This window comes from Melghirimyces thermohalophilus (genome assembly GCF_900102685.1).
In the GTDB taxonomy this organism is placed as follows: domain Bacteria; phylum Bacillota; class Bacilli; order Thermoactinomycetales; family DSM-45169; genus Melghirimyces; species Melghirimyces thermohalophilus.
Map to the genome: position 1 here is coordinate 114,306 of NZ_FMZA01000002.1, position 115,343 is coordinate 229,648.

Annotated in this window: 108 protein-coding genes and 1 pseudogene (1 of these 109 only partly in view); 76 read left to right on the forward strand and 33 right to left on the reverse strand. The window is 51.2% G+C overall.

What is annotated here, in order from left to right; translation table 11 throughout:
- The first annotated feature begins 182 nt into the window (after positions 1 to 182).
- Complete coding sequence (locus BLP91_RS01875) at positions 183 to 2,345, forward strand: hypothetical protein (RefSeq protein WP_091566070.1); 2,163 nt, start codon at positions 183 to 185, stop codon at positions 2,343 to 2,345.
- A gap of 115 nt (positions 2,346 to 2,460) precedes the next feature.
- On the opposite strand, the gene BLP91_RS01880 is transcribed toward BLP91_RS01875, so the two are convergent.
- The 3 genes from BLP91_RS01880 to BLP91_RS01890 form a co-directional block, all read right to left on the reverse strand.
- On the reverse strand, positions 2,461 to 3,435 hold the full coding sequence (locus BLP91_RS01880) for a glycerophosphodiester phosphodiesterase family protein (protein WP_091566346.1): 975 nt from the start codon (positions 3,433 to 3,435) through the stop codon (positions 2,461 to 2,463).
- A 121-nt stretch (positions 3,436 to 3,556) separates the two neighbouring features.
- Complete coding sequence (locus BLP91_RS01885; RefSeq protein ID WP_143003430.1) at positions 3,557 to 4,900, reverse strand: DCC1-like thiol-disulfide oxidoreductase family protein; 1,344 nt, start codon at positions 4,898 to 4,900, stop codon at positions 3,557 to 3,559.
- Positions 4,888 to 5,505, reverse strand: a complete 618-nt coding sequence (locus BLP91_RS01890) for a DUF5819 family protein (RefSeq protein WP_091566075.1) — start codon at positions 5,503 to 5,505, stop codon at positions 4,888 to 4,890. The genes BLP91_RS01885 and BLP91_RS01890 overlap by 13 nt, the downstream gene beginning before the upstream one ends.
- A gap of 403 nt (positions 5,506 to 5,908) precedes the next feature.
- Between BLP91_RS01890 and BLP91_RS01895 the strand changes: the two genes are divergently transcribed.
- The 6 genes from BLP91_RS01895 (at position 5,909) to BLP91_RS01920 (ending at position 11,351) form a co-directional block, all read left to right on the forward strand.
- A complete protein-coding gene (locus BLP91_RS01895; protein ID WP_091566078.1) occupies positions 5,909 to 7,141 on the forward strand; it encodes an SGNH/GDSL hydrolase family protein in 1,233 nt (410 codons plus the stop codon).
- A gap of 197 nt (positions 7,142 to 7,338) precedes the next feature.
- Positions 7,339 to 7,629, forward strand: coding sequence for an Asp-tRNA(Asn)/Glu-tRNA(Gln) amidotransferase subunit GatC (gene gatC, locus BLP91_RS01900; protein ID WP_091566081.1), 291 nt, complete (start codon positions 7,339 to 7,341; stop codon positions 7,627 to 7,629).
- 12 nt (positions 7,630 to 7,641) lie between these two features.
- Entirely contained in the window at positions 7,642 to 9,096 is a 1,455-nt protein-coding gene (gene gatA, locus BLP91_RS01905; RefSeq protein WP_091566084.1) for an Asp-tRNA(Asn)/Glu-tRNA(Gln) amidotransferase subunit GatA, read from the forward strand.
- Positions 9,093 to 10,529, forward strand: a complete 1,437-nt coding sequence (gatB, locus tag BLP91_RS01910; RefSeq protein WP_091566086.1) for an Asp-tRNA(Asn)/Glu-tRNA(Gln) amidotransferase subunit GatB — start codon at positions 9,093 to 9,095, stop codon at positions 10,527 to 10,529. The genes gatA and gatB overlap by 4 nt, the downstream gene beginning before the upstream one ends.
- Before the next feature lie 47 nt (positions 10,530 to 10,576).
- On the forward strand, positions 10,577 to 10,873 hold the full coding sequence (locus BLP91_RS01915) for a hypothetical protein (RefSeq protein WP_091566089.1): 297 nt from the start codon (positions 10,577 to 10,579) through the stop codon (positions 10,871 to 10,873).
- 139 nt (positions 10,874 to 11,012) lie between these two features.
- Positions 11,013 to 11,351: a hypothetical protein gene (locus BLP91_RS01920; RefSeq protein WP_091566092.1), complete on the forward strand. Its 339-nt coding sequence runs from the start codon at positions 11,013 to 11,015 to the stop codon at positions 11,349 to 11,351.
- A 44-nt stretch (positions 11,352 to 11,395) separates the two neighbouring features.
- Here the strand turns inward: BLP91_RS01920 and BLP91_RS01925 are convergent, their stop codons facing one another.
- Positions 11,396 to 11,926, reverse strand: coding sequence for a hypothetical protein (locus BLP91_RS01925; RefSeq protein WP_091566095.1), 531 nt, complete (start codon positions 11,924 to 11,926; stop codon positions 11,396 to 11,398).
- Between the two features lie 156 nt (positions 11,927 to 12,082).
- Here BLP91_RS01925 and BLP91_RS01930 point away from each other — a divergent pair, with 156 nt between their 5' ends.
- Positions 12,083 to 12,922, forward strand: coding sequence for a DUF6612 family protein (locus BLP91_RS01930; RefSeq protein WP_091566097.1), 840 nt, complete (start codon positions 12,083 to 12,085; stop codon positions 12,920 to 12,922).
- A 28-nt stretch (positions 12,923 to 12,950) separates the two neighbouring features.
- On the opposite strand, the pseudogene BLP91_RS01940 reads toward BLP91_RS01930, so the two are convergent.
- Both BLP91_RS01940 and BLP91_RS01945 read right to left on the reverse strand, forming a co-directional pair.
- A pseudogene (locus BLP91_RS01940) lies at positions 12,951 to 14,836 on the reverse strand (fructose-specific PTS transporter subunit EIIC).
- A gap of 31 nt (positions 14,837 to 14,867) precedes the next feature.
- Complete coding sequence (locus BLP91_RS01945; RefSeq protein ID WP_176757766.1) at positions 14,868 to 16,817, reverse strand: BglG family transcription antiterminator; 1,950 nt, start codon at positions 16,815 to 16,817, stop codon at positions 14,868 to 14,870.
- A 363-nt stretch (positions 16,818 to 17,180) separates the two neighbouring features.
- On the opposite strand from BLP91_RS01945, the gene BLP91_RS01950 reads away from it, so the two are divergent.
- The 14 genes from BLP91_RS01950 (at position 17,181) to BLP91_RS02015 (ending at position 35,160) form a co-directional block, all read left to right on the forward strand.
- Positions 17,181 to 18,050, forward strand: coding sequence for an ROK family protein (locus tag BLP91_RS01950; protein ID WP_091566109.1), 870 nt, complete (start codon positions 17,181 to 17,183; stop codon positions 18,048 to 18,050).
- A gap of 38 nt (positions 18,051 to 18,088) precedes the next feature.
- Positions 18,089 to 19,039, forward strand: a complete 951-nt coding sequence (gene manA / locus BLP91_RS01955; RefSeq protein ID WP_091566112.1) for a mannose-6-phosphate isomerase, class I — start codon at positions 18,089 to 18,091, stop codon at positions 19,037 to 19,039.
- An 85-nt stretch (positions 19,040 to 19,124) separates the two neighbouring features.
- Entirely contained in the window at positions 19,125 to 20,501 is a 1,377-nt protein-coding gene (gene rlmD / locus BLP91_RS01960; protein WP_091566114.1) for a 23S rRNA (uracil(1939)-C(5))-methyltransferase RlmD, read from the forward strand.
- 305 nt (positions 20,502 to 20,806) lie between these two features.
- Positions 20,807 to 21,052: a hypothetical protein gene (locus BLP91_RS16285; RefSeq protein ID WP_143003431.1), complete on the forward strand. Its 246-nt coding sequence runs from the start codon at positions 20,807 to 20,809 to the stop codon at positions 21,050 to 21,052.
- A gap of 177 nt (positions 21,053 to 21,229) precedes the next feature.
- Positions 21,230 to 22,276 (forward strand): hypothetical protein, encoded by a 1,047-nt coding sequence (locus BLP91_RS01970; RefSeq protein ID WP_091566120.1) that lies wholly within the window; start codon positions 21,230 to 21,232, stop codon positions 22,274 to 22,276.
- A 241-nt stretch (positions 22,277 to 22,517) separates the two neighbouring features.
- A complete protein-coding gene (locus tag BLP91_RS01975; protein ID WP_143003432.1) occupies positions 22,518 to 23,045 on the forward strand; it encodes a hypothetical protein in 528 nt (175 codons plus the stop codon).
- Between the two features lie 325 nt (positions 23,046 to 23,370).
- Entirely contained in the window at positions 23,371 to 24,009 is a 639-nt protein-coding gene (locus BLP91_RS01980; RefSeq protein WP_091566125.1) for a GNAT family N-acetyltransferase, read from the forward strand.
- 255 nt (positions 24,010 to 24,264) lie between these two features.
- Entirely contained in the window at positions 24,265 to 25,527 is a 1,263-nt protein-coding gene (locus tag BLP91_RS01985; protein ID WP_091566128.1) for an alkaline phosphatase, read from the forward strand.
- 274 nt (positions 25,528 to 25,801) lie between these two features.
- Positions 25,802 to 29,041: a DEAD/DEAH box helicase gene (locus BLP91_RS01990; RefSeq protein ID WP_091566130.1), complete on the forward strand. Its 3,240-nt coding sequence runs from the start codon at positions 25,802 to 25,804 to the stop codon at positions 29,039 to 29,041.
- Between the two features lie 413 nt (positions 29,042 to 29,454).
- A complete protein-coding gene (locus tag BLP91_RS01995) occupies positions 29,455 to 30,408 on the forward strand; it encodes an ABC transporter ATP-binding protein (RefSeq protein WP_091566133.1) in 954 nt (317 codons plus the stop codon).
- Positions 30,401 to 31,111 (forward strand): ABC-2 transporter permease, encoded by a 711-nt coding sequence (locus BLP91_RS02000; protein ID WP_245661987.1) that lies wholly within the window; start codon positions 30,401 to 30,403, stop codon positions 31,109 to 31,111. Before BLP91_RS01995 ends, BLP91_RS02000 begins: the two co-directional genes overlap by 8 nt.
- Positions 31,112 to 31,128: 17 nt before the next feature.
- A complete protein-coding gene (locus BLP91_RS02005) occupies positions 31,129 to 32,490 on the forward strand; it encodes a GldG family protein (RefSeq protein ID WP_091566136.1) in 1,362 nt (453 codons plus the stop codon).
- A complete protein-coding gene (locus BLP91_RS02010) occupies positions 32,487 to 33,407 on the forward strand; it encodes a DUF4340 domain-containing protein (RefSeq protein WP_091566139.1) in 921 nt (306 codons plus the stop codon). The genes BLP91_RS02005 and BLP91_RS02010 overlap by 4 nt, the downstream gene beginning before the upstream one ends.
- 136 nt (positions 33,408 to 33,543) lie before the next feature.
- Positions 33,544 to 35,160 carry an ABC-F family ATP-binding cassette domain-containing protein gene (locus BLP91_RS02015; protein WP_091566141.1) on the forward strand — a complete coding sequence of 539 codons (1,617 nt, stop codon included), beginning with the start codon at positions 33,544 to 33,546 and terminating at the stop codon, positions 35,158 to 35,160.
- A 109-nt stretch (positions 35,161 to 35,269) separates the two neighbouring features.
- Here BLP91_RS02015 and BLP91_RS02020 read toward each other — a convergent pair whose 3' ends face one another.
- On the reverse strand, positions 35,270 to 35,611 hold the full coding sequence (locus BLP91_RS02020; RefSeq protein WP_091566144.1) for a hypothetical protein: 342 nt from the start codon (positions 35,609 to 35,611) through the stop codon (positions 35,270 to 35,272).
- Positions 35,612 to 35,837: 226 nt separating this feature from the next.
- Positions 35,838 to 37,034, reverse strand: a complete 1,197-nt coding sequence (locus BLP91_RS02025) for a LuxR C-terminal-related transcriptional regulator (protein ID WP_176757767.1) — start codon at positions 37,032 to 37,034, stop codon at positions 35,838 to 35,840.
- Between the two features lie 290 nt (positions 37,035 to 37,324).
- On the opposite strand from BLP91_RS02025, the gene BLP91_RS02030 reads away from it, so the two are divergent.
- The 3 genes from BLP91_RS02030 (at position 37,325) to BLP91_RS02040 (ending at position 39,372) form a co-directional block, all read left to right on the forward strand.
- Positions 37,325 to 37,867: a DUF6230 family protein gene (locus tag BLP91_RS02030; protein WP_091566149.1), complete on the forward strand. Its 543-nt coding sequence runs from the start codon at positions 37,325 to 37,327 to the stop codon at positions 37,865 to 37,867.
- A 21-nt stretch (positions 37,868 to 37,888) separates the two neighbouring features.
- On the forward strand, positions 37,889 to 38,311 hold the full coding sequence (locus tag BLP91_RS02035; RefSeq protein WP_091566152.1) for a DUF6114 domain-containing protein: 423 nt from the start codon (positions 37,889 to 37,891) through the stop codon (positions 38,309 to 38,311).
- Between the two features lie 83 nt (positions 38,312 to 38,394).
- Positions 38,395 to 39,372 (forward strand): HPr family phosphocarrier protein, encoded by a 978-nt coding sequence (locus BLP91_RS02040; protein WP_143003433.1) that lies wholly within the window; start codon positions 38,395 to 38,397, stop codon positions 39,370 to 39,372.
- Between the two features lie 114 nt (positions 39,373 to 39,486).
- Here BLP91_RS02040 and BLP91_RS02045 read toward each other — a convergent pair whose 3' ends face one another.
- The 4 genes from BLP91_RS02045 to BLP91_RS02060 are packed head-to-tail and all read right to left on the reverse strand — an operon-like array spanning position 39,487 to position 43,188.
- On the reverse strand, positions 39,487 to 40,227 hold the full coding sequence (locus BLP91_RS02045; RefSeq protein ID WP_091566157.1) for a (2Fe-2S)-binding protein: 741 nt from the start codon (positions 40,225 to 40,227) through the stop codon (positions 39,487 to 39,489).
- 2 nt (positions 40,228 to 40,229) lie between these two features.
- Positions 40,230 to 41,054, reverse strand: coding sequence for an ABC transporter ATP-binding protein (locus tag BLP91_RS02050; protein WP_091566160.1), 825 nt, complete (start codon positions 41,052 to 41,054; stop codon positions 40,230 to 40,232).
- A gap of 35 nt (positions 41,055 to 41,089) precedes the next feature.
- Entirely contained in the window at positions 41,090 to 42,130 is a 1,041-nt protein-coding gene (locus BLP91_RS02055; RefSeq protein WP_245661988.1) for a FecCD family ABC transporter permease, read from the reverse strand.
- A complete protein-coding gene (locus BLP91_RS02060; protein WP_091566163.1) occupies positions 42,127 to 43,188 on the reverse strand; it encodes a FecCD family ABC transporter permease in 1,062 nt (353 codons plus the stop codon). Before BLP91_RS02060 ends, BLP91_RS02055 begins: the two co-directional genes overlap by 4 nt.
- Positions 43,189 to 43,400: 212 nt before the next feature.
- Here BLP91_RS02060 and BLP91_RS02065 point away from each other — a divergent pair, with 212 nt between their 5' ends.
- From BLP91_RS02065 to BLP91_RS02090, 6 genes are all read left to right on the forward strand, one after another.
- Positions 43,401 to 44,327, forward strand: coding sequence for an ABC transporter substrate-binding protein (locus BLP91_RS02065; protein WP_425412160.1), 927 nt, complete (start codon positions 43,401 to 43,403; stop codon positions 44,325 to 44,327).
- Between the two features lie 217 nt (positions 44,328 to 44,544).
- Positions 44,545 to 45,726 carry an MGDG synthase family glycosyltransferase gene (locus tag BLP91_RS02070; RefSeq protein WP_091566168.1) on the forward strand — a complete coding sequence of 394 codons (1,182 nt, stop codon included), beginning with the start codon at positions 44,545 to 44,547 and terminating at the stop codon, positions 45,724 to 45,726.
- Between the two features lie 260 nt (positions 45,727 to 45,986).
- The gene (locus tag BLP91_RS02075) at positions 45,987 to 47,087 is read left to right on the forward strand and encodes an O-antigen ligase family protein (protein ID WP_176757768.1); all 1,101 of its coding nucleotides are present in this window, start codon (positions 45,987 to 45,989) and stop codon (positions 47,085 to 47,087) included.
- 54 nt (positions 47,088 to 47,141) lie between these two features.
- Complete coding sequence (yfbR, locus tag BLP91_RS02080) at positions 47,142 to 47,726, forward strand: 5'-deoxynucleotidase (RefSeq protein ID WP_091566173.1); 585 nt, start codon at positions 47,142 to 47,144, stop codon at positions 47,724 to 47,726.
- 114 nt (positions 47,727 to 47,840) lie between these two features.
- Positions 47,841 to 48,464 (forward strand): 3D domain-containing protein, encoded by a 624-nt coding sequence (locus BLP91_RS02085; protein WP_091566176.1) that lies wholly within the window; start codon positions 47,841 to 47,843, stop codon positions 48,462 to 48,464.
- 254 nt (positions 48,465 to 48,718) lie between these two features.
- On the forward strand, positions 48,719 to 49,603 hold the full coding sequence (locus BLP91_RS02090; RefSeq protein WP_091566179.1) for a DNA-3-methyladenine glycosylase family protein: 885 nt from the start codon (positions 48,719 to 48,721) through the stop codon (positions 49,601 to 49,603).
- Positions 49,604 to 49,614: 11 nt separating this feature from the next.
- Here the strand turns inward: BLP91_RS02090 and BLP91_RS02095 are convergent, their stop codons facing one another.
- A complete protein-coding gene (locus BLP91_RS02095; protein ID WP_091566182.1) occupies positions 49,615 to 49,836 on the reverse strand; it encodes a hypothetical protein in 222 nt (73 codons plus the stop codon).
- 189 nt (positions 49,837 to 50,025) lie between these two features.
- Between BLP91_RS02095 and BLP91_RS16555 the strand changes: the two genes are divergently transcribed.
- Complete coding sequence (locus tag BLP91_RS16555; RefSeq protein WP_176757769.1) at positions 50,026 to 50,175, forward strand: hypothetical protein; 150 nt, start codon at positions 50,026 to 50,028, stop codon at positions 50,173 to 50,175.
- 20 nt (positions 50,176 to 50,195) lie between these two features.
- Here the strand turns inward: BLP91_RS16555 and BLP91_RS02100 are convergent, their stop codons facing one another.
- The gene (locus BLP91_RS02100) at positions 50,196 to 51,206 is read right to left on the reverse strand and encodes a mechanosensitive ion channel family protein (RefSeq protein WP_091566184.1); all 1,011 of its coding nucleotides are present in this window, start codon (positions 51,204 to 51,206) and stop codon (positions 50,196 to 50,198) included.
- A 649-nt stretch (positions 51,207 to 51,855) separates the two neighbouring features.
- Between BLP91_RS02100 and mutY the strand changes: the two genes are divergently transcribed.
- The 4 genes from mutY to arsC all read left to right on the forward strand — a co-directional run bounded on the left by mutY (position 51,856) and on the right by arsC (position 56,681).
- Entirely contained in the window at positions 51,856 to 52,986 is a 1,131-nt protein-coding gene (gene mutY, locus BLP91_RS02110) for an A/G-specific adenine glycosylase (protein WP_091566189.1), read from the forward strand.
- A gap of 1,595 nt (positions 52,987 to 54,581) precedes the next feature.
- Positions 54,582 to 54,905, forward strand: coding sequence for an ArsR/SmtB family transcription factor (locus tag BLP91_RS02120; protein ID WP_425412161.1), 324 nt, complete (start codon positions 54,582 to 54,584; stop codon positions 54,903 to 54,905).
- 26 nt (positions 54,906 to 54,931) lie between these two features.
- Positions 54,932 to 56,227, forward strand: a complete 1,296-nt coding sequence (locus BLP91_RS02125; RefSeq protein ID WP_091566197.1) for an arsenic transporter — start codon at positions 54,932 to 54,934, stop codon at positions 56,225 to 56,227.
- Between the two features lie 22 nt (positions 56,228 to 56,249).
- Positions 56,250 to 56,681, forward strand: coding sequence for an arsenate reductase (thioredoxin) (gene arsC, locus BLP91_RS02130; RefSeq protein WP_091566200.1), 432 nt, complete (start codon positions 56,250 to 56,252; stop codon positions 56,679 to 56,681).
- A 46-nt stretch (positions 56,682 to 56,727) separates the two neighbouring features.
- On the opposite strand, the gene BLP91_RS02135 is transcribed toward arsC, so the two are convergent.
- The 5 genes from BLP91_RS02135 to BLP91_RS02155 form a co-directional block, all read right to left on the reverse strand.
- Positions 56,728 to 57,072 (reverse strand): ArsR/SmtB family transcription factor, encoded by a 345-nt coding sequence (locus tag BLP91_RS02135; RefSeq protein WP_091566203.1) that lies wholly within the window; start codon positions 57,070 to 57,072, stop codon positions 56,728 to 56,730.
- An 80-nt stretch (positions 57,073 to 57,152) separates the two neighbouring features.
- On the reverse strand, positions 57,153 to 57,443 hold the full coding sequence (locus BLP91_RS02140; protein WP_022738242.1) for a hypothetical protein: 291 nt from the start codon (positions 57,441 to 57,443) through the stop codon (positions 57,153 to 57,155).
- Positions 57,434 to 57,889: a hypothetical protein gene (locus tag BLP91_RS02145; RefSeq protein ID WP_022738244.1), complete on the reverse strand. Its 456-nt coding sequence runs from the start codon at positions 57,887 to 57,889 to the stop codon at positions 57,434 to 57,436. Before BLP91_RS02145 ends, BLP91_RS02140 begins: the two co-directional genes overlap by 10 nt.
- 107 nt (positions 57,890 to 57,996) lie before the next feature.
- The gene (locus BLP91_RS02150) at positions 57,997 to 60,126 is read right to left on the reverse strand and encodes a heavy metal translocating P-type ATPase (protein ID WP_077719565.1); all 2,130 of its coding nucleotides are present in this window, start codon (positions 60,124 to 60,126) and stop codon (positions 57,997 to 57,999) included.
- Entirely contained in the window at positions 60,107 to 60,484 is a 378-nt protein-coding gene (locus BLP91_RS02155; protein ID WP_022738247.1) for an ArsR/SmtB family transcription factor, read from the reverse strand. The genes BLP91_RS02150 and BLP91_RS02155 overlap by 20 nt, the downstream gene beginning before the upstream one ends.
- Positions 60,485 to 60,760: 276 nt before the next feature.
- Here BLP91_RS02155 and BLP91_RS02160 point away from each other — a divergent pair, with 276 nt between their 5' ends.
- Entirely contained in the window at positions 60,761 to 61,702 is a 942-nt protein-coding gene (locus tag BLP91_RS02160) for a tyrosine-type recombinase/integrase (RefSeq protein WP_169835476.1), read from the forward strand.
- 27 nt (positions 61,703 to 61,729) lie between these two features.
- Positions 61,730 to 64,681 (forward strand): Tn3 family transposase, encoded by a 2,952-nt coding sequence (locus BLP91_RS02165; RefSeq protein ID WP_022738250.1) that lies wholly within the window; start codon positions 61,730 to 61,732, stop codon positions 64,679 to 64,681.
- Between the two features lie 155 nt (positions 64,682 to 64,836).
- On the opposite strand, the gene BLP91_RS02170 is transcribed toward BLP91_RS02165, so the two are convergent.
- Positions 64,837 to 65,271: an ArsI/CadI family heavy metal resistance metalloenzyme gene (locus tag BLP91_RS02170; RefSeq protein WP_091566205.1), complete on the reverse strand. Its 435-nt coding sequence runs from the start codon at positions 65,269 to 65,271 to the stop codon at positions 64,837 to 64,839.
- 689 nt (positions 65,272 to 65,960) lie between these two features.
- On the opposite strand from BLP91_RS02170, the gene BLP91_RS02180 reads away from it, so the two are divergent.
- The 4 genes from BLP91_RS02180 (at position 65,961) to BLP91_RS02195 (ending at position 67,755) form a co-directional block, all read left to right on the forward strand.
- The gene (locus BLP91_RS02180) at positions 65,961 to 66,230 is read left to right on the forward strand and encodes an AbrB/MazE/SpoVT family DNA-binding domain-containing protein (RefSeq protein WP_143003434.1); all 270 of its coding nucleotides are present in this window, start codon (positions 65,961 to 65,963) and stop codon (positions 66,228 to 66,230) included.
- 4 nt (positions 66,231 to 66,234) lie between these two features.
- Positions 66,235 to 66,666, forward strand: a complete 432-nt coding sequence (locus tag BLP91_RS02185) for a type II toxin-antitoxin system death-on-curing family toxin (protein WP_091566214.1) — start codon at positions 66,235 to 66,237, stop codon at positions 66,664 to 66,666.
- A 208-nt stretch (positions 66,667 to 66,874) separates the two neighbouring features.
- The gene (locus BLP91_RS02190) at positions 66,875 to 67,273 is read left to right on the forward strand and encodes a hypothetical protein (protein WP_091566216.1); all 399 of its coding nucleotides are present in this window, start codon (positions 66,875 to 66,877) and stop codon (positions 67,271 to 67,273) included.
- Positions 67,274 to 67,485: 212 nt separating this feature from the next.
- Positions 67,486 to 67,755: a hypothetical protein gene (locus tag BLP91_RS02195; RefSeq protein WP_091566219.1), complete on the forward strand. Its 270-nt coding sequence runs from the start codon at positions 67,486 to 67,488 to the stop codon at positions 67,753 to 67,755.
- Here BLP91_RS02195 and BLP91_RS02200 read toward each other — a convergent pair whose 3' ends face one another.
- Positions 67,756 to 68,175 carry a CHRD domain-containing protein gene (locus BLP91_RS02200; protein WP_091566222.1) on the reverse strand — a complete coding sequence of 140 codons (420 nt, stop codon included), beginning with the start codon at positions 68,173 to 68,175 and terminating at the stop codon, positions 67,756 to 67,758. It abuts the gene before it with no gap.
- A gap of 440 nt (positions 68,176 to 68,615) precedes the next feature.
- Between BLP91_RS02200 and BLP91_RS02205 the strand changes: the two genes are divergently transcribed.
- From BLP91_RS02205 to BLP91_RS02220, 4 genes are all read left to right on the forward strand, one after another.
- Positions 68,616 to 69,506 (forward strand): tyrosine-type recombinase/integrase, encoded by an 891-nt coding sequence (locus tag BLP91_RS02205; RefSeq protein WP_091566225.1) that lies wholly within the window; start codon positions 68,616 to 68,618, stop codon positions 69,504 to 69,506.
- A 99-nt stretch (positions 69,507 to 69,605) separates the two neighbouring features.
- On the forward strand, positions 69,606 to 70,295 hold the full coding sequence (locus tag BLP91_RS02210) for a response regulator transcription factor (protein ID WP_091566228.1): 690 nt from the start codon (positions 69,606 to 69,608) through the stop codon (positions 70,293 to 70,295).
- A complete protein-coding gene (locus BLP91_RS02215; protein ID WP_091566230.1) occupies positions 70,292 to 71,413 on the forward strand; it encodes a sensor histidine kinase in 1,122 nt (373 codons plus the stop codon). The genes BLP91_RS02210 and BLP91_RS02215 overlap by 4 nt, the downstream gene beginning before the upstream one ends.
- A 43-nt stretch (positions 71,414 to 71,456) precedes the next feature.
- Positions 71,457 to 72,719: a cell wall-binding repeat-containing protein gene (locus BLP91_RS02220; protein WP_176757773.1), complete on the forward strand. Its 1,263-nt coding sequence runs from the start codon at positions 71,457 to 71,459 to the stop codon at positions 72,717 to 72,719.
- Positions 72,720 to 72,810: 91 nt separating this feature from the next.
- Here the strand turns inward: BLP91_RS02220 and BLP91_RS02225 are convergent, their stop codons facing one another.
- Entirely contained in the window at positions 72,811 to 73,164 is a 354-nt protein-coding gene (locus BLP91_RS02225; protein WP_342670260.1) for a four-helix bundle copper-binding protein, read from the reverse strand.
- 499 nt (positions 73,165 to 73,663) lie between these two features.
- Here BLP91_RS02225 and BLP91_RS02230 point away from each other — a divergent pair, with 499 nt between their 5' ends.
- Positions 73,664 to 73,978, forward strand: a complete 315-nt coding sequence (locus BLP91_RS02230; RefSeq protein ID WP_091566236.1) for a hypothetical protein — start codon at positions 73,664 to 73,666, stop codon at positions 73,976 to 73,978.
- A gap of 383 nt (positions 73,979 to 74,361) precedes the next feature.
- Here BLP91_RS02230 and BLP91_RS02235 read toward each other — a convergent pair whose 3' ends face one another.
- On the reverse strand, positions 74,362 to 74,691 hold the full coding sequence (locus BLP91_RS02235) for a hypothetical protein (protein WP_091566238.1): 330 nt from the start codon (positions 74,689 to 74,691) through the stop codon (positions 74,362 to 74,364).
- A gap of 309 nt (positions 74,692 to 75,000) precedes the next feature.
- Positions 75,001 to 75,600 (reverse strand): hypothetical protein, encoded by a 600-nt coding sequence (locus tag BLP91_RS02240; protein WP_091566240.1) that lies wholly within the window; start codon positions 75,598 to 75,600, stop codon positions 75,001 to 75,003.
- A gap of 503 nt (positions 75,601 to 76,103) precedes the next feature.
- On the opposite strand from BLP91_RS02240, the gene BLP91_RS02245 reads away from it, so the two are divergent.
- Together BLP91_RS02245 and BLP91_RS02250 are read left to right on the forward strand one after the other, a co-directional pair.
- Positions 76,104 to 76,823: a YqcI/YcgG family protein gene (locus BLP91_RS02245; RefSeq protein WP_342670262.1), complete on the forward strand. Its 720-nt coding sequence runs from the start codon at positions 76,104 to 76,106 to the stop codon at positions 76,821 to 76,823.
- Complete coding sequence (locus BLP91_RS02250) at positions 76,823 to 77,305, forward strand: LysE family transporter (RefSeq protein WP_091566245.1); 483 nt, start codon at positions 76,823 to 76,825, stop codon at positions 77,303 to 77,305. The genes BLP91_RS02245 and BLP91_RS02250 overlap by 1 nt, the downstream gene beginning before the upstream one ends.
- A gap of 1,154 nt (positions 77,306 to 78,459) precedes the next feature.
- Here the strand turns inward: BLP91_RS02250 and hfq are convergent.
- Positions 78,460 to 78,708: an RNA chaperone Hfq gene (hfq, locus tag BLP91_RS02255; protein WP_245661995.1), complete on the reverse strand. Its 249-nt coding sequence runs from the start codon at positions 78,706 to 78,708 to the stop codon at positions 78,460 to 78,462.
- 331 nt (positions 78,709 to 79,039) lie between these two features.
- Here hfq and BLP91_RS02260 point away from each other — a divergent pair, with 331 nt between their 5' ends.
- The 3 genes from BLP91_RS02260 to BLP91_RS02280 all read left to right on the forward strand — a co-directional run bounded on the left by BLP91_RS02260 (position 79,040) and on the right by BLP91_RS02280 (position 82,690).
- Positions 79,040 to 79,696 (forward strand): hypothetical protein, encoded by a 657-nt coding sequence (locus BLP91_RS02260; protein ID WP_091566249.1) that lies wholly within the window; start codon positions 79,040 to 79,042, stop codon positions 79,694 to 79,696.
- 1,537 nt (positions 79,697 to 81,233) lie between these two features.
- Complete coding sequence (locus tag BLP91_RS02275; protein ID WP_281220334.1) at positions 81,234 to 81,632, forward strand: N-acetylmuramoyl-L-alanine amidase; 399 nt, start codon at positions 81,234 to 81,236, stop codon at positions 81,630 to 81,632.
- Between the two features lie 665 nt (positions 81,633 to 82,297).
- Positions 82,298 to 82,690 (forward strand): hypothetical protein, encoded by a 393-nt coding sequence (locus BLP91_RS02280; protein WP_091566261.1) that lies wholly within the window; start codon positions 82,298 to 82,300, stop codon positions 82,688 to 82,690.
- A gap of 48 nt (positions 82,691 to 82,738) precedes the next feature.
- On the opposite strand, the gene BLP91_RS17455 is transcribed toward BLP91_RS02280, so the two are convergent.
- Positions 82,739 to 83,506 carry a DUF3238 domain-containing protein gene (locus BLP91_RS17455; RefSeq protein WP_425412159.1) on the reverse strand — a complete coding sequence of 256 codons (768 nt, stop codon included), beginning with the start codon at positions 83,504 to 83,506 and terminating at the stop codon, positions 82,739 to 82,741.
- On the opposite strand from BLP91_RS17455, the gene BLP91_RS02290 reads away from it, so the two are divergent.
- Both BLP91_RS02290 and BLP91_RS17460 read left to right on the forward strand, forming a co-directional pair.
- Positions 83,397 to 84,188 (forward strand): cell wall-binding repeat-containing protein, encoded by a 792-nt coding sequence (locus tag BLP91_RS02290; RefSeq protein WP_176757771.1) that lies wholly within the window; start codon positions 83,397 to 83,399, stop codon positions 84,186 to 84,188. The two genes, BLP91_RS17455 and BLP91_RS02290, sit on opposite strands and share 110 nt — an antisense overlap.
- A gap of 624 nt (positions 84,189 to 84,812) precedes the next feature.
- A complete protein-coding gene (locus tag BLP91_RS17460; protein WP_091566267.1) occupies positions 84,813 to 85,151 on the forward strand; it encodes a transposase in 339 nt (112 codons plus the stop codon).
- Between the two features lie 45 nt (positions 85,152 to 85,196).
- On the opposite strand, the gene BLP91_RS16560 is transcribed toward BLP91_RS17460, so the two are convergent.
- From BLP91_RS16560 to BLP91_RS02310, 3 genes are all read right to left on the reverse strand, one after another.
- Positions 85,197 to 85,607, reverse strand: coding sequence for a hypothetical protein (locus BLP91_RS16560; RefSeq protein WP_176757772.1), 411 nt, complete (start codon positions 85,605 to 85,607; stop codon positions 85,197 to 85,199).
- 195 nt (positions 85,608 to 85,802) lie between these two features.
- Positions 85,803 to 87,887 (reverse strand): molybdopterin-containing oxidoreductase family protein, encoded by a 2,085-nt coding sequence (locus BLP91_RS02305; protein WP_091566271.1) that lies wholly within the window; start codon positions 87,885 to 87,887, stop codon positions 85,803 to 85,805.
- A 102-nt stretch (positions 87,888 to 87,989) separates the two neighbouring features.
- Positions 87,990 to 88,772, reverse strand: coding sequence for an LPXTG cell wall anchor domain-containing protein (locus tag BLP91_RS02310; protein WP_143003435.1), 783 nt, complete (start codon positions 88,770 to 88,772; stop codon positions 87,990 to 87,992).
- Positions 88,773 to 89,078: 306 nt separating this feature from the next.
- Between BLP91_RS02310 and BLP91_RS02315 the strand changes: the two genes are divergently transcribed.
- Positions 89,079 to 91,091 (forward strand): tetratricopeptide repeat protein, encoded by a 2,013-nt coding sequence (locus tag BLP91_RS02315; protein WP_091566275.1) that lies wholly within the window; start codon positions 89,079 to 89,081, stop codon positions 91,089 to 91,091.
- Positions 91,092 to 91,135: 44 nt separating this feature from the next.
- On the opposite strand, the gene BLP91_RS02320 is transcribed toward BLP91_RS02315, so the two are convergent.
- Complete coding sequence (locus BLP91_RS02320; RefSeq protein WP_143003436.1) at positions 91,136 to 91,396, reverse strand: hypothetical protein; 261 nt, start codon at positions 91,394 to 91,396, stop codon at positions 91,136 to 91,138.
- Between the two features lie 166 nt (positions 91,397 to 91,562).
- Between BLP91_RS02320 and BLP91_RS02325 the strand changes: the two genes are divergently transcribed.
- The 3 genes from BLP91_RS02325 (at position 91,563) to BLP91_RS02335 (ending at position 94,337) form a co-directional block, all read left to right on the forward strand.
- Positions 91,563 to 92,258, forward strand: a complete 696-nt coding sequence (locus BLP91_RS02325) for a hypothetical protein (protein WP_091566277.1) — start codon at positions 91,563 to 91,565, stop codon at positions 92,256 to 92,258.
- Between the two features lie 163 nt (positions 92,259 to 92,421).
- Positions 92,422 to 92,859: a GNAT family N-acetyltransferase gene (locus BLP91_RS02330; RefSeq protein ID WP_091566279.1), complete on the forward strand. Its 438-nt coding sequence runs from the start codon at positions 92,422 to 92,424 to the stop codon at positions 92,857 to 92,859.
- A gap of 176 nt (positions 92,860 to 93,035) precedes the next feature.
- Positions 93,036 to 94,337: a S8 family peptidase gene (locus BLP91_RS02335; RefSeq protein ID WP_091566281.1), complete on the forward strand. Its 1,302-nt coding sequence runs from the start codon at positions 93,036 to 93,038 to the stop codon at positions 94,335 to 94,337.
- Between the two features lie 311 nt (positions 94,338 to 94,648).
- On the opposite strand, the gene proC is transcribed toward BLP91_RS02335, so the two are convergent.
- Positions 94,649 to 95,488: a pyrroline-5-carboxylate reductase gene (gene proC, locus BLP91_RS02340; RefSeq protein WP_091566283.1), complete on the reverse strand. Its 840-nt coding sequence runs from the start codon at positions 95,486 to 95,488 to the stop codon at positions 94,649 to 94,651.
- 456 nt (positions 95,489 to 95,944) lie between these two features.
- Here proC and BLP91_RS02345 point away from each other — a divergent pair, with 456 nt between their 5' ends.
- The 18 genes from BLP91_RS02345 (at position 95,945) to BLP91_RS02430 (ending at position 114,101) form a co-directional block, all read left to right on the forward strand.
- Entirely contained in the window at positions 95,945 to 96,490 is a 546-nt protein-coding gene (locus tag BLP91_RS02345) for a DUF402 domain-containing protein (protein ID WP_091566286.1), read from the forward strand.
- Between the two features lie 11 nt (positions 96,491 to 96,501).
- The gene (gene lepB / locus BLP91_RS02350) at positions 96,502 to 97,029 is read left to right on the forward strand and encodes a signal peptidase I (RefSeq protein WP_091566288.1); all 528 of its coding nucleotides are present in this window, start codon (positions 96,502 to 96,504) and stop codon (positions 97,027 to 97,029) included.
- A gap of 208 nt (positions 97,030 to 97,237) precedes the next feature.
- On the forward strand, positions 97,238 to 98,017 hold the full coding sequence (gene codY, locus BLP91_RS02355; RefSeq protein ID WP_091566290.1) for a GTP-sensing pleiotropic transcriptional regulator CodY: 780 nt from the start codon (positions 97,238 to 97,240) through the stop codon (positions 98,015 to 98,017).
- Between the two features lie 226 nt (positions 98,018 to 98,243).
- Entirely contained in the window at positions 98,244 to 100,022 is a 1,779-nt protein-coding gene (locus BLP91_RS02360) for an ABC transporter ATP-binding protein (RefSeq protein ID WP_091566292.1), read from the forward strand.
- Positions 100,023 to 100,045: 23 nt separating this feature from the next.
- Positions 100,046 to 100,462: an anti-sigma regulatory factor gene (locus tag BLP91_RS02365; protein WP_091566294.1), complete on the forward strand. Its 417-nt coding sequence runs from the start codon at positions 100,046 to 100,048 to the stop codon at positions 100,460 to 100,462.
- 467 nt (positions 100,463 to 100,929) lie between these two features.
- Positions 100,930 to 101,850, forward strand: coding sequence for a heme o synthase (cyoE, locus tag BLP91_RS02370; protein ID WP_245661999.1), 921 nt, complete (start codon positions 100,930 to 100,932; stop codon positions 101,848 to 101,850).
- Positions 101,851 to 101,988: 138 nt separating this feature from the next.
- The gene (gene coxB / locus BLP91_RS02375; protein ID WP_091566295.1) at positions 101,989 to 103,008 is read left to right on the forward strand and encodes a cytochrome c oxidase subunit II; all 1,020 of its coding nucleotides are present in this window, start codon (positions 101,989 to 101,991) and stop codon (positions 103,006 to 103,008) included.
- Positions 103,009 to 103,148: 140 nt separating this feature from the next.
- Positions 103,149 to 104,987 carry a cytochrome c oxidase subunit I gene (gene ctaD, locus BLP91_RS02380; RefSeq protein WP_143003439.1) on the forward strand — a complete coding sequence of 613 codons (1,839 nt, stop codon included), beginning with the start codon at positions 103,149 to 103,151 and terminating at the stop codon, positions 104,985 to 104,987.
- Entirely contained in the window at positions 104,987 to 105,613 is a 627-nt protein-coding gene (locus BLP91_RS02385; protein WP_091566299.1) for a cytochrome (ubi)quinol oxidase subunit III, read from the forward strand. Before ctaD (BLP91_RS02380) ends, BLP91_RS02385 begins: the two co-directional genes overlap by 1 nt.
- Before the next feature lie 6 nt (positions 105,614 to 105,619).
- Positions 105,620 to 105,931, forward strand: a complete 312-nt coding sequence (locus tag BLP91_RS02390) for a cytochrome C oxidase subunit IV family protein (RefSeq protein ID WP_091566301.1) — start codon at positions 105,620 to 105,622, stop codon at positions 105,929 to 105,931.
- 74 nt (positions 105,932 to 106,005) lie between these two features.
- Entirely contained in the window at positions 106,006 to 106,878 is an 873-nt protein-coding gene (locus BLP91_RS02395) for a cytochrome c oxidase assembly protein (RefSeq protein ID WP_091566302.1), read from the forward strand.
- A gap of 190 nt (positions 106,879 to 107,068) precedes the next feature.
- Entirely contained in the window at positions 107,069 to 107,926 is an 858-nt protein-coding gene (locus BLP91_RS02400) for a sulfite exporter TauE/SafE family protein (RefSeq protein WP_091566304.1), read from the forward strand.
- Between the two features lie 33 nt (positions 107,927 to 107,959).
- Positions 107,960 to 108,391: an RrF2 family transcriptional regulator gene (locus BLP91_RS02405; protein WP_091566306.1), complete on the forward strand. Its 432-nt coding sequence runs from the start codon at positions 107,960 to 107,962 to the stop codon at positions 108,389 to 108,391.
- Positions 108,392 to 108,592: 201 nt separating this feature from the next.
- Positions 108,593 to 109,534 carry a heme o synthase gene (gene cyoE, locus BLP91_RS02410; RefSeq protein ID WP_091566308.1) on the forward strand — a complete coding sequence of 314 codons (942 nt, stop codon included), beginning with the start codon at positions 108,593 to 108,595 and terminating at the stop codon, positions 109,532 to 109,534.
- A gap of 82 nt (positions 109,535 to 109,616) precedes the next feature.
- Entirely contained in the window at positions 109,617 to 110,606 is a 990-nt protein-coding gene (gene coxB, locus BLP91_RS02415) for a cytochrome c oxidase subunit II (RefSeq protein WP_245662009.1), read from the forward strand.
- 118 nt (positions 110,607 to 110,724) lie between these two features.
- Complete coding sequence (ctaD, locus tag BLP91_RS02420; protein WP_245662010.1) at positions 110,725 to 112,542, forward strand: cytochrome c oxidase subunit I; 1,818 nt, start codon at positions 110,725 to 110,727, stop codon at positions 112,540 to 112,542.
- Positions 112,542 to 113,165 carry a cytochrome (ubi)quinol oxidase subunit III gene (locus tag BLP91_RS02425; RefSeq protein WP_091566312.1) on the forward strand — a complete coding sequence of 208 codons (624 nt, stop codon included), beginning with the start codon at positions 112,542 to 112,544 and terminating at the stop codon, positions 113,163 to 113,165. Before ctaD (BLP91_RS02420) ends, BLP91_RS02425 begins: the two co-directional genes overlap by 1 nt.
- A 33-nt stretch (positions 113,166 to 113,198) precedes the next feature.
- On the forward strand, positions 113,199 to 114,101 hold the full coding sequence (locus tag BLP91_RS02430) for a cytochrome c oxidase assembly protein (RefSeq protein ID WP_091566314.1): 903 nt from the start codon (positions 113,199 to 113,201) through the stop codon (positions 114,099 to 114,101).
- A gap of 374 nt (positions 114,102 to 114,475) precedes the next feature.
- On the opposite strand, the gene BLP91_RS02435 is transcribed toward BLP91_RS02430, so the two are convergent.
- Positions 114,476 to 114,883: a globin domain-containing protein gene (locus BLP91_RS02435; protein WP_245662000.1), complete on the reverse strand. Its 408-nt coding sequence runs from the start codon at positions 114,881 to 114,883 to the stop codon at positions 114,476 to 114,478.
- 28 nt (positions 114,884 to 114,911) lie between these two features.
- Positions 114,912 to 115,343 carry the 3' end of a glutamate-1-semialdehyde 2,1-aminomutase gene (locus BLP91_RS02440; RefSeq protein WP_091566317.1) on the reverse strand. 858 nt of this gene lie beyond the right edge of the window, so only the last 432 of its 1,290 coding nucleotides appear in the window; the start codon falls outside the window, past its right edge; it ends in the stop codon at positions 114,912 to 114,914.

A 115,343-nucleotide genomic window follows, 5' to 3' on the forward strand; every position in this document is an offset into this window, starting at 1 on the left:
AGCGAATAAGGCAGAGAGGAAACAGTTTGTGTTAACGCTTACATTATACCATCCTTTTGGAAGGGGAGAAGCCTTTTTCTGTAGAAAAGAAAGAAGATGATGGGGTTGTGGAATGGAAGTCAGATGCAGGGATATGCCCACAGTTGATTGAATATTGTGTCTTATGAGGAGGTGGGTCCGGGATGCCTTTCCTCAAGGGGGAGACCGTTTTTTTTAAGGATGGAGCCGGCCTGTGGCGAAAAGGGCGGGTGGCCAATCAAAAGAAGGGGAAGGATCAGGTGGAGGTATATGATGACTCCATTCGCGGGTTGCGGGAGAAATATCGGGTTAAGTGGCAACTCAACGAGGCAGAGCTGATCCCTGTCCGCCCGTTTCCGCGGCTTCGCGACGGGGAGCAAACCCTCTCTTTTGCCGAAGTGGAGCGCCGTCTGCAATTGTTGCGGAAAGTCGGGCTGGACCTGGTCCGGCGCCATTCCTCAAAGCTGCTCTCGGCTCTGGTTGCTGAAAGGGTGACGCCAGAGGATAACTTGCAGTGGGTGGAGACCCTACGGCGGCGGGCAGCAGATTGGATGCGACTCGCTTTTTTGCAATCCCTCGTCCAAAGGGAGTGGGGAGAGGATCGGATCTCGTCGGCCCCGGTCACTCCGACGGAGAAGGAGTTGGTTGCTTTTGTCTTGAGGGAGTGGGAACAAGGGGTTCGCCTCAAGCGATATCTTCGGGAAGTGGCCACTCTTTCGCAAGGGGAGCGGGGGCGGCTTAACCTGGCGGAAGAAGCCCGGGTTCAACTGTTGCAGCGTCGTGGCACCGCACCGATTCGCCAGATTGCACAGGGGATGGCGGCCAGTTGTCAGGAGGAGGAGCAGAAACGGGACGTCCTGGCGCTGGCAGAGTGGATCGAAGACTTGATGAAAAGGACCCGTCGCCGGCTATGGGAAAGACAGGTCCAGTCCTCCCGAGGTGCTGAAAAAAAGAATGCCCAGTCTGAAAAAGACAGCGGATCCGGTCTGTTTACCTTTTCTCTGGAGGCGTTGAGTGAAGGGAGTGGAATGGAAGCGGATCGGATCCGCCGCTGGTTGGACCGGGGTTCGCTGCCGCTGGAGGTGTTGTCGTCCTCTCTTGATGAAGGGTGGAATTGGAATCCAGTGGAACGCCGACCGCTGATCCGCATTTCTGAAGGGCTTTATTATTGGCCTTTGCTCCACGCCGCCCCGCTGTTCGGAGCCGGATGGTTGGATGAGATGGCCGGTTTTGAAAGCGAGGGCACCGCGGCCAGAGCGGCTGTCGGTGTAAAGCGGAGGAGCGAGAGCTTGTTCAGGCGGGAATTGCCGGGTTGCCAGCTTGCTCAAAACACTCGTTGGAAAAAGAGAGACGGCACAACGCAAAAGGGGCCCGATCTAGTGGTGCAGGTGGATTCCACTCTGCTGGCGGCCCAGGTTTCCGCTGCAGGCACCCCAAGCTGGACAGAAGGGGGGACCCGACGGTTCATCCGTCGGGTGGAGGCGTGGTACCGAAACTCCCGACAGATCCTGACCGACTTTCGCCGGGCGCTGATGGACGGAAAGACAACCGAGGTGATCGGATCCGATGGAAAGCGAATCAATCCGAAAGATATCCACCGTGTGTTTCTCTTCCAATTGACCGCGGAGCCGATGGCGGCTCTCTTGGAGAGACGGCCGGACTGGGTCGGGCGGGTCGCATCAGATCAGGATTCTCCGTTGCCTTGTTTTTCGGTGGGAGACCTGGAAAATCTATTCGCTCTCCTGCCAGGCCCTGCTCGAAAAATCGACTATCTGTTAAAGCGGGCTGCACGGACATCCGGGGAAGAAGGGGAGCTCGCCCTGCTCTCCACCTACTTGGCGACGGGGTCTGTGGAGGAGTCCTTTCACACCCGGCGGGAAAAAAAGCGAGGGCCGGGAGCTTTGTGGCCCTATCTGGAAAAGTATTGGGAAGGGAAAAAAGTTCCCAAGGTACAGGAGCGTTATACCCATTGGTGGTCGGCAATCCTGAAAAAATTGGAACGGGAACAATCCCCGGGCTGGCTGGAAGCTACACTGCTGATGCTTCAGGTGGCCCAGACCGATCAGGATCGCTTCGAACAAAGCGTGCGGGCATTACGGCGAACCCTGCGCCGGGAAGGAGAAAGCATGACCGGCCGCTGGACCGTCGACCATGCCAATCGGCTCGCCGCCTGGGTCGACAGGGAGATGCGAAAGGAAGGGTCGGATACAGAACCGGCGCTGCCGAGGCCGCTCAGGAAACTCTCCCTCTCCGGGAAAGAGTACGTGCTGATCACGTTGTCTCCGAAAGCGGATGTCTATCCCTGTTCCTCGATACGACTGTTGTGACAAAGAACTCCGGAGGGTATCCCTTTGGAGCTCTCTTTTTACGGCCCGGGCTCATGAGGATCTGCAGGAGACGGACAGTCGTTGGAACAGCAGCGGGGCAAAGCTGTCGGCTTGCTCAGCGGTTCAATAATGGAGCTATCCGGTCGATTCGGTTGGTCCATATGCCGCCATGGTAACCGGAAGGCAGTCGCTCGATATCCTTAGCGCTGTCAAACCCTTCAGACCAGCCACCGCCTCCCGCAACCAGGATGACACGCGTGTCTTGTGCTTCCATCCTTTGTAAAAAGCGATGGGGCCATCCCCATAACCAAGGAGCCACTTTTTCAGGGATATGCAACTGTGTATGAGAACAAGATTTAGGAACATAGCCTGTCCACCCCGCAGCTATGTATGGAATCAGGCAATCTTTTATCGTCTGTTTGGACATAACTCGTAAGTTGGGAAGCCGCTGTTGTAACACTTCTATCGCTTGATCCCCACCATATACCGTGATTTTTTCCAATCGCGAGGAAGGCAACGGGGAGAGAAATGTTGCAAGTTGTCTTCCTTCATCTGGGTCATCGTTTTTGATATGAATCAGAAAGGGTTGATCAGGAAACCTTTGCAAAACTTCCTTAAGAGAGGGCATCAGACCGATTCCCTTGCCGCGAAAAGGAAAAGTTTTACCGTTATCAGCGGTGTAACCGTAACCGATATCCAGCTTCTTCAACTCAGCCATGGTATATTCTCTTACAGAACCCTTGGCTTGGGTCCGGCAATCCAATGTCCCATCATGGAAAACGGCGAATTGCCCATCTTTTGTAAGCTGGACATCGATTTCAACCACATCCGCTCCGGCGTCAAATGCCGCTTCCATGGAAAAGATGGTGTTTTCCAGATAAGGATGTTCCGGTTTGTAAATCCGTTTTGCGGTGCAAGTATCCCCTGTGATTCCTTCCATCGGAAATGTTTGCGACAGTCCCCGGTGAGCCAAAAGAAACGGGTTTCCTTTTGCTTCGACCAGAAAGGAAGTGTTATTTAAATAGACGAAGACAAAGAAAAACAGAGGAATCCAAATTCTCTTTCTCCTCCATCGTTGCAATCCTTTCATCGTCATGCTTACTCCCCCCCTAACGACAATGAACCCTACACATGCCTTAATCATAGGGTGAGTTGAATCCGTTTTACAATACGAAAATGAAAAGCCGGATCGCATCGATCCGGCAGAGGCTTTATGACGATCGTTTTCGATCTTCGATGGAGCAATGTTCGTCACAGCCGCCGGTGGGGATGATCCTCCGGCGGGCGGCGATGGCATCATAGACCCGCTGTCCCAGTCCCAGCCACTTGGACAGGATGAGAAGGGGAAGCAAGGGCCAGAGAAGGGGCAGCCGTGCCCCCATCTGGATGATCCCGTCGATCCCTTCCTGGAAGGAGTGGCCGTCCCGGGTGCTGTGCAGCCGTTTTTCCAGCTGTTCCGGGTCGAGTTCGTATCTGTCGGGAACACCCGGTTCTCGAAAAGAGACGAAATGGAGGAGGCGGAACCAGTCCAGCTTTTTTGCCGTCGTCACACTGCGGGTGCAGAAGGGGCACCATCCGTCGTAAAAGATGGTCACCTCCTGCCGTCTGAGGAATGATGGACGGTGTTGGGCCATCAACGTACCTCCTTTGGCAAAGACCCGGCTCTTCAGTCGGGCCAGTCGCCGGTAGTCTCGGTCGGTGAGCAAGATCCATTCACAACAGATCATGTACCAGGAGAAGAGGGCTAGGTTCATCATCAGGCCGACACTGGTGTGGAAGGCCAAGGCACCGGCCACGGCTAGGTATTTGGTATAGCGATTCAACAGCAAGAACGGAAAGGCCACCTGGAACAGCACCGATGAATAGGTGAGGAAGACGACCAACGTTTCCGACTGCCAGATCCACTCGCTAACCCCGGGCCATATATAGTCCTGAACCCGCATCGCGTAATAGACGGCGGTACCTTCCTGCCACATCGAGCCCATCACTTTATATATCCCCGATGTAAAATACACTATGATCAGCTGGATGGCGATGGCACAGACGGCGGCATTGTGCAGAATGGACAGATAAACGTCCAGACGTCGCTTCCCTCTCTTTTCGATCCGTCTCCGATCCAGGGAGAAATACGTCCCTGCCTGGGCAAAAATCAAGTAAAACAGTTGCAGACGGATAATATTATCCCCACCGTTGGTGACAAAGGAATTCCGGTAATACAGGGACCAAAACAAAAGAAAAGTGAGGATCGTGGCCAGCCGGGTGCGAAATCCCAGGATGAACATCACCGTTGTAACGATTCCTCCATGATAGATGAGATCGAAAAACCACGGGGCATCGGAGAGATGAAATAGGGTGATGATGCCTCTCTCCTCTGCCGCCTCCATAAATTTCTCTGTCGGCCACAACCCATCTGCCCCCCAAAGGAGGTGACGTTCCGGGTAATGAGCCAAAAGGTAAAAGAGAATGCCAAGACCCATGGAGAGCCGCATCAGACTGGTGCCGATCAAAAAGTGCTTCGTCGTCAAAAACCGTTCAAGCCGTTTCACTGCGGCCACCCCTTTGCCGCCTCGGAACCGACTGGACGATAGGGCAGCCAGTTTGATTCCCGGAAGTGGAGCGGGGTGGAATCATCGCTTTTGTGACGTACGTCGAAGCGGGGGAAGGTATTGGTAACCACCCGAAACTTGATCGCCTTGATCTTTTGGTCTGGCATGGCTTGTCCCAGGGCCGTAGATGCCGCCCGTTGCAACATCCACTCTCCAGTCTTTTTCTGCTTTTGATTGTCCTCCTGGAAGGAGCGGGAGCCGGAGACAAAATAGCGAGTCACCCGGTCTTCGGAGCTGAGGCGGTGAGCTTGCTTTTCTCGGATCAGCGGCCCCGTAAGATCCTTCCAATCGGTCTCCCGAAGCTGGCCGGTATCAGGGTCGATCACCCGGGCTTTTGCTTGAACATCCCGGTGGTGGGAAACGGGGTTGGGGGCGAATAGCTTCCAATTCTGCGCAAACAAAGGGTCCATATAGGCGTACAGGAATTCCCCATGCCGGGTTTTTACTGGATTGTTGGGGGTAAGATACAGAAAGGTGATGAAAAAGTGGATGATCAGGGTGAGGGCGAGCAATCCAGCCCACAATAACGGAGCGGATATCGGGAACCTTTTCATCGAATCACCTCTGTTGCTAGAAAGTGGTGCGAAAAGCGATGGGCGGCATTACCTGAAGCTCGGTGTGCTGTCCTGCAACGAACTCATCCTCGCGAATCTCTCTAACCGCAGCCGGAACAAAAGGAGACGGATGTAAAATTTGAAGATGCTTGCATGCTGATCTTCCGGCTGGGTTGGACAGCATTCTTAGCTTCGAGCGTCAGCCCTCTCAGGTGTGCGATGCTGTGCTTGGGGCTATTCGCATAACTTTCGGTTGGTTTTGTCCATGATACCACAGGTTTTTCGGGAGGAAGGGAGCAAAGTTGTTATGGCTTTGTAATCTATTCTTTTTATGCTTGTAACCAGAATCATTAAAAATGGAAAAGTGGTTTTATAAAATACAGGGGAGAACGGAGTCGGACAAATGAAGAGAGTTGGAATGGTGCTTATCGGGATATTGGTGCTGTTTGGGATTGCCCCCGGATGGGAGAGTGAAGGAACAGCGGAAGAGGTCAATCCGAAAAAACGTTGGGTGGGGGCTTGGACCGCCAGTCAGCAGGAGCCCTCCGGCACAGCATTGGAGGGGATAAAAGATCAGACCCTCCGTATGATCATTCATCCTCATCTCGACGGCAACCAAGCGCGATTACGCCTGTCCAATCACTTCGGCAGTCAACCGGTCACCTTTGAAGATGTTTACATCGGTATGGTTAAAGAGGGGGCTTCTCTTGTTCCCCGAAGCAACACGCGGGTCACTTTTGATGGGGAACCTTCTGTCACGTTGGATGTGGGGGAAACCGTCACCAGTGACCGAATCCATTTTAAAGTGAAAGCGGGCCAAAGCTTAGCGGTCAGCATCTACGTTCCCCACGACACAGGGCCGGTCAGCTGGCACCGACTGGCCAAACAGCGCTCCTACATATCGCTACCCGGGAATTATGCGTCCAGAACGGAACCGGAGGCTTATACAGAACGGGTTTACTCCTGGTATTGGCTGACAGGCCTGGATGTGCTGCCTCATCCAGGCACCACAGGGGGGATCGTCGCCCTGGGAGACTCGATTACCGATGGTGCAGGGTCCACTTCCAGTGCGAACCACCGCTACCCGGACTTTCTGGCACAACGGCTCCGGGAAGAGGGAATTCGCAAATCGGTGATGAATGCGGGGATATCCGGAAACAAAGTTTGGCGGGACGATCCTGTTTATGGCCCCTCCGCCTTGAACCGGCTGGAGCGGGATGTGTTGAACCAGCCAGGGGTGACCGATGTGATCCTATTGGAAGGGATCAATGATATCGGCCATGAGCCCCCGGACTATGATGCGGAACACATCATCCAAGGTCTGAAGCGGATTGTGGACCGGGCCCATCAAGCGGGGCTGAGGGTCTACGGAGGGACGCTGTTGCCTTATAAAGGCTCCGTCTACTACACGCTAGAAGGGGAAGCCACCCGAGAGAAAGTGAATGAATGGATTCGTAACTCCGGCGCCTTTGACGGGGTGATCGATTTTGCTAGGATCATGGCGGATCCCTCCGATCCGGATCGGCTCAACCCCGTTTACGATTCCGGAGATCACCTGCACCCCAGTGACGCCGGTTACCAGGCCATGGCGGAGGCGATCAACCTCGACTGGTTCCGGCCGGAGCAGCCGAGGTAAAATAGAATCACCGAGCAATCGACCGAACGAATCCGAACCGTTCGGTCGATTCCGTGTAAACCGCAAAAGAGATGTCACAGACTGACCGGGTAGAAGATCCTGTCTTTGTGCTATACTGTTATGAAGGAAGCGATCCTGTCCGACGGTAAAAAGAGCGGCGAGTCCAATAAGCATAAACATCGATGGAGGTGGATTGGATGGCGATTTCCAAAGAGCAAGTGGAACACGTGGCCCGACTCGCCCGTCTGCAATTGACGGAAGAGGAGGCCCAGGTGTACACCAGTCAGCTGAATGATATTCTCAAGTTCGCCGAAAAACTGAATGAGCTGGATACAGAGGGTGTGGAACCGACCAGCCACGTGCTGCCCATGGCCAACGTGCTTCGAGAAGATGAAAATCGGCCGTCCCTGGACCGGGACAAGGCCCTTGCCAACGCACCGGAACAGGCGGAGGGCATGTTCCAGGTGCCGGATGTATTCGAGGAGTAAAGGAGGAGCGATATGTCCCTTTTAAAACAACCGATCAGGGAGTTACATAAACGATTGAAAAACCGGGATTTGACTGCGTCGGACCTGGTCGATGCCTCGCTGGAACGGATCAGGGAGACGGACAGTCAGATCCGCGCCTTTCTAAAGGTGGATGAAGATGGAGCTCGGGAACGGGCTAAAAAACTGGAGGGTCAAAGCGATGGAAATCCTTTGGCGGCGCTGCCCTTAGGGGTGAAGGATAACATCAATACGGAAGGGGTGCTGACCACCGCCGGGAGCAAGATTTTGGAGAGTTACTCCCCTCTTTACAACGCCACAGTGATGGAGAAACTGGAGAAGGCCGGAGCCAACATGGTCGGCAAGATGAACATGGATGAGTTCGGAATGGGGTCATCCAATGAAAACTCCGGTTACTTCACGACCCGGAACCCCTGGGATCTAAACCGGGTGCCCGGCGGTTCCAGCGGTGGCTCGGCGGCAGCGGTGGCTACGGGGCAGATCTCTATCGCTCTTGGATCGGATACGGGAGGCTCGATCCGCCAACCGGCCGCTTTCTGTGGCGTCGTCGGTTTGAAACCCACCTATGGTCGGGTATCCCGCTTTGGTTTGATCGCCTTCGCTTCATCCTTGGATCAGATCGGCCCCATTACCCGCAATGTGGAAGACGCCGCTTACACCTTGCAGACAATCGCCGGTCACGATCCCCTCGACTCCACTTCCGCCGACGTGGAGGTACCGGACTATCTCTCCGCCTTGACGGGTGATATCAAAGGCCTGAAAGTGGCTGTGCCCCGGGAGCTGATGGGAGAAGGGATCGACCTGGGCGTCAAAGAACAGGTGGAGAAGGCGCTGAAACAATTGGAGCAGCTGGGCGCCGTGGTGGAAGAAGTCTCACTCCCCCACATCGATTACGCCGTGGCCACCTACTATCTCTTGGCCCCTGCGGAAGCCTCTTCCAACCTGGCCCGTTACGACGGGGTGCGCTATGGTCTTCGCGTCGACGGGGAAAATCTGGTTGACATGTTTAGCCGCACCCGAAGCACCGGCTTTGGCAACGAGGTGAAACGGCGGATCATGTTGGGTACTTACGCCCTCAGCTCCGGTTACTACGACGCCTATTACCTGAAGGCGCAGAAGGTGCGGACGCTGATTCGGCGCGACTTTGAGGAGATTTTCAACCAGTACGATGTGGTGGTGGGACCGACCGCTCCGACAACGGCTTTCAAGTTTGGAGACAAGACGGACGACCCCCTCACGATGTATCTGAACGATATCTGCACGATTCCGGTCAGCCTGGCCGGACTGCCGGCAATCAGCGTCCCTTGCGGTCTCTCCGAAGGACTACCTGTGGGTCTGCAGATTATCGGACGTCCCTTTGATGAAGCCGGGGTGCTGAAGGTGGCCCATGCCTATGAGCAGCACGGGGAACGTCTGCCAGAACCGACGTTGGGAGGTGAAGCCCGATGAGCCAATCATTTGAAACCGTGATCGGCCTGGAAGTCCATGCCGAGCTATCCACAAAGTCCAAGATTTTCTGCGGATGTTCCACCCAGTTCGGGGCGCCGCCCAACACCCATACCTGCCCCATCTGCCTCGGCCATCCGGGAACGCTACCTGTGCTTAACCAGCAGGCGGTGGAGTTTGCTATGAAAGCGGCGCTCGCCCTCAACTGCGAGATCGCGGACGTCAGCAAATTCGACCGGAAAAATTACTTTTATCCTGACTTGCCCAAAGCCTACCAGATCTCCCAGTACGATCAGCCTATCGGTGAGAACGGCTGGATCGAGATCGAAGTGGAAGGAGAAAAAAAGCGGATCGGCATCACCCGGGTCCATCTGGAAGAAGATGCCGGGAAGCTGAACCACTCCGATTGGGGAGACGGCTCCTTGGTGGACTACAACCGGGTGGGAGTTCCCCTGATTGAGATCGTCTCCGAGCCGGATATGCGCTCCCCGGAGGAAGGGCGTGCCTATCTGGAGAAGTTGAAACAGATCATTCAATACACCGGGGTTTCCGACGTCAAGATGGAGGAGGGCTCCCTGCGCTGTGACGCGAATATCAGCCTCCGTCCCGTCGGTACCGAGGCCTTCGGCACCAAGACGGAGATGAAAAACCTCAACTCTTTCCGCAATGTGGAACGGGCCTTGAAATACGAAGAAGAGCGACAAACCCAGGTTTTGTCCGAAGGCGGCACCGTTGTACAGCAGACGATGCGCTGGTTGGAGGACGAAGGACGTACCAAAGTGATGCGATCCAAAGAGGAAGCTCACGATTATCGCTATTTCCCGGAACCGGACCTGGTACAGCTTCAAATCGATGAGGCCTGGAAACAACGGGTAAAAGAGAGTCTTCCGGAATTGCCCGATTCCCGGCGAAAGCGGTATATAAAAGAGTTCGGTCTCTCCGAATACGATGCTTCGCTGCTGACGGCGTCTAAAAAGATGGCCGACTTCTACGACCGGACAGTGTCCAGCGGAGCGGAACCCAAAGCGGCTGCCAACTGGATTTCTTCTGAACTCCTGGGCTATCTGAACAGCCAGGGTAAGGAGCTGGAAGAGACTCAGATCACGCCGGAATCGATCGCCAAAATGACCCAACTGATCGAAAAGGGTACCATCAGCAGCAAAATCGGCAAAAAGGTGTTTAAGGAACTGGTGGAAAAGGGCGGCGATCCGGCTAAGATCGTGGAAGAAAAAGGTTGGGTGCAGATCAGCGACGAAGGAAAACTGAAAGAGATCGTCGCGGAGGTGGTCGACGCCAATCCGCAATCGGTGGCTGACTACCAAAACGGAAAGGATCGGGCTCTCGGCTTCTTAGTCGGTCAAGTGATGAAAGCGACCAAAGGGAAAGCCAACCCGAAGATGGTTAACCAGCTGCTTCTGGAGAAAATTGGCGGCTGATCTTCCGGTTTGGTATCCGAACGGAGAGGCTTAAATGAGGTGTTACCATGCAGATTTTGTATGGGGCTATCGTCCTGTTTTTCTTGGGATCGGGAGTCTATTATCTACAGGATGAGCCCCCACATGCGCTTCACTTTTTGGTGATCGCGCTCTATTTTTTCATCATCCTGTTCGAGTTTCGGGGCAATCCCTTTTCACGCAGGACGTATGTTCTCCTCAGCCTGCTGTTGACGGGCAACGCGATGATCCAGTTCTTCCTGGCCGAAAATAACGCCATCTACGGGCTGGTCAGCCTCTTTTTTGCCTATTTCGCCCTGCAGGCTCGACGGCGTGTCAAACACTAACTGTTTCCGCCCGATGTTCGGGCGGTTTTCTTTTTCTGTGTCGGTGGGGCGGGCATAACCTGCTTTTCATTGAAGCAAAATAGTTGTCGGCGGGTTTCTTTAGCCGCCCGCCATATTTCGGATAAGGGGGCGTCTGTTTATGCCGTATCAGCAAAACAAACAGGCCGGGCAACAAGGACAGCAACAAGGGCAACAGCAAAATCAGCAGTACCAACAGGCTGTACAAAATGCCCGTCAGGCCATGCAACAGGTTCAACAGGCTCAATCCCAAGCCAATCCGCAAGCCTTGAATCAGGCTCAACAAAAGCTTCAACAAGCCCAGCAACAGGTGCAACAATTGCAACAGAACCAGGAAGGGCAAGCCAACGCCCAGCAGCAACAGCAACTGCAGCAGGCCATGCAGGGGCTGAGTCAAGCCCAGCAGAAGGTACAGCAAGCCCAGTCTGTCAGCAACCCCGTCGAATACCAGCAATACTGAGGCTAAAGGAAAGAGAGGGAGCCGGCTTCGGCTCCCTCTTGTTGTCACTTGGGAGCGTACCGGTTCCACGCTTGGGTGCCGATCAACTCCTGAGTGTAAATCATCGCTTCCTGTAAAAGTGTTTCCGCATAATCCACCCAATGGATCCAATTCTCCACAGCCGGGCGAGCATCGGTTGGAGCTGTGCGCTTCAGTTCTAAAAGATATCCCCGTTTGATGCGATGATGGCGACGGGCTTGGTATAAGCTGTCGACCAGTTGACTCAGGATGGTTCCATGCCAGTCATGACAGCCAAGCCGTTGCAGGCAGCCCTGCGCGATCAAGCTGTGGTTACCTGTCTGCAGATCCTCTTCAAAAACCGACTTCAGTGCCGGGAGCTGGTTGATCGTTGATATTCTCTCTATCTGTCCGGCGATGGTGTGAAGGATCGACTCGGCGAACAAGCTTTTAAAAAGAGCATCTTGGGCCTGATGCAGCTGATGGGGTTGGGGGCCGGAGGAGGTGTAGTTACGCTCCGACGCCGCTGTCTGGCCGCCGGGATTTACAGGCTCCAGTTCCCGGTGCTCGCTATCCATAGACAAACCCCCTTGCAGGTTTTATTCCTATACCTATGCGAAGGGTACGGAATTCTTCAGCGCAGTTGAAAGATCCCGACTTTCTTCCTATTGACTTGCTTTTGGTTTGGGGTAAAATGCCTTCCGAAACGTTTCAGCAAAAAGGGGACGAGATGTGTGTACCGATGGACAGCCTGCCTATTGCTGTTTGTGCTCTTGTTGACCGGATGCGGCCTCACAGCAGAAGACGAAGCGGAGGAAGCCGAGACAAAAGCGGAGCGGGAAGCCCGCATTCAAGAAATGACTGCGGAAGAGATACTGAAGAATGTTCGGAATGCGATGGAAGAGATGAAGGGAACCCGCTGGAAGCGTGTGGTTCGACATCAATTTGTATTTAAGGGTCAGCCAGACAAGAATACCCGTGTGGAACAGAAGCAGACGGTGGAAGTGACTCACCGGCCTTACCACTTGCATCAGGACGGAACTTTAACCGTCAACCAAGAATACGTGAGTGAAACGATCCCGCAACGTCAATATGTGACCGGGAAAAAGGCATATGTTTTTAAACGGAATCAGTGGTTCGAAAGCGAGGTGGACGAGAACGGGAAGGGATTCAAGGAGGACCAGACTCCGCTGGAGTGGTTAAAAGAAGTTTCCGCTTTCGCTGCCGGAGCCGATGTGAAGCAAAAAAAGTCGCAGATAGGGATCACCCTTTATCCTTCTTCTTCCAGATTGAAGTCATCCATCGATTGGACCCCTGCTTCCCTGGCGGGCATTCCGGCCAACAAAGACACGGCTGTCGCCAAACCGGTGGCCAAGGTCCGCCTCTGGGTCGATAAGAAAACCTTTCGCTTGGTGAAAGCAGAACAGGTGATGGAGTACACGCTGCGCCTCGACAAACAGCAGGTGAACGTACGGCAGAAAAAGGTGATTCGACTGGACGGGAAAGTGAATAAGATTTCCGTTCCTGAAAAAATCAGGCAAAGCGCGGTTCCTGTTTCTTCGTCCAATAAGTAAGAGAGGGAAGCGAATTCCCTCTCTTTTTCTACATCGATTCGATCAACGTTTTTATTTTATCCCGATTGTCCGCTTCCAATAAAGCCTGTCGGAACGTTTCATCAATCAACTTTCGGGAGAGGAGCTGCAGGATGCGAAGGTGCTCATCTCCCGCCTGTTCCTCGGGCACAGCGATCATAAACACCAACCGGGCCGGTTCACCATCGATGCTGTTCCAATCGACGCCGGATGGTTTCCGTCCGAAGGCGACTCGGGGCTGGTCCACACCGGCCGATTTGCCGTGGGGGATCGCGATTCCAAACCCGATTCCGGTACTTCCATGCTCCTCCCGGGCGTAAAGATCCCGCCTGAACTGATCCCGGTCGGACAGAGCTCCTGTTTCATCGAGGCGGTCGAGCAGTTCGTCCATCACTTCTTCCCGGTTGTTCCCCTTCAACTGCAATACCATCAGATCGTCGGTCAGAAGGTCGGATAGTTTCAATCCGATTCACTCCTTTGCACTTCCGCGTTTTTTTTCAGCACGTTTACCAACAGGGCAGTGACCACGGTTCCCGCGGCGATGGCGACGAAGAACATGGGGACGTTGCCCACGGCTTGGACCGCGGCGACGATGGGTCCTCCGTGGGGAACATTGTCAGTCACCCCCGACAGCATGGCCACAGTCGAGGCAGTCATGGAGCCCACCATCATGGCCGGAATGACACGGAGAGGATCCCCGGCGGCAAAGGGGATCGCCCCTTCCGTAATGCCCACCAAGCCCATCGCCAGAGCGGCTTTCCCCGCCTCCTGCTCTTCCTGGTGGTATTTCCGCCGGGCTAACAGCGTTGCCAATCCCATACCCAGAGGAGGTGTACAGATGGCTGCGGCAATTGCCCCCATAATGAAGGTCTGCCCTTCGGCGATCATGGCGGCGCCGAAGAGAAAGGCCACCTTGTTTACCGGCCCGCCCATATCGAAGGCGATCATGGCGCCGAGGATCAACGCCAGCAATACTTTGCTGGTACCCTGCATACCCTGGAGGAATTGGGTCAATCCTTCCATCAGCGAAGCGATGGGGGCCCCCACCACGAAGATGAACAGCAGGGCGACTAGGGTGGATGCCGTCAGCGGAATGACCAGGATGGGCATGATCGGTTGCAGAACGGAAGGTACGGGGAGAGATTTGATCCATCGGGTGATGATCCCAGCGATAAAACCGGCCAGTATACCTCCGATGAAACCGGCACCCGCTTCGGAGCCGTAGAAGCTTCCGTCAGCGGCGATGAAACCGCCGATCATGCCGGGAGCCAGTCCCGGCCGGTCGGCGATACTGACAGCAATATAACCGGCCAAAATCGGAACCATGAAGGTGAAGGCGGCTTCGCCCACTTTCAGAATGGAGGACCAGACAGAGTCCTCAGGCACCACCAACCCTTTGGCTCCGGGTTCCCCTCCCAAACCGAGGGAAAGGGCGATCAGTAATCCCCCGACCACCACAAAAGGGATCATATAGGAAACCCCGTTCATCAGTGAGCGATAGATGAGATTTTGTCCCCGTTCCTCCTTATGAGTAGGGTTCGTTTGGGTGATGTCATCTGTTTCTCCTGCTTCCTCCCGGGAACGGTGGACGGGAACCTCCCCGCTTTCAAAGCGCTGAATCAATTCTTCAGGCTTGCGAATGGCATCGGAGACGGCGCAGGACAGCACCCGTTTTCCCTCAAAACGGTCCATCTCGATACTTTTATCCACGGCCAGGATAATCCCGTCCGCCGCTTCAATTTCTTCCTCGGTCAAAACATTTTCTGCCCCGATGGAGCCCTGGGTTTCCACTTTGATGTCAATCCCCGCTTCCGCCGCGGTTTGGGCCAGTTTCTCAGCGGCCATGTAGGTGTGGGCGATCCCGTTGGGGCAGGAAGTGACGGCCAGAAGCTTCATCCACATCCCATCCTTCCTGTGTTTTGTCTGATTACAGATAATGGTGCCAATGACCGGGTTCCGTCTCATTGATGATCGCGTCCAGCGTCTCCGGATCGTCGGCGAGACGGACCATCTCCCGAAATAGAGAACGGTTACGCTCTCGCTCCGTTTGGTCGAGGGCCAGGAGGAAGACCAGGCGGACAGATTCGCCGTCCCAGTCCACCGGTTCTCGAAGGGCGGCGGCAGCCACTCCGGATTTCCGGACGATATCGGAGGAGCCGTGGGGAATCGCCACTCCGTTGCCGATGGTGGTCGAGGCAAGTCGTTCCCGTTGGAGAACGCTTTCAAGATAATCTTTGCTGACGGCCCCGATCGCCTCCAACCGTTTCGTCAACAGATGCAGGAGCTCCTGCCGATGGACTCTGTGTCGAATTTGCAAACATGCCTTCGGGTGCAACAAACGCTTCAACACCGGAAACATCTGTTGCGACTCCTTTTCCTCCCCGGGTAGGGTCCCTTGAAGGAGCCGGTGCAGTTGTTCACGTTCTTCCCTGTGAAAGAGGGGAGTCACCTGAAGGGACGGCACCGGGGAATGCTCAAGAGGGACGGTGGTGAGGAGAATATCGGGTCGGTGTCTTCGGACAGCCAGAGCCACTTCCCGGGCGGCCACGGTTCCCGTCACCCGCAGTTCTGGGAAGAACCGCTCCAGCTTGGCTTCTAGCAGCCGGGCGGTTCCCTCTCCGCTGGAACAAACAATCAGTGCGCTCTTTCTCCCAGGGGACCGGGACAGACGTTCCGCTGCTGCTTGGAAGTGAAGGACCAGATACCCGGCTTCCTCCGCTCCGAATCGGATTCCTTCCTTGCGGGCCAGTTCCGGCAATAGATCCAAAAGGGTTTCGTACATATAGGGATAGCTGTGACGGGTTTCCTGCAGGAGGGGATTGTCCACACGTAATCCGTGTCGTACCCGATTCAGCGCTGAATGGAGGTGAAGAGACAGGCCGGTGAGGAGGCGGTCGTCCCGTTTCAGCGGCAATTGGAGGGCTTTTTCCATCCGGGAGATGAGAAATAAGGCGATGCGCCGGGCTTCCGGGTCGGTTTTCCCGAGGGTATGCCGGATTTCCCGCTCCGAATCGGATCCCCATTGACGAATTCGGGAGCCTAGAAGGTGCATGGCAATATATCCGATCTCCGCTTCGGGCAGCCGAAGGGAGAAGCGTCGTTCCAGTGCTCCGGCCAACTGGGTGGCTATCTGGTGCTCAGGGTGTGCGGCCAGTTCCTGAAGCTCTTCCGCCGGCATTCGGATCTTTTGCCCCTGCCGGATCCGATGAAGGGCGATGGCCAAATGGTAGACCAGGTTGGTGAAGCCTTCATCGGTGAAGGGGTAGGGCATGGTGCTTTCGATTCGGCGAACCTCTTCCCGGATCACTGAAAGATCCGGCAACAGATCCGCCAGCAGTTTTTCATCGGCGGGAAGTGCCTCCTCTCTGAGTTTGGAAATGGCGAACCGGCGTTCCCTTTCTGTTCCCTCCACCTTGATCCCCCAATTGGGGCGGCGTGCAAGGCTCAGCCCGCCGGCACGAAGCCAGGAGTCCACCCAGTCGAGGTCGGCGTGAACCGTAGTCCGGCTGACATGCAGTTTCCGGGACAATTCCTCTGTCGTGAGCGGTTGGTCCGCTTCCAGCAGTACCCCGAGCAGCGTCCGTCTTCTCCCGTCGGAATCCCCCCGGTCATCATCCGCCTCCCGGCCTTTTTCCTGCAGGCGTTCCGCCAGACGTTTCCGCTCTATGGGGGATCCTTCCAAGGTGACTCCCACTCCGGGTTTGCCGGTGATGTTCAAACCGGTTTCGACCCGGACCCACTCTTTCAGTTGTGCGAGTTCGTTTCGAACCGTCCGCTCGGAGCAACCGATTCCTTTCGCCAATTTCCCCGATGGGATCGGACGATCGACCCGGAGCAGAAACTGCAGCAATTGTTTTTTTCGTCCATCTAACGACATGTTCATCACCACCGGTGAAGGGAAAGACGGAAAACGCTTTCCCTGTTTTCAACTTAACACAGCGTCTTTGATTCAATATCCGAATTCTTTGCCGTAACTTCCGGCAACGGCTGTACATTTTCATTCTATCCCAACAGAGACAAGAGGGAAGATGTGAATGGATATTCCATATGATACAATCATCATGGTCATCCGATGAGAAACGGACACGGTGGATGGTCCGGGCCACAGGATGGGTACTTTTTCCCGGCACCGCTGCGATAACGACCACGAAAGGCTGATGGCAGCCCCCGTCAGCCTTTTGGATCGTGACCGCCACGGAGAAAAGGGACGGTCGGACAACTTGTACAGGAGGAAATGGGTATGTTATATGGCGGCATCGAAGCGGGGGGTACTAAGTTTATCTGTGCCGTTGGCGATGAGAATGGAAAACTTGTGGAAAGGATTCAAATCCCCACTACCGTTCCGGCGGACACCATGGAAAAAGTGATTCATTTTTTTCGTGATTTTGATGTGCATGCTCTGGGAATCGGTTCCTTCGGACCGATCGATATTGACCCCGTAAGCCCAACCTACGGCACGATCACGTCCACTCCCAAAAAGGCGTGGAGAAACTATCCCATGGTCGAGAAGGTGAAGGAAGCGTTGGGCGTTCCTGTCGGGTTTCATACCGATGTTAACACCGCCGCTCTGGGGGAGGCGGTGTACGGTGCGGCGAAAGGGTTGGACAGCTGTTTATATATGACCGTGGGGACCGGGATTGGAGCCGGCGCGGTGATCGACGGTCGCCTGTTGCAGGGACTTTCCCACCCGGAGATGGGTCATATCTTGGTGCGACGCCACCCTCGTGATTCCTATCGAGGGAATTGCCCCTATCATCAGGATTGCCTGGAAGGTCTCGCCGCAGGCCCCGCTGTGGAAGAACGATGGGGGGAAAAAGGGATCCATCTAACGGACAGGCCGGAAGTTTGGCAGCTGGAAGGCTACTATCTGGCACAGGCTCTCATGCAATGGATTCTGGTTCTCTCACCCCAAAAAATCATTCTCGGTGGAGGGGTGATGAAACAGCGGCAGATCTTCGCCTATATACATGAACAGGTAGCAGAGCTTTTGAATGGATATGTCACCCTCCCGCCGATCGATCAATATATCGTGCCCCCCGGGCTGGGCGACGACGCGGGTATCGTAGGATCCCTGCTCCTCGCTGAGCGGGCGGTACAACCATCGACATAAACACTGAGACGGTGCCTGAGAAAGGAGACGTGGGTCCGATGAGCCGAGAGCCGATCTTTTTACAACCGGTTTTTAAGGAGAGAATCTGGGGGGGCCGAGCCCTGGCGGAGACCTTCGGTTATGAGATCCCCTATGATAAAACTGGCGAATGTTGGGCCATTTCCGCTCACCCCCACGGGCAGAGCGTGGTCAGAGATGGCGTTTACGCCGGTTTCACGCTGGGTCAGCTGTGGGAGCAACATCGCGAGCTGTTCGGAAATGTATCAGGGGATCGTTTTCCTCTATTGACCAAGATTTTGGATGCCAATGCGGACTTGTCGGTACAGGTTCACCCCGATGATGCTTACGCCCGCGTTCATGAGCGGGGGGAGCTGGGGAAAACCGAATGCTGGTATATCATCGACTGCGAAGAGGGAGCCGAATTGATCTACGGGCATCATGCGCAGTCCAAGGAAGAATTTCGAGCATGGGTCGAACAGGGGGCGTGGGATCAGCTGTTGCGGAGAGTGAAGATCCATCCCGGCGATTTCTTCTTCGTTCCCAGCGGGACCATTCACGCCCTCGGTGCCGGCACGTTGGTGCTGGAAACCCAGCAAAGCTCCGACACTACGTATCGGTTGTACGACTATGACCGGACGGATGATCGCGGGAACCCCCGTGAGCTCCACCTGGATCAGGTTTTCCAAGTGACGCGCATTCCCCATATCGACCCGGTGGTGGAACAGAAGAGCCATCGGCGAGAAGGGCTGCTCATGACCACTTTGCTCGAAACCGACATGTTCACGGTGTATCGATGGGAATTGAACGGAGAGGCTTACCTGGAACCAACGCGCGATTTTCAACTGGTCAGCGTGTTGGAAGGTTCGGGGGAGATCCGTGTGGATGGTCGCGTCTATCCCTTTCAGAAGGGCGATCATGCGATTTTACCCAGCGACTTGGGGAACGTAAAGGTGAGTGGACAAGCGGAATGGATCGTCTCCCATCCTTAAAGGAAACAAAGGGGAGCCCGACATCGGCCAACGGTTCCCGCAACATACCACCTGAAAGAACCCTGCGTGAAGGAGCCGAGCAGATATGCCGAAGCAGAAGCCCCCGGTGCAGCCGGGTGACCGAATCCAACTCACTTTGACCGGCCAGACCCATACCGGCGATGGTGTCGGAAAATACGATGGCTTCACGGTGTTCGTGCCCTTGACGGTGGCCGGGGAGCGAGTGGAGGCCAAAGTGACCAAGGTGAAAAAAACCTATGCCCACGCCCGCATGGAGGCGTTATTGGAGGCCAGCCCCGCTCGGGTGGATGCCCCCTGTCCGGTCTTTGAACGTTGTGGCGGCTGTCAGATTCAACATATCGCCTACCCAGCGCAGCTGGAGGCGAAACGGCGTCAAGTGGCTAATGCCTTCGCTCGAATCGGCGGGTTGGAAGAGGTAAAAGTGCTGCCGGTGCTGGGGATGGACCAGCCCTGGAACTACCGCAACAAAGCCCAAGTTCCCTTCAGCGGGCGAAGGGGGCGGGTCAAAGCCGGCTTTTTTGCCGCCGGATCCCATGAGGTTGTGGAGTTTGAACACTGCATGATCCAGCAGCCGGAAAACGATCGGGCGATCCAACGGGTCCGGGAGTTGGTCAAGGAGCTGGGGATCCCGCCCTACAACGAACAGAAACACCGGGGGATCGTTCGCCACACGGTGGTCCGAACCGGCGTCAACACCGGTGAGGTGATGGTGGTGTTGGTCACCAACGGGTTGGAGCTGCCTCATCGCAAGCGGTTGGTGCGGGAACTCAGGGAGAGGATTCCGGGTTTGGCCTCTGTGGTGCAAAACATCCAGACGAAGCGGACCAACGTGGTGCTGGGACCGGAAAACCGGCTCCTCTGGGGAGAGCCGGTGATTCATGACACGATCGGTCACGTCCGGTTTGTCATCTCCCCCCATTCCTTTTTTCAGATCAACCCGGAGCAGACAGAGGTTTTATACGAACAGGTTCGTCGCTATGCGGCGTTGTCCGGCCGGGAGACCGTCATCGACGCCTACTGCGGCATTGGCACCATCGGCCTCTACCTGGCCCAAGACGCCGCTCGCATCCTCGGCGTCGAATCCATTCCCCAAGCAGTGGAGGATGCCCGCCGTAATGCCGAACTGAATGGTATCGATCATGCCACCTTTACGGCCGGCCCTGCGGAAGAAGTGATGCCCCGCTGGGCTGAGGAAGGGCTTCATCCCAATGTGATTGTCGTCGATCCGCCTCGTAAAGGGTGCGCGCCTGAATTTCTGGATGCTGCCGTTCGAACCGATCCCGACCGTCTCGTCTATGTCTCCTGCAATCCCGCCACCTTGGCGCGGGATGCCGCTTACCTGAAGGAACAAGGCTACGTCAACCGTCAGGTCCAGCCCGTCGACATGTTTCCCCACACGAGCCACGTGGAGTGCGTGACCGTGTTTCGAAAACAGGGATAAAACCCGCTCTCTCCCCCTGAAAGGGAAAGGCGGGTTTTTTAATTGTTGCGGGACGTTGTCACAATATCGGGGTTGGATGACAGGATGGCCTCCGCTGTCTCCCACAGCCGGGCCAGGAATTGGAGGACCTGTTTCCCTCGTCGGACGAGATCGTCCCGGGAGTGAATACCGAGATCGGTCATGAGGGCGTTGAAGGCCGGAGCGAGGGGGTGTTGCAGCTGTGGGGCGTCTGTCCTGAAAAGCGTGTGGCAGCGGGCGAAGGTAGCCCGATCCAGAAGACGGTTTCACGGTGGGACCCACTCTGGATGAGCTCGCGATTGGCGTCGACGGCGATCGGTCGAGCGGCGGCGGTGATATATCTGCTAGAAAAGAAGGGGGGTCTCCGCAATTTGAACATCGAAGGTGTGTTCAAGGGAGTCGAGGTGGCGTTGGATCTGTTGGTGTCCAGTCGGCGCAGCCCAGTAGGGCCAATATATTTTCCAACTGAAAGAACCCTGCGTGAAGGAACCGAGAGATATGCCGAAGCAGAAGCCCCAGGTGCAGCCGGATGACCGAATACGCTAAGCAGAAATCGTTGACAGCTCAATCATCATAGAATATATTGTGCATATACAAAATATACAGCATGCTTAACGATAAAAGAGCCTTTCTGTAATAAATGATCTTTGGAAAAAAGAAATAGCACCTGTTAAAATACAAAAGCCATAAAAAAGTCAGAAGGGAGCTTGATGAATAGAAAAGATATGAGAGCTCAAGAGAATCAAGAAAATTCAAGGATGAATAGAAAGGCCCGGATTGGTGCCGCACTGTTTCTCTTTATACTATCACCGTTCATAGGTGAATTACTGTTGGGGAATTTAGCTTCAGAGCAATTGATCGTATTCCCCTTGTTGGCTTTGCTTTATGGTGGTGGGGCACTGTTCATTCGAGAATGGGTTCGACGAACGGGTAGAGGATGGCCAACAATCTTTTGTCTAGCATTAGCTTACGGTTTGCTGGAAGAAGGATTTGTCATTCAAACTCTTTTTAATCCAAATTATCTTGGTCTCGGTTTACTCGATTATGGATTTATTCCAAGCCTAGGTATAGGATCATTCTGGTCGGTGTATGTTTTAAGTCTTCACGTTATTTGGAGCATCAGTATCCCTATTGCAGTGACGGAAAGCCTCTTTTGGAAGCATCGAACGACACCGTGGTTAGGCAGATTTGGTTTTACGATGTGTGCCATACTGTTCTTTCTTGGTTCTGTAATAATGGGACTAGGCGTCTTTTATGAATATCAATTTATGGCGTCGGTTAAACAATTAATGATTAGCGCAACATTAATGATGATATTTATTGTTTTAGGGTTTACCTTATTTCATAAAGATAAAAAGGTGAATACATATAATCATCCAAAATTCATAAATCAATCAGCACCTAACCCTTGGTTATTAGGCGGGTTTGCATTCATATCCGGATCGATATTCTTTTTATTAAGCAATATACCTTATGTTCATGCGTTGTTACCGGCAGGAGTTTTGGTACCCATTCTGTTATTGTTGGAGTTACTTGTACTAGTGGTTACGATACGCTCTTCGCATAAGAAGGGGTGGTCAGACATCCATAGGTTTTCTCTTGCTGCAGGCGGTATGCTGGTCTATTGTTGGGGCGGATTTCTAACTAATATTCAATTGTATGGTTACTCTCACTTGTTTGTACAGGGAGTATGGTGTTTTCTTGCTATTGCTTTAATCGTATTCATTGGAAGTCGATTACATCGTCAATCAATGTGAAAAGAAAGAAATGGGTTATAGTACCGCCGAGTTTCTCAGGTTGGCAAACTCCAAAGCTGATGATAACGAAGTGGCTGATGAAATATATCGCCTGCGGGACTAGAGAGCGGGACAAATCAAAGAGGTGATGAGAGAAGCGTTGTGGAAGCTGTAGACTCCGCTCGTGATGCAACTGATGAAAGAGGCGTCGCTATGAGAATCGGGACGGCGCGAAAGGCCGCCACGGAATGGGTCGATCAGCATGCTTATCAGGAGGAGGACCGTTCGCCTTCGATATCTTGCCGCGCGGGAAGTGTTGCAGGAATATGGGTACGAGGATCTCTACTGGGAGCTATTGGCCCTACTGGGCTGCGCCGATTGGATGCCCCAACAGGTTCAACGTCACCTCGACTCCCTCGAACGAACTTTCGACGCCGCAGCTGCAGTGGCTGAGACACCGTTCTTTTTCAGCAGCGATATCACTCCTGCCGCTCGACCGATCGCCGTCGACGCCAGCCGCGAACTCATCCAGAGCGGGTTTCACCGTGAAGCCGTCTTCTGGATCGTTGCTACCTTCGCCCGCTGCCACATGATTCTCGGGACAGATGCCCCACAGCTGCAACGCTCCCTCACCCCGGCCTTCAACGCTCTCCTGGCCGATCTCGGTGTTCACTCCCGGGACGATCTCGTCCAACGAGGGAAACAGGTCCTCTTAGTTCCTGCCCCGGCTGTGGGAGACAGCGGAGGCTATCCTGTCGTCCAATCCCGACATTGTGACGACGTCCCGTGACCATTAAAAAAACCGCCTTTCCCTTTCAGGGGAGAGAGCGGGTTTTATCCCTGTTTTCGGAACACGGTCACGCACTCCACGTGGCTCGAGTGATCGTATTGAAGTCTTGAGCCAATTTTTGTACCCTACGTCTGCGGGACGAGATATGAGGAAACATGTCCATTGAAATCGTGCATGAGGTTCAGGTTGTTTTTCCAGGGTCGAATGCACATTTAATCATTTTTATGTCAAAAAATACCGCATAATCATAGAGGGAACAAACCATGCTTTCCTCATCTGCTCTCGCAGCTTTTTTATACCAAGAAGAGAAGGAGAATAATCATATATGTTTACAGTTATCAAAGCGGATCAATTAGGACGAGATACAAGGGTGCAAATGTCTCGAATTTTTGCGGAGGGATATACTCAGTGGCTGGACTACTTTTCCAAAGACAAAAATAAAATTGCAAGAGCTTTTGCCCATATGTTTGTTTTAGATCAATTTTATATAGCCGTAACAGGTAACAAAGTTGCTGGAATGGTTGCATGTACGGACGGTATTACCCCTTCGGTAAAACTCAATAAAAAAGAGCTGCGAAAGCATTTAGGATTTTTTAAGGGCAGCATAGCTGGATTCATTTTAAAAAAAGAATTTGAAACCCCTCTGGAGAATCCTTCCCCAGATAAATGTTCCATCGATTTTGTCGGAACAGCTCCCGAATTCAAAGGGCAGGGAGTGGCCTCACTGATTATCCGCCATATTCTTGAAAATACTCCGTATAAAAAATATTTGATTGAAGAGGTAGCCGATACGAATATTCCCGCGATGCGATTATATGAAAAGATGGGCTTTCAGGAATATAAACGGAAACCTTTTTCTCAAAAGCGAGCCAAGAAAATTGGCATAAACAGTCTCGTATCGTTCAGGTATGTGAAACAATCCATCGATTCGTTTAAGAAGGATGAAAACCTGCGGTCCGAGTGATGCTCCAGAAATCACCCCTTATTCCCTGACAGCAGGAGGTTCAGTGGCAGAACATCTTAGGATTATTCATGCGCTCTGACTGTTCAATCTACGCTTACTCTATAACGTCGAAATATTCTTGTTTTTGTGCGGTATCTGCAGGATATTAAACGTTCCTTAAAGAAGTATTTATGGGCTATTGATATGAAGTTGCTAACATGAAGGCGTATCACTTTGTTGGTGTGAAGGTGGATTCTCAATGGGGGAGTGAATGGGATGAATAGACGTGGGTGGCTTGCAGGAGCGCTGGCTGCAGTGGTAGCCGTCTCTGCTGTCTCCTTTTCACAGGTAGGGGCGGATCAGCAGCAGGCGGAGAAGAAAAAGAGACCCCAGGCTAAAAACGTGATTCTGATGGTCGGTGATGGGATGGGGAAAGCTCAGCGGAATGCGATCCGTTTATCCAAAGTGGGTCTGGAAGGTGAACTGGCGATGGACGCCATGCCCTATTCCGGTTCCGTTCATACCAACTCCGCCGATCCGAAGGAGTTTGTCACCGACTCGGCGGCCGCGGCCACGGCGATGGCTACCGGAGAAAAAACCTTTAACGGTGCCGTCGGTGTCGACCGCAATAAAAAACCGGTGAAGACGGCGTTGGAACAAGCGAAAGAGTTGGGGAAAGCGACCGGGTTGGTCACTACAAGTACCGTGACCGACGCCACTCCGGCCGCCTTCGCAGCCCATGTGGATAACCGGGATGACCAAAGCAAGATCGCCAAACAGTTTCTGGAAGATAGTCGTCCCGATGTGATCCTGGGCGGCGGGGAGGATTACTGGTACCCCAAAGGGAACCCGGGAGTGCATCCAGACCAGCCGGCGGAAGATCCGAGCGAAGGAAGTGAAGGCACCGAAGGAAACCTGGTGGAAAAAGCGAAAGAGCAAGGCTATCAATACGTGACCAACCGCCAGGAGCTCAAGAAGGCCGATGGCTCCAAACTGCTCGGTCTGTTTGCCAACCAGGAGATGTTCCAGTACGATACGGAGGCTGGAGACAAATATAATCCCTCTGTGCCGCTGCCGGAGATGACCGACAAAGCCCTCCAGACCCTCTCCCAACATGAAAAGGGCTTCTTCCTGCTGGTAGAGGAAGAGGGCACCGACGCGATGAGCCATGTCAACAACGCGGAACTGACGATCGAAGCCGGCAAGCAGTTTGACAAGGCGGTGGCCCGCGCGAAAGCCTTCGCCAAGAAAAACGGGGACACCTTGGTGATCGTGGTTGGCGATCATGAAACCGGCGGCTTTACGATTGAAGGCTTGGATGATTCCGACGAGTCGGGGGATGGAGAATCCAAGGAAGATGGTCCTCTGCCTGTGGCTCGATCCAATCAGCAGTTTATGGTGGATTGGACCACAACAGGACACTCGGCCGTCGATGTTCCCTTGACCGCTATGGGCCCCGGGGCGAAATTGCTGAAGGGTGTATATGAAAACACCCGCATCCACGATGTGATCGTACAGGTGATGAAGGCGGGGAAATAAATCCCGGTTCGAAGTGCATTCCTCGGTTAGCAGTTATGAAAGGGATCCGTTCTGGGTGGGGCGGATCCCTTTTTGTATGAGGAATGACGGTAGCATGGAGTAAGCAGAATAACCCGGATCACTTGCCTTCCGTATTGTTTCGCAAGCGTCGAAAACCCTTTCCACCTTAACCGAGCGGTGTGGGGATTCGGTGCGCTTTGATTGACTTGTGAGCACCGGGTGTCTGTATATGCTACAATAGGCTGAACAAGTGGTGTAAAGGAGCTATCGTACCATGTCATTGGGGATCAGTCTCCGTCAGATCCAGACCTTGAGCGCAAACAGGGAGACCTATATTCAAGGTATCCGGTATTATCAGGACGGACGGGTGCATGGATTGCAGTTTCAGCCTGGGGTTCCATCCTTTCATGCCTTTGTCGACGGCCCGTTTTCCTATGAAGTGCAGATTGGCATCACTTCCCATGGGCGGTTGGGGAGAGTCCAGTGTGACTGTCCGGCTTTTACCTCCTATGATGGGTATTGCAAACATGTTGTGGCGGTGTTGTACAGCTTGCTTGAATGGGAAAAAGAGGCCGTTCCTCACGCTGCCGCCCTGGAGACGGGTCACCGGAGAGCGCTCCGGGATCTGCTGGATCTTTTTCAACAGGAACCATCGAAAGAAGCTTCCCGCTCCTCGGCTCAACCTTTAAGTGTGGAGTACTGGCTGGGCCTGGTCCCCTGCTGGGACAATCAAGTGGATAGGTGGTTGACGGTTAGACTGAAGGTGGGTCCCAAACGGCACTACGTGGTGAAAAATATCCGGGAGTTCCTGCAGGCTTTTGCCGAGGGAGAGTCCCTCTTTTTTACCAACCATTTCACCTATGATCCGACGCAGTTTCGACCCGCAGCGGAGGATGAAGCGATGCTCCGCTTTTTATCCCGACTAGCGAGAAATGAACAGCAATATCGTCACATCCTCAGTCCGTGGGACAGCGATCGGCGGGAGGATCGACGAAACCTGATCATCCCGCCGGACCAGGTCGGTGATTGTCTCCGATTGCTTCCCCGCGGGCATTTTGTATGGGAGCAGGGTGGCCGCCGCTATACTGAGTTGTCCCTGATAAACCGTTTTCCGATTTCCTTTTACCTTGGGAAACAGGGGCGGGATCTGGTACTGCTCTCGGAGGACGAAGGAGCCGAGGATGGGCCTTCCTTGTCCGAGGAGCCGCTTCTCCTCTCCCGTGACGGAACCTGTTTTTATAAAGGAAATATTTACAACCTGACTTCCCGACAGATGGAGCAGATCCTTCCTCTGTATCGCCGCCTCTGTCAGCTGCCGGAGAAAAAGTTGTGGATCGTGCCCGGAGAAGAACAGGAAGCCTTCGTCTCGGCCGCGTTGCCGGTCATGAAAGAGGAAGGTTGCCTCAATGTGGACCGGCGCGTGTCCACGCAACTCCTCCAGCGACCCTTACAGGCGGAGATCCGGTTGGATCGCAGGATCGATGAAGAAAGGGAACAATTGACCGCCGATCTCCGATACACCTATGGAGAGATCCAGGTGAATCCTTTTACTTCCGGGGAAAAACAGGGACGCGACGGTCGGCTGTTGATTCGGGAGATGGACAAAGAGCAGCGGATCATGCAGATCTTTGAGGAGGCCGGATTCCAATTTAACGGCCGGGAGCTCCACCTGGATGGAGAAGAGAATCTGTACAGCTTTTTATATGACAAAATGCCGCAGCTGGAAGAGTTGGCAGATGTTTATACCACTCTGTCTCTCCGACAAATCCTGGTGGAGCCCGCGTCCCAACCCGTTCCCCGCATCGACGTCGACGATACCTCCGGTTGGCTGGAGGTACAGTTTGATTTGCCCGATGTGGGGGAGGAGGAACTGGAACGCCTATTACAAGCCTTGATCGAAAAGAAGAGGTATTACCGCCTGTCAGAGGGGAGCTTCATCCCCCTGGAAGGGTCGGAGTCTTTTCATGCGCTGATGGAGGAGGGAGGGCGTCCGGTGATCGAGGAGGGGAAACTGAAGTTGCCTGCCTCCCGGGCACTGCAATTGGAAGAGATGGAAGGGCTTGAGAAAGGGCCCCAGTTTCAGCGCCTCCTTCGCAACATCCGCAACCCGGAAAACCTCGACTTCACCCCTCCCGCCGCGATGGCTTCCGTCCTGCGGGATTACCAGCGGTTCGGCTTTCGGTGGATGAAAACCTTGGCACATTACCAACTCGGAGGGATCCTGGCCGACGATATGGGTCTGGGAAAAACGATTCAAGCCCTCGCTTTCATCGTCTCTGAGCTGGAGGCTGCACCGACAAAAGCCCAGGCCCTCGTGGTAGCTCCCGCCTCTCTGATCTACAATTGGGAACGGGAATGCACCCGCTTCGCCCCACAGCTGAAAACAGTTGTCGTCGCCGGAAAAAGGGAACGACGCCGGACTATCCTGGAACACAAAGAGGATGTCGACCTGCTGATCACCTCCTATCCCTTGCTGCGGCGGGATATTGACAGTTATCAATCCCACCGGTTCCAGACGGTGATCTTTGATGAAGCCCAATCCTTTAAAAACCATCAGTCCCAAACCGCCCAGGTGGTCAAGCGCCTCCGGGCGAAGACCCGCTTTGCCTTGAGCGGAACCCCCATCGAGAACACCTTGGAGGAACTAGGTTCGATCTTCGATGTGATTTTACCAGGGTTCTTTTCTGGAAAGCAGGCGGTTCGTCGTATGTCCGCGGAACAGGTCCGCCGGCGGGTGCGCCCGTTTATTCTGCGCCGCATGAAGAGGGATGTGCTGGATGAACTGCCGGAGAAGACGGTGTCGGTCCACGTCTCGGAATTGACCGATGAACAGAAGGAACTGTATCTGGCCACTCTGCAACAGATTCGGAAAAACACCCAACAAGCGCTGATCACCGATGGGTTTCAAAAAAGCCGGATAAAAATCTTAGCCGGTCTGACCCGACTGCGCCAAATCTGTTGCCATCCTTCTCTCTACCTGGAAAACTACGCCGGCAGCTCCGGCAAAATGGACCAACTGCTGGCTACCGTCGAAGAGAGGCTGAACAACCGCCGGCGCCTGCTGGTCTTCTCCCAATTTACCAGTATGCTGGCCTTGATTCGGGACGCCTTGGACCGGAGGGGGATTTCTTATCATTACCTGGATGGCCGCACACCGAGCCCGCAGCGCTTGGAGATGGCCAACCGGTTTAGCGGCGGGGAGAAGGATGTGTTTTTGATCTCTCTCAAAGCGGGCGGGACCGGACTCAACCTGACCGGTGCCGATACGGTGATCCTGTATGACTTGTGGTGGAACCCCGCCGTCGAGCAACAGGCCGCCGACCGGGCCCATCGCATCGGCCAGAAGAAGACGGTGGAGGTGCTGAAGCTGATCGCCCGCGGCACGATCGAAGAGAAAATCCATGAACTGCAACAGAAAAAGCAGTCCCTGTTTGACCAAGTGATCCAACCCGGGGAAGAGATGTTGTCCTCCTGGAGCGAGGAGGAGATCCGGGAGATCCTGGGCTTGATGTGATAACAACAGGCAGACGGCATTCCGCACCGATTGGTTCCCTTGATAGAAAGAGAGAGATTTGGTAAATAGTGATCTGGACCTGGTTTTTCTAGGGCGTGTCTGATAATTAAACCCTAGGGCGATTTTTCACGTAGGTGCCTAGGGAGCCGATTTCCGTCTTCGCGCCTCTTGTCCTCCCACAGATGTAAAAGCTGTCCGCTCCGCCTCCTACGGACCCAACCAGCGGCCAAATGAAAAGCTTGGTGGCCGCTAAACGGTTGAATCCTTCGGAGACTCCGCTAGGTGGTCGGAGCAAAGGGCGCTACGCCGGAAATCGGTCTTCAGCTACTTTTGATTTACCAGACACGCCCTAATCCCTATCAGAGATCAGGTTTATTTTGCGTTCCAAGGCGCAAGGAAATGGAGGGAGACGTTTGCTAGAAGTCCGAAATCTCTCAAAGCGTTACCCTGGAAAAAGGGGGATCGAGGCGGTTCAATTTTCCGTCGACCGAGGAGAGATCGTCGGCTTTTTGGGTCCCAACGGGGCTGGGAAAACGACGACCATGCGCTTGATCACCGGCTATCTCTCCCCGACGGAAGGAGAAGTCCGAGTGGACGGGCAACTGATGACGGAGCATTCGGCAAAGACGAAGAAAAAAATCGGATATTTACCGGAAAGTCCTCCCCTGTATCCGGAAATGACAGTGGAGGGGTATCTGCGGTTTGTCGCCGATTTACGGGAGGTGCCGGTCCGGGAGCAAAAAGGTCGCCTCGCAGAGGTGCTGGAACGAACCGGAATCACCGGGAGAGAGCATCAACTAATCCGTCGTTTATCCAAGGGTTATAAACAACGGGTCGGGCTGGCCCAGGCGATTTTGCACCATCCCGATCTGCTTATCCTCGATGAACCGACTTCTGGCCTCGACCCCAAGCAGATTACGGAGATCCGCGAGCTGATCCGTGAGCTGGGGGAAAAACACACCGTATTGCTGAGCACGCACATTCTTCCCGAGGTAGAGATGATCTGCAAGCGGGTTCTGATCATCGATCGGGGGCGTCTGGTGGAGGATGATCGGCCGGAACGGTTGTCCCGCCGGTTGGAACAAGGGTTCACCCTTGCCCTGGAAGTGAAAGGGAAACCAAAGGCGGCAGAGGAAATATTGGCATCCATCTCCGGCGTCAAAGAAGTGACAAGGAGAGAAGGCGGTTCGGAGGAAAGTGTCAAACTACTGGTAACCCTGGAGGAAGAGAGCGATCTTCGCGAACAGATTTTTTACGCGATGGCCGAGGCCAAGATGCCTATCCTGGAAATGCAGCGGCAGGATCTGTCTTTGGAAGATGTTTTCCTCAAGTTGACCACCGCGGAAGGAGGGCAACGCGATGCGTAAAATTTGGTCGCTCTTCCGGAAGGAATTGCAGCTTTATCTCTTTTCACCCACGTCCTATGTAGCCTTCGCCTTCTTTTTTCTCGTCCTAGGATATCTTTTTTCCACCGCCTTTCTGGGGATCCAGCGGGTGGAGGAAAGATTGGTGTACAATTCCATGTCCCTGTTGTTTTTGTTTGTCACCCCGATGATTACCATGCGGTTGTTGTCGGAAGAGCTGCGACAGGGAACCGATGAATTGTTGTTTACGTCCCCCGTCAATGTATTGCAAGTGGTGGCGGGCAAATATCTGGCTTCGGTGACGGTAGTCTTGTTTCTGTTAGCCGTCAGTCTGGTCTATCCCTTGATCCTGACCATGTATGGATCGGTGGACTGGGGGAAACTGTCCGCCGCTTTTCTGGGAGTGTTTTTGCTGGCATCTGCCATGATGGCGGTCGGAATCTTCGCCTCCAGTCTCAGTGCGTCCCAGATGGTGGCCGGGATCACCTCCTTCGCCATTCTGCTGGCCTTCTGGCTGATCCAAACTTTGAGCGACGCTTTGTATGGAGGGTCCCGAGAGCTATTTCAAAAATTCTCCCCCATCTTTCATTTGAACGACTTTGAACAGGGCATCGTCGATATGTCCCATGTTCTCTATTATTTCGTTTTTGTGTTCCTGTTTCTGGGGCTGAGTGTTCAATCTCTCGAAAAACGGCGTTGGAGATAAGGAGGTGCGAGAGAAGCATGAAGTTCGGTTGGCGAAGTCTCAATTCAGGCGTGTTCGTGATCACCTTGATCGGCATTTTTGTATTGACAGTGCTGGCAGCGGATTCTTTGCCCTGGCGTTGGGATTGGACCGAGGACACCATCCACTCCCTGTCTGAGCAGACGGAAAAAACCTTACACGGGTTGGATGAAGAAGTGAAAGTTTACGCCTTTACCGATTCCTCCGAGGGTGGAAATCAGGTGGAGCGTCTCCTGCGGGCCTATCAGAAGGAGACGGATCAACTGAAGGTGGAGACCGTCGATCCGGTGAAAGAGCCCTCCCTCGCCAAAAAGTATGGCGTATCCGGGATGAATACCGTCGTCTTTGTGAAGGGGGACAAACAGGAAAAGGTGGATCCGATGCAGCTGTTCGTCCCCGGTACCCAGGGGGATTCCTACGGCTTCAAAGGAGAAGAAGCGTTCACGCAGGCTATTCTCAACCTGACGGCGGATCAAAAACCCGTGGTGTACATACTGCAAGGTCACGGGGAAATCCCTTTTAACAAGCTGCAGGGATTACGGGATTCCCTGGAAGGGGAAGGGAATGAGGTGAAGGAACTCAACCTGGCAGAGAAAAACGGTATTCCCCACGATGCCGACATCTTGATGATGGCTGGACCGACCTCGGATTTGTCCCAAAAGGAAGCAAAGATGATTCAGACGTTTATCAAGGACGGGGGCCAATTTTTTGCCGCCTTTGCGCCTGCGGAAGGGATGGACGACTGGAAGCAGATCCCTAAGGTGTTGGAAACATGGGGGGTCCAGCTGGGCAACGATGTGGTGATCGACCCGAAACGAGGCTACTACGGTGACCCCTTGACTCCCATTCCGCAATACAATAACCATAAAATCACATCGGAACTTGAGGAACGGAATATGGTGGCAGTGATGCCCCGTGCCACCGGTCTACAGGTGGAAGAGGAAAAAGAGGTGGAAAAACTGCTGGAAACCTCAGGATCATCCTTCGGAGAGACGGATTGGGAATCCGAAGAATTATCGACAAAACCAAGTAAGAAAGACCATCAGGGACCGATCACCTTGGGTGTGGCTGTGGATGAGGAAAAGAAAAAGCATGGACGGGCCGTCATCTTTGGAAGTGCATCCATGCTGACCGGCAATGTGTTTCAGGCTCAAGGCAACCGGGATCTGGTGTTAAATTCCTTCGGTTGGTTGAGCAAAGACGCGCAAAACGTAACCATCCGTCCTGTGGAGAAAAAAGTGAAGCAGGTGTACGTTTCCGCTGGTGACGCCCGCATCATTTTCTTCGGTACCGTCATCGTCCTGCCGCTCCTCTTCTTGGTGAGCGGTCTGATGATCTGGTGGAGGAGGAGACGGGCATGAACTGGAAAGGAACGATTCCCACCCTGATTGCTCTGATCGTCTTTGCTGCCTTGTGGGGAGTGGTCTCTAGTCAGGATCTTTTTCAGGAGAAGTCCGATGAAAAAAAGGAGCCCCCCTTGTTTAAGGGGTTGAAGCCCGAGGAGATCACCACCATCTCCATGGAGGAAAAAGGGGAGATTCGTTGGAAACTGGTTCGCAAGGATGGGAAATGGTCCTTCAAGGAACCGAGACCTCTGCCGGTGGATCCTCAGATGGTGGAATCTTGGCTTCGCTCCTTCACGGAACTGAAGGGTGCAGAAGTGGTGCAAAAATCCTCCGATGACCTGCAAAAATATGGCCTGAAACAGCCCCAAAAAATCTACCGGGTGACACGGAAGAACGGGGAGAAGATAGAGTTGGCCGTGGGGGACGCCCTTCCGGTGGATAACGGCCGGTATATCCAGAAGAACGGAGAAGGAGCGATTCTACAAATCGGAACCACGGACATCGGATTTCTGGATAAACAGGTTCTGAACCTGATGAAAAAAGAAGCGATTCACGTTCAAAAGGAGAACATCAAAGCCTTTTCCTTTCAATGGAAAGGGACCACCCTGAAAGGGAAAGAAATAGAGGGCGAATGGAAACTGGAAAAAGGAAAAAAGACCTACGATCCGGACAAACTGGACCGTTTTCTTACCAGCCTTGCTTCCCTGCAAGCGAAAGAACTGGCTAAAAGAGCCGACGAATGGAAGCAGAACAAACCCCAGCTGGAACTGACGTTAACCACCGACGACGGGAAGAAGCACCTTTATTTCGGAGTTCGGGAAGAGGATCAGGTGTGGATTCGGAAAAAAGAAGGGGAATGGGCCTACCCCGTTGCGGTCTCATCCTTGGAAGACGCGTTGAAACAGGCGGAAAAGGAGGAAGAAGACAAATAACGGTATCAGCCCCCTTTTGTGAGAGGGGGTTGATTCATATGAACTTCCCACCTCTCCGCGTTTGGCTGGCTTAATTTCTGGTCCCGCTCCGTGTTATAATCGATGGGAGTATTTACGGTCAAAGGACGGATGCGCGATGATTACGGTTCAAGGTGTCGGCCTGCAGTTTGGCGGGAAGAAGCTGTTTGAAGATGTCAATATCAAGTTCACTCCAGGCAACTGTTACGGCCTGATCGGGGCCAATGGGGCGGGCAAGTCAACCTTTCTCAAAATTTTGTCGGGAGAGATCGAACCCAACAAAGGGGAAGTTCACATTACTCCCGGGCAGCGGCTGACGGTCTTAAAACAGGACCATTTCCGGTATGAGGAGCATCAGGTGCTGGAAACGGTGATCATGGGTCATGAGCGGCTGCATGAGATTATGAAAGAGAAAGACGCCCTCTACGCGAAGCCGGATTTCTCCGATGAAGACGGCGTCCGGGCAGCGGAACTGGAAGGGGAGTTCGCCGAGTTGAACGGCTGGGAAGCCGAAGCGGAAGCGGCGCGACTTCTGTCCGGCCTCGGTGTAGCCGATGAATTTCATGATAAACAGATGAAAGATCTGGACGGAAACGACAAGGTGAAGGTGTTGCTGGCACAAGCCCTGTTTGGCAACCCGGATATCCTGCTTTTGGACGAACCGACCAACCACCTGGACATTCAGGCGATCCGGTGGCTGGAAGATTTTCTGCTCGACTTTGAAAATACGGTGATCGTCGTCTCCCACGACCGGCACTTCCTAAATACCGTCTGCACCCACATGGCGGATATCGATTACGGGGAGATCCGGCTGTACGTGGGGAACTACGATTTTTGGTACGAATCCAGTCAGCTGGCCCTGCAACTGGCCAAAGAGAAGAACAAAAAGGTGGAAGAGAAGCGGAAGCAGCTGGAAAACTTTATCGCCCGGTTCAGCGCGCACAAGGCGAAGGCGCGGCAAGCCACCTCCCGGAAAAAGATGTTGGAGAAGCTGACCCCGGAAGATATCAAGCCATCCTCCCGCCGCTATCCCTTTATCAAGTTTGAGCCGGAACGGGAAGCAGGCAATGACTTGTTGCGCGTGGAAGGTCTCACTAAAACCGTCGATGGGCAAAAGGTGCTGGACAACCTGAGCTTTACCATCAATAAAGGGGAGAAGGTGGCCTTTGTCGGCCCCGATGGTCTGGCCAAAACCACCCTGTTCCAGATCCTCGTCGGTGAATTGGAGCCCGATGCCGGGGAGGTTCACTGGGGAATTACGACGTCTCAAGCGTACTTCCCTAATGATCACAACGCTTATTTCGACGGAGTGGATCTCAATTTGGTAGACTGGTTGCGCCAATATTCACCGGATCCGTCGGAAACCTTTGTTCGCGGCTTCCTCGGTCGCATGCTTTTCTCCGGCGAAGAAGTGATGAAGAAGGCTCACGTCCTCTCCGGTGGGGAAAAGGTGCGCTGCATGCTGGCGCGGATGATGCTGTCCGGGGCCAATGTGCTCCTCCTGGATGAACCGACCAACCATCTGGATATGGAAGCGATCACGGCTTTGAACAAGGGGTTGGAAGAGTTCCCCGGAACGATCCTGTTTACCTCCCATGACCATCAGTTGGTGCAATCCGTGGCCAATCGGATCATGGAGTTGACGCCTCAGGGACTGGTGGACAAATTGACTACCTATGATGAATATCTGGATGATGAAGAGTTGCAAGAAAAAGTAAGGCAGATGTATGCCTGAGTGACATCTAGCGTTTCCACAATCCCCCTCATGCAGTTTTGAGCTGTATGGGGGGATTTTTGAATCGATAATCTACAAAAAAGACGGATCCCCCTGTACAGGGGGGTCCTCAGGATACCAGTTTTTCTCCGTCTTTTTTCTGTGTTTGTCTTAATGCGTTCGTCAGTTCCATGAACCAAGCTTCATCCTTAGTGGAAAGGGCGATATCGATCCAGTTGCGGATATGGCCTTCTTGTTCCAGGGGAGGGGTTTCCAGAGGACGCAATCGGTCGGGAGTGCTATCGGAGATTTTACCGATGCTTAATCGGTTATCCGATTGGATCACCCGCACCTTGACAATTCCCTCCTCATGGTGGATCGATTCGATATATCCATGAAACAGCTCGTCATTGTTTGTCTTTCCTTTTACCCAGTCTCCGTCCTGCATTTGAAAATGGAGTAGCGTCGTCATGGCTAAGCACCACCTTTTGATGATGTCGGCACATCCCGCCGAACGTGAACCAGTGACTCGTACATACAGGGCAAGGAAGAACGACGGTTTATGAGAAGCTTTTTTCGCATTATAGTGGTTCCCCTCAGGTTCGTCAAGGAAAAATGATGGGGGTTTCATCTGCTTTTCTATATACTATGTATTCCCTTTTAAAGAAGTGTGTAACCATAGAAAAAGGATGAGGGATTTACTGGATGATCCCCAGACGCAACCCCTTGGCGACAGCTTCGGGACGATTTTTGGCGTTCAGCTTTCGCAAAGCGGTCTGGGCGTATTCAGCGGCGGTATGTTCGCTGATATGGAGAACCTCACCGATATGTTTTGTCGAATACCCGTAGGCGATCATCTGCAGGATCTCTTGTTCCCTCTGAGTCAGCCACTCGGAAGAAGTAGGTTCCGAAGCCAGGGGGGGACCTTCGTATAATTTGACCCGGAGGGTGAGACTGAGTCGATGGACCAGGATGTCCACCAATCGAATCTGCTCCGAGTCCGGCTGATAAGGATCACCGTCTTGATCCAGCAGCAAAAAGCCGACTGGTTGTTTGTTTTCCCCGAAGAGGGTGCAAACCAAGAGCGAGGTAAGCCGAAACTGTTTCACATAATGGGCGGGAAAATAGATCTGTGCATCGGAAAGATAGATGGGCCGGTTTTCCCGGATGGCCCAAGTGATGCCGGGGATATTGGAATCCAACGTCCGCACTTTCCGAATTTCCGCCGGATCGATCCGATGGGAGCAGATCCCCTCCACAGTACGGGTCACCGCTGAATACCAGAACAATGCTCCTCGACGAAAGGCGGCATGTTCCGCAATAAAATGAACCGACTGGCTGAGCAGCTCTTCCAGCGTCCGGGTGGTTAGCAACAGTTCATCAAACCGGAGGACGGTGGGCAGAAGGGAGTCGGGAGCGTTGCTGATGTCAGCAGTCCCTGGCACAGCCGCCGAGGAGGGAGAAGTGCATTCCTCATGATTATGATAATAGACAGAATAGACCAAAGCCATCACCAAGGAATGTAGCCAACGGTAGCGGGTGTACAGGTCGGGGCCGGTTGGGTGTTGTGACAAAACTCCCATCACCATCTCCTCGAAAACGCCGAGGATGATAATGATCCGGCGGGGGTCCAGCACCCGGCGGGATCGTGCAACCCAGTCGTTAAACTTTTGCAAGTATTCATCATAATGGGTGGAAACCAGATCGATGTTCCGCAGCAAAAGCTGCACCAACTCCTGGGCGGCCTGTTTTTCCTCGGCAGATGTATCGACCGTGGACAGCTTCACTTTCCAGTTGGCCATCCCTTCTCGATACCCTTGGGTGATCATGTCCAGGATCTGTTGCACCTGTTGACGGGGAATCATAGGGGGAGTTAAATATGCGGGAATCTGCATCCCAGACAATCCCTTTCTTTTTACCGGATTTTTAACTGATATCATGTCAGTCTTCCGAAAGCCATTATATAACAGATCTCCCTCGGTTAGAAGGGCATCCATCGGAGGAAGGGAAAGGATTCTGTTTGCACCCCATAAACATAGGGGTAGCGATTCCCCGCTTTACAGGGTTGAGACCGGTGCTTAAACCGTCATAAAATGACTCATATCCACGAAAAGGTGGAAGATTCTAAAAACATAAAGGAAAGCGCTATCATGTTGGCTGACCTTAAAACAGTGAGGTGATCCGATTGAAGTATCGCAAAAAGTGGTTTTGGACCAGTCTAACGATCTCCTTTACCCTGCTGTTGGTTGTACTGTCGGGGGTGTATGCCGGTGGTGTGGCCATGGCCGTGCCGATCGCCGGAGTTGGTGGTTTTCAAATCGAAGCGGATCAGATCAAGATCAGCAATTTCAAGCTTTTGCCCACGGTGGGGGAATCCAGTGAAAAGAAATCGATTCCTCAGGTGGCCACGCAGATGGACGCCAAGATCAAGGGGTTGAAACTGTACAAAGACCTGGATATTCCCGGGCAAGGAAAGATCCGGGTGATGGTGACAGCCTCGGGGGAAGTGGTCTCCAATGGCATGGTGTTGGATATGTCCAAACTGACCGGGGATCATCAATTCCAAAAATTAAAAATTCATGAAAACCATTCACAGGATTTTCGGCAAAAGTTTGAGATGTCCGCACCTAGCCTGGTGCTGAAAGACCCGAAAATCCGCGGGCACTATCTCTTTAACAACAGCATCTCCCTTCCGGGGATGAAGCTGGAGTTGCACAAAGTGGACTAAAGGAAGAGAGGAATCTTCTATATGGGTGATTCGAATAAGCAGGTGGAGCCGGAACTGCCCCAGCGGAAAGAGAAAAACAACAAGAAACCGGAGCGTCCCAGGGCGGGGCTGATCCTGCTGATCCTGGCCGGTTTGTTCACCCTGTATATCCCGGTGCAGTTATATTGGCTCACCTTTGTACCGGGTAATTTTGCGTTTACCGGCATACTGTTCGGAGGCCTTTTGCTCGCCTGTGGAATCGTCGGTTGGATCATGCCTCACTATGTCCGGATACTCGGAATATTCGGGATCATCCTGTCCATTCTCTCCCTGATGGGGGCCTTGGGCGGGATGATTATCGGAATGTTGTTGGGGATTGTAGGCGGTTGTCTGTGCATCTCCTGGGAACAGGAGGACTCGGGCGACAACGGAAAAGCCCCTGCCAAAAAAGAGGAGGCGGTTTGAAGAAATCCCTCTTCATACCGTCCAACGATTTCGAAAAAACGGAGTACACACCGACTGGGGTGGATGAAGGGGGGGATAGCCCTTTGAAGCAATTGAGCCACCCGGTGATCATCGGTTTGATCTTATTTCTCCTTATCGCGTCCGTTTCTTCAGCGGCTGCCTCGGGAACCGGGGACGAGCCGGAAGCATTGATTATCCGGGCCGATCGGATCGAGTCTGCCGGATTATTGATGGGGTTGGATTCAGGCCAACGCAGTTGGTTGTTAACCCTTCAGATTGGGGAGTCGAAGATCGAAGGGATGGAGATGGCCGCATCCTATGGGAACGGACAAGGGGGATGGCAGCTGGATATCCAAGATTCCGGACCGGTGTCGATCCAGGATTTGCAAGTGAAAGTGAGCGCAATCGGTTTCAAGATCAAACCCGGCGATTTGCTGGAGATCGACAGGCCGGTGCCCTCCGTCGTCCTTCATGATGTTTATCTCCGGGTGGAAAAGATGGAAGCGGGATCGGCCCATATGCCCTCTTTGGATCTGGATACCACAAAGGAGGTCTCTCTGGAGCGTCCGCAGGGCGGTATTTTTATCGACTTGCGCCAGTTTGGGGAGGACGATGAACAAGAGGTAGAAAAAGAGGTGAATCGGATGGTATCCGGGGAGCCTGAGGAGGAGAAAAAAGAGAAAGAGGCACCGACCGACGGGGATCAATCCGCCGACGAGCATAAACAGGATGAGAATTCCGGTGAAGGGGATACAGAGGATCCCGATTCGGCACAGGAAGGGGATTCCGATCCCGATGAGGGAGCGGATCAGCAGGAAGAACTGACGAAGACCATCCGGTTGAAACGCTACTTTTCCGCCCTGGAAATCGTGAATCAGGCGAAAACCTATGATGCCGACATCACACTGAAACGGAAGGACAAGGAGTATGATGCGAAGGACTGGGGACGGATGGTCCTGATGAAGCGGTTCTCAGGAACCGAGATCGAACTGGTCGTCAACGGACCGGATAAAAAGAAGGCACTCAAAGAGATGGCTCAATTCCTGGGTAAAGAAGAATAGGGGCCTTGCAAGGGTTGCATCTTGACGATGCAGCCCTTCTGTTTGGCGCCATGCTGGAATCAGGGGAAAACACAAAAAACCTCCCAGGTGGAGGTTTTTGTCCGTGGCCATGCTTTAGACGGTACAGGAACCCCGACGTCCTGTCGGGCAATTGGCACAGGGTTTGGCACCGGGCAACCGATGGTAGAGGCAGCAGGTGCGGCGGGTTAGCCCTTCCCCCTCATCGGTGAGGGCCTTTGGCTTCTTGGCAAGCGGATTGGGGGGACAGCCGGCGATCAAGTCATTCTCTTCTTCGGTCAAAAAGCGAAAGTCGGAGATGATCTGTTCCTTTTCCGCTGGATCGGATGTTTCTTCCCTCCACTTTTCGTAGTAATAGTCGATATAACAGCGGGCGCTTTCCCATAAGATGGGCGAAGGGATATAAGTGGACAGCGAGGTTACAAGTGGAGTGATATTCTCCTGAAAGAGTCTTCGCAGAGCTTCCGCCCGCCACGCCTCTCGATCACCGTCTCGGAAGGATGACACTTGTGGATGTTCCGAGATGATTGAAAGGTTCCAGCCCCCGTGAAAGAGGATCTGAAGAGAGTCCGGCGTAAAAAGAGGCGCTTGGTTTTTTCGAGTGACACCATATAAGGTATCGGCCAACAGCAGCGAGAGGACCTGTTTGGCCAGCATGGAGGCGGCAACGGTTAAATGATCCGTACCGATTCCTTTCCCCCACCTCCGAAGCAGCGCCTCCCGGGTAGATGGGTGGATCAGAGAACGGATTGACGCTCCGCGGGAAGGGGAGCGGAAGGTCGGAATACTGCCTTGTCCAGAAGTTGTGTCTGTACGGTTCAAAGCTTGGGTGGACATGGTTATACCCCCGTTCCGGTAGCCGGATGATGGAAAAGGCACCGTCCTCTTCCATGGGGCACACAGGTAGGTGTGCCGAAGAGCGGGTCCGGAAGAATATCACAATCGAGGCCGAACACTTCCTTCACCATGCGGTCCGTTACAATCGCTTCAGGCGGCCCCTGACTGTGAACCCCGCGGTTATGGACAGCCACCATATGGTGAGCGTATCGGCAAGCTTGATTCAGATCATGGAGCACCATCACAATGGTGCGATTGTCCTGTTCGTTCAGCTCAAACAGGAGATCGAGAATCTCAATCTGGTGGGTCATATCCAAGTAAGTGGTTGGTTCGTCCAGCAACAGCGTGTCGGTTCCCTGGGCCAGGGTCATGGCAATCCAAGCCCGCTGTCGTTGTCCGCCGGAGAGGGAGTCGATGGGACGGTCGGCGAAATCTGTCATCCGGGTCATTTCCAGTGCCCACCGAACCTGCTCCTCATCCTCATCCGACCACTGGTTGACCCAGCTTTGGTGGGGATAGCGCCCCTGTTTGGCCAGCTGGAGCACGGTAAGCCCCTCTGGTGCGACCGGTCCCTGAGGCAGAATGGCCAGTTCCCGGGCCGTTTTTTTTGTGGATTGGCGGGCGATATTGCGTCCGTTCAGCAGGACAGCTCCCTTTTTCGGCTTCATCAACCGAGCCAGTGAACGGAGGAGTGTAGACTTACCACACCCGTTGGCACCCACCAGGGCCGTGATCTGCCCCTTGGGAATCTGGAGGTCCAGATCGAAAATTATCGGTTCGTCGGTGTAAGCCAGAGTCAGGCTGTCAGTTTCCAGGGTCGGCTTCATCTCGGATCAACCTCCCGTCTCAAGCATGACAAGGTTTATACATGACGTTCGCTTTTAAGGAGCAAAACAATCAAAAACGGGGCTCCCAGCACGGCGGTAAAAAGACCCGCCGGCAAATCGAGAGGGCTAAATGCAGTCCGTGCTGTCAGATCCGCCACCATGACCAGCAGTGCACCGGTCACTGCGGCTACCGGCAGCAACTGGCCTTGGGAGGGTCCCGTCAACATCCGGGCGATATGGGGGGCCATCAGGCCGACAAAGCCGATGGGACCCGCGGCGGCTACTGCGATGCCGGCCAAGGCCACGCTGTACAGGACCAGCAACAATCGGTGGAGCTGGACCCGGCTTCCCAATCCCGTCGCCAATGATTCACCCAGCTCCTGGGCGTTGAGGTGGCGGGAGGATAGCAGAGTGAGGGGGAGAAACACGGCGACTTGGGCGGCGGTTCTCCACACGGTTTCCCACGAACTGGCGTAGACGCTCCCGGTGAGCCACACCATCGCCTGACTGGTGGTATGGATCGGACTGATGATCAACAGCAAGGAGGTGAGGCCCACCGCCGCCGCATTGACCCCGATCCCGATCAGGATGAGGCGGAAGGGGGAGACCCCTTTCTTCCAGGCCAAAAGGTAGATCAAAAAGGTGGTCAGTGCGCCTCCGGCCAAGGCGGCGACGGAAACCCATTGGGACCCGATGCCGGTAAGCAGGGTGAGACAGGCCACAGCCCCCACCGATGCCCCTCCGGTGATGCCGATCACATCCGGGGAAGCGAGGGGGTTTCTCACCACACCCTGTAAAATAGCTCCAGCTACCGCCAAGGCCATGCCTACCAAAAGCGCAGTCAAGACCCGGGGCAAGCGCAGGCTGTTGATCACCATGATGTCGGCGGGGGATCCCTGCCCGGTGAGGGCGGCGATCACATCCCCCGGCGGGATATACATTTCTCCGATTCCCACGCTGATGACAAACACCGCTCCGCTGATCAGGGTTAATAGAGCCAACCAGACCAAGGGGCGGACATCCATCAACAAGGAAAGGTGGAGCGGTCGGATGCGGATGGTGATTTTTCGCTTCACTCTGAGACGCTCCTTCGGGCGATGGTGATGAAAAAGGGAACCCCGATCAAGGCGGTGATGATGCCGACTGGCACCTCATCGGACAAGACACGGGCAGCAGTGCCGGCGAGAAGCTCGGCGACCGGTCCGCCGGGCATGATCAGGTACCGAGCCCCAATATCCGCCAGGAGCAGAAAGCTCCCACCCAGCAAAGCGCAGTACGGCAACAGCCAGCGATAATCGTTGCCCACCAGAAAACGGGCGATATGGGGCACTACCAGGCCGACCATTCCGATCGGTCCGGCGACGGCGACGGCACCGCCGGCGAGCAGCATCACGCAGAGAGCGGATAAAAACTTCACCCAGCCGGTTCGCTGTCCCAGCCCCCGGGCCACGTTTTCTCCCATCAACAGGGTGGTGACAGGACGGGAGAGGGCGAAGGTTAAAGCCCAAGCAGCAATAAAAAAGGGCAGAACCGTCGTCAATGATTGCAAACTGCGGCCCACAATGGATCCGGACAACCAGAAGAGCACTTCTTCTAAGGTCGTTTCATCCGTCACCAGCACCCCTTGGGTCAAGGTGGAAAAGAAAGCGGTCATCGCCGCTCCAGCCAGGGTTAGTTTTAAAGGGGTGAGTCCGGTTCGGCCAGCGGAGCCCAGCCCGTAGACGATCAAGCCGCTGATCGCCGCACCTGCGAAGGCTACCCAGGTATACGCCTGAAAAGATGCAACGGAAAAAAAGGCAGCTGCCGCCACAACGGCAAATGCGGCTCCAGCATTGATGCCGAAGATGCCCGGCGAAGCGAGGGGGTTTCGGGTGAGGGCTTGCATCAGAGCACCGGCCATCGCCAAGCTGGCCCCCACGCAAAGGGCGATCAAGGCTCGGGGCAGGCGGGTGTTTAAAATCACCAGTTCCACTTGGGTCGGCTCCGGTGTCTGAAAGGCATTCAATAATGTCTGCCAACCCACTTGGGTCAGCCCCCATTTGATACTGCCGGTCAGAGTGACCAGCAGGAGGAGAACCCCTGCTACCAGGCCGAGTGTGCGCAGTGTCAATGTTCGAAAAGGATGAGAGCGCATGGGATATCTCCTAATCGTAGCCTTACGAAATAAGTATGATCACTTGTATGATAATCATTATCAAAAGAAAGGTCAATAAATGATAATCATTTTCACGATCTTTCTTGACAGTTTTTTGGGGCTTACTTAAGATGAGGGCAGTATTGAAAATCATTTTCATTGAGACGGAGGTTGAAGCCGTGGGTCCTTGGAGAAAATGGATCGGTATTGGGATGGCATCGGTTCTCCTATTTACTGTCGGCTGTGGTGGCGGTGGCGCAGCAGACCAAAGCGGTGATGAGAAGGAACAGGGAAAAACCCGGGTGGTTGAACACGCCATGGGGAAAACGGTGATAAAAGGGACGCCGGAACGGGTGGTGGTCCTGACCAATGACGGAGTGGACGATGCACTGGCCTTGGGGGTCAAACCGGTAGGTGCTGTCCAATCCTGGATCGGGGATCCCTGGTATGATTTCATCACCGATGAGATGAAAGGCGTGGAAGTGGTGGGAGAGGAAGTGCAGCCCAATCTGGAAAAGATCGCCGCACTGAAGCCGGATTTGATCATCGGCAGCAAAGTCCGCCACGAAAAGATTTACGACAAACTGTCTGCCATCGCTCCCACTGTTTACAGTGACACGGTGGGACATGTATGGAAGGAAAATTTCAAACTGTATGCGAAAGCCTTAAATAAAGAGGATCAGGCGCAGCAACAATTGAAGGAATGGGAGCAAAGAATCGCTGATTTTAAAGAGAGTATGGGAGACGACTTGGATACAAAGGTATCGATTGTCCGCTTCCTCCCGGGTCTCGTTCGTATTCACCACAACGGCTTCCCGGATGCAGTAGTACAAGAAGTCGGTTTGAAACGCCCTCAATCCCAAATCAAAAAAGCCCACTCCAGCGAAGTGACCGAAGAGCGGATCCCTGAGATGGACGGTGACGTGATGTTTGTCTTGACGATGGAAGAAGGGGATGGAAAGGCGACCAAACTGAAGGAGGAGTGGATGAATAAACCCCTTTTCAAACAGCTGGATGTGGCTCAAGAGGGAAACGTATATGAAGTGAACGATGTATACTGGAATCTTTCCGGCGGGATTCAGGCAGCGAACAAAATACTGGATGATCTGGAGAAACACCTGCTCGATAAATCACGTTAAAACATAAAACCATCTGACTCGATACAGACGGTGCGCCGTCTGTTTTTTCTTGGCCCTTTTTTGGCAAACGTCAGGCAAACAAGTCTCCATACATGGTACCATGTGGGTCGATGGCATAATATCCACAAATCGGGCGGTACATATCAGATCCCTGGCTATTATGGTATAATAAGTGGCTCTGTGCGGATGCCGTCCCGAAAAGAAAGGTGGAGAGCGTATGATCGAGCCGATGGCCCGGGCGGATGATTCTGTCTCCGGGGATTTGCACAACGGGATCGTACAGACTGGGAAAAAGGTTCTGGTCGTTTCGGAGAATTTTGGTACGGGACATACCAAAGCGGCTGAGGCCTTGGCAAAGGGGCTCCGTTCTGAACATCGGGGAATCGAAGTTCAAATGGTGGAATTGGGGCGGGAACTGCAACCGAAAGTGAGTCGCTTCTTGCTCTCATCTTATTTAAATATCATTCGGAAGACACCTCAGGTATGGAAAATGCTGTATGGACGCCACCATACCCGCTCTTTTCCCCAATGGCTGCAGTGGTGTATCTATCGAACCCTGTACACCCGGCTGGCTGCCTATATCGAAGAGATTCGGCCCGATCTGGTCGTCTCCACCCATCCCTTTGCCAGTTCAGGTGTGGCTCGATTGAAACGACAGGGCTTGAGTACGATTTTGTGCACACTGGTTACAGATTTTTCTGCCCATGGAGCCTGGATCCATCCGGAAACGGATCGTTACCTGGTCACCCATAAGGGTGTCAGGAGACAGATGGTGGGAATGGGCGTTCGCCCTGAACGGATATTAACCACTGGAATTCCGACGGATCGTCGTTTTTGGAAGAAGCAAAACCAGCGGGAAGTACGGGAGCGGATGGGGCTGAAACAGATGTCCACTCTGCTGATTCTCGGCGGTGGCTTAGGTCTCGGGGGGACCGATCGGGTCGTGCGGGCAGCGGCTAAGTGGAAAGAAGAGTTGCAGATTTTGGTCTGCACTGGTTATAACCGCCAATTGAAAGAGAGTATGGAAAGAGATGGAGAATTGCGCCACCCTCACATTCGCATCACCGGATTTACCACGCAGATGGCGGACTGGATGGATGCGGCAGACCTGATCGTGTCCAAGCCCGGCGGCATGACCTGCACGGAGGCGATCGCCAAGGAAAAGCCTCTGCTCATTTACGGTACCATCCCCGGCCACGAGGAACGAAACGGACAGTTTATGTTGGAACAGGGGTTGGCGGAAAAAGCTGATGATGACGACGAACTAGATTGTTGGTTTCAGCGGTTGGTATCAGGCGATCTTCCTTTGGACCGTCTCCGGGAACGGATGATGGTATGGCGTGAACGGATCCATCCTTCTCACAGTGTACAAGCTGTACTCGAAATGTTGACTTCCTGACCGTTTCCTACTTCCATCCTTTATTTCCGTTTCCTGCTATATCTTGTTCTTTTCCCATCGGATGGATATAATTCTAACGGTACGGCAACTTCACTGTTAAGGGAGTCTTTCATTTGCGTATGGACTCGCGCAGAGATTATATATATAAACGATGGACGCAGTTTTTATATATATCGATACTGATTTCCCCCGTATTTCCCGCTTTGGTCCTGCTGATGCTCGGGGTGGGTGTTCTTTTTTTCAATAGGGGGAACTGGCATGTGTTCGGATGGCCGGAGAAGATCTTCCTGGGATTTGTGATCTGGTCTTTGGTCAGCTGGTTTTTAAACCCGTACCTCTTATTCGGATGGCTCCCGGTCGGGTTTGTGCCCGTGGTTCTATTCGGCCTGTATTACCTGCTCTCGGTATGGGTGAAACAGCTGTTGGGCTGGGACTGGAAAGGGTTTCAGAGGCTGTACCTGCAATTTTGGCTGCTTGGCTTATACGCTGCAATGGTCACCATTTTTCAGCGTGTGGATTGGATTCCGACTGAAAAATCCACCCTTTTTTATTTACTGGGTTTTTACCCGATGCAACAGGCGGAGTCGGTGCGGAGTATCGGAACCGCTTCCAACTCCAACTTGGCTGCGGCCATGTTGATCTGTCTGGCTCTGCTCAGCATCTACGCCTCTTCGGTCCTGAAGGTTCGTTGGCAAAAGATAGGGGCCCTCGCTGTCTTTGTCGTCTATTGTGTGGCGATTTGGTGCACCGGCTCTCGCGGGGCTTGGGTGGGACTGGTGATCGGCCTGTTGATCCAGGTTTGGATGACCGGAGATCGCAAGCGGACGATTCTTCTCTTTTCAAGTTTGGTGTTTCTCGGCATGGTGATCTATACCAACAAAACCTTGATCCCCAGGGAAGAAACCCTTTTTGCCACGGCAGAAGTCCGGATTTTTGTCTGGCAGAACAGTTTTCGGTTGTTTGCGGAAAACTGGCTGACCGGAGTGCTGCCGCTGCATTTCGGTTATCTTTTTGACCAGATGACAGGGAAATATCTGTTTCATGCTCATAATATCTTTCTGGGGATGGCGGTGGAGTTTGGGGTCATAGGTTTGACGATGTTTATGCTTTTGATCATTGTTACCACGCACCGCGCTCGGCGTTGGAGAAAGTCCGCCGCTACTAAGGAGGAGAAACGGCTGGCCGGGATGCTGATCTCCATGATATTCGCTTTGCTGGGTCACGGGATGTACGATTATCCCATCATCGCTCCCCAGATCGGGCTGATTTTTATGCTGTCCATGATCGTCATCCATCATCTGTATGAAAAGCGTTGTCAGCCTCCAATGGATCGAGGTCTAGGGAGGAACGCGAGGCCTTAAAGGCGAAAAGGAATGAGGCTTGAGACAACTGTTTTTTAACTGAGGTGGAATGGATTGAACGCTTTTTTTGCGTATCTCTTTCGTCTGCGATTGATCCACCGTTGGAGCCTGATGAGGAAGGTAGTGCCGGAGAATGTAGCGGAGCACAGCTATCACACGGCGATTCTCACCCACGCCCTCTGTTCCATCGCGGCTGATGTGTATGGAAAAAAGGTGCCGGTGGATCGGGCAGTCACCCTGGCTTTGTTTCACGATGCGACAGAGGTGATTACCGGCGATATTCCCAGCCCTGTCAAACACCACAATTCCCGGATTCAAAACGGATTCCGGGAGATGGAGGCGCTAGCGGCGGAACGGCTCTGCGACATGGTTCCCGCTGCGCTGAAAGGGCGCTATGCCCCGTTGATCCGCAACCAGGACCCGGATCTGTATCGCTGGGTAAAAGGGGCGGATCTTTTGGATGGCTATCTGAAATGCCTGCAAGAGCTATCGGCGGGCAACCGGGAATTTGCCGTGGCTTGTAGGGAACTGAAGGAACGGATGGACCAGTTGGAGATGCCGGAGATCGATTACTTTCTCCGCCACTTTGCCCCCAGTTTTACGAAGACTCTGGACGAGCTGTCCAAAGAAACGCCATAAACCGGACCGACAGGTCCGGTTTTTTCTGTCTGTTCATCCAGGTATAACCGGACCCGGTTTCGGCCATGCTGGATAGCGAATCTATTATTGATTCTATCAATGGGGTGATCATCAATGGGTGAAAACCGGAGTTGGATTGCCATTCTCTGTCTGATGGGACTGGGGCTGGTTGTGATCTGGGGAAACAGCGGGGATGAATGGAGGCAGGCGGAAGCTAAAACAAAATATAAAACCGTTTCCGTACAAGAGGGGGATACCCTTTACCGGATCTCCCGCACACACGGGGTGGATGTCGAGCAAATCGCCCAACTCAATGATGTGGAGGATCCGTCGCTGATTCAGGTTGGACAAAAACTTCGCATTCCGTCCCCTGAAAAGACAAAACCGCAAACAGAAGAAACCGATGCCGTGCCGGCGATGGCCCGGGGAAAAAGTCTCGGGGAATTTACCTTGACTGCCTATACTTCGGGGCCGGAGTCGACGGGGAAAACCCCTGCAGACCCCGCTTATGGAGTCACTTCCAGCGGCGCTCCGGTGACGGAGGGGTATACGATCGCCGTCGATCCCGACGTGATTCCAATCGGATCCCTGGTCTATATCGAAGGGATCGGATATCGGGTGGCACAAGATACCGGTAAAGCGATTCAGGGAAAACGAATCGATGTGTATATGACCGATGTCAACGAGGCGCGCCAATTCGGCGTGAAAAAAGGGGTAACGGTGGAGTTGGTCCAATGAAAAACCGAAGCAGGGCTTCGTTTCCATAGGTCCCAAAACGACGAACCGCAAACCGGCAAGCCGGTATGCGGCCTTTTTTTATTCTGGCTCTGCTTTTCCAACAAGCATGAGGGCGATGTGAAACCTTTGTAAGCTGCACCTCTGGGACAACTTATCGGGCAGCGGGGGCGACGTTCTTCTGTGAGCTCCCTACTCGCCTGTGTCATCATATCTCATGGTATAATGGGAAGGACAGAGAAAGGGGGGAGTGACGGATGGTGGATATAGGGTTGAAGCCGGTGGAACCCTACTCCTTCGTGGCCACAACCCGGCGCCTGGTCCGATCGGAAAAAGCTCTTTACCGCGTGCGGGATGGCCAGTTTTTGCGCGTTTTGCGGATCCAGGGGCGGCCGATACCGGTGGAGATCGGATGGGAGTCAGGGCAGGTACGGGTGCAGACGACTGTAGAACTGGGGACTCGGGAACGGGAAATCCTGGCACGCTTGATCCGCCGCATGTTTTCCCTGGATGTGGACCTGGGCCCCTTTTATGAGCACATGAAAAAGGAGTCCCCTTTGGCACCGATCATCGAAGAGCGGAAGGGACTCCATTTTGTGTTGGATCCGTCGCTATATGAATGCTTGATCAAAACGGTGATCAGCCAGCAGTTAAACCTCTCCTTCGCGGGGAGATTGGTGTATCGCCTGGTGGAGTTGGCAGGAGAGACTATTCGTTACGGGGATGAAGAGCTGCCTGTCTTTCCCACTCCAGAGCAGGTAGCCCGTTTGGACTACGAAGATCTCCAAAAACTGCAGTTTAACCGTCGAAAAGCGGAGTATGTGATCGATCTCTCCCGTCAGGTGGCAGACGGTGAATTGGATTTGGAAGGCTTACAATCCCTCTCCGACCGGCAAGTGGTGGAAAAGCTGGTAGCGTTGCGCGGCGTCGGGCGCTGGACAGCCGAGTGTCTTCTTCTGTTCGGGATGGGTCGCCCCGATCTGTTACCTGCAGCGGATATCGGCGTTCGAAACGCGGTGAAGAAAGCCTTTGAACTGGATGGCCAGCCGACGGAGGCGGAGGTTCGGGAATGGGGGGAAGGATGGACTCCGTGGCGGAGTTATGTCACCTTCTACCTCTGGGATTACCTTACGGAGGGCTAAGACATATGGGTTTAAGCCTGTTCCAGCCTTTGTTTATACTGATTGAGCAATCGCTTCGCCTGTTCGGCTTTTTTTCGTGGTACCAACAGTTGATAGGCGGTAAGGCCTTTCTTGTTTCGGATCTTCAATTGGCTGGAAATATGGTTCCGTTCCAGATGATTGCGAAGGGAATAGGCTACACGGGGAGTTCCGTAGGATTGGTGAATAACAGTCATACTCTCTCTAAATAACATGAAGTCACCTCTATCCGTCATATTCCCTTTCCACAGAACACGTATGCCCATATCCAATGATATAACACTTTGGGATATGCTATGTGACAGATGTAGATCCTGTTCATGGGAAAACACATATTTACATCTATGTTACATGAAGATGTTTTTTTTGTAAAATTACTGATGAGGCACCAAAAGGAGGAGTGGATGTTGGGGAAAAAGAAAAAGAAGCAACCGCGTCGCGTGGTGGATCACACCAAAACCCTGAAATCGGATCTGCTACGGGTCGCCCAGTGGGCGGGCATCTCGCTGGGAGTCGTGGCCGTGGTGGCCACTGTCGTACGGAGCCTGACCTGAAGAAGGCTGAGGGTTTTCCCTCAGCCTTCTTCACCCCCTTGGGGGTTTCCTTTTTCCTTTCGGGGTAGAGGTCGTTGGGCTTTCTCACTGGCGTTGTGGGCTGTTTTGGCTTTCGCAAAGGAAGTCTGCAACTCGGGATAGGTGGTGAGGACCTGACGCGGGTAGGCGATTTCAATCCCTTTTTCGTTAAAGGTTTGGACGATGGTGATGCGCATCTCCCGCTCCACCATCCAATACTCTTCCGGGGTGACGACGGCCATGAGCGTGTATTCCACTCCATCCTGCTGGATGTCGGTAACACCGAAAATGGTGAAGGGTTCGATCACATAAGGGGCCAGCCGCTGGTTGAGATCCTCCGTGATCTCTTTCAACGTCTCCCGTACCCGGTCATGATCCTCTTCATAGGGGACTGTGACAGCGACGAGGGGGCGCATCCGGTCGCGGTTGTAGTTGGTCACTTGGGAGATCTCGCCGTTGGATAAATAGTGGAGGCGTTGGCTAAACTCTCGGATCTTGGTGACCCGGAGGCCGATCTCCTCAACCGTCCCATTGATGGATCCGTTGATCTCGACGTAATCACCCACCTCCATCTGGTTATCAAAAATGATAAAGAAGCCACTGATCACGTCTTTCACCAGGTTTTGAGCGCCGAAACCGACAGCGAGGCCGACAATTCCTGCCCCGGCGAGGATAGAGGTGACTGGTATCTCTAGTTTCTCCAGAACGGCGATGGCGGAGATGAAGTAGATCGCATAGCGGGCCGTCGACTTGATGAGACGGTTGAGAGTGGTCCCTTTTTTCTGCGGAAAGCGACTGATATTGAGCAGGCGGTCGATGACACGATCGCTGTAGCGAAGAGCGATGTAAGTGAGGAAAATGATCAGTACAATCTGTCCGAAGGGGAGCAGCACATGATCCAAAAGCGGTCCCCACAGTTTTTGGGCGGGGTCTTCCGCGATCTCCTCCGCTTTTTGTTGCATCCCTTCCACACCTTGAATCCAATCGGCCGCTGCAAGGGCGGTAACGGTCATGGTTTCTCACCTTCTATACGGCATAAGTTCTTACATATTTTAAAAAGCGTTGTGCCCCCTAGAGTGATCCCGGTTTATTATAGCACCAGACAAAGCAGGGGTCATCCATCCACCTCACCAAATTTTCCCTTAAAACAGAGGGGCTTGGGTTGCGGGCACACCGGTTTGGATCTGGAGGGGCGTTTTCGCGTTTTCTCGCTTTTCCCTCGGGCCAAACAACTCCCCAAGGAGCCTTACTTTGAAGCGGTTCATGTGACGGAGGGTCAATGGTTTTATTATATCGAGAAGGAACAAACCGGATGCCGACTCGTTTGCATCATTTGACCCCAGTCCCGGTGCGAACTATCTTGGTTATGCTGCGAATGGGATCTTGAAGCTGGTGGATCTGAAAACACGTGAGTCCCGTGTCTATGACGGATACAATCAAGTGCAAAGTGAGCCCGATGATGTCGGCTTTGCCCCTGAAGGCGTTTGGTTGGCTAAAATGACAGGGTCTGTATGTGACCGATCACATGGAAGAAAAGAAAGTGTACCATACCCTGAGACGAATGCTCGGTTTTTGAACGGGCAGCAAAAGGGGAGCTGTTGCGCTTGGTCGACCTTGAAGGGATGCGGGAAGCAGCACAGACTGGAACAGGGAGGGCAGCCCATGAAACAGAATCAGCCTGAATCGTTGCCTCGTCCCGAGGCGGATTGGGTGAGAAAGATCCAAAAGGAGTTACTCACTTGGTACGACCAAAATCGTCGCGGTCTCCCCTGGCGGGAGAACAAAGATCCTTATCGAATCTGGGTATCGGAGATTATGCTCCAACAAACCCGCGTCGATACGGTGATCCCCTACTATGAACAATTTGTGTCCGCTTTTCCCACGGTGAAGGATCTGGCAGAAGCGCCAGAGGATCAGGTGATCAAAGCCTGGGAAGGATTGGGTTACTACTCCCGGGCCCGAAACCTGCACGCTGCTGCCAAAGAGGTGATGGAACAATACAAAGGAGAGATTCCTCGGGAGCCCGAGAAGATTTCCCGTTTAAAAGGAGTGGGCTCCTATACTGCCGGGGCAATTCTCAGTATCGCTTATGATCTGCCGGTTCCCGCTGTGGATGGCAATGTGATGCGTGTCTTATCCCGCTGGTTCGCTTGGTGGGAGGATATTTCCAAAGCAGCCACGCGCCGCCGGATGGAAGCGGTGGACCGCGAACTCATCCCTGCGGAACGGCCCGGTGACTTCAATCAGGCCATGATGGAACTAGGGGCTCTGATCTGTACCCCAGTCTCTCCGTCCTGTGATACCTGTCCGGTTCGAGAGCTGTGCCAGGCTCAGGCGGAAGGGTTGCAAGAGGAACTGCCGGTAAAGAAAAAAGGAAAACCGCCGGTGCCGATGGAGGTTACCTTCGGTTGGATCCGCAGGGGGGACCAGGTGTTGCTTCACCGTCGTCCCCAGGGCGGACTGCTCGGCGGTATGTGGGGGCTTCCCACCATTGAGCACTGGCAGGGTTCGTTATCATTGGGGGAGGCATTAAAAACGTCCCTGGCCGAGCTCGGGTTGAAGGTGGAACCCGGTTCCATCCTAGGCGAGCTGGAACACGTTTTTTCTCACCGCCGTTGGTACGTGACGGTGGTGGAAGCCTTGGAGATCAGTGGGGAAGACCTCACTGAAGATTACCGCTGGGTTCAGGAATCGGAGCTGGACAACTATGCGCTTCCCAATGTGTACCGAAAAGCGGTCCAGTTGGCCACTGAACGTCAATATGCCGCGGGGATTCAGGGTCGGCTGTTTTAAAAGCGGACAAGCATTGTGGTTACAAATGGGGGAACCGCGGGGTGAAGGGATCCAATCTAACGGAATGGTCCCTTTTAACAAATTGGATGCAAAGGCAGCAGCCGCCTGTAATAACACAGGCGGCTTTGTGATGGGGGCATCCAGATGGATCCACACGAAAAATCCCGGTCGCCTTCTCAGACGACCGGGATTTTTCGTTACATAACCTCTATTCGCATTGATTCTTTTTGGCCGCGCTTCGACTCGACTAGGGATTTTGTTTTGTCCCGTGATCAGAATTCCACCCCGCACCATAAAGTTGTCCCATTTATCCCCGTTTCGCGCAGTCGTGACTCCAACAGAAAAGGCATTTGATCTTTCAACCCCATGTTTCCTTCTGCTTCGTTTGTAAAGGCGGTTACCTTTCTCCCGGACACCAAGGGAGTTCCATCGTCCAAGTGAACATTGACCAGTCCAAAACTTTTCCAACCATACACCGGTCGGATGATCCAAGTAAGATGAGAGTACAAAGGATTTGAAAAAAACACAAGAGATTCTGAACAAACTGCAAAGCAAAGGGATCATAGGACGATGGAAAGTACGAGCAAGCATCCATTAAAGCCCACCAACAAAGTCAAAAGGTATCTGAAATAGAGGATACGGAAAGGTGGTATCAGCGGGTAGAGGAATGGGTACGACAGGGAAAAGGTGAGGAGGAACTATGGTCCACAGTCTTGGACAATCCGGGTTGGATGTTCTTTGAAATCCCGGGTACGGACTGGTCAACCATAATAGCCGTTCGGCTCACAACGGGAGATCCAGAACAGCCCCCTGAACTACAGAATGAAACCCAATTGACAGCTCAAGCCTATTGCCAACTGATCCATCCAAAAACAAGGATCATCAGCCCCGCTACCGAGACTAAATCCTGTAGCCTTTCTTCTCTGATTGATCGGATGCAACCCTATTCCATAGTGAACCCCAAGTTGCGTTATACACTACATTCTGAGATAGAGAAAAGCTTAAAATCCTTATACAAACCCCCAAAAGAATCCCTCACCTGGTTAAAAAATCAAACGAAAAAAGACAAATTGCCGATCACAACGACTAGCGGTTAGCTTTGTAAAAAACAAAATTTCAGTTACCATGTGGGTGGAAAAACCAAGTGTGCCGCATACGCAAGGAATGGAGTGAGCCCGGTCACCTGAGATGACCGGGCTTTATTATGCCTAACCTGTTTCAAAAACGACCGTTTACGAGACGGACTTAAAATGATCTTCGATTAACGGTGTTTTGCGGCCCCATTCGGTATCAAAACCCGTTTCAATACAGATGACACTATATTGGAAATAACTAGTCCCTCAAATTTTCGTTTTAAGCCCCTTTGAAAAGAAAAGAGGGGTAGATATACCCACGATTTTTTTTCCTCCCTCCAATTCATGCCAAATTTTGCTGGCCGAAATCAGCTGAGCTTCGGTTTTTGGGTCGTATAGGGGTAGAACCAGCAACGCTACGAAATCCGCAATCTACCCATTTAATTGGTGATCAGTTATCGGCCTTTTCGGAGGTCATTTATTTTGACACTATAAATTGTCATATGGTTATATATGAATGAGGTGATTAATTTGGACTCAGAAAAGCTGGCAGAGTTCTATAAGACTCTCGGTGATAAAACCCGGCTTCGTATCCTGTCGCTTTTGAAAGTGGATGAACGTTGTGTCTGTGAACTGGTGGAGATTCTTGGTATTTCCCAGCCAACCGTATCTCAACATATGCGCAGACTGAAAAGTGTCCACTTGGTGAAAGAACGCCGCCAAGGACGATGGGTGTATTACTCCTTGGATGGAAGCCTATACCCTTTTTTTCATTCCATATTGGAGTCGCTTCCGAATCCGAAACAAGAGCTGAACGTCTCGGAACGAAAAATGGTTTGTGACTAAACAAAGCAAAGAAGGGAATTCGTGCGATGAGTAGTTGGATAGCCTTTGCCGTTTTTGCAATCACGTTGGTGTTTGTCATCTGGCAACCCCGTGGTTTGTCCATCGGTTGGTCAGCGACTGGTGGTGCCCTGTTGGCTCTTTTGTTCGGGGTTGTCAGCCTACCCGATGTCTGGTTTGTGACGGGGATCGTCTGGAACGCCACATTGGCTTTTGTCGCCATCATCCTGATCTCCCTCATTCTCGACGAAATCGGCTTTTTTGAGTGGGCGGCTCTCCACATGGCCCGCCTGGCTGGTGGGAACGGGCGCAAGATGTTTGTCTATGTGGTCCTGTTGGGAGCAGCGGTGGCAGCTTTCTTTGCCAACGACGGGGCTGCCCTGATTCTCACCCCGATCGTGTTGGCGATGGTGCGGGCGCTCCACTTTGACGAGAAAATGATCCTCGCCTTCGTGATGGCGAGCGGATTCATCGCCGACACCACTTCATTGCCGCTGGTAGTGAGCAACCTCGTCAACATCGTCTCTGCCGACTACTTTGGGATCGGGTTTGTGGAGTACGTGACGCACATGATCATCCCCAACTTCTTCGCCCTGGGGGCGAGCATGCTCGTTCTTTTTTTGTTTTTCAGAAAAAGTATCCCGAAGGATTACAATCTTGCACATCTGCAGAAGCCTTCGGAAGCTATCAAAGAACCGCGTCTTTTCCGCTTCTCGTGGATTATCCTCGGTTTTCTGTTGGCAGGGTATCTCTTCAGCGAATCCCTGGGTGTTCCCGTGTCCATGATCGCCGGTGCAGCAGCCATTTGGTTCATTTTAGCGGCCCGACGCAGTCCCGCCATCCGGACAAAGCAATTGGTAAAGGATGCCCCCTGGGCTGTCGTTGTTTTCTCCATCGGGATGTACGTGGTGGTCTACGGCCTGAAGAACGCCGGCCTGACCGACGCTCTCGCCGGGGTGATCCAATGGACGGCAGACCAAGGGCTTCTTGCGGGAACCGTGGGCATGGGTTTCATCGCTGCAATCCTCTCTTCTATCATGAACAATATGCCGACGGTGATGATCGATGCCCTGGCGATCAACGCCACCACGACCGACCGACTGATGCGCGAAGCCCTGGTGTACGCCAACGTGATTGGTTCCGATTTGGGGCCCAAGATTACCCCTATCGGTTCGCTGGCGACCCTGCTTTGGCTTCACGTCCTCACCCGTAAGGGTTTGAAGATCACCTGGGGTTATTACTTCAAAGTGGGGATCCTCCTGACGATTCCGACCCTGTTGATCACACTCCTCGGCCTATATACCTGGCTGATGCTGATCTATTAACATACGGATGGAGGGATTCACCATGAACAAGAAAAAAACGATCTACTTCCTTTGTACCGGCAACTCCTGTCGCAGTCAGATGGCGGAGGGATTCGGCAAGCGAATCCTCGGGGATCGTTTCAACGTTTACAGTGCCGGCATCGAGGCCCACGGTTTGAACCCGAAGGCAGTAAAGGTAATGGCAGAGAAGGGAGTCGACATTTCGGACCAAACCTCCGAAATCATCGACCCCGAGATCCTGAACAACGCCGACTATGTCATCACCCTGTGCGGGGACGCCAACGACAAGTGCCCGATGACCCCGCCCCATGTGAAACGGCAGCACTGGGGTTTTGATGATCCTGCGAAGATGGAGGGGACGGAAGAGGAAGTCTGGGCCGTCTTCCAGCGGGTCCGTGACCAGATCGAAGAGCGGATCCACAGCTTTGCAGAGGAGACGAAAGAAGCAGAATAGGCAACATGGTAACGAAGAACCGCACCCAGAAAGGGGTGCGGTTTAATCATCCCTTACATGGGGTCACCAGTTCATCCGTCAGGTGAAAACGATGGGATAGTTCATCGCAGAAGGTCCTTAGCATGGCTTGGTTGACGGAGTAGTATTTCCACTTTCCTTGTTTACGCTCATACAGCAAGCCAGCGTTTTTCAGCTCCTTCAGGTGGTACGAAACCTTGGATTGCTTCAAATCCAAGACTTCCTGAATATCACAGACGCACATCCCGGTTGTGCAGCAGTCTGTGGCATCCTCTGTATCCCCCCGGGCGATCAGTTCAAGAATCTGACACCGGATCGGGTCCGACAACGCCCGGGCGATCAGAGACAGTTGTTCACTGGTGCAACAAGCCATCGGATTCCCTCCCTCCTTATTGGGGTTCCGCCGTCAAAACGCGGATTTTCCCCGCTAAGCGATCAAGTAATATAAAATCCCTATAACTGTTCTCCACCACAAAGGATCGCCACGGGATGAATATTCAACCGACCTGCTTTTTGTTCTTCTGCTAATATATCCATCACGGTTGGATAACCTCCCATCACAGTCGGTTGGTATTCATTCAGTTCTTTGACCAGTGTGGAAAGAGGGGATTGAATCGAAAAAACTCTGATTTTCTCATTTGAAGGCTGTTTTAAGCGCATGCGTTCAGCCGTGCTGTATGCTGTGAAATGTCCCGCTGTCGAACATACTGCCGCATTTCGTCCGCCTTTAACCCCTATTTCCACAAGTCACTCCATTTCAATTTTGTTGTTCCGCGAATAGCCATCAATATTTTCATAATCGTATCTGAACCTTTATCTTGAATAAAGATCCCAGGCACTCCAGTTGACCCCGAAGTGGTCGAAACCATATAGCGTCCTAAATAAAGCTGTCCGATTAACGACATATCTGACACGAATTCTTTTACACTTTCTATGGTTACAGCCGGGTCCGTCACCCATTCATTAAAATGGGCCATGAGTTCTGATTTGGTGACGGTAGGGGTTTGCTGTAAGTTGGTGATGTTTTCTGGTAACTCTCTGTATTTTTTTGCATAATATCGGGAGTTCAATCTCGCAAAACGGATGAGGTCAGCCAAACGAGATTGTTGTCGGGAAAGAATGTCTTCTGGTTTGCCACTCTTCATCCTCCAGATATCTATAGCCGTTTTCAACGGTGTAAGATTCTCCATCGTGGTATCCTCCATCTCTCTTCTGTTAAAACTCCATTGTCAGTAAGTGATCTGAGGGTGAAAACAGCCGATTGCCTTTTATTTCTGGAAATCGGCTGTTTTCAGTTTTACTCCTTCACCTTTAACAATCTCAGTCCATTTAAGGTTACAATCAAGGTCGCTCCCATATCAGCGAAGATCGCCATCCAGAGAGTGAGCCACCCTGGAACAATGAGTAATAGGGCTACTGCTTTAATCGCTAAAGAGAATGTAATGTTTTGCTTAATAATGCGTAGCGCTTGACGGCTTAATTTGATGGTAAATGGTAGTTTTCGTAGATCATCTGCCATGAGAGCGATATCCGCTGTTTCCAAGGCAGTGTCTGTACCAGCTCCACCCATGGCAATTCCTACGGTTGATGATGCGAGAGCTGGAGCATCATTGACTCCGTCACCGACCATCGCAACTCTGGAACCATCTGAGCGAAGTTGCTTGATAAACTCTAACTTTTGATGCGGAAGAAGATCAGCTTGAATTTCTCCGACTCCTAAACGCTCCCCAATCGCCTTTGCAGTTGCTTCGTTATCACCCGTCAACATCACGGTTTTCTTAATTCCTAATTGGTGAAGTTGTTGAATCACGTCTTTACTGCTTTCACGAACTTCATCTGCCACCGCAATCAGAGCAAGAGCCTCCATTTCAGTTCCCAAAACCATGACCGTTTTTCCTTGAGTTTGGAGTTGAAGAATCAAGTCAGACTGATCCTCAGACAACCCGTTAGGTAATAACTCATTGAACAAAGCTGGACTTCCCACATAATAAAGGGTTCCTTGGACTTTGGCTTGAACCCCTTTACCCGTAATGGAGGTAAAGTCTTCTACTGCCAATGATTGAATATCCATTCCTTTTTCTTCTGCTTTTCGAACAATCGCGGAAGCAAGAGGATGTTGGGAGTTTTTCTCGATGGCAGCTGTAATCGCTAAGTATTCATCCTCTTTTTCTTTCACAAATGCCACGATGTCTGTTACCGCAGGGACACCTTTCGTTAAGGTTCCTGTCTTATCGAAGGCGATGGCAGAGAGTGCTCCTGCCTCTTCTAAATGAATCCCACCTTTAATGAGAACTCCATTTCGAGCCGCATTTCCAATCGCTGTCACAATCGAAACAGGTGTTGAAATGACTAAGGCACAAGGACATCCAACCACTAGCAGAGCTAGCCCACGATAAATCCAATCACTCCAATCTGCATTGAAGAGAAGAGGCGGGACAACCGCTAGTAGCAAACCAGCCACTAAGATCGCAGGAGTATAGATTTTCGCAAATCGATCCACAAACGCTTGAGAAGGAGCCCGTTCCGCTTGTGCTTCTTCAACCAAATGAATGATCTTTGCGATCGTAGTATCCTCAACCCGCTTCGTTACTTTCACTTCCAATAGACCTTCTTCATTCAACGTTCCGGCAAAAACCTCATCATCAACTGTTTTGGCAACGGGGATCGACTCACCTGTAATGGCTGCCTGATTGATGGAAGAGGTTCCTTTCACCACAACCCCATCCATAGCTAACTTCTGCCCAGGCTTGACGATCATGATATCCCCAATTTGAATCTCGTCCACTGGAACCGTTAATTCTTCGTCTCCACGTCGGATCAGAGCTTGTTTAGGAGCAATGTCCATCAGAGAGCGAATGGATTGACGGGCTTTGTCCATCGAATATCGTTCTAAGGCTTCACTAATGGCAAACAGGATGACAACGGTGGCTCCTTCTCCCCATTCACCAATCGCCGCTGCTCCTATAATGGCAATCGTCATCAACGTACCCATATCAAACTGGAGACGGAATAAGTTTTGGATTCCTTTGATAAAAAGTCGGTATCCACCAATGAGAATCGAGGAAGCATAAAGAAGAATCGTAAGTAAGCCCTCTTCGCCATAAAACTCGCTGGCTCCCCAACCTGCTAACAGAAAAGCAAGGGAAAAAAGGAGTCGGATGTTCTCTTGGTTTTTCCAGAAAGGAACACGTTCCACTTGGATTTCTTGATTCTCAGGAACGACTTTCAGATTCTCAAAAGACCCTGCTTTCTCTAATTGCTCAATCGTGGGTTCAGCCCCATATACCGAGATTTTAGAGGCTCCAAAGTTGACCTTTGCATCTGTCACACCGGGTATGTCTTTTACGTTTTTCTCAAACTGCGCTGCACAGTTCGCACAAGTAAAACCTTGAACCCGATATACTTTTTTATCTTGTGCTTGCTCCATTGCTAGTCATCTCCTTCTGATGTTCAAACGCCAACTGAACAAATTGCCTTACATGATCATCATCAAGGGAATAAAAGACTAATTTCCCTTCTTTCCGATACTTTGCCAATCCCATATTTCGTAGCAAACGTAAATGATGGGAAGCCGTAGCCAACGTGGAATCAATGATATTCGCTACGTCACAGACACAAAGCTCATCCTCTTGTACTAAGGCATATGCAATTTTTAAACGAGTTGGATCTGCGAGTGCTTTAAACAGTTGGGCTGTATCTACAGGATCAACCGTTTCTAAGGAAGTTTGAACTCGCTTGACCTTTTCTTCGTCATAACAATATATTTCACAGCGTTCTTCACTCAATGATAGACACCTCACTCTAACAATCAAATATTTATTTGATTATAGTGTAATCGAATGATAATATCATAGTCAAATCATTATTTGATTGTTTCCTAAGGCACTTAGGTTTATACCAAACTCTAGGAGGGATCTAGATAGCTCAGAATACTCATCATGTTCGCTATCAGAATATGACGAGTTTCGGTATGATGAAGATATCCAACGCTGTTTTTTGGGATATTTAACTGCATTGAATCTCGTCATGTTCTACATGAGTGGATGGAGGGTGCTTGTAGAATGAGCAAACAAATCACACTGACCGATTATTATGCCTATTTGGAGAAGAAAGGATTGAGTAAATCGACTGTCGCAACTTATAGATCATCCATCAACCGTTTCGTTGCTTGGTTGGAACAGAAAGAGGCTCACGAAATGGCAGATGGAGGGCTGACTGCCTTGCAAAAGGCGTTTCAAAAACATATCCAACTGTTCAAAAAAACAGCAGGAAAAGATCTGAAATTAAAAGCAGGAACTATCAACCTTACCATTCGTCATTTAAAGCAGTGCTTCTCATGGATGTTAGCAAATAAGCTGGTTCCAGATAATCCAGCCCAGGAAATCAAGTATATCCCAGAGGATCGATTAAAGACAAAATGGATCACAGAACAACAGGAGCGCAAATTATTTGCAGAATTACGGTTACTCCTAGGCAATCCGAAACAGTATCGGAAAGTGATTCGTGAATATGCCATGATCGCACTGATGTATTTCACCAGCGCGCGAGTAGAAGAATTATGCAATATTAAATTGGTCGACATTCAAATCAATGAGAGATCTGGCTGGGTTTACTTATATGGAAAAGACAACAAGCAGCGCAAAGTAGACCTAAACAAATCCATCCGCAAATTATTGACACAATATTTAAACGAGTATGAAGGTAGCTTAAAAAGTGGATATCTCTTTGATTCACAACGGTCAGGTCAAGTGACCACTAGGGCGGTTCAGTATATCGTCGAAAATTACGCCAAACGACTCAATATGTCAAATCTCACTTGTCATGCATTACGGCATACCTGTTTACACAATCTTGTAAAGGCTGGAGTCCCTCTTTCAACCGTTGCGGAGATCGCTGGTCATTTGAAAGCAGATGGTACGCCTAATATTGATATGACTTTACGTTATATCAAACCTGGAGAAGAAGAAAAAGCTGATGCAATGGAAATGATTAGTTGGGATTAATCCATCCTAGAAGGAGAGAAGGAAACATTGAGAGGAAAGGAACTTCTAACACCTGAGCAAAGACTTGAATTGATGCAGGTTCCTATGGACATTGATGAAAGAGATTTAGGCATTTATTATACGCTTACCTCACAGGATTTAATGTTTATTAAGAGTAGAAGAAGAGACGTTAACCGGCTTGGAACAGCTATTCAAATTTGTGTCCTCCGTCATTTAGGTTGGTCACTCCCCAACATCAAAGTAATTCCAGACAAAGTGATTGAGTACGTTGCTCGCCAACTTCAAGTGGATTCAAGCGTTTTTTCCAAATACGGCCAAAGAGAAAATACCCTTTATGAACACTTAGGAGAAATCAGAGAAGAGTACGGATATATCTCTTTCTCTCCTAAAGAATACAGGAAAGGGATCAAATACTTAATGAACCGTGCTTTAGAAAATAGCGATACCATGTATTTAATTCATGAGACTCTGTCAAATCTAAAGCAGAATAAAGTGATTTTGCCCGCAATGACCACCATTGAACGCATGGTATGGTTCGCAAAAATGATAGCTGAGAGACGGATTTATCGGATACTTACTCAAGCTTTAACCGATGAACAGAAGAAACAAATAGATGAGATGCTAGAAGTAGCTACTGACAAAACCATTTCTACTCTTGCTTGGCTTCGCCAAGATCCAGGACAACCTTCGCCCGATTCGTTTAAAAGGGTATTAGATCGATTGGAGTATTTGAGGAACCTTCAACTCAAAGTGGATGTATCTTCGATTCATCCACGGCGTTTACGTCAACTTGCACGTATAGGTGCTCGTTATGAAGCACGATCCTTTCGACGTTTTAAGGAAGAGCAACGATATGGGATTCTTGTTGCTTACTTAATCAATCTCATTCAAGATTTAACCGATCAAGCGATTGAAATCAATGATAAAGTCATTAATATCTTTTTTCGAAAGGGAAAGAAAGCACAAGAGAATATGCAGAAGGAAAACGGAAAGGCTTTAAACCAGAAGTTATTGCGATTCGTTGATTTAACAACCGTTTTGCTTGAGGCAAAGGCAAAAGGCGATGATTTGGACCATGCGATCCAGTCATATATCTCCTGGGATCAGTTGAAGCAGGAAAGAGATGAAGCACAAGACTTAGCTAGACCTATCAATTACGATTATATTGATTTATTAAAAAGTCGGTTCCGCTATCTGCGACAATACACTCCTATCTTGTTAGAGAAGCTGGAGTTCAAATCAACTGAAGCCAATGAATCATTGATTCAAGCCTTACATGTAATTAAGGATATGAATGAAACAAACAAGAGAAAAGTGCCAGATGATGCACCGTTAGACTTTGTTCCGAAGCGTTTTCAAAATCATATCTTTGATTCAAAAGGAAATATTGATAAAACCTATTATGAGTTGGCTGCTCTGACAAAACTGAAAGACTACATTCGTTCAGGAGACATTCACGTTACAGACAGCAGGAAATACAAAGATTTGGAAGAATACTTTGTGCCCGAACAGGAATGGGTTGAAGCTAAAGAAAAAGGAACAACAGGCCTCTACGTTCCTTTAACAGCTAAGGAATACATAGCTGATCGGAAAAGAGCATTAGCAGATCGTCTATATTGGCTTTCCAAAAACATCAACTCTCTTGAAGGTGTAAGTCTGGAAGATGGGAAAATCCATGTAGATCGTTTAGAAAAAGAGACCCCTGAGGAAGCCGAACAGCTCAGCAAAAAACTCTATTCCTTATTGCCCCGAGTAAAATTAACGGATCTGCTCTTGGAAGTCGATAGCTGGACACATTTCACTCGTCATATGACACATGCGTCTACTGGGCATGAACCTACAGCTAAGGAAAAGAAAGCACTTCTTGCCGCTTTGATGGCATTAGGAACGAATATTGGCTTAACTAAAATGGCTGAGGCAACTCCAGAGTTTACATATAAACAGTTAGTTAATGCTTCTCAGTGGAGAATGTATGATGATGCCTTAAATCGTGCTCAAGCTACACTCGTAAATTTCCAACATCGCTTAGCCTTAGCGTTTTATTGGGGCGACGGAACAACTTCTTCCTCAGATGGAATGCGCGTTCAAGTAGGTGTCTCCTCTATGTACGCAGATTCAAATCCTCATTACGGACATGGGAAAGGAACCACCTTTTACCGCTTTGTCAGTGACCAACTGTCTTCCTATGGAGTGGAGGTCATTCCTTCCAATGCACGTGAAGCCATCCATACCATTGACAAAATCCTTCACCATGAAACAGACCTGCAAATTAAAGAACATTACACGGATACCGCAGGGTACACGGATCAAGTCTTTGCCTTGAGTCATATTTTTGGATATCGATTTGCACCCCGAATTAGAAATGTCGGTGAAGCTCAATTATTTTCTATTGATCCGCCCAAAGAATTCAAAAGAATACAGTCCTTACTCAGGAAAATTAAGACGGACGTCATTATTGACAACTATGACCATGCTCTTCGTGTTGCTCACTCTATCGTCAAAGGAAAAGTAGCTGCGTCTTTGGTACTCAACAAATGGGGATCATACAATCGGGAAAATAACGTCTCTAAAACAATTCGGTATATGGGGCAAATTGAAAAGACCCTATTCATTATTGACTATGTCACAGACGAAACATTGAGACGGCGGATTCAGAGAGGCTTAAACAAAGGAGAGGCAATGAACGCTTTAGCACGAGCTGTTTTCTTTGGAAAACGTGGAGAGTTAAGAGAACGATCCTTAGTTGCCCAGCTCCAAAGAGCCAGTGCGCTTAATATCATCATCAATGCAATTAGTGTATGGAATACCATATACCTTGACGAAGCTGCCAAGTATTTAGAGAACCAAGGGCTCCTAGATAGAGAGCTACTGAATCATGTTTCTCCTCTTAATTGGGAACACATAAACTTTCTGGGGGAATATTCATTCACTAGCAAACCAACTTCGTTAGATTCTCTTCGTTCGCTAAATATTAATTAAGTCCACAAAAAAAGACTAACTTATCTCCTTAGAGGTATTGAAAGTTAGTCTTTTTTGTGATTTTCATCCTTAGCGGGGAAAATCCGCGTTTTGACGGCGGGACCCCCTTATTGGACACGCGCAAAACCCAGGCATCGCCCTTAAATGCTATCGGTTTATGCCTGTTTGGGGGTACAACAAGCGCTGCCGGCTTCCGGAATGGTCGGTGACTGTCCGAATGAATCGGCATCTTCCTTCACGAAGAAGACTTCCCACCGGTGGCCATCGGGGCTGGTTACCCAGATTTTGTCCTGTCGGGCATAGCAACAGGTGGTATCCATTTCGTCGAAGGAGGCCAACCCTGCATTTTTTAATCGCTCCTTGGCGGCAATCACCGCCTCCGTCGATCCGACTTGGATACCCAAGTGGTTGATTCCACCTGCGATTTCGCCTCCCTCATTCAAGGTGAAGTTCAGAGCCGGTTCATCCAGGTCAAACTTCGCATAGCCGGGGCGTACCTTCGCCGGCTCCTCTCCGAACAGGTAACGGTAAAACTCGATCGAGGCGTCCAACTCCTTTACGTTGATGGCGACATGGGGTTTCAATACCATTTTCCATCCTCTCCTCACTAAAAGGGGTTATTCACAGCAAAGCGGCGCTGAGCAACAGGATAACCGTTGTTTTACATGCTGGGGTTCGCGTTTATCGAAGTTGTTCCAGATGGACCGGAGGGATTGGATCCAGCTGTGCCGTTTCCGATGGAGACGGTTAATCTCCCGGAACTGGTTCTTAATCTCTTCATGACGGATACGGGCCAACTCTGTTTCGTATCCGTTGAACATGACGATGCACCTCAAATCAATTTTCGTTGATACGATAATGAATCAATAATATTTGATGTGTCAATCCATAAATCAAAAAAAGTTGATTTATTTTGTGGCGAGGAGATTTTTCGCTTGGTACCGAATGTGTTTTTGGAAACGGAACTTCGACTTTTTTGATGTTTTTTCCCCCCAACAGACTAGCGTTTTGATGCCAAAGATGAGGCAAAAGTACCGACTCTGATATTTGTCGGAACTTTCTTCCGGTATAAAAACCGCTCTCATAAAAGAGGACGATGTCAATTCCATATATTGGGCCAATTGCGGATTTCGTAGCGTTGCTGGTTCTACCCCGTATAAAGCCCCATCTATTTTGCAAGGGGGCTTATTGTTGCTTCGTCTAATTATAATCAGTTATAATAGTTATAACGTTTAAAACGGATGAATCATATCAATACTGGAAGGAGTGAATACGAAAAGTGGGTGTAACGATGGACAAACAGAGAACATTTCGCAAGGTGGGGCGTATGGGGAACAGTCCCGGTATAAGTCTTCCGCCGGAATATCTGGATAAAATCAATATTAAACGTGGCGACGAATGTGAAGTCATTATCGACGAGCAGCGAAACGAAATTCGTATTCGCCCGGTGCAACCGATTCCGGAGGGGCTTAGCCCTCAATTCATGAAGGCACTCGACGAGACACATCAACAGTATCAAAAAGCAATCCGCAATCTGCGTGACAGGTAAGCCTATGGTATTTTTAACGTTGGAGGAAATTGTCGCCACGCATTTTCTTACCATGCAACGTTTTGATGACGAATCGGAAGCGGGGATACAGTTTCCTGATCGTCTAGAAGCGATCGTTCACCGCCCGATGGCAGAATCATTCGGATATGAAGTCCACCCAACTCTGTGGCGGAAAGCAGCAGCGCTGACCCAGTCGTTAGTGCAAGACCATCCCTTCCACAATGGAAACAAGCGAACAGCCTTAGCGGCACTTGGTACTTTTCTGAGACTCAATGGCTATCTCCTAACATTAACCAATCGAGACGCAGAAGAACTGATGGTGGCTATAGCAACAGACGATCGCTATAAGGGAGATAATGGCCTTACACTACTGTCACAAGAAATTGAACAGGTAACGATTGATCGAGAAAAGTACGAAAAAGACGACGAGGGGTAGGCCTCCCCTCAATGTTCCTGTCAGCCCCAGAATTTCGCTTTCTGAGGCTGATTTATTTTCTCCCGAGGGGTTAGGGTTTCCCTCGGTTTTTAATTTTTGAGTCATTATGATTATAGAGGGGGTATCCCGGGGATTACAGCAGCTATTTTACTACGGTGAAACAAGATTTTCCTTTAAAATGAAAGCTGGTGGATAGGGGGAAGCCGAGTTGTTTACGGAAAGAGATGCTATTAAATTACGGATGGAACAGATCGTTCAGGAACGGCAGGCACTCCAATTAGAATATAAGCAGCTCCTTGAGCGGCTTCGTGAGTTGGATTTTCAGGCAGATGAACAGGAAAACCGGAAAGTGGTAAGCGAAATTGAGGCATCCAAAGACCGAGAAATCCAGAAGCGAGCTAAACGGACGAATGTGAAAGGCGTCGTCATGCCGGCCATCGTTAACATTTTGCGTGAGAGTGGAAAGCCCTTGAAACCAAAAGAAATCAGTCAAAGGCTCACCGAAAAAGGTATCCGACACAACGCCATCCACCCGATCTTGAATCGGCTTCGTCAGGAGCGCTCCGACGTGGTCCAGGTTAAATGGGGATATTGGGGATTGGAATGACAGATGCCGGCGTACTTTGGAGAATCGATAAGGGGGATCAGCAAGAAAACCGGATTCAACTCATCCGTTCGAGCTTGACACAATCCACTTGAGTCAAACTAAGAGGGCAAGGGGGTTAAATCCCTTGCCCTCTTTCTATTCCTCCAATCACTTGATCAGACAAGACATCAAACCGAAATTCTCTTGCGAATGATTAAAAGGAGGTGCAATTTATGACATGGAATGCAATTGTTACCTTAGCAACACAAGTCGGAGCTTTGTTAGGGATTGCGGGATTTCTGATTTCAATCTATTCTGTAAGGCTTTCCAAGAAACGGTTTGACATCCAACAGAGGGTGGAGCAAGACCGGCTTGATAGCAAAAAGAAAGCGGATCTTCGTATTGGCTTGACCAAGGTTCCAAGTAGTAGCCGTAAGAAAGCGTTCAAGGATGTTCTTTTGATTGAAAACCATGGGCAGGCACTAGCTCGAAACATTCTTTGATCAACAGCGGCGACGGCGGCGACGGCGAATTTGCCCTCGGATCTCCCCATCCGGATTTTGTTCCGTATGTGCGTTAACGTAGGTATTTCCCCTTCTCATTTGCCGAACCAGAACGGCGAGGGTTCGCCCCTGAAGCGGTCCCACCAAGTCGTTGGCCCGGATCGTTCCCCTCACCACTCCCCGATCGACACTGATTCCCGGGGTGGTCAAACCGAACAGAAATGCGACCACTGGACCATTGACACCGCGCGCTCCCAAGTGGATGTGGGCTTGGGTGAATCTCCGGATGTTGTTTACTCTGAGTACATAAGAAAGCCGCCGTCCATTGCGACTCAATACAAAATTGGCCGTCCCGCTAGCATTGGTGCGGACGGGGGGAACTTCCTCCGAACCTCTCAACACCGCACGAAATCTACGCATCTTTTTTTATCCTCCTTCTTTTCGCGTTATTGTAAGGTACGACCGAAAAGAAGGGATGGAAACAGCGGTCGTGGATGGCGCAACAAATTGGCTAAGCCGCCTCGTCGAAACCCGTGATGCCCGACAAGCACCCTAACCATCCCTTTCTCTGAGATGCTCCTTCTACCCCTATTAACACGCTAAAATCGATTATTGTAATTGCGTGATATAGAAAAGATGGGTTCTGCGCCAGTACAAATGGCGCTTATTTATTTTGATTAACTTTACCGAATATGCATTCTGTAAAGTAAACAGCCCAAAAAGGCTGTTTTTTCTTTACAGAATACGATAAAATCAAGGGAGTTTCAGCTTTACAGAATACGAAGAAGGGTAGATAGCGGCATGAACAGCTGAAACGAAAACCAAAATTTCATTCCAAAATGGGGGAGGGGAGAGGTTCGATGTACATACAACCCTTTCAGACCTGGCTGCAGGAAAAGGGCAGAGGGGCACTCACACAACAGGAATACCTTCGGACCGTGCGAGTACTCGCACGCTGGTGGGAAGCGAGTACCGGGAAACCCTTTGATCCCGACCAAGTGACTGCCCGGGATCTCCACGATTGGATCAGCCAAATGAAAACAGTGGAGCACTTGGCCCCGTCGACAATCAACAAACGGATTGCCGCGATAAAAACCTATTGGAGTTTTCTGACCGAGGCCGGTCACTCCACTCTAAACCCCACCGATCTCGTCCGGATCCGACGGGCTTCTTCCTTGTGGCAGACACCGCGGTGGTTAACGCGGCCACAACAGGCCCGGTTTCTGCACCTGGTAAGAAAAGAAACGAACCCATGGAAGCGAACCCGCAACCTGGCCATGGTTCAGTTGATGCTGCAGGCCGGTCTCCGGATTTCTGAAGTGGTCGACCTGGATGCGGAGGACGTCGATCTGGAACGCGGCACTTTGGTGGTTCGATCGGGGAAAGGCGGAAAGTACCGGGTGGCACTGATGAATCCCGACCTCAAACGGGCAATGGAAGAATGGGGGAAGATGAGAGGGGAGACCGATTCTCCTGCGTGGCTGTTATCTGAGCGGGGGAAGGAGCGGATGACCCGCCAAGGGATGCATTATTTAATTCGCAAGTTTCTTGATCAGCTGGGGTTGGCGGACTATTCAGCGCATTCCCTTCGCCACTCCTTTTGCCGAAACCTGATCGATGCCGGCCAACCCCTGCAAGTGGTGGCGCAATTGGCAGGGCATGAAATCTTGGAGACAACCCGTAGATACATTACCCCAAGTGAGCATGATTTACGAAAAGCAGTGGACAGCATTTCGGAGTCCAAGGAATAAAAAGTAAATCCTTGTTCACACATAACAGCCCTAGAATCTACATTCTAGAGCTCTTGTTGTAGGATAAGGAATGAGAATCTTTTCATGTGAGTGATACCTATGAAAACCATCCTGATTGTTGATGACGAACAAAAGATTCGTGAAGTACTCTCCTCGTACCTTGTCCATGCTGGATATCGTACTCTGGAAGCAGGAACAGGAAAAGAAGCGCTTGATATCCATCGCAAAGAAGCGGTGGATTTCATCATTTTGGACCTGATGCTTCCGGACTATTCTGGAGAAGAGGTTTGCAGAGAAATTCGTCGACAATCCGCTGTACCCATCCTGATGTTGACCGCGAAGGTGGAAGAACGACATCGACTAGAGGGGCTTTCCATCGGAGCAGACGATTACGTCATCAAGCCCTTCAGCCCCCGTGAAATTGTCGCCCGCGTTCAAGCTATCCTGCGCCGTTCCGCCAATGATTTACTTGCCGAGCGAATTTCCTATAACGATGGAGACCTGGTTGTGGATACCCGAACAAAGACCGTCTGTAAGGCAGGTCAACCGGTCCACCTAACCCCTATCGAGTACCGGCTCATTCAGATCCTCGCTCGCAACCCGGGCCGGCCTTTCTCGCGGGGAGAGCTGGTAGAAAAACTGTTTGGATTGGATTATTCCGGGGATGAACGGACAATCGACCAACATATAAAAAACTTGCGGAACAAAGTGGAAACCGACCCTAAAAAACCGACGTATCTCCAAACCGTGTTTGGTGTTGGATACCGGTTCGAGGGGGGGAGATCATGAACCGCAAACTTCAGTTCCGGCTGACGGCGGCATTCATTGGGGTAGCGACCGGTGTCGTCCTGGTGGCTACCATCATCTTCATTTTGGAAACCCACTACCACTTTTCCATGTATCAGCATCAATTCCCAGACTCGGGTTCGGTGCGGGGACTCAATTATCATTTTGAGCAAGCGCTGATCCAGTCTACATTGTGGACCGCATTGGGAGCGGTGGTGTTAGCGATCGTCCTCAGTTGGTTGGTGGCACGTCGAATCACCTCTCCCCTGGTCATCATGAGGAAGAGCGCCGAGGCAATCACCGAAGGGAATCTTCAAACCCGAGTGCCCGTACATGGACAGGACGAGTTGGCTGAATTAGGACAAGCCATGAATCACCTGACCGAGCAATTGGAACGCCAGGAACACCTTCGCCGGCAAATGACCTCCGATGTGGCTCATGAACTAAGGACGCCCCTGGCTACACTGAAAAGCCACATGGAGGCCTTCGAAGACGGAATCTGGCAACCCACACCCGAGCGCCTCCGTGCAGTCACTGATGAGATCGACCGTCTAATTGGACTAGTGGGGGACATGCAGCAGTTGACCTTGCTCGAATCACCGGAGTTCGTACTGGAACAAAGGGAGGAAGACCTCTCTGACATCGTGGAACAGACGCTTGTCAATATGCGCACTTCCTTTGATCGAAAAGGCGTTACGTTGAAATCGGAGAACGCCGGTCCGGTTCATGCATTCGTGGATCGCCGGCGGATGGCCCAAGTGCTGGTTAACCTACTCTCTAATGCCCTTAAATTCACTCCACAAGGTGGGGTGGTTACGGTGCGAACCAAGCGGCAGGGGCCAGAGGCGATCCTGACCGTCCAAGATACCGGGAAAGGGATCCCCCGGGAAGAACTCCAACGGGTTTTTGAGCGATTTTATCGGGTGGACCATTCGCGTAACCGGCAATCCGGTGAAAGCGGGATCGGCCTTACCATTGCAAAAAAGCTGGTGGAATCCCACGGAGGGACTATCCGGATTGAAAGCGAACCCGGAACAGGGACCACTATCCATGTCCGCGTTCCAAGTGAACACAGTAATTTGCGGCCACCCAAAAATTCTTCATCATTTTCTCATAAGTGACGGATACCATAGTCCTATCACGGATAGGAGAGAGGTATTTGTCATGAGAAAGCAAACTCACATAGCCATAGGTACGATGCTAATCCTCACCTTGATATTTACCGGGTGTTCCATGGCCGGAAACAACGGGAACATGGACCACGGAGATATGAATCACGGGGACATGAAAAAAGAAGGATCCTCAAATATGGGTGGCATGTCCATGATGAATCAGAAAGTAAACAAAGCCGGCGATCAAAACCGCCTAAACATGGACACTAAGAACGTCACCCGTATAGATCAGGACGATCCCGTTAAGGTTGCCGTGGAAACGTCCCAAATGATTTGGCCCGCATCCCATGAAGGCAACCGACCGGGTACTGTACTGCTCGGGGTAAAGGATGACTGGAAAACGAATCTCCCCGCAGTCACCCTGGTTCACCATCCCAACAACGGGCCATTGCTCTATGCAAGTAAGAATAGTATCCCCAAGGAAACCATGGATGAGTTAAAACGACTCAACCCTAAAGGAAGTGAGAAGAACCACGGGATCCAAGTCATATTGGTCGGCGATTTTTCTGACAGTGTCCGTAAACAGTTGGAGGATCAGGGGATGAAGGTGGATACTGTGCGAGGGGTAAACCCTGCAGACACTGCTGCCAAGTTGGATGCTTATTATGCCAAGACGAGCGGTGACCTTCCGCAGAGCGTGATCGTCGGCTCCATGGACGTACCGGAGTACACCCTGCCCGCGACCAACTGGATCGCCCATATGCCGGAACCACTGCTGTTTGTCGGCAAAGACAACGTCCCCAAAGAAACGATCGATGCGTTAAAAAAACGGAAAAACAAGGCTAATATCTACATCCTCGGCCCAAAATCCGTTGTCTCCGCTTCTGTGGAAAAAGAGCTAGATCAATACGGTAAGGTAAAACGCATCAGTGGCAAAACCCCGGAAGAGAACGCCATTGCATTTGCCAAATATAAGGACAAATCAACGAAATTCGGCTGGGGGATCACCGAACCCGGTCACGGCCTAACCTTTAACCGCACGGACAACGTGGAATCGGCGATTGCGAGCGCACCCTTCTCCCACATGGGAAAACACGCCCCGATTCTTCTGTTGGACAAGGGAACGCTGTCTGAACCTATGCACAAGTATCTGATGAGCTTGCAGCCCACATTCAAGGACGACCCCACCGTCGGACCATACAACCATGCGTTCGTCATCGGTTCTGAAAAAACGATCTCCTTTACCACGCAAGGAATGATTGACCAGATGCTAGAGATCACACCTGTAAACGGCGGAGGCCACGGCGGGCATTGATTTCAGGAAACCCCTTTAAAAAAGTCAGCCAGCACAAAAAACCCCAGTCCCTTTCTGAAGGTAGGGACTGGGGTTTTTTAGGCCAAAGGGGTCAAGCAGCCATTTTTCTGCATTCATCCGCACATTGCCGACAGACATTTGCGCATTTTTGGCAATGCTCGTCTTTGAATTTGGAACATTCCTGTGCGCACGCTTCACAGATCATCGCACATACATTACAGATTTGTTTGGTGTACATACTGTTTCGAGACATATACCGGGAAGCCATGGAGCAAATCTCGGCACAATCCCTGAGTGCCTGAATGCAATGGATCCGGGCTTGTACGTCCGGTTCATTTAAGCACGAAGTCAGGCATTCTTCGCACACCTGCATGCAACGGTTACATATATCGATACAGGATTGGTATTGTTGCACATTTGTATTCACAACGGTAGGCATTATCATCCACCTCCTTTCTTTTCATCCGGTAAGATTTGTTAAGCGGTCTGCATTTATTCGGACACCCTACACCTTAAACAATTGGGTCCAATTCCATTGACGTATGATCGAGTTTGTGTTTTAAGTAGGTGGGTTGGGTTTAGCAGTCCTCAAAGTGCATAAATCCCCCCTTTTTTATGCATTCGACAAGGCAACACTTGGGACTGGACCTTTCCCCTCTAAAAACGCTGCAATCCCAGTCAGGGCAAAGTATTTCTCCGGTTTTGCATAAAAAATGAATTGGAAACGTAACAGGGAGGATGTTTTGTGAAATGACTAAAAAACCGCCCAAAACCCTTGGTATAGCAGGGGAGAGGGCAGTTTTTGCATAGAAAGTGCAACGTAACAAGATATCTATTTTTATGTAACGTTATATCCCCTTCACAAGCGTAATAGACTGTATACGCTATACAGACCAAAATGAGACTTCCAGTGATATAATGGAATTGGTGAGGGGGGAGACGGATTGGCAGAAGAGAAGATATTGGTCGCATTGGAGCAGATTGAACACAGAATAGATGAAGGGTTCCAGTCAGTGAACCGGCAATTTGAGAAGATCAATCAAAGGATCGACCAGTTAGATGAAGCCTTGAAGGAAGTAAGACAGCGGTTGGGGTGGTTGGAGAAAGGTCAGGCTGATGATGTCGTGGCTCTCTTAAAAGAGATCCGCCAGGCCATAGAGGAGCAGCAGGATTTTGGATCGGCGATGAACCGGCGATTGTTGGATGTGGAAGCACGGATTGAGCGGTTACAGAGAAAGGTGGCAAATGCCGGGAATTAAGCCCGGCATTTTTACTTCTTGTGACAGCTTCGATCGCCTTTCCATCAGAAAAAAACCTGGTAAAGCAGGTTTTTGTAAGAAAGACCGGTTTGCTATCATTCTTATACAAATTTTTGGTGGGTATGCTATTTTGTTGAGGCGTTTTCCAGTGCAGTTAATAACTTAAAACAGCCCGTGTCATGTCACGGGCTGGGAAACGGGGTAAGCGGTAAGCATATAAGGAGGTAAGTAAAGAAACAGGAACATCTTTTGGCCTTGATCTGTTGTTATCGTACAAAACACTAGCCATTTAAACAATCAACCAATGGATCAAATTTATTTTTCCTACTTTCGTATGTCCGGCTGTCGGAAGGAGGGGCGGTTAGTGCAAGACCGTTATAGTTTCACCAGGTCAAATCCAACTCATCGCAACGCATATCAAACTCAATAAAACAATTTCTTAGATCCGCTTCAAAGCTCATGGTATTTATGATGTCATCTACTGTTTTTTCTAATTCTTCAACGGTGGTATAAGTCACATCGAATTCATATTCCCAGCTTTTCGAATGCGCCTGACGTAGGTTATATTCGCATCTTAAAAACTGCTCGATGGATTCCCTCACTTTTTTCTTACCTCGTACATATTTGTTGTTGTTTTCCACCCGAAGCCACATCTCAATTTTCACCGTCTTAGGCCTTGTCCCTTGAGTTCTCTCGTACCCTCGGATTGTCAAAATCCTGTTTCCTCCCACGTTTATTTTTAAAACACTCATATGAGACATTATAACGTCCGAAAAATCAAGGTTCTCGTTTTGTCTCATTTGACTGTACCTAAATGAGACAGTACGATTACAGGAGCTCGATCAGCGGTCTTTGAATGCAACCAATGGGACCACCGTAAATAAGATGGAACGGGTAGCGGCATCAAATCGGGAGGTGTATCCCTTGATATGGCTGCATTACGCGCCTTCGAAAATAAAGATATCTTTCATCAAAAAGGAACCTTTTGTTTTAAGGTTCCTTTTTGATGAACTCATTTTAATTTAGTTATAGTTACCGGTTTGGATAGATGAGGTTTGGTCGTTCCAGCCTGAAAAATCAGTTAAGTTTTTATATTTATATCCACTTAACGCTGTGTTGTTTATTTGGATCCAAGTACCTCGATAATTACTATCTTTAAATAACCGGACCCAAGATTCAGGTGCTACACCTACAGCAGAAATTCTATCGTTCCAACCAGTACTTAAACTGCTGTTACTTTTCCCTGACTCCAACTGTATAAAATTCCCGTATCCCTTATTAGAAGTATGCTCATAAAAGTAATTATATTTCGCTAATGAATCTACTGGTGATGTGTTGTTGGACAAAAGCTTTTTCGTTTTTTGGTGGTATGCTTCAAACTTTTGTTGAGTTGAGAAGCCAAGTATCCTTTCTCCTTGATCGTTTATTTCGATTACAATTCCAACAATTTGTTTATGTTTGTCAGGTGAATATTTTACTCCGTCGACCGTGTCAATTTTTAGTTTATGAATAGAACTTGATGCTGAACTAGCTGCTTTTGTTTCTCCTTTAAAACCGAAAACAAAAGTGAAAACTCCTGCTACAGCAGTCAAAGTTAAAAATAAATTACGTATCATTTTCATCAAATTACCTCCTCTTTTTCCACACTCGTATATATTATCCTTTATTACCACCCTATTACAAGTACTTTTAACTGCGGAATAAATCAAACATTAAATTTGTTTCTAGAATCCGTTGGCCATTCACCAAAATGATTCCCCTTAGTAGGGATAATACCAGCGAAGCTGTCACCAGGGGCCAGGGGCAAAGTAGATTCCATAAAAACTCTCTCAGGATCGTTTCTCTTCAGCTGAGAGGGCATTATCTTCCCAGCCCGATAACCTAAAAACATCCCATATCAGTTGGTGGCTCGTGAGGGCGAACGCTTGCTAAAAAGATTTTTAAATTGCTTTGATATTCAATGAAAAATAAAAAAAGAACGAATACAAGACTATTGAAAGCAATTTCCTCTCAGGTGAGAGTAAATATTTATTTTTTCAATATTGTTTGATAATGTTATATTCATACTAAAGGGGGAACGAAAATAGAAATTACGAAAAATGAGGATCTTCTTGATCAAAAGCAAATTAAAAGATTGATTGAGCACCATGGAAAGGAAGATTGGAGATCTAAAAGTTATGATAAATTCCAAGAAAACATCCTTGATGAAAGTTCGCCATTCCCCTGCTATTTCGCCGTAGAAGCAGAAAAAAAAGGACTGGCAAGATACATATTTATTGACTCTCCTTATGACAATCATGAATTAGATCGGTTAAGGAATGGTCTATATCAGTATATCGGGAATTATCGGAGTATAGGAAAAAGAACGACCTTGGTTACCTTTTTCAAACCATCTAGTCATAACCTCCAAGCTGAGGACTACAAAAATCAATTCTGGCATGTTCTTCAGTATTTAGCTGATCATGATCCCGTATCTTGGCCTTCCGATATACCCCAGAACCCGGAAGACCCTAAGTGGGAGTTTTGTTTTGCAGGAGAACCCATTTTTGTGGTAGCGCGAGCTCCCTTTTACTCAGCAAGAAAAAGCCGTTACACACCCTATGCGCTTGAAATTACAATGCAACCTCGTGGTACACTTGACGATATTACCGGAGATACAAAAAAGGGACAGCAGGTAAGGAGGGTTATCCGGGAGCGGTTAAAGCAGTATGATTTGATCCCCCCACATCCAGATATTGGAGACTACGGAACTGAACAGACAAGGGAGTGGATGCAATATGTACTTCCAGATACCAATGAAGAAAGTGTTGTTCGATGTCCTTTCACTAGAAAGAAGGGAGATTAATGGGTACATTTTTTAGCTTTGTTTTGTTGGGGTTGTCCCTTTCCGTACCGATTGGAGCGATTACAGTTGAGATGATCAAAAGGGGGATGAAACATGGTTTTATCCATTCTTGGTTAGTGGGCATTGGTGGTATGTCAGCTGATGTGCTTTTAATGCTTTTAATCTACTTTGGAGTTGCATCACAATTAACCTCCCCAGCAGCTAAGCTCATTTTATGGACTGTTGGCTTTTTTGTTCTCCTATATCTGGGTTATGAGAGCATTAAAGAAGCATTTAAGGATGCTAAAGTTTATGTTCAAAAAAATTCGAATCATAAACAATCTAAAGCGTTTATTTCAGGCTTTCTCATTGCGATATCCAATCCGCAGAACATCATATTCTGGATTGGAATATATGGCTCGGTATTAGCTTCAACTGTGGAATCCGTTGTCAGGATTGGCCGCCTTGCTGAAATCACAAGGTCGATCCCAGCTAAACATTGAAAAGGCTATTCAGCTCACAGCCGAGCCGGTCGGTAAGGGAACCTATTGGGAACACGGACGGATTAATGCGTACGAGGCAGTGCTTTATTAGAAAAAAAGAGCCCTTTAGAGAGGGCTCTTTTTTACATCAATGGTACGAACCCTCTTTGGGTTAATGCCGACAGCAGTGATGGTTATGATTTTGAGGTTAGAGTGAGTAACAGTGCAACCAGTAAGCATACCATCTATTTTTGGTGGCAAAATTCCTACGGCGTAAAATCTAAGACATATACAGCTACACCTGGACAAGGAAGAGTTATCTCACAGTATGCTGGAATCGACGGTTACTGGGTTTTACACATGCAATGTGGTTCTACGGGAAGTAATACTGACTGTGAAGGCACTGGTAAAATCTCCACCTGGTGAATTTGCTTGATAATTCACAATACTATAACGAGATGATCTGTATTGTGCTTATTTTGGTGTCTTTCTTGTGTAGACCTATTCCGTGATTCCAAAGAAAAGTGACATGCCGGAGGGGACCAACATGCCACAAAAAGAACACCCGTATAACACAACCGCCCAGTTTAAAGGAGAAAGGTGAGGCTCATCTATGAATGCCCAAGCGCGACGCGCCGATGGAGATCGGACACGTCGCAGAGTAGAGTAGCGCAATTTCATTCTAACATACCGGGCGGTTATCGTTCTATAACAAAACCGGAAGGGATCCTTCTCATGAATGCTGGATGAGTCCTTTTAGGAATCAAAACTAACTAATAAGGACTGTCGTCATCCCACATATGCTTTTAGCATCCTCCATTTCAACCAACCTAACTAGCGAAGCACCAGCGAATACGCTTCCTTGCCCGGCTCCTCGGGGAGAGCTTCCTGCTCCGGTTGTCGGAGTTGGATCCTAAGGTGGACACGGTCTTTGTTTTGAGGAGTCTATGATCCCGGGAAGAAACGGGCCAATACGCCACGGGAGAAGGCATCTCCAAAGCCTTGCAGCTTCTTTTAAAATCCTCTGCACAATTGGCTACAAGGGAAACTCCAAACAAAAAACCGCCAAATGGCGGTTGAGGTTAATGACAAACCCCAGCGGACCAAATTCCTTTTGGTTCGCTGGGGTTTGTCATTAACCTCAGGCACCCATGGGGTGCCTTTTTTGTGTAGACCTATTCCGTAGAAGAGAAATCATTTTTTGGTGGAGACAAATTGACAGGCTTTGATGGCACAATAGTGGATACAAATTGTTTGTACAACATCCGAGGCGGACCGCTTTTGGTGTTCAAATAAATCGTGTATTGATCATGCCCTTCAATTGCCCCCCGAATTTGAACTCCGTTGGTCAAAAACACCGTTACCGGTGTTTGTTGTTTGCGCAAATGATCCAAAAAACGATCCTGGATATTGACTTTCCCCACGATGAGACCTCCTTAGCATACTGAATAAGTTGATTCGTTCCGAATGGTTTTGGAATAGGTCTCCGGCTCGTATCGGCCTTAAACAGGGGGCTAGGCGGCCGTCTGAGCGACGAAAAATTTTTTTGAGGGCAGAGGGAAGGGTTACCCTCGGGTGGGTTCTTCATTGTCCTTTTGTTCAGGCAGTTTTTTGTTGATGTGAAAAGATGGATTTTACTACTCTAATAGTTTAATGAAAAATTACATCCTCTATCTAATACAAACTGTTAGCGTGGTTGTTTTACATTTTTATTACGACTCGTCAAAATTTCATCACAGAAAGGGGCCTCCCTACATGCGATTGACCACTGTGGTAATGGCATTTGCACTTTTGTTCGCGCTGATGGCGCCGTCAGCTTATGCCGAAAAACCGTTGGATTGGAAACTGACCTTCGCCGAAGGCAATCATCTCTTGAAAGGACATCTGAACGCCAGTGCCAGTCAGATTAAAGGGAAAACCACCATCCATATTCACGGGCAAAACCCGATTGTTCTCGAACAAAACACCCCGAATGTAAAAGCCACCCTTGACGGACTGGAAGAAGGGAAGACCTATCAAGGAACCATCACCTTTGAAGGTGAGGTGGCGGGTCAGAAAGTGAGCGTTTCTGAATGCTTCACCCTGTACGTTGCCACTCCGGGGAAATCCCTGAATGAAAAGCACATTCTGAAATACGGGGAATGTGAAAAGGACAATGACGGCAACTCCGGTGACAAACCGGGAAATCAACCGGGAGACAATCCTGATGATCAGCCTGGAGACACCCCCGATCAACAGCCCGGGGATCAACCGAACGATGGTCAGCAATCTCCGGAAGACAAAATTGACAATCCCAAAGGCGGAAAAATGCCGAAAACCGCTACCGACCAACCCACTCAATTGCTGATCGGCTCCCTGTTGTTGTTGGCGGGTGCCGCTTTCTGGAAGTTCCGGGGCGTATCCCAAAACTAAAAACTGCACGATGAGGGAGCCGAAAGGCTCCCTTGCTTTTGAAAAGGAGGAGGGTACCCATGCGTACCCAAAGCGGGGGAGGGAGGAGAACACCCCAAGGACGGGCGGACGCTGTCGATTTTTTATCAGGATTACCCAGCCGAAGTCAAACTCGGCGACTCCAAAGGCAAAAACGAAAGGGATCAGTTAAAAAACTGACACTGATCATGGTCCTTCTTCCCGTCGGGGTCCTGTTGGGGGTTGGAGGGGGATGGTTTTTTTCAAACGACTCCCCGCCAATGAGTACAGCAGAAGATTCCCCTCCATCCTCTTTTACGGCAAGGACAGTCTCTAAAGACATTCCTCCGGAATGGAAGGAGGGACCCGGCTCGAAGGACCCGGATCCGGAAATAGCAGACGAACGCCAAGACGGATCTCAAAAGGATCCCTCGACGAAAAAAAATAAGGAAAACAACACGGCTTCCGCAGATAGCAACGGGGCCGTCGGTTCAGATGGAATCCGAAAGGATTCAACTCAGACCCGGAACCGTTCTTCTGGCACGGGAGGGGCTTCTTTCGATTCGGAAGAGGTCCATACTGCGTCCGGGGAACCGAAGGAAACCCATCCGAATGACAGCGAATCGTCCCACCGGGAAGAGGGGGATTCCCCGCCGCAGGACGATGAAGAGAATGGATTGGGCTTTTTGTTTTTTTGGTAATTTCATTCCCACCCAGGGGGTCATCATCATGACGGACTTCGGAAAGGACATCCAATACCTTCAGAAGGGCAGGAGCCAAACTTCCTCCCAGGTGGAACGAACTGGGATTCAAAACCACAAAAATCATGAACAAAGAAGGACGCGGAATGTTAAGGATAAGGAGTCGACGGGTACTGAAAATGAGTCTAAAGCGAATTCCTCCTCATGATTTTACGGAATCAGGTATAAAAGTACCATGGTTGGTGGTAAAGGCCGTGTTCCCGTCCCTCAAAGATATGAAAGTGGTGTACTTCAGCCGAACGGTTAAATAAAATCTGTGATGTACAGACAAAGAGCCACTGCAGGTGGCTCTTTTCCTTATATTGGGGGATGAATAAATAAGTAGGTCTTGGTCTTTGTATTTTCATTATACGAGGTTGGATTATCCATTTCCATCAGACAACAGGCAGTCACAACAAAGAGAACGCCAACACGAGCATTACAGTTGGTATCCAATAGCATTCATGGTTTGTATCTCCTCGTCACCTTGGCATAGGCTTTTTTTGTACAGCATAAAAAAAGACGAATAACAGACAGCAAATCCAGTAAACAAGGAAAACCATAAAATAAAAGCCCCTTGAACCAGAAAAAGTCGTGCGTATAGGCACGACTTCCTGGTTAAGGTCGATTATCAAGGTAACAAGAGGTGTTTATAATTTTATTATATCAACAAGAAAAAAAGCATCAAGGGACGAGATCATCTTCCTCCACTCCGTCGGGAGGGTCTATCGCAAAAAGAAAACCGCCTGAATCCCTGATATATCAAGAAATTTGGGCGGTTTTTACATACAACGGTCAGTTTGGCGAACCGAGTCGCCTTGGCAAACAACAATGGAGCAGACTATTTCGTGTCCATCCATATCAACGCCGGTGGCGGCACCGGGTTTGAAAGTTTCATCTGGGACGGCCCGGTGTCCAATAACACGGTGCAATGGCGTCAGATCGTCCATGACACCATCATGAGCCGGATCGGTTCGCCGTGGGGGGTAACGGATCGCGGGAAGAAACGGGCCAATTTCTACGTGTTGCGGGAAACGGCGATGCCAGCCGTACTGACGGAGAACCTGTTTATTGATCACCAGCAGGATTTAAGCAAGCTGACGAACAGTTCCTTTATCAGAGATTTGGCTAATGCCACGGGAGAAGGCATTGCCAAAGCCTTGAAGCTTCCCTTGAAATCTTCTGCACAGTTGGTTTGAGTGTTTACTTACATGTTCGACATTGAATACGTAAAAAGTCCCGGATTTTTTTTCCGGGACTTTGTTTAATTATCTTCTGAACTGGTTTTTGGTTGTAACTTAGGTGGATTTCCTACTGTAAAAATGAATTCAGATCCATCTGGGAAGCCCTTTATTTTTTGTTGGATCCATTCTTCTGCCGCTTTGTTTTTCTTATAGGGAATATATCCGACATAAGCTCCTTCCCCACCTTGGGTACAAATAGCAAAGGGCCATGCAACCCGATAAAAGAAATCCGCTCTCTCAGGAAACTTTTCTTCCGGAAAACGAACAAGTTTTTCTAATTCTCTAACTTCAGGATCTAAATCCTTTGTTTCTAGGGCGTGTCTGGTAATTCAATCGAGGGCAGGTTTTTCATGCGTATGACTTGCCACCGCATTGGAAGGAGCGTGAAAAACCTGCCCCGCGCGACACGTGTTTCTGATTTACCGGACAGTGCCTAAATACTTTATTGTGTTGCACCCCATCAGAAAGAGCATTATCACGAAACAGATAGACAATTTCCGCAAACAAATTCCTCCTTTGGGTTAGGATACCTAGCAGGGGGAGCGATTTATCATTTCCGCATTTTGACTTTGAAGCCTTTTTTATGAGAAGCTTGAAACAGAACTGAATGGAGGGATTTTATGAAAAAATTGTGGGTTATTCTTAAAGCTAAATTTCTTGCCCTGTTAATTATTACAATCATTCAATACTTCCTTTTATTATGGTTATACTCAATTTCACCGCATTCTCATGAAGCATCACTTCTTGCATTTAGCTTTGTATTGATTACTGCTTTCATTGTTTTAATTTATGGTGTTCCTATATCCGTTTTATCTGATTATCTTACCCAAAAGAAATATCTTCGATGGTTATGGGCATTTTTGATCCATTCTACCGGTGGGGCATTGTTGCCCGCTCTGTTGTGGTTCGATGATATTAAAGAGGGTAGATACCTTTGGGTATTATGGGGATTGATTTCAGCCTTTCTCTTTTGGTTAATTGATGAATTACTAAAAATGTTTAGGAAGATATAAAAAAGGAACCCCCTAAGAATGCACCAAAGGGGGTTTTTAATTCGGTTTTTATAATGTGTAGCTAAAGTAACGATCGGGAAAGGTTGGGAAAAGATAGAGAAAGCTTTTCCTCTTATGTTGATGCACCGTGGAAATCGTATCACCAGGGTACGTCATAAAATAAATTTCATGATTGGGTGCTTGGTCATGATTACCCGAGATTGTTAGACTGCCACTTTTATAAATCGTTGCATCGTATCTGTAGTCAATATTCGGGAACTTCTCTTCGAATGGATTTCCTACACTATGGTACATACTGTAGGAAACGGCGGTGGAAGTTTTACTGATACTATGTGAATACATTCCACTTTTGTTAGCATAATCATATCCTATTAATTTACCATTTTTATTGTAATATGTTGTTCGACCAACGGACGGTATATCATAAAAGGCAGTATAACCCGATTCATAAAAAATAGCGTATGCATCTATACGAGTACGATATCGGGTGCTTTTCCAATTAAATCCACGGTTATCCCCGCCAAACCTATGAACGTTTTCGTGAAAACAGCAGCCATCGGTTATGTACAAGTAATTCGGTGCGTAAGGATCTGGAATAAAAGTGGTATAGCGGACTATGTAACCTGGCCGATATTCGGTTGTTTGTACGTCCTCCAACTCATTGGATAAACTTTTGACTGTTGTGCCTACGGTATAGTTGTGGTAATTGACGGATTTCTTTTCCTCGTTTGTCAGCTTCACATTGTATTTATTTTCCATTTGGGTAATCTGCAAACAGGAAATCGAACGTTTAAATCCGGATAGAGTAATTATCATTGGTGGAACCGGTTCAGTATCATCACACATCGAAAACAATGAACTTCCTGCGATGGGGATTCAAGACATTGAACGGATTGCCGGCGCTACACGATATGATACCCCTCCCATCATTGGAGAACGAGTTCTGTCACACTTAAACCCGAATACTGTTCCAAGTGTCTTTATCGCTTCAGGAGAGAATTTCGAAGACAGCTTGAGTGTGGCATCGGCAGCAGCCGATATGAGTTTTCCCATACTACTCGTGAAATCTGACTCCATTCCGGAAGCTACGAAGAACTTTTTGCAAAAATATGATCTGGGAACTATTTATGTTGTAGGCAAACAAAGTTCGATTTCCGATTCGGTCGTGGAGGAGTTAAAAAATTATGGACCGGTGGAGGATAAGCGTGGAACAACACGATATCAAGCTCACACCAATGTGTTATATGATTTAAAACTCAAGCCGACATCCGTCACCGTGGCCCACGGCTGGACGTTCCAAGGCATGTTGGCAAGCGGTACGCTCGCTGCCTTAACCAATTCGGCTACGTTGATAACAAACAGTCAATCTCTTTCCGATGACGTTAAGTATTATTTGCTTAACATACAAGATGAATTAGACTACGCCTACATCATTGGAGGGACTGATACCCTTTCCACGTCCGTTGAAAACGAGGTCGACTCTTACATTAAACCTTGACCTCAGTTTAGGGACGGTAAGAAAGAGATTCTCCCTAAGTTAAGGAGCCTGAATTAATTAACCCCTCCTCTTCCCATTAGATCGTATTAGAAAAGGCCACCCTATAAATTGGGCGGCTTCATTTTTAGGAGTTACTCTTAAATAAATCCGCTTATCTTCTAAGCCATAATGGCGAGGATAGGGGGTTATAAAGCGCCTTTTTTTAGATATAATGAAAGGGTCAAGGCTTTGCGGTCGTCCCAGACTCATGCCTTGTGTACGGAGAACCCAGGGGAATGACCCTGGGTTCTTTCTTTTTTATCAACCTGTCTCAGCTAATATAAGCCCTTCTGAACCTTGTCAAATGATTTGGGAAGGGGGGCTGTGTTCGTGAATGAAAATACTCAGGTTTTTGCACTTGGGGCATTCATAACTATGTTGTAATTCAAGGATTGATTCACTTTCTGTGTAAAAACCACACTCAGCACACTCTGTAATATAGAGGTTTTGCATCGATCTTGTCTCCCTTTTTTTAATTGGATTGTTTGGTCTTTTTCAAACCACATAGTTGGAACACAAACCACACAGTTAATGTTTGTATACAAGCTATTTCAAAAACATGATCTTCCAATGTAAAATGAAAGTATGAGTACGAGACATGAGTTAACCGACGAACAGTGGGCTGTAATTGAACCGTTGCTTCTCAAACCAAAATCCGGTCCGGGCCGTCCACCCGCCGATCCAAGAAAAACCCTGAACGGAATTTTGTACGTGCTGAAAACGGGATGTGCCTGGGCAGATTTACCCCCGCAATACGGATCTCCCACGACCTGTTGGCGACGGCTGAAACAATGGTCGGAAGACGGAACCTGGGAGCGTATTGAGAAGGAAATGCTTTGTTATATAGCAGTGCAATTTTTATTGGGATCATTGTATGGGATTTATTTGTATCCGTCTCTGTTCATTACGGCCGTCAATTTATGAATAAGAGGTATATGAAATGGGTTTTGGCTTCTTCTGGCATTGCCCTTATCGGATTTGGGGCTTTCTTTGGGTATAAAGCAGCGGAAAGCGCAATTCAAATGTTATGAGTTTATATCTTTGCGAGCGAGAAAACCCCATAGCTGAAGCAAGGGGTTTTCTCGCTCGCAAAGATATAAAATGAGGACGATTCAAAAATAATTGTGTAGGAGGCTGTTCTATGCTGAAAAAAACCATGTTGTGGTCAATTGTTTTTGTATTGGTTTTATCTGCTGTTTTTCTGTATGAGCGACCGACAACCTGGGCAGTTCCACCCAACACACCAACAAATCTACTGCTCAATCCGAGCTGAACTCGCTCACTGTGCAGTCCGAAGGCTCCATGGATGGTTACTCTCGAGATAAATTCCCCCACTGGAGTAATCAAGGAGATGGCTGCAACACCCGCCTTCTTGAGCATGATTCGTGTAAAACCTCGTGCTCAGCGCATGGTGCAAAGCGAGGGGGTTATCCCACCCTCCACCTGTTGGTCCGCTCCGTAGATGGCGGAAGCTTGGGGGAGCTCAAACACAGGATCGTATTTACCTCCTCTTCCACCGTCGATCCGATGACCAAAACATACTGGTTCGTGAATGAAAAATACAAGGGCCCCTTCTCAGGTGACAGCATTCTTTGAGTACTCCCTTCTTTTCAGATTGACGGCGGTGGAGAAGAAAACGGCGCCTCCGCCCAGATCGGCCTCCCGGTCCGGGGTGAGCTGGTTAATCCCCCGGCGGCCTTTGTAAGCATCGTTCCACCAAACCCCGGGAGCGACCACCACTCCCCGGGGAACATCGGTGGTCAAGCGGGCGGAAAGCAGCGAACGCCCCCGATGATTAAACACTTCCACCGTATCGCCGTTTTCGATCCCGCGGTCGGCGGCATCATCGGGGTGGATTTCCAGTTCAGGTTTCCGTTCGATCCGCTTCAGTTTAGGGATATTGGCCATGCTGGTATTGAGAAACTGGTGGTTGGGCGGGGAGAGGAGGATATAGGGATGATCGGGATCGATCGGACCCGCCGCGCTTCCTCCTTCCCGTGGCCGGCGATAGCCGGGAAGCGGATCCAACCCCAGAGAAGCTGAAGCCTCGCTGTAGAGAGCGATTTTCCCTTCGGGGCGGGAGAGACGGTCGGGAAATAAAGGATCCTTTGCAGGATTCACTTTGAGGATCCCCTTCTCCGCCAGCTCTTCAAAGGAGAGATCCTCCATCCACGGGTTCGCAGGGTTGTCCAGCACTTGCCGAATAATATCCTCCGGTTGATCCCGGAAACAGGGTTCGTCAAAACCCATCCGCTCCGCCAAGGTTTGAAAGAGTCGAAAATTGGACCAGGCTTCCCCTTGGGGCGAAAGGACGGGTCGGGCCATTTGGAAGTACAGGTGCCAATAGGATTTATACACATCGGTATTCTCCAAGGAGCTGGTGGCAGGCAGCACGAGATCGGCATAACGGGCGGTATCGGTGATAAACAGATCGTGGACGACGGTGAATAGGTCCTCCCGTTTAAGCCCCTGGATCACTTTTTCTTGGGAAGGGGCGACGGCTGCAGGGTTGGTGTTGTAAACGAACAGACAGCGAATAGGAGGGTTCGCCTGCAGCAGGATGTCTCCCAGTTGAATCATGTTGAAGCTGCGGACGCCGGGGTTGGGAAGCAGATCGGGCCGTTCCAGTTTTAAGGTGTCCACAGTGGAAAAGCCGTTTTCCTTTAAGGCCCCGCCGCCTCGGTAACGCCACTGGCCGGTCAGGGCGGGCAGACAGGCGATCGTCCGCACGGTCATTCCGCCATGATCGTGATGCTGCAGCCCGTTGCCGATACGGATGAAGGAGGGGGATACTGCAGCATAGTCCCGGGCTAAGCGTCGGATTGTCTCTGCCGGCACACCGGTCTCTTCAGCCGCCCGCTCGGGGGAATAGAGCTCGATCCGTCTCCGAAAGGGCTCCCATCCAGTGGTGTACTGTCGAATAAACTCCCAGTCGATGCGGTTTTCCTTTACCATCACATGCATCATGGCCAGGGCCAGGGAGGCATCAGTGCCCGGATAAATCTGAATGAACTCGTCCGACCAGCGGGCGGTTCGGGTGCGACGAACATCGATGGTGACAATTCGTGCGCCCTGCTTTCTCGCCTGCTGCAAAAACATCATCTGATGCATGTTGGTACTGATAAAATCGCCGCCCCACAAGAGGACGTAGCGACTGTGCACCGTCTCTTCAGGATCGATCGCTCCCTTGATTCCCATGGTGTGAGCAAATCCGATATTCCCGGCGGTATTGCAGATGGTTCGTTTCAGGCGGCTCGCTCCCAGTCGGTGAAAAAAGCGTCGATCCATGCTGCCGTTATTGACCAAGCCCATATTGCCATAGTAGCTGTAAGGGAGGATGGCCTCTGCTCCATAGTCGTGGATCGTAGACCGGAACCGGTCGACGATCTCAGTAAGAGCCTCTTCCCAGCTCATCCGTTTAAAGCGGCCGGCTCCCTTCGGTCCGGTCCGGCGCATGGGGTACAGCAAACGATCCGGATGGTGGACGCGGTCAGGAAACTGGCGCACCTTGTGACAGATGGCCCCCTGAGTGACCGGATGCTCCGGATCCCCGGTCACCTGCGTCACTTTCCCCTCTTCGACGGTCACCTTCAGCCCGCAGGTATCCGGACAGTCCAAGGGACAAACGGAGCGGGCTTGTTTCGAATCAGGTGTTGCCATGTGGCCATTTCCCTCCTGAATGTTTCTTTCATTGTAAAGGGGGGCGAAGATTGCTGCAACGAAAAAAACTCCCCCGTTAAGGGGAGTCTTGGCACATCAGTCTTATGATTGGGAACGGAGGCGACGGAAGAAGAGGAGGGCAGCACCGGAAACAGCCGTGAGCAGTCCAACCGCCATTTGCATCGGATGGGAGCTGGAGGTATCCGGCAGCTTGCCGCCCTTGTCTCCGTTTTGCTCCTGTTGCTGTTGTTGATCCTTGGCATTATGAAGATAACTGATCGATTCGGGTTTTTCTTCAGCCGGCGGATCGGTCGGTTCCGGCACGGTGACTAGCTCGTCCTCTTCTGTGTTGTTGGAATCATCATTTTCGCTGCCGTCTTCCTCTGACCCATCATTGTTTCCTTCTTCAGGACGGTTTTGCTCGTCTTCTTCAGATCCGTCTTGGTCGCCATCTTCATCCCCGTTATCCTCATCTTCATCTCCGTCACCGGGGAGGCCGGGAAGAGGCAGGTCGGGGTTTTCAGGATCCTCGGGAAGCGGCTCCGGTTCGGTGGGTTCTTCACCTTCGTTAGGATCTTCGCCTTCCTCCGGTTCTTCACCCTGGCCTTCTTCGCCTTCATTCGGCTCTTCCTCATCCTCATCGGGGTCGGGGAACAGAATGTCAAAAAGACCGCGGTCCTTCTCCTCATCTTGTTCAGGCGTCTCTCCCTGCTCAGGTGACTGGATGGAGGCCGATGTTTCCTCCTCCGAATCCTTGCCCACTTCAACGGACAGCCCGGTGTCAGCGGGGGATTCATCCGGGTTGGCGTACACGGGGTTGGCCACCATGAGCCCAACCATGGACAAAGAGGTCACTGTGGCAATTTTGACGCGTTTCTTAACCAACAAATGATTCCTCCCTTACAACATATTCCTGTCCATTATCTCGCGAAGGAGATCGGAGTGGAATCCTCCATAAGTTTTAATTTGGATATAAAAAGCAATTTTTTATCAGATGGAGGAGGACGGCGTGGGATGATGTATGATTTTTAAGATCCTGGAGTGGAAAAGCCGTCTTGCGACTACCTGATTCCACGGCTCCATGGTAATATGAAAAGACCGGAACTGTTCAATTTTTTTACCGATTCACTACGGAACATGGATATGACATCAGACAGCAGGATGAAAGCATGGTAAGGAGCAGGATAACGGATGAAAAAGAAGAGAAAGGACGAGTGGATCCGAGGCACCTTTCAGGTGTTGGACGTGTATCCCTTTGTTGCAGGAACGCTCTACTATGCGCGAGTGCATCCCGCCGGCGGGACGCGCTTCCTTTTGGGGATCGACCTCTCGCTAATGAGTCGACGGATTCGCTTGGACTCCCTTCTCCACCGGGATTCCGACGCTCTGGTTCCCGTGGAAGGTTTATTTGTGGAAGACGGTGTGCTCTATCAGATTCTCGGGGAACTGAAGGGTTCGGTGCTAGCACATGATCTGCAGCGATCGGCTCCGTTGTCCCTCTCTGAATCTGTCCATCTATTAAAAAATGTCACGGAACAGTGGATCCGAATGGATGAGGCAGGTTGGTTCACGCCGATTCATCCCCAAAATATGCTGATCGACGAGGGCCGCCTGCGCTTCCTGTACGCGGCGAAGGAAGGGATGCCGGCGGGGGAGGGATCCCGTGACGAAAAAAGGGCTGTTTATGAGTTAGGGAGCCTGGCCTTCGTCATGTTGACCGGCTCGGGCCCCGATGCTGACGGACGCCGACTCAGCCAGTTGCGCGAAAATGCTCCACGGGAGTTGGAGGAATGGATTACAAGCAGCCTGCAGGATCATGCGTCGGAACGCCCGGGGATGAGAGCGTTATTGGAGGGGCTGCAGGGGATCCCGGTGCACAAATTGAGTGAGACGCCGCCGGAAGCGGAAAAAGGCGGTTTCGGAATCCCACATGACCCCTTCGCTCCGGCTTTGATCCACCCCCAACCCCCGGATGTACCCCATGATCCCTTGGATCCGAAGGAGTGGGAAGGATGGTTTGCCGGGGAGGGGCTCCCCATCATCGACGGGCACTCTCCACGAGAGATGCCTCCTTCAGGGCGGAAAGTGTGGAGCAAACCGGACCGTTCCCAAGTGGAGTCGATCCCTTCTTCATCCGCCACACCTGTTGATCCATCCCCTGAAGAAGAAAGTCAAAAGCGTTTCCGATTCCGCCGAAAACCGGCGGTATGGGCGGCGGTTTTGCTGGTTTTGCTGGGCCTGGGAACAGGGGGCTACTTTTTGGCCGACGGTCTGTTTGCGGCTGATGCGGAAGAAGCGGCTCGTTACTACGGAGAATCGATCCGATTGGAACAGGATGATCAGGTGGGAGAGGCGATTGCCAAAGCCAAGTTGGCAGTAGAGGCCGATCCCTCGGAGAAGGATTACCTGTTGCACCTAGCCAGCCTGTACGGCGAACAAAAGGAATATGAGAAAGCGGCGGCGGTTCTCGCCCGGGGTATACAAGAGGTTCCCGAAGCGGACGTTTACGATGCCTGGGCGATCTACGCACTGTACGCCGGTGATCTCGACCAGGCCGATACCGCGATCCGAAAGGCGATTTCCCTGGATGGGGACAACCCTGAATTTTATGAACATCAAGGGAGTATCCACAGTGCAAGGAAAAAGTATGACCAAGCGGTTCAGGCGATGACAAAGGCCGTTCGTTTAAAGCCAAAAGAAGCTTCCTATCATCATCAACTGGCGGCCTATTCTTTGAAGGCGGAGGATTTACAGAAAGCGTTGCAGCATGCCAAAGAGGCGGTTCGTCTGTCTCCCGAGGAGCCTGAGTATCATATCCGGGTGGGTCAGGTGCACCTGGCCGAGCGAGAACAGGTATCTGCCAATAAGAAGCTGTCATCGGGAAAGAAAAAGAAACAGACGGCCGCCGCTGTTCAAGCGGCTGTCGACAGCTTCAATCGAGCGGTGAAGGTGGATTCAGGAAATGCGACCTCTCACTATTATCTGTCTATCGCCTGGTATTACGGCGGAGAACTGAAAAAAGCGCAACAAAGCATCCAACAGGCGCTGGAACTCCGTCCGGAAACCGCCGCCTATCATTATCAGTACGGTGTCGTTTTGCAGCGGGCTGACGATCGCAAAAAAGCCGCCGTTCATTACCGGAAAGCACTGGAGCTGGAGCCCGGCAATATGACCTACAAGAAAGCGGTTGACCAGATTCAATAATCCTGGACCAAAAAGCACCCGTTTCCCCAGACGGGTGCTTTTTATCAATAGTGGAATCGATGTTCGTCATGGGATTCGCCATCGGCGGCGGGATGCTTTTCCTCCATATCCCTGTCAACGGCGGCCATGGGCAGGCCGCCGCGCCGCTCGATCTCCTCGATCAGTTGGTGGTGGAGACTTACCCCCTGTGCATTTAACCAAGGGGTGAGCTGGGATAAGGAGAAATGATGTTGGGAAAGCTCATGCGGCTCCCATTCCGACAGCGGTACCCCAGTCAGTTCATCCAGTCTTCTGCCCTTGTACATCCGGATCACCTCATCAACAGGTTGTGTGATCGCACCGATTTCATACACCGCCATCCCTTGCAACGGAAATCGTATGAAGCCCGTTTTTTTGGAGAAAATGGTAGCGATTTGTGCGCGTACATATATTGAGAAATCAGGAAGGCAAAACGACCGGGGGTGGGAACTGATGGAAGAAAACCGATCCTGGGCCATCTGGCTGATTAGGGGGACGGCGGCCATCAATCTGACGGCAGTGGTGTTGACGTTGCTGTTTTTGACCAGAGGGAGTGCCGATTCCCTGGGAGAGCGAATGTACTATATCAGCAGCAACGAGACCGCTGTCATTTGGTCCTGGGGCAGCAATCTGCTGGCTGTTTTGGCTATGACAGGGGTGCTGGTCGCTTTGTTTCAAGTGTTGGACCCGGAATATCGTTTGGTGCTGCAGATGGCTTTATGCATCTGGGTGATCGGTGCCGTCTCCTGGATACTTCATGATCTGATTCAAATGATCTACATGCCGGCTCTCTCCCAGCTGTTCTTGGAAGTGCCCACACAACAATTGGCGGGGCACATCATGGAATGGGAGAACCTTTTGGGCCGGTTGTTGGGCCTATTCGCCTGTTCATGCCTCGCTGTCAGCGGCTACATCTTTACGGCAGTCATGTACCGTACGGACAACATTTCCAATGGGTTTATCCGCTACTCCTTGATCGTCTGGAGTGTTGTCCTCTTGTCGGCGTTCTCATTCCGCTGGTCTCCAGTTTTGTTGCCCTGGATGACTGCCTGTTCCCTGCTGTTGCTGGTTCCCTGGTCCTGGTGGCTGACCGATGAACTTGTTCGCTTACCCGCAGCCCGTAAAAGGGTGGCTGCCGCCAGAGGGTGATCATTTTGGCCGAGGATGAAATAAAGCGGATAAATGAAAAAAACAGGCGAACGATGAGTATAAGGGGAGGAGTAAGCGTTTTCTTAACATGAAGATCACAATTGCACTAGCGAAGCCTGTTTTAGTACACTTATAAAACCATCGTTGTAGGAGGAATCGCCTTATGAACCTGCGATCGTTCCAGCTCTCCGACATTCACGCGGTCACATCCATCTGGCAGATGACAGCCTCCCAATCCAGGGAACAGGAGACGCTTAAGGTGTTGTCGAAACAGTTGGCCTGTGATCGGGATCTGGTTTTGGTAGCGGAAATCGAAGGACGGGTAGTTGGCGCTATTGTTGGAACGATGGAGAAAGAGACAGGTTTTTTCTACTGTCTGGCGGTCCATCCGGAATACCAAGGATGCGGGGTCGGACGCAGCCTGGCTGAACAGTTGGAAAAACGTTTTCAGGACAAGGGCGTTCACCGCATTCAAGTGGTTGTCGATGATGGGACCAAAAAGTTGTATCCTTTTTATCAACATTTGGGTTACCAAGGGACCCGTGCGTCGGTATTGGAGAAAAATTGGCTTTACAATCTGCAAAGCGCCTGGAGTTATTAATGTGATATTTTCGGGCCGGTGGCTTCACAGATAAAGCTTCGGCTCCATACCCTTTTTCTTTTATAATCGGAATGCAATTTTAGTTACAATAAATGGGTAAATAATTCAAAAAATATGGAATAAAAGGAAGGATATCACCTCTTTTTGTCTAAGGTTTTTAGCGGAGGTGATAAAAAATGGCCAACAGGCGGGAAGCTTGGTTTGAACAAGCGAACGGTTTTCTCGATCCCGGGCTGATCCGGGAGTTGAAACGGCTCAGGGAAGCGGGGATCGATGAAGAACAGGAAGCCGTTCCAGTGATCGTCTCCTTTGATCACCAGGTGGAGTCTTCTATACGGCAGGAAGCGCTTGATCTCTGCTCGACAGGTTCCTGTAACGAGGTACACGGAGAATTGCGGACGCCAAAGGGTTTTTACGGCAAAATCAGTCCCGGAACCATTCGGCGGTTGACGGAGCAGGATGGAGTCCGCAAGGTATTTCATGACCGGGAAGTGCGATCCTTTCTGGATGTGGCGCGAAAATCGAGCGGTGTGACCGAGGTGCAAGCCCAGGAGGGGTTGACTGGAAAAGGTGTAACGATTGCCGTGATCGATACGGGGATTCACCCCCATGATGACTTGATGAAGCCGGACTCCCGGATCGTTGCCTTTGCCGATCTGGTGGGGGGAGAAGAAGAACCCTACGATGATCAGGGACATGGAACCCACTGTGCAGGAGATGCTGCAGGCAACGGGCACCTGTCCGAAGGATTATACGCTGGGCCGGCGCCGGAAGCGAAGCTGGTCGGTGTTAAAGTCCTCGATAAAAACGGCAGCGGGCAATTGTCCCAGGTGATTAAAGGGGTCGAGTGGTGTGTGGAAAACCGGGAGAAATACGATATACGAATTCTTTCCCTATCCTTAGGTGCGCCCGCCTTTGAATCCTACCGGGATGATCCCTTGGCGCAAGCGGTGGAAGCGGCTTGGCACAGCGGGCTCGTGGTCTGTGCGGCGGCAGGCAATGAAGGCCCCTATCCGGGAACAATCAGTACTCCCGGACATGACCCTGTCATCCTGACCGTCGGCTCTGCGGATGATCGCAACACAGTCGATCGGAAGGACGATGTGAAAGCCTCCTATTCCAGCCGCGGGCCCACCTTGGACCTGTTGGTAAAACCGGATATTTACGCTCCCGGTACCAATATCATCTCCCTATCGGTTCCGGGCTCACCGCTGGAGGAGCAAATGCCGGAAAACCGTGTCAACGAATATTATATCAACCTGTCCGGCACTTCCATGGCCACCCCCTTTTGCGCTGGTGTCGCGGCACTCCTGCTGGAGGCCAACCCGACCTTGAGCCCCAACGATGTAAAAAGCATTCTAAAGTTTACGGCTCAACCGATGGAAGGGGACCGGGCGGGTTATCTGGATGTGGGCCGCGCGGTGGAAATGGCGGAAAAATACCGCTCCTTCCAGAAAGAGGCCCAGCTCAAAGGATAAGTTTCTAACTAAAATTTTCTACCCTCGACTGAGGAGGAGGGATGCAGGCTGTCGTAAAAATTACGACAGCCTGCTTGTTTGTATTCGGTCGATCGCCTCTGTCGGTCGTCAGGCCCTCAAAGGATCACAGCGTTGGATCACTATCCCAATGGGGGTTGCATTCCGATTCTCTTTTAATATATGTCGATCCAGGATCCATTTCGGATGTGGCGCTACCTCCTCTGCGAGAAGACAGGGGCTGAGCGACAACGAAAATAGGCCCCATCAGGGGCCGTATCTATGTGAAGGTACTATCACTTCGGTTCCCTCGATCATCGAGGGGTGGGAGAGGGGAAGGCGTTCCCCAGTTCCTGGGAGCGGCGCCGGGCCTGGTGGACAGCGTCGATCAACGCTTCTTGAAAGCGGTGCTTCTCCAGGGTGTTGAGCCCCGCCATTGTGGTACCGCCGGGGGAGGTGACTCGGCGGCGCAACTCCGACGGCTCTTCCCCTGTTTCCAACAGCATGCGGGCGGCGCCAGCCATCGTTTGCAGGGTGAGGTTCCGGGCGACGGCAGGGGACAAGCCTTCATTTACCCCCGCCTGTTCCATCGCTTCCACCAAGTAATAGATATAGGCGGGGCCGCTTCCCGACAGTCCGGTGACCGCGTCCATCTCCTCCTCTTTCACTACCACGGTGGTGCCTATAGCGGAGAAGATGCGGATGGCCTCGTCTAGGTCGGCTTCAGCGGCGTTGCGCCCCGGACATAGGGCCGTAGCCGATGCTCCCACCATGCTGGAGGTGTTGGGCATCGCCCGTACCACTGGGGGATGGGCTGACAATCTCTCTTCGATAAAGGGGGTTGGAATACCGGCAGCAACGGAAATCACCCGTTGTCCCGACTGGATCTGGTCTCCCCATTGGGCTAAGGCATCGTCCATATCCTTGGGTTTCGTGGCCAGGATCACTGTATCTGCTTGACGGACAGCGGCCTCTTTGTTTTCGGGGGAGATGATGCCGTATCGGTTTTGCAGGGTTTCGATGCGATCTTTGTCCTGGCGGTTGATCATGGTGATCGCTTCCGCCTTCGTATCGGTGTGTTGCAAGAGGCCGGACAGAATCGCTTCTGCCATCGACCCCGCTCCGATAAAACAGATTTGTTTCGAATCGGTCATGGTCCCATCCTCCTTTATATCTAAAAACGCAAAAACCCTCTTCCGTCCCAAGGACGAAAGAGGGTGTATCTTCCGCGGTACCACCTTTTTTGACACAGGAAGTGTCCAGCTTAGGGGAGCATGATAACTCCCTGTGATAACGGTTCTTCCGTAGCGACTCGTCGCCGTCCGCATCCAGGGTGGGTTGGGGCAGGTGTTGCCGGCGCTCCCTTTCAGCCGAGGGGAATCGCTCTCTGCTCGGTCACCATGCCTTAGGCCCCTTCATCGCGTTTACCCAGTCTGTTCACTTTAGTTTTTATTATTATGCATAGGAGGGGAGAGGATGTCAAGGGATCGGAAAAACATTTTCCCGATGGTGAGAGTGTCTAAAACTTTTCACCCCTTGGAACCAATTCTGATTTTTATGTTTTAGCATCTGATATTTTTGGAAATACAGGAGAATAGGAGGAAAAAGGTGTGGATCAAATAGTGCGTCCAGGGGATCGGATCCGAATCGAAAGTCGCAAGTACGATGGGGGTTTCCACCGTTCCTGGTTACAGTCAGTCGTGTTGAAGACGCAAGATCCGCTTTTGGTGGCCAACCGTGACGTACAGGTGACGGAATCCGATGGAAGTCAGTGGTTTACGAAGGGATTGGCTATCTGTCAGTTTCATAGAGACGAGTGGTTTAATACGATAGTACTATTCGACGCTCGCGGATCCTACCGCTTTTATTGCAATCTCGCTTCTCCTTACACCTGGCAGCAGGGTGTGTTGGTTTACACCGATTTCGATCTCGATCTGCTGGTAGAGGCCGACGGCTCTTACCGCTGGTTGGATCGGGAGGAATTTGAACAAAACCGGCGTCTCTATTCTTATCCGCCCCAATTGGTCAAGCGGATAAGGGAAGCTGCCCTGCAGTTGGAGGAGCGAGTCCGATCGGGAGAAGCCCCCTTCACCCCGGGCTTCGTCCGCACTGGGTATCATCTTTATCTATCCTATAAAAATTATCTGATGGGGTGAAGTGATGTAGAATGAACAAATGGAACCCCCTCTTTATTCCGTGGGTAAGAACCCTTTTGTTGGCGGTGTCGGCGGCACTGGTGATCAACCAGTTTGGGATGGCGCTGTCTGTCGTCAACGGGACCTCAATGGAACCCACTTTGGAAGATGGAGACCGCCTTTTGGTCAATAAATTCTATTTTTTGTTTGAGGAACCGGAAAAAGGAGATGTTGTTACGTTTGTGGACCCTTCCCGGGAGGGGAAGTATCTGGTAAAACGCGTGGTGGGAATGCCGGGCGATCGTATTGAGATTAAGGGGGGTGACCTTTACCGCAATGGAAAAAAGGTCTATGAGCCCTACATTGAGTCGGAAATCGAGGACGGGGCCTATGGGCCGGTGGTAGTGAGAGAGGGTTATGTGTTTGTGATGGGGGATAACCGTCATCGTTATGCCAGTCGGGACAGCCGTTACCCCAGTGTGGGACAGGTTCCCTTTGACCTGCTTGAGGGAAAAGTGGAGCTGATTCTCTGGCGCCCCTCCTTGGCGGCTTCCCTATGATGCGGACAAACACAAATAGCAAAAAAGTCAAAAACTGTTCACACAAGTTGGATGCGTGGTCGAGTCGAACATTGCATAATAGGAGAGGTGTGGGTCAAACTCACGACTTTCACAGTATGCATAAAAACCGCTCCCGACCAAAAGGTCGGTCACAGATTACCGTGATATTTGTGAATATAAAAAGAAATTGTGGCAGGAGGGAACGAAGATGGATCTGTTAGATAAGACGCGCCGGATCTCCAAGATCCTTCAAAAAAATGTGGGGCATCACCTGGTGGACTTTGATCAGGTAGCCAGCGCCCTCTCCGATGTGATTGGTGCCAATATTTACGTGGTCAGTCCCGAAGGAGAGATTCTGGGACTGGGGATCAACCACGATATTGAGAATGAACGGATGCAGTCGTATTTGAAAGAACGGCAATTTCCGGAAGAGTATGCTACGCAACTGATGGATGTGGAGAAGACGTCTTCCAACATCAGCGTCGATGATCCTTTGACCGCATATCCGGTAGAAATGAAGGATATGTTTAAACACGGCTACACTACGTTGGTTCCGATTGTGGGCGGTGGGGATCATCTGGGAACGCTGGTGCTGTCCCGGATCAATGATAAATTTGTCGATGACGATCTGATTCTCGCTGAGTACGGCGCTACCGTCGTCGGGATGGAAGTCTTGCGGGAGCGGGCCGGAAAAATCGAAGAGGAGGCTCGCGGCCGGGCTGTGGTTCAATTGGCGATCAATTCCCTCTCCTTCAGTGAGTTGGAAGCGGCAGAGCACATTTTCAACGAACTGGAAGGTAATGAAGGACTCTTGGTCGCAAGCAAAATTGCCGACCGGGTAGGCATCACCCGTTCCGTGATCGTCAACGCCCTGCGGAAACTGGAAAGTGCTGGTGTGGTGGAATCCCGCTCCCTCGGGATGAAAGGAACCTATATCAAAATCTTGAATAACAAGCTGTTACCGGCTCTGGAAAAAGCCCGCAGCTGATAGGGGAAGGATAACGGCCGCTCGAAGGGGCGGCTTTTCTCGTTTCAAGGACGGATTGCAAAAACCTTGTCGCCGAAGGAATCGTTATATGGGAAAAGAGGATGGACAAGGTGTACGTTCTTGTTACATTTTTTCTTCTTCCCGAGCGTATTTGTCTCCTCTGTTATAATAGGGATGGAAACATAAGTGATTTTCCAGAACTGATCAATTAGGGAGTTGAAGTCGGTTGGGCAGTGTTCGGAGATATCTTCGATTTGTTCGCCCTTACCGGATGCAGATTGCGGCCACGATGGGGGTCGGTATACTCAAGTTCGCCATTCCCATGTTGTTGCCGCTCATCCTCAAATATGTTGTTGATGATATTTTGCTGGCGGATGTACCCGTCGAGGAAAAGGTGACCAACCTGACTCAGGTGGTTGCCGGTGCTTTGTTTGTCTTTACCGTTTTGCGGTATCCGATTGAATACTATCGTCAATATTTCGCTCAATGGACAGCCAGCCGCGTCTTGTTTGACGTACGCAAACGGCTGTTTGATCATTTGCAGAAACTGTCTCTCCGTTTCTACAACAATCAGAAGGTGGGGCAGATTATTTCCCGGGTGATTCACGACGTGGAACAGACCAAAGAATTTGTCGTCACCGGGATGATGAATATATGGCTGGATTTGATCACTTTGACGATCGCCATCAGTATCATGCTATGGATGGATCCGTTGATGACGCTGGTGGCTCTCTCCGTCTTTCCCTTGTATGGGGTGGCGGTGAAGTATTTCTACAAGGGGCTGAAGCGGCTGACCAAGGAGCGGTCCCAGGCACTCGCCGAAATGCAGGGCCACCTTCATGAGCGTATCCAAGGGATTTCCGTGATTCGCGCCTTTCATCTAGAAGACTACGAACAGGAACAGTTTAATCACCGCAACGGTCATTATCTAGAAAAAGCGGTGGATCATTCTCGTTGGAATGCCCGCACCTTTGCCGTGGTGAATACGATTACCGATATTGCCCCGATTCTGGTCATCGCCTTCGCTGGTTTTCAGGTGCTTGACGGGGACCTGACCATTGGGGAAATGACGGCTTTCTACGGTTACCTGCAGCTCATTTATTCTCCGATCCGCCGCCTGGTCAACGCGTCGACAACACTGACCCAAGCTTTGGCCTCGATGGATCGGGTGTTTGAACTGATGGATGAAACCTACGATATCACCGACCGTCCAGGTGCCCGTTCCATGGACCGGGCGCGAGGACAGATTTCCTTTAAGGATGTTCATTTTTCGTATTTCGGTAACGATGAAGAGGTACTAAAAGGGATCCATCTGGACATCCAACCCGGACAGACCATCGCCTTGGTCGGGATGAGTGGCGGAGGAAAATCCTCTATCGTCTCTCTCATTCCCCGCTTTTACGATGTAACTGGCGGAAGGCTGGAAGTGGACGGCGTCGATGTGCGCGACTGGAAACTGAAAAGTCTTCGCCAACAGATCGGGATGGTGCTCCAGGACAACATTTTGTTCAGTGGCAGTGTCCTGGATAACATCCGGATGGGCAACCCGGATGCCCCGATGGAGCAAGTGGTGGCTGCTGCCCAGGCGGCTAATGCCCATGAGTTTATCATCGATCTGCCTCAAGGTTACGACACGGAAATCGGGGAACGGGGGGTTAAACTTTCCGGGGGGCAAAAACAGCGGTTGGCCATCGCTCGGGTGTTTTTGAAAGATCCCTCCATCTTGATTCTCGACGAGGCGACTTCCGCCCTGGACCTGAAGTCCGAACAGCTGATTCAGGAGTCGCTCAATCGGTTGGCTGAAAAGCGCACCACACTGATCGTGGCTCACCGGCTGTCGACGATCACCCATGCGGACCGGATCTGCTTGGTCGAGGGAGGACAGATTGTCGAAAGCGGGACGCATGATGAATTGATGGCATTGGGAGGGAAGTACGCCCGCCTGTTTAAAGTACAAGATTTGGACAGGTCCGATGTGCCGGTAGTAAATCCCGGTACACCGTGAACCGGTTGGGGGGGAGCGAGAGATTGAATACGGTAATCCCGATTAAATATGAATGGGACGTGGTTAATATCCGCAGCAAAGTGCGGGAAATGGCCAAGGAGATGGGGTTTAGTGAACTGGACCAGAGCCGGATCGTGCAATCTGTTTCGGAACTGGCGCGCAATGTGGTGCACCATGCCGAGGAAGGGGTTGTCCGAGTGGAGTCGATCGAGGGGGATAAACCGGGGATCCGCATCGTAGTTCAAGACTTCGGCCCGGGGATTGAAGACTTGGACGAGGTGATCCGTGCTTCCGAATCCCTGGTATCGACAGAAGGATATGGGTTGCGGCAGGTGCGGGACTTGATGGATGATTTTGCCATTCGTGCGCTAGAGGGGAAAGGAACCTGTGTACAGGTTACGAAATGGCTGAACGCCCCTGCTGTGAAATCGGAGGAATAAGTAGGCAGCCCCACGCCATCCGGGAAACCGGATGTTTTTTTGTCTGCAGAGAAAGCGTTCTCAGTGGTAATGTATCCATATTTTGAACCTTTTCCGGTCTTACTTGACGTTATTCTTTTGGCTCATCTACAATGTAAATGAACTATGATGCCATTCCTACCAAACGCCGTCTGTTGCGGTTTTCCATCATTTGGTTGGCACCGTCGGCACAGGTGATATAAGGCTGGTTCCGGCGCTAATAGGGCTTAGCCCTCACCGCCGGGGGAATCTACGCTGGGTCCCCTTAGATCAAGAACGCGTTTTGAAGATGGGGAGTTCCAGCGCAGTTTTATGTCCGTTTCCCGTCTTTTGGGGAGTTTGGGGAGGCGGAAGTGAACCGGCAACGGATGCGCTGAAGAGGACCTGCTCAGAAGGGGGGCAATGCAACCGAACTGGAGCGGGCCCGGTCCATAGAAAGGAGGGGTACCGTGGAACGACCTATGACACAACAGCTCCTGGCGGGGGCTTCCGAGACAACGGCCAAAGCCTCGTGGAGGGATTATTGGATCCTGACCAAGCCGGGGATCAATGCCTCCAATCTGATGGCTACCTTTACAGGATTTTGGTTGGCCGGTCATGATACATTCAACTTCACCCTCCTGCTTGTCACCCTTTTGGGGACAGCTCTGGTGATCGCCGGTGGGTGTGCAGTCAACAACTATATCGACAGGGATATCGACCCGCAGATGGGACGGACCCAGGATCGACCGATCCCTGCCGGGCGGATCCGACCGCAGTCGGCACTCTGGACGGGGATTCTTTTGGGAGTGGCCGGTGTGGCCCTGCTCAGTATTCTGGTCAACCCGCTGTCGGCTCTCCTGGCTGCATTTGGCTATATCGTCTATGTAGTCATCTATTCCATGTGGACCAAGCGGACCACCATTTGGAACACGATTGTCGGCAGCTTTTCCGGGGCGATTCCACCCTTGGTCGGCTGGGCGGCGGTGGAAGGAACGCTGGGCCTGGCAGCATGGATGCTTTTCCTGTTTATGTTTGTCTGGCAGCCGGCTCACTTCTATGCCCTGGCCATGATGAAGGAAGAAGACTACCGTACGGCCGGCGTCCCCATGTGGTCGGTGGTGAAGGGACAGAAAGATACCAGGCGGCAGACGATCCTCTTTGTGGGAATGATGCTGCCGGTTTCCCTGCTCCTCTGGATGACCGGTGTCGTCGGTTGGCTCTTCTTGGCGATGGCGCTCCTATTGGGGGGCGGCTGGTTCTACCTCGGTGTCGCCGGCTGGTCCGGTGAAGAACACGAGGGATGGGCCCGCAAGATGTTTCTGTACTCGCTGTTCTACCTCACATTGATGCAAGTCGCCATGCTGATCGATCCGGTACTCTTCGGCTGATGGCCGAGTGCCGGATCTACGCCTTTGGCGTTCAACAGCCGTTTGACTGTTATTTCCATACAGCCGGCGGCGTTGTTTTGATATACAATATAGATCGGCCCAGGAATGATTTGATGAGAGAAAGCGGGGTTAAACGGTATGAGACGAGGGAAGCGTTTAGCGCTACTATTATCCATTTTCGCTATATTTACCCTTGTGATGACCGGATGTGAAGAGCCGGACAGAACGGTCTTTAGCCCGAAAGGGGAGGCTGGTGAAGGCAGTCTCGACGTGATCATGTTGAGTATTTACATCATGACTTTTGTCGTCGCTGTGGTCTTGGCTATCTTTATCTATGTATTGATTCGTTACCGTCAGAAACCGGGGGACAACAGCATCCCCAAACAGGTTGAAGGAAGCATGAAGCTGGAGATGCTGTGGACTGTGATTCCCATCATCTTGCTGGCTATTTTAGCAGTACCCACCTTAACGCATACCTTCTCCCTTGCCGAGGAGGCGCCGAAGGATGAGGATCCGCTTCGGGTGAAGGTGACGGCCCATCAGTATTGGTGGGAGTTTGAATATCCGGATCTGGGCATCAAAACTGCGCAGCAACTCCATATCCCTACAGATGAAAAGGTCTATCTGGAACTGACTTCCGATGATGTGATTCACGCCTTCTGGGTACCGGAATTGGCCGGTAAACAAGACTTGAACCCGGGGAGCACCAACAAAATGTGGATCGATGCTGATGAGCCGGGTACTTACGAAGGACGATGTGCTGAGTTGTGCGGGGCAGGACACGCGCTGATGAACTTCCAGGTTGTCGCTCAGGAAAAAGAGGACTTTGACAAATGGGTGGAAAAAAGGAAGAATCCTTCCTCCGAACCGAAGACCGCCGAGCAAAAAGCTGGTAAGGAAGTCTTCACTCAGAACTGCATGAGTTGCCACGCTATTGACGGCACTCAGATGAAAACCAAAGGGGAAAAAGCTCCAAATTTGACTGGGTTTGCTGAGCGAAACAAAATCGCAGGTCTCCTGGAAAACAATGATGAGAACCTGGAAAAATGGATGAAACATCCCGAGCAGGTGAAACCGGGGACTTACATGCCGTCTTTTGATTTCTTGAGTGATGAGGATATGGACAATCTGAAAGCCTATCTGCAAAGCCTGGAGTGATTCAGGTTCACGCGGGTTATTACATAAAACCGCGTCTGCAGTGAATGGAGGAGGGACTACTCTTGGCTACCTTGGTTACGATTATCGTGTTCATTCTGTTTTTGAGCGCGATCTTAACCGGTGGTTACAACAAGGAACTGATGGACCGGTTCCGCTCTCACTGGCTGTGGGACTGGATCACCACTGTTGACCACAAAAAAATTGGAATTATGTATGGTATCGGCGGTGGCTTCTTCTTTATCCTGGGTGGAATTGAAGCCCTGCTGATCCGGACGCAGCTCTTTTATCCCAATAACGATTTTATCGTCGGCCGGGCTTTTAACGAACTTTTAACGATGCACGGCACGACCATGATCTTCTTCGTCGCGATGCCGCTTTTGTTCGCCTTGATGAACATGATCGTTCCGCTTCAGATCGGGGCACGGGATGTCGCCTTTCCTTTTCTGAACGCCATGGGCCTCTGGTTTTTTATCGCCGGCGGCATCTTGATGAATTTGTCCTGGCTGTTTGGAAACGCTCCCGATGCCGGTTGGACCAACTATGTGCCAATCGCAGCCAACGAATACAGTGCGGGCACGGGGATTGATTACTATGTCCTGGGTCTGCAAATTTCCGGCTTCGGTACGCTGATGTCTGGGATCAACTTCCTGGCAACCATTATCAATATGCGGACAGAGGGGATGTCTTTCCTGCGGATGCCGTTGTTCACCTGGACATCTTTCATCTCTTCCGCTTTGATTCTGTTCGGCTTTCCGCCGTTGACCGCTGGGCTGTTCCTGATCATGTTTGAACGCCTTTTCGGAGCCAATTTCTTCGATGTGGCGGCTGGCGGAAACCCCATCATCTGGGAGCATCTCTTCTGGATTTTCGGTCACCCGGAAGTGTACATCGTGGTTTTGCCCGCTTTCGGTATCATGTCCGAAGTGATTTCCACATTCTCCAAGAAGCGTCTGTTCGGCTACACCTCCATGGTGTTTGCCACGATTTTGATCGGCTTCCTTGGATTTATGGTCTGGGCCCACCATATGTTTACTGTGGGGATGGGACCGGTTGCTAACTCCATCTTTGCTATCGCTACGATGACGATCGCCGTCCCGACAGGGATCAAGGTGTTTAACTGGCTGTTTACCATGTGGGGCGGAAAAATTCGCTTCACCACCGCCATGCTGTATGCCGTCGGGTTTATTCCCACCTTTGTCATGGGCGGTGTGACCGGTGTTATGCTGTCCACTCCCCCGGGGGACTATCAGTATCACGACAGTTACTTCGTAGTGGCTCATTTCCACTACGTCTTGATCGGCGGTACCGTGTTCGGTATCTTGGCGGGATTCTACTACTGGTGGCCCAAGATATTTGGCTACAAGCTGAATGAAAAACTGGGTAAGTGGAATTTCTGGCTGTTTTTCATCGGCTTCCATCTGACGTTCTTGATTCAGCACTTTATCGGCCTGTTTGGCATGCCGCGTCGGGTATTTACGTACCAACCGGAAGACGGTCTGACCCTGATCAACCAGATCAGTACTGTCGGCGCCTATATGATGGCAGTGGCTACAATTCTGTTCGTCGTCAATGTTATCTACAGCTACCGTCACCGTGTTCCTGTCGGTAACGATCCCTGGGACGGCCGGACCCTGGAATGGTCGATCCCGTCTCCAGCTCCCTTCTACAACTTCGCCCAGCTTCCCAAGGTACGGGCTCTGGATGCTTTCTGGCATGAGAAGATGAAGGGCAACAAAGAGATGGAGCCGGCGGAACCGCTGGGACCGATCCATATGCCGAGCAACAACCATTTGCCAATTGTGATCGTCCTTGGATTCTTTATCTCCGGTTTGGGCTTCGTCTTCCGTTCCAATGAAGTGGGAGCCCTCGGGTTGATCTTCGCCTTCCTGATGATGTTTGTCCGTTCCTTCGAGAAAGATCATGGCTATCATGTGGAAACGGACGAGGTCGAAAAAGTGGAGAAAGGGGTGAAGGCATAATGAGTACCGCCGAACTGGAACAAGCAAAAACTTCGGCAAAACTGCCTCCCCATCCCGAACGCGCGACGATGGAGGGACGTAATAAGATTCTCGGTCTGTGGCTCTTTATCGGTGCTGAGACCGTCATGTTCGCCTGCTTTTTCGGTACCTATCTCGCATTGAAAGGTTCCAATCTGGATGGACCGACCACCCAAGAGCTTTACCAAATTCCGATGGTGGCCATCAGCACGCTGATTCTGTTGGTCAGCAGCTTGACTAGTGTGTTGGGCGTGCTGGGGATGCATCAAAACAATTACAAGAAGATGATGCTCTGGTTTGGCGTCACGGTACTATTGGGTTTCTCTTTCCTCGGTTTGGAGATTTACGAGTTTGTTGAGTATGTACACGCAGGACATACCTTTGCCGGTAGTGCCTTCGGTTCCGCCTTCTACACACTTCTCGGAACCCACGGAGCCCACGTCTTGTTCGGGGTTCTCTGGATCTCTGGGTTGCTGGTCCAGGTTTGGCGCAGGGGCATGAGCCTCGATATGGCACCGAAATTTTTCTCGGCCAGCTTGTACTGGCACTTTATCGATGTGATTTGGGTGTTCATCTTTACCGTCGTCTACTTGATGGGGAAGGTGTGATAATCGATGGAAGCTAAGATGGAACAAGCGAAACCGCAGCAGGAGTCCCAAGCGACGGAGAGCGATGCCAAGCACCTCGCCTCCTTTGCGGTAATGATCGTGTTGACGGCTATCGCCTTCGCTGCCGTAACGATGGATATTGTGCCGCCGGCTATGGTGGTTCCTCTGATCATCGGTTTGGCTGCCATACAGGTAATGATGCAGTTTTTCACCTTTATGCACCTGGATTTTAAAAAACATCGAATTACGGTTACCTTTATATTTACAGGACTGTTGTTCGGGGTGATCTGTGTGGTGGCACTGAAGTACCTCGTATGATAGGAAACAGGGATCCCCTCGCCGGTTGGCGAGGGGGGTTCCCCTATTGAACATGCGTGTAAGGAGGAGCCGGTATGCACGCTCATGGATCCCATAATCCATTTGATGTATGGAACCTGGTCAATCCGACCACCCTGTTACTGATTTTGGCAGTAGGCGTGCTCTACCTGATGGTGACGGGGCCTTGGCGCCACCGTTGGGGTGAAAATCTGGAAGCACCGACAACTAAACAGAGGTTTTTATTCTTTTCCGGTCTGGCTTTCTTGTATGTGTCGGGAGGCCCGTTGCACTCTTTCGGCCACCTCCTGTTCAGCGCGCATATGCTGGAAATGTCCTTCGACTATTTAGTAGCACCGCCGCTGTTGATGCTGGGTCTCCCTGCTTGGTTTTATCGACCGCTCTTTCGGGGGAGAGTCAGAAAACGGATTTTTTCCGTCCTGACCCACCCGTTGCTAACGCTGCTCACATTTAATGGGCTGATGTCGGTTTATCATCTGCCGCTCGTCTTTGACACCATCATGACGAGCGGATGGTTGATGACCGTGGCTCACACGGTGTTGTTGATAAGTTCATTCATGATGTGGTGGCCGATGACATGTCCGCTACCCGAGCGGGATCAACTAAGTCCGTTGCAGAAGATGGCCTACATCTTTGCGGATGGGGTGCTATTAACCCCCGCCTGTGCCATGATCGCCTTTTCCCAGATCCTGCTCTTTGATACGTATCAGGGAGCTCCCCAAGTGTTTGCGTTCTTAAGCCACTTGCACGACCAGTCAGCTGGCGGAGTGCTGATGAAAATTGTACAGGAAATCGCCTACGGCACTGTCCTGGGTCGAACCTTTTTCCGTTGGGTTCGGGAACAAAGGGAGCAGGACCGCAAAGAAGAGGAGGAGGATCGAACCCGATCCCTCCAAACCGCCCCCCATTCCCCTGTCTACGGTAATTAAGTCCCTTCATCTGAGGATGCGCTTTGACAAGCGCATCTTTTTTTTTTTGCCTTTTTTCTATCGGATGGGCTGGAACCAGTCGATGGGACGTTGCATAAGATGCCGTATCTTACGAACCCGACCAAAACGCTCAGAAAGGTCGAGTTCTCAATATCGAATCTTAAAAGGCGTTTTAGGGAGGAAGGGGTTCATGCAAAAACTGATCGTCCTCGCATTTATCGGTTTTGTCGCCCAACTGATCGACGGATCACTTGGAATGGCTTATGGAGTTTCATCCACCTCTCTCCTTTTGATGTTCGGGGTTGCGCCAGCAATCGCTTCGGCCTCCGTTCACATGGCTGAAATGGTGACGACTGCTGCAGCGGGGTTCTCCCACTGGAAACTGGGCAATGTTGATTCCGTCATCGTGAGGCGATTGATGATTCCTGGATCGATCGGAGCTTTTGTCGGAGCCTGTTTTCTCAGCAACCTGCCAGGGGAGGCGGTAAAACCGTATATCGCCTTGTTCCTGTTTTTATTGGGCTTCTATGTGATCTATCGTTTTCTGTTTGCAGGAAATATAAGAAAAAAAAGGAATAGACATCCGGGGCGATGGACCGTTCCCCTGGGCCTGTTCGCCGGATTTTTTGATTCTACCGGCGGCGGCGGATGGGGTCCCTTGACCACTCCCGTCCTTCTCTCCCACCGAGGGACGGAAGCGAGAAAGGTGATCGGTTCCGTTGACACCAGTGAGTTTGCCATCGCTGTGTCCGCAACCTTGGGCTTTCTTATTTCCCTCGGCTTCCGCGATGTGGATTGGATTTGGGTCGGGGCGCTGATGGCGGGGGGTATTGTGGCCGCTCCCATTGCCGCTTGGTTTGTTAAGGTGATTCCTTCATATCTATTAGGTGTGTTGGTAGGCGGGCTCATTATCAACATCAACGTGCAGACGTTGTTGAGCACCATTGACAGTATTCCAGAGTCGTGGCACAGCTTCGTCTACGGAGCTCTTTCCGTCCTGTGGGTTCTTTGTCTGGCCTTCGCTGTCATCCGCAAGAAAAGAGAGTGAAAGGAAATCCCTCCTCGGAGGAATGTGAAAACTATGAAAGTGTCCAGTCGCGGAGAATATGCACTCCGCGCCCTGCTCGTACTGGGAAAAAACCGGGACACCCGGTTGATCCCCTTGTCGGAAATTGCCGCACAAACATTGGTATCCACTTCTTATTTGGAACAAATTTTGCTCCAATTAAAAACACATGGGTATGTAAAAAGCAAACGGGGAACCCACGGAGGGTACGGCTTAAGGCTCCCCCCAGAAAAGGTGGTGATCGGTGAGGTGGTGCGTCAGCTGGAAGGGCCGATCGCCCCCATGAGCTGTGTCAGTCTGACCGCTTACGAACCTTGCCCTTTGGAAGAGGGTTGCCAGTTGCAGCTGCTGTGGGCGGTGGTGAGGGACACGGTGGCTCATGTGCTGGACCGGACCACTTTGGGAGATCTGCTCACTGGAAACCTCCCCCGACCGCCAACCGATTGATTTTGCCTCCACTTCAAGTGAAGTGGGGGTCTTTTTTTGTCAAGGGAAAGAAAGGGTGTTGCCGATTGGAACGGATTTCCCATGGTGAGATCCAGTTCGGCCAATTTTTACATATTTCATCTCCCTTTTAGGAAGCTTAATGTCTGAACGGCATCTCTTTCGGGGTGACTGGGTCACGACCGATCGAAAGGAAGGGAAGTCATGGATCGATTTTCCGTTTCCGGTCCTGAAGTGCGACCGGAGAGGGGCTCCTTGGAAAAGCCGGCTTTCATCATCGGTTGGAGAGACGCCCTCTCCCTGACCAAACCGGGGATCAACCTCTCCAATACTTGGGCCTGCTTTGTCGGCTATTGGTTGGCTACCGGCGGTGCTCCGGACCCGAAGCAACTGGCCCTGACGCTCCTGGGTATGCTCCTGGTGGTGGGCGGAAGTTGTGCATTAAATAACGGGATCGACCGGGATCTGGATCGGTTGATGGAGCGAACGAAAGATCGGCCGGTCCCCGCTGGCAGAATCAGTCGTGAAACAGCAGGTATGCTGGGCGGTCTGTTGACAGTGGGGGGCGTGGTCTTGCTCCACATCACCGCCGCTCCCCTTGCTGCATGGTTGGCGATGGCAGGCTCCTTTTTATACGTCGTGGTGTACACCCTGTGGCTAAAACGGGTCTCCTCTATCAATACCGTGGTGGGCAGCCTCTCTGGGGCCATTCCGCCCTTAGTTGGCTGGGCAGCGTCTGGTGCTTCCCTCGACCTGAGCGCTTGGATTTTATTCGCCATCTTGTTTTTGTGGCAACCCCCCCACTTTTTTGCCTTGGCGATGTTAAAGGCGGAGGACTACCGTAAGGCCGGTGTCCCGATGCTGCCTGTGGTAAAAGGGGCAAAAGCGACACAGAAACAGATCCTTCTTTTTGTCGCCCTGCTCGTTCCCGCCTCGCTTCTCCCGGTAATGCGCGGGGAAGCGGGGATGGCATATGCCGCTATCACAGGGTTGCTCAACACAGGCTATTTAGCTTGTGCACTCCGAGGACCTATGCATGGAGCGGGGAAAGATTGGGCCCGGGGCATGTTCCGGTATTCCTTGGTTTATCTGACCGTGGTCTTGACGGCCCTGGCGGCATTTTCTCCCCTTTCGGTTCCAATATAAGCCGGCGAGTCCGGCCATTCTGATGTGGAAAAGAAAGCGAGTGAATCTGTTGATGAAGAGATGTTTGTCAGCCAGGTGGATTGTGGCCATCTTGGCAGGGTTCGGATTGCTGACCGGTTGTGGTAGTCCCCACATGTCTGCACTGGATCCCAAGGGCCCGGTGGGAGAAACCCAATTGGACTTGATCAACCTGAGCACTGGGATTATGACCCTGGTCGTGATCGTCGTGGCTGCGATCTATATTTACGTGGTGATCAAGTACCGGGAACGTCCCGGAGATGACAAAGATGAGATTCCCGAACAGGTGGCCGGAAGCAAAAAACTGGAGATTTTGTGGACCACCGTTCCGATCATCCTGTTGATCATCCTTGCCGTCCCGACCATCTCCACTACCTTTCGCGGGACAGATCGGGAACCGGAGCCGGGTACGCTCCGTATCAACGCCACCGGCTATCAATATTGGTTCGGCTTTGAATATCCCGATTATCAGGTGTCCACTGCCAACGAAGTCCATATCCCCACTGGCAGAAAAGTGGAGTTCCTGTTGGCTGCCCACGATGTCGTCCATTCCTTCTGGGTTCCCAGCCTAGGTGGGAAACAGGATATGAACCCCGGACGTACCGAACGGCTGATTCTTCAGGCGGATGAACCCGGGCTTTATGAAGGGGAATGCGCAGAGTTGTGCGGTGCCAGCCATGCCACTATGCGGTTTCGAGTGATTGCCCACCCGCCGGCAGAGTTTGAAAAGTGGATCGCTTCCAGGAAGCAACCCAAATCCAAGCCGAAAACGGAACAGCAAAAACAGGGACACAAGCTGATTGCTCAAAACTGTATCGGCTGTCATGCGATCCAGGGGGCCGGTTATGACATTTTGGGACGTACCGGCCCCGAACTGACCGGATTTAGTCACCGGACCCGTGTCGCTGGGGCGCTGGACAACAACCGGGAGAATTTGAAGAAATGGCTCGTTAATCCGCAAAAAATCAAACCTGGGAACCGGATGCCCGGGTTTGATCATCTTGACGACAAACAACTCGATGCCATGGTCGAGTACCTGCAAACCTTGAAGTAACCCGGGTTGTCACCGTAAAGGAGGGAATCCCTTGGCTACCTTGATCATCTTGATCGTGTTTATCATGTTCCTCGGTGCGATTTTCACCGGGGGATACAACAAAAAGTATCTGCAAAGGATGCAGGACAATTGGCTTTGGGAATGGATCACCACCGTCGATCACAAACGGATCGGGATCCTCTATATGCTGGGAGGTGGATTTTTCTTCGCCGTCGGCGGTTTGGAAGCGCTGTTGATGCGTTTGCAGCTGATGTTTCCCGACAATCAGCTGGTGGTGGGGGATATTTATAACCAGCTGTTATCCATGCACGGAACGACGATGATTTTCCTCGTCTCCATGCCAGTTTTGCTGGGATTGATGAACTTTGCCGTACCCCTGCAGATCGGCGCCCGGGATGTGGCTTTTCCCTTTGTGAATTCCCTAGGAGTTTGGCTGTTCCTGTTCGGGGGATTGTTGGTCAATCTGAGCTGGCTGTTCGGAGGTGCCCCGGATGCTGGCTGGACCAGTTACGCCACGCTCTCCCTAAACGAATTCAGCCCTGGGCCGGGCGTTAATTATTACGTCTTGGGGCTGCAGATTGCCGGACTGGGAACCTTGATGAGCGGGATCAATTTTCTGGTTACCATCATCAATATGAGAGCACCTGGCATGACCTATCTGCGGATGCCTTTGTTCACCTGGACCACCTTTGTCACTTCGGCATTGATTCTGTTCGCCTTTCCTCCGTTGACAGCGGGGTTGTTCATGCTGATGTTCGACCGTCTGTTCGACACGCATTTCTTCACCTTGGCAGGAGGCGGAAACCTGACTTTGTGGCAACATATCTTTTGGATCTTTGGACACCCAGAGGTTTACATCATCGTGTTGCCCGCCTTCGGCATCTTTTCCGAAGTGATCAGCACCTTTTCCAAGAAGCGCCTGTTCGGTTATAACTCGATGGTCTTTGCTACGGTGCTAATCGGATTTCTCGCCTTCATGGTTTGGGTGCACCACATGTTTACCGTGGGCTTGGGCCCGATCGCCAATACGGTCTTTGCCATCGCCACCATGGCGATCGCTGTACCCACAGGGATCAAGGTGTTTAACTGGCTGTTTACCATGTGGGGCGGGCGGATCCGTTTTACCACTGCGATGCTGTTCGCTTCCGGTTTCATCGTGGTATTTGTGATGGGGGGCGTTACCGGGGTTCAGCTGGCGGTGGTTCCTGCTGATCTGCAATTTCACGATACTTACTTTGTTGTAGCCCACTTCCACTATGTCATGATCGGGGGGACCATCCTCGGTTTCTTCGCCGGTCTTTACTACTGGTGGCCTAAGATGTTCGGCACCCTGTTGAATGAAAAGCTGGGGAAAGCCCACTTCTGGCTCTTTTTCCTGGGTCAACACCTAACCTTTTTTCCGCAGCATTTTCTGGGCCTGATGGGGATGCCTCGGCGGGTGTATACCTATATGTCCGGACGGAATCTGGAGCTGTTAAACCTGCTCAGCACCATCGGAGCGCTGCTGATGACCGCTGGGATCCTCGTCTTTCTGTACAACCTGGTCCAGACCTTGCGCATGGGGAAAGAGGCGGGACCCGATCCTTGGAACGGGCGCACCTTGGAATGGGCCTTGCCCTCACCGGCTCCTCATTACAACTTCGCCCAGACCCCCCGGGTACGGGGCCTGGATCCCTGGTGGCTGGATAAATATGAGGGAGACGGGAAGCTGCAGGCGGCAGAGCCCCTGGGCCCCATTCACATGCCGTCACCAGCCTATCTGCCTTTCGTGATGTCTCTAGGCTTCTTTGTCTCCGGGTTCGGGTTTGTGTTTCACAGTTGGCGGGTGGGGGCCCTCGGTCTCCTGGTCGTCTTCGCGTGTATGTACATCCGGTCCTTTGAAGAGGATCCCGGATATCACATCGAGCCTGAAGAGCTGAAGGGGGTGGAAAGCTGATGAAAGTGGAAGATCAACAGGCGACAGTGGCCGGACTGCCGGCCGAACCGGAAAAGGCGACACTGGAAGGAAAAAATAAGATCCTTGGTTTTTGGTTCTTTATGGCGGCTGAGACCACCTTGTTTGCCACGATGTTCGGCATGTACCTGGCTTTGCGCGGATCCACCATGGGTGGGCCCACTCCTCAGGAGTTGTTTCAACTGCCGCTGGTGGCCACTTCCACCTTGGTTCTGCTCACCAGCAGTTTAACCAGCGTACTGGGCATCATGGGAATGCACGAAAACGACGCCAATAAAATGCTGAAGTGGTTTGCGATCACCATTTTGCTGGGAGCTATTTTTCTAGGGCTGGAAGTGTATGAGTTTATCGAGTATGCCCACGAAGGGCACACTATCACCAGCAGTGCTTTCGGATCCTCTTTTTACTTGCTTCTGGGCACCCACGGCAGTCACGTGTTATTCGGAGTGCTCTGGATTTTGGGGTTGATCATTCAGGGTCGGCAGCAGGGGATTACCGTTCATAACGCGCCCAAGTTTTATGTGGCCAGCCTGTACTGGCACTTTATCGACTTGGTCTGGATTTTCATCTTTACCGTGGTTTACCTGATGGGGATGATCCATTGAGATGGGTTGGATCGATAAAGGAGGTTGGAAAGGGTGGAGGCACTGATCGGGGCTTTTTTAACCCCTGGGATGTGGAATGTGGCCCTGAATATGGTGATGGTAAGCGTGGCCAGCCTGTATCTGTTGGCGATAGGTGTAGCCCGACACCGGTTTCCCAGGGCCACTTCCGTCTCCCCGGGGCGAAAGATGCTGTTTCTGATCGGCCTGGCGCTATTGTATTTGGCACTGGGCAGCCCCCTGTACGAGATCGGCCATGAGCTTTTTAGTGCGCACATGCTGCAGCAGTCTATCCTCTATTTGGTGATGCCGCCTCTGTTGATCCGGGGCATACCGGATTGGATGTGGCGCTGGGCCTTGACACACCCCCCGGTCCGGAAGTGGGCCGACTGGGGACGGCGGCCGATTGTTGGCTTGGTGTTGTTTAACGGGTTATTCTCCTTCTATCATGTCCCCTGGATCTTCGACTCCTTGATGGGCAATGAAGGGTACCATCTGATTTCCCACGCCATCTTAACCCTAGCGGCCTTTCAGATGTGGTGGCCGGTAATGACGCCGCTGGAGGAGGAGACAGTCTTGTCACCGTTGCGCAAACTGGCCTACATCGCCGCCGCCGGTATCCTGTTGACTCCCGCCTGCGCCTTGATCATCTTTGCCGATCACCTGCTGTTTGCCTCCTTCAGCCAAACCAGCGCCCTCTTTCCGGTCCTCGCCCCCCGGTATGATCAGCAGTTTGGCGGGGTGATCATGAAAATTATGCAGGAGATCACCTATGGAATCGCCCTTGGACATGTCTTTTGGAAATGGATTCGTCGAGAGGGACAAGCGAACCAGTACGGGGTACCGGATAATGGACCGGAGGCACATATGATCGAAGGAGAAAACCGAGCGCCAGATCCCCCCGTCACAGCCAAAGGTTCTGGTCTCCTTCGGAACTGATGCCTGCCGGGATTTAAGCAAAGGCTCCGCGAGGCGGGGACCTTTTTGTTGGCAGGAAAATGTATCGCCTGCAGCGAAAGGGTTGATCGAACCGAAAGGAGGAGCCTGATGATCGAGTGGTTTCAATACAGCTGGCAGGTGGGGAGGAATGGTTCTGATAGTGTGAGGGACTAACAAAAGAAGAGTTGCTGCGCGAGCGGACAGGTGGCCGTTCCCAGTCCTATCGCGGCTTTGTAGAGACTGACGGCGGCGGACACTTCATCGGGGAGAGATATCAACAGGGTCATCGTTGTGGTAAAAAGCCGCCGTCTTTAGCAACCGAACATCTCCGAAAAACAAGAGCCCGGCACCGAAGTTGGTACCGGGTCTCTTTGTTACTGGGAGGAAGGATCCTGGTCTTCCCCGGGCTGGTTTACCATATGGCCGGCTGTGATGTAAAGCCGTCCCCACATTTCTTCTCTTACCTTCCCTTCGATCCCCACCTCATCGAGAGCTTTTGCCATACAACGGAGCCAAGCTTCCGCCCGTTGGGGAGTGATGGGGAAGGGCAGGTGGCGAGCCCGCATCCTCGGAGGACCGTATTTCCGGGTATAAAGGGGAGGGCCTCCAAAAAACTGGGTCAAAAAAAGTCGCTGTTTTTCCATGACCGGCCGGATATCATCGGGAAAGATCGGGGCCAACAAGGGGTCCCGCTGTACTCGGGGATAAAAAGCTTCCACAATTCGGCTGATCGTTGGATACCCGCCGATTCGGTCATAAATGGTGATGGGTTCCTGCGACAAGAAAATCCCCTCCTGTCTTAAGGCTGGGTTATTGACATTCCGTAAAAGCGATCTCTGCTGCGGCAATGGTTTTCGCCACATCGTCATCGGAGTGGGCGGTGGTGAGGAACCAGGCTTCATATTTGGAGGGGGCGAGGTAGATCCCCTGTCGCAGCATCGATCGGAAAAACCGGGCAAATTGCGCTCCGTCTGCCTTTTCGGCTCCTTCGTAATCGGTCACATCCTGGTCGGTGAAATATAGGGTGAGCGCTCCGCATTTCCGGTTGATCCGAATCGGAACGCCGGCCCGCTTGGCTCCTGTACGGAGGCCCTCTTCCAAGGCGGCTCCTTTTCGCTCCAGATCCTCATACGTCCCGGGTTGGGCGAGGGCCTCCAAGCAGGCGATTCCTGCCGCCATGGACAGGGGGTTGCCAGCCATGGTTCCCGCCTGGTAGGTGGGTCCGTTGGGCGCTACCTTCTC

Coding starts and splice junctions, on each gene's coding strand:
- BLP91_RS01875 (WP_091566070.1), top strand. CDS start 183: ATGCCTTTCCTCAAGGGGGAGACCGTTTTTTTTAAGGATGGAGCCGGC.
- BLP91_RS01880 (WP_091566346.1), bottom strand. CDS start 3,435: ATGAAAGGATTGCAACGATGGAGGAGAAAGAGAATTTGGATTCCTCTG.
- BLP91_RS01890 (WP_091566075.1), bottom strand. CDS start 5,505: ATGAAAAGGTTCCCGATATCCGCTCCGTTATTGTGGGCTGGATTGCTC.
- BLP91_RS01895 (WP_091566078.1), top strand. CDS start 5,909: ATGAAGAGAGTTGGAATGGTGCTTATCGGGATATTGGTGCTGTTTGGG.
- gatC (WP_091566081.1), top strand. CDS start 7,339: ATGGCGATTTCCAAAGAGCAAGTGGAACACGTGGCCCGACTCGCCCGT.
- gatA (WP_091566084.1), top strand. CDS start 7,642: ATGTCCCTTTTAAAACAACCGATCAGGGAGTTACATAAACGATTGAAA.
- gatB (WP_091566086.1), top strand. CDS start 9,093: ATGAGCCAATCATTTGAAACCGTGATCGGCCTGGAAGTCCATGCCGAG.
- BLP91_RS01915 (WP_091566089.1), top strand. CDS start 10,577: ATGCAGATTTTGTATGGGGCTATCGTCCTGTTTTTCTTGGGATCGGGA.
- BLP91_RS01920 (WP_091566092.1), top strand. CDS start 11,013: ATGCCGTATCAGCAAAACAAACAGGCCGGGCAACAAGGACAGCAACAA.
- BLP91_RS01925 (WP_091566095.1), bottom strand. CDS start 11,926: ATGGATAGCGAGCACCGGGAACTGGAGCCTGTAAATCCCGGCGGCCAG.
- BLP91_RS01945 (WP_176757766.1), bottom strand. CDS start 16,817: ATGTCGTTAGATGGACGAAAAAAACAATTGCTGCAGTTTCTGCTCCGG.
- BLP91_RS01950 (WP_091566109.1), top strand. CDS start 17,181: ATGTTATATGGCGGCATCGAAGCGGGGGGTACTAAGTTTATCTGTGCC.
- manA (WP_091566112.1), top strand. CDS start 18,089: ATGAGCCGAGAGCCGATCTTTTTACAACCGGTTTTTAAGGAGAGAATC.
- rlmD (WP_091566114.1), top strand. CDS start 19,125: ATGCCGAAGCAGAAGCCCCCGGTGCAGCCGGGTGACCGAATCCAACTC.
- BLP91_RS16285 (WP_143003431.1), top strand. CDS start 20,807: ATGAGCTCGCGATTGGCGTCGACGGCGATCGGTCGAGCGGCGGCGGTG.
- BLP91_RS01970 (WP_091566120.1), top strand. CDS start 21,230: ATGAATAGAAAAGATATGAGAGCTCAAGAGAATCAAGAAAATTCAAGG.
- BLP91_RS01975 (WP_143003432.1), top strand. CDS start 22,518: ATGCTTATCAGGAGGAGGACCGTTCGCCTTCGATATCTTGCCGCGCGG.
- BLP91_RS01980 (WP_091566125.1), top strand. CDS start 23,371: ATGTTTACAGTTATCAAAGCGGATCAATTAGGACGAGATACAAGGGTG.
- BLP91_RS01985 (WP_091566128.1), top strand. CDS start 24,265: ATGAATAGACGTGGGTGGCTTGCAGGAGCGCTGGCTGCAGTGGTAGCC.
- BLP91_RS01990 (WP_091566130.1), top strand. CDS start 25,802: ATGTCATTGGGGATCAGTCTCCGTCAGATCCAGACCTTGAGCGCAAAC.
- BLP91_RS02000 (WP_245661987.1), top strand. CDS start 30,401: ATGCGTAAAATTTGGTCGCTCTTCCGGAAGGAATTGCAGCTTTATCTC.
- BLP91_RS02005 (WP_091566136.1), top strand. CDS start 31,129: ATGAAGTTCGGTTGGCGAAGTCTCAATTCAGGCGTGTTCGTGATCACC.
- BLP91_RS02010 (WP_091566139.1), top strand. CDS start 32,487: ATGAACTGGAAAGGAACGATTCCCACCCTGATTGCTCTGATCGTCTTT.
- BLP91_RS02015 (WP_091566141.1), top strand. CDS start 33,544: ATGATTACGGTTCAAGGTGTCGGCCTGCAGTTTGGCGGGAAGAAGCTG.
- BLP91_RS02020 (WP_091566144.1), bottom strand. CDS start 35,611: ATGACGACGCTACTCCATTTTCAAATGCAGGACGGAGACTGGGTAAAA.
- BLP91_RS02025 (WP_176757767.1), bottom strand. CDS start 37,034: ATGCAGATTCCCGCATATTTAACTCCCCCTATGATTCCCCGTCAACAG.
- BLP91_RS02035 (WP_091566152.1), top strand. CDS start 37,889: ATGGGTGATTCGAATAAGCAGGTGGAGCCGGAACTGCCCCAGCGGAAA.
- BLP91_RS02045 (WP_091566157.1), bottom strand. CDS start 40,227: ATGTCCACCCAAGCTTTGAACCGTACAGACACAACTTCTGGACAAGGC.
- BLP91_RS02050 (WP_091566160.1), bottom strand. CDS start 41,054: ATGAAGCCGACCCTGGAAACTGACAGCCTGACTCTGGCTTACACCGAC.
- BLP91_RS02060 (WP_091566163.1), bottom strand. CDS start 43,188: ATGCGCTCTCATCCTTTTCGAACATTGACACTGCGCACACTCGGCCTG.
- BLP91_RS02065 (WP_425412160.1), top strand. CDS start 43,401: ATGGCATCGGTTCTCCTATTTACTGTCGGCTGTGGTGGCGGTGGCGCA.
- BLP91_RS02070 (WP_091566168.1), top strand. CDS start 44,545: ATGATCGAGCCGATGGCCCGGGCGGATGATTCTGTCTCCGGGGATTTG.
- BLP91_RS02085 (WP_091566176.1), top strand. CDS start 47,841: ATGGGTGAAAACCGGAGTTGGATTGCCATTCTCTGTCTGATGGGACTG.
- BLP91_RS02090 (WP_091566179.1), top strand. CDS start 48,719: ATGGTGGATATAGGGTTGAAGCCGGTGGAACCCTACTCCTTCGTGGCC.
- BLP91_RS02095 (WP_091566182.1), bottom strand. CDS start 49,836: ATGTTATTTAGAGAGAGTATGACTGTTATTCACCAATCCTACGGAACT.
- BLP91_RS16555 (WP_176757769.1), top strand. CDS start 50,026: ATGTTGGGGAAAAAGAAAAAGAAGCAACCGCGTCGCGTGGTGGATCAC.
- BLP91_RS02100 (WP_091566184.1), bottom strand. CDS start 51,206: ATGACCGTTACCGCCCTTGCAGCGGCCGATTGGATTCAAGGTGTGGAA.
- mutY (WP_091566189.1), top strand. CDS start 51,856: ATGAAACAGAATCAGCCTGAATCGTTGCCTCGTCCCGAGGCGGATTGG.
- BLP91_RS02125 (WP_091566197.1), top strand. CDS start 54,932: ATGAGTAGTTGGATAGCCTTTGCCGTTTTTGCAATCACGTTGGTGTTT.
- arsC (WP_091566200.1), top strand. CDS start 56,250: ATGAACAAGAAAAAAACGATCTACTTCCTTTGTACCGGCAACTCCTGT.
- BLP91_RS02135 (WP_091566203.1), bottom strand. CDS start 57,072: ATGGCTTGTTGCACCAGTGAACAACTGTCTCTGATCGCCCGGGCGTTG.
- BLP91_RS02145 (WP_022738244.1), bottom strand. CDS start 57,889: ATGGAGAATCTTACACCGTTGAAAACGGCTATAGATATCTGGAGGATG.
- BLP91_RS02150 (WP_077719565.1), bottom strand. CDS start 60,126: ATGGAGCAAGCACAAGATAAAAAAGTATATCGGGTTCAAGGTTTTACT.
- BLP91_RS02160 (WP_169835476.1), top strand. CDS start 60,761: ATGAGCAAACAAATCACACTGACCGATTATTATGCCTATTTGGAGAAG.
- BLP91_RS02170 (WP_091566205.1), bottom strand. CDS start 65,271: ATGGTATTGAAACCCCATGTCGCCATCAACGTAAAGGAGTTGGACGCC.
- BLP91_RS02185 (WP_091566214.1), top strand. CDS start 66,235: ATGGTATTTTTAACGTTGGAGGAAATTGTCGCCACGCATTTTCTTACC.
- BLP91_RS02195 (WP_091566219.1), top strand. CDS start 67,486: ATGACATGGAATGCAATTGTTACCTTAGCAACACAAGTCGGAGCTTTG.
- BLP91_RS02200 (WP_091566222.1), bottom strand. CDS start 68,175: ATGCGTAGATTTCGTGCGGTGTTGAGAGGTTCGGAGGAAGTTCCCCCC.
- BLP91_RS02205 (WP_091566225.1), top strand. CDS start 68,616: ATGTACATACAACCCTTTCAGACCTGGCTGCAGGAAAAGGGCAGAGGG.
- BLP91_RS02210 (WP_091566228.1), top strand. CDS start 69,606: ATGAAAACCATCCTGATTGTTGATGACGAACAAAAGATTCGTGAAGTA.
- BLP91_RS02215 (WP_091566230.1), top strand. CDS start 70,292: ATGAACCGCAAACTTCAGTTCCGGCTGACGGCGGCATTCATTGGGGTA.
- BLP91_RS02220 (WP_176757773.1), top strand. CDS start 71,457: ATGAGAAAGCAAACTCACATAGCCATAGGTACGATGCTAATCCTCACC.
- BLP91_RS02225 (WP_342670260.1), bottom strand. CDS start 73,164: ATGATAATGCCTACCGTTGTGAATACAAATGTGCAACAATACCAATCC.
- BLP91_RS02240 (WP_091566240.1), bottom strand. CDS start 75,600: ATGAAAATGATACGTAATTTATTTTTAACTTTGACTGCTGTAGCAGGA.
- BLP91_RS02250 (WP_091566245.1), top strand. CDS start 76,823: ATGGGTACATTTTTTAGCTTTGTTTTGTTGGGGTTGTCCCTTTCCGTA.
- BLP91_RS02260 (WP_091566249.1), top strand. CDS start 79,040: ATGCGATTGACCACTGTGGTAATGGCATTTGCACTTTTGTTCGCGCTG.
- BLP91_RS02280 (WP_091566261.1), top strand. CDS start 82,298: ATGAAAAAATTGTGGGTTATTCTTAAAGCTAAATTTCTTGCCCTGTTA.
- BLP91_RS17455 (WP_425412159.1), bottom strand. CDS start 83,506: ATGATAATTACTCTATCCGGATTTAAACGTTCGATTTCCTGTTTGCAG.
- BLP91_RS17460 (WP_091566267.1), top strand. CDS start 84,813: ATGAGTACGAGACATGAGTTAACCGACGAACAGTGGGCTGTAATTGAA.
- BLP91_RS16560 (WP_176757772.1), bottom strand. CDS start 85,607: ATGCTCAAGAAGGCGGGTGTTGCAGCCATCTCCTTGATTACTCCAGTG.
- BLP91_RS02305 (WP_091566271.1), bottom strand. CDS start 87,887: ATGGCAACACCTGATTCGAAACAAGCCCGCTCCGTTTGTCCCTTGGAC.
- BLP91_RS02315 (WP_091566275.1), top strand. CDS start 89,079: ATGAAAAAGAAGAGAAAGGACGAGTGGATCCGAGGCACCTTTCAGGTG.
- BLP91_RS02320 (WP_143003436.1), bottom strand. CDS start 91,396: ATGTACAAGGGCAGAAGACTGGATGAACTGACTGGGGTACCGCTGTCG.
- BLP91_RS02325 (WP_091566277.1), top strand. CDS start 91,563: ATGGAAGAAAACCGATCCTGGGCCATCTGGCTGATTAGGGGGACGGCG.
- BLP91_RS02330 (WP_091566279.1), top strand. CDS start 92,422: ATGAACCTGCGATCGTTCCAGCTCTCCGACATTCACGCGGTCACATCC.
- BLP91_RS02335 (WP_091566281.1), top strand. CDS start 93,036: ATGGCCAACAGGCGGGAAGCTTGGTTTGAACAAGCGAACGGTTTTCTC.
- proC (WP_091566283.1), bottom strand. CDS start 95,488: ATGACCGATTCGAAACAAATCTGTTTTATCGGAGCGGGGTCGATGGCA.
- lepB (WP_091566288.1), top strand. CDS start 96,502: ATGAACAAATGGAACCCCCTCTTTATTCCGTGGGTAAGAACCCTTTTG.
- codY (WP_091566290.1), top strand. CDS start 97,238: ATGGATCTGTTAGATAAGACGCGCCGGATCTCCAAGATCCTTCAAAAA.
- coxB (WP_091566295.1), top strand. CDS start 101,989: ATGAGACGAGGGAAGCGTTTAGCGCTACTATTATCCATTTTCGCTATA.
- ctaD (WP_143003439.1), top strand. CDS start 103,149: ATGGACCGGTTCCGCTCTCACTGGCTGTGGGACTGGATCACCACTGTT.
- BLP91_RS02385 (WP_091566299.1), top strand. CDS start 104,987: ATGAGTACCGCCGAACTGGAACAAGCAAAAACTTCGGCAAAACTGCCT.
- BLP91_RS02390 (WP_091566301.1), top strand. CDS start 105,620: ATGGAAGCTAAGATGGAACAAGCGAAACCGCAGCAGGAGTCCCAAGCG.
- BLP91_RS02395 (WP_091566302.1), top strand. CDS start 106,006: ATGCACGCTCATGGATCCCATAATCCATTTGATGTATGGAACCTGGTC.
- BLP91_RS02400 (WP_091566304.1), top strand. CDS start 107,069: ATGCAAAAACTGATCGTCCTCGCATTTATCGGTTTTGTCGCCCAACTG.
- BLP91_RS02405 (WP_091566306.1), top strand. CDS start 107,960: ATGAAAGTGTCCAGTCGCGGAGAATATGCACTCCGCGCCCTGCTCGTA.
- cyoE (WP_091566308.1), top strand. CDS start 108,593: ATGGATCGATTTTCCGTTTCCGGTCCTGAAGTGCGACCGGAGAGGGGC.
- ctaD (WP_245662010.1), top strand. CDS start 110,725: ATGCAGGACAATTGGCTTTGGGAATGGATCACCACCGTCGATCACAAA.
- BLP91_RS02425 (WP_091566312.1), top strand. CDS start 112,542: ATGAAAGTGGAAGATCAACAGGCGACAGTGGCCGGACTGCCGGCCGAA.